Source organism: Burkholderia sp. AU30198, from assembly GCF_020419825.1.
Taxonomy (GTDB): domain Bacteria; phylum Pseudomonadota; class Gammaproteobacteria; order Burkholderiales; family Burkholderiaceae; genus Burkholderia.
The window spans coordinates 227,152-340,526 of sequence record NZ_JAIZSA010000008.1 but is presented as its reverse complement, the minus strand read 5'-3'; the positions used below and the strand labels follow the sequence as shown (position 1 = coordinate 340,526).

Genomic DNA, 113,375 nt, shown 5'->3' with positions numbered 1-113,375 from the left:
CACGCCTCGGTGACGACGAGGTTGTTGTCCTTCGCGAAATTCAGCACGAAATCGAACGCCATCGGCTCGACGTCGCGCAACCGGGAATCGAGGATCACGCATTTCAGGTCGCCGAGCATCGTCGGACGCACATAGAGCGAATACTGGAGACGCGCGTTCCGCCCGCTCGCCCCCGGTCCGAAGCAGGCCATCACACCGGCCAGACGTTCCGACCAGTCGCTCGGGCGAAACTTTTTCCCGTCTTTCGTGATGCCCTGGATGAAGAATTCGGTCGGAGGGGTTTCAGCCATGTGGTTACCCAAGTGACGGCCCGGCGATGTCCAGGCAACGGCGCCTGGATACGCGAACACAAAGCTGGAACGGACGGCGGCACGAGCATTCCGATATCCCGAAAACGGGACGTCGACGCGCGCCGCCGGTAGACTGCACCGGATTTGTGCAGCGCACGGCTTGTGTCCGGCAGAGCGCGAGGAGGCTTGCCTGCCGGGCTGGAGAAAACTTTCGAATTATACCGCAGCGCGCCATCGCGCGTCGCCCCGACACCCCGCCTTCCGCACCGCCAGCCGCGCGCGGCGATCGTGCCCCGCTTCTCTCCACGGCTCGTCAAAGCACAGAAAATCCTTTATGCTGCTTTGAGTTATCCACACCCGACGGCGGCGCCGTCCGGCCTCGCTGCCGGGTGACATCCCGCTGCATCCTGCTTCATGACCGCCAAAACCATTCGTCACTACCTGCAGTTCAAGGATTTCTCGCTGGAAGACTACGAGTACGTGCTGGAGCGCACGGGTATCCTGAAGCGCAAGTTCAAGAACTACGAGACCTACCACCCGCTGCACGACCGCACGCTCGCGATGATCTTCGAGAAGAGCTCGACGCGCACGCGCCTGTCGTTCGAGGCCGGGATCTTCCAGCTTGGCGGCCATGCCGTCTTCATGAGCACGCGCGACACGCAGCTCGGCCGCGGCGAACCCGTCGAGGATTCCGCGCAGGTCATCTCGCGGATGGTCGACATCATCATGATCCGCACGTTCGAGCAGGAGGTCATCAAGCGTTTCGCGGACAATTCCCGCGTACCGGTGATCAACGGCCTGACGAACGAATATCACCCGTGCCAGGTGCTCGCCGACATCTTCACGTACTACGAGCACCGCGGCCCGATCGCCGGCAAAACCGTCGCGTGGGTCGGCGATGCGAACAACATGCTCTACACGTGGATCGAAGCCGCGCAGATCCTCGGCTTCAAGCTGCGCCTGTCCACGCCGCCCGGCTACGCGCTCGACATGAAGCTCGTGTCGCCCGACAGCTCACCGTTCTACGAAGTGTTCGACGATCCGAACGAAGCGTGCAAGGGCGCCGATCTCGTCACCACCGACGTGTGGACGAGCATGGGCTTCGAGGCCGAGAACGAAGCCCGCATGCAGGCGTTCGCCGACTGGTGCGTCGACGAGGAAATGATGGGTCACGCGAACCCGGACGCCCTCTTCATGCACTGCCTGCCCGCGCACCGCGGCGAGGAAGTGACGGCCGGCGTGATCGACGGCCCGCAGAGCGTCGTGTGGGACGAAGCGGAAAACCGCCTGCACGTGCAGAAGGCACTGATGGAGTTCCTGCTGCTCGGCCGCCTCAAGCACTGACTGACGCGCCGGCACCCGGCAATCCATGAAAAAAGCGCCGATCGACGATCGGCGCTTTTTGTTTGGGCGCGCGAAAAGCTGCGCGAAACCCGTATTACAGGCAGACGGGTTCCGGCTCGAGGTCGACGCCGAATTGCGCGTGCACGTCGGCCTGGATCGCCCGCGCCAGCGCGAGCACGTCGGCACCCGTCGCGCCGCCGCGATTGACGAGCACGAGCGCCTGACGGTCGTGTACGGCCGCCGCGCCCAGCGCACGCCCCTTCCAGCCGCAGCGGTCGATGAGCCAGCCGGCCGCGAGCTTGACCTGCCCGTCCGGCTGCGGATACGACACGACCTCGGGTGCGCGCTCGCGCAGCGCGTCGAACTGCGCGGCATCGATCAGCGGATTCTTGAAGAAGCTGCCCGCGTTGCCGAGGACGAGCGGATCGGGCAGCTTCGCACGGCGGATCGCGACGACCGCGTCGAACACGTCGCGCGGCGTGGCCGCATCGGGTGCGATGCCGTGCGCGTCGAGTTCGCGCGTGACATCCGCGTAGCCGAGCCGCGGCGCCCACTGCTTCGGCAGCCGGAACGTCACCGATGCGATCGCGAACCGGCCGCGCCCTTCCCGCTTGAAAAAGCTGTCGCGATAGCCGAACGCGCAGCGCGCGGCGTCAAAGTGCTCGCTGCGCCCCGTCGCCAGCTCGACCGCGACCAGCGAGTCGAAATACGCCTTCATCTCGAGGCCGTATGCGCCGATGTTCTGAATTGGTGCGGCGCCGACCGTGCCCGGAATCAGCGCGAGGTTCTCGAGGCCCGGCATCCCGTGCTCGAGCGTCCATGCGACGAATGCGTGCCAGTTCTCGCCGCCGCCGGCCTCGACGTACCACGCGTCGTCGTCCTCGCGCACGACGCGACGGCCCGCGATCTCGTCCAGCAGCACGACGCCGTCGAAATCGCGCGTGAACACGACGTTGCTGCCGCCGCCGAGCACGAGCTGCGGCAGGTTCGCGACGCGCGGGTCGCGATGGAGCGCCTCGAACTGCGACGCATGCGTGATGCGCGCGGCAAAGCGCGCGGTCGCGGCGATGCCGAACGTGTTGTGCGCGGTAAGCGGATAGTCGGGAAGCAGCGACAGGGCGGAATCGTCAGGAGGCATCGGCATTCGCGGTCACGTCTGCGTGGGCGGCGCATGGCCGGCCTTGGGCAAACGGAGGGGCATCGGTAAAATGGCAAACAGTCCGCAATTATAGCGAGTGCCCGCGCGCGAGCCGGGTGCCGCATCTCAAGGGAGAAAACCATGCCATCGTTCGACGTCGTTTCCGAAGCAGACATGATCGAAGTGAAGAACGCCATCGAGCAGTCGAACAAGGAAATTTCGACGCGCTTCGACTTCAAGGGCTCCGACGCACGTGTCGAGCAGAAGGAACGCGAGCTGACGCTGTTCGCCGACGACGATTTCAAGCTCGGCCAGGTCAAGGACGTACTGATCAGCAAGCTGGCCAAGCGCAACGTCGACGTGCGCTTCCTTGACTACGGCAAGGTCGAGAAGATCGGCGGCGACAAGGTCAAGCAGATCGTCACCGTGAAGAAGGGCGTGTCGGGCGATCTCGCGAAGAAGATCGTGCGGCTCGTGAAGGACAGCAAGATCAAGGTGCAGGCGAGCATCCAGGGCGACGCGGTGCGCGTGAACGGCACGAAGCGCGACGACCTGCAAAGCGTGATCGCGATGCTGCGCAAGGACGTGACCGACACGCCGCTCGACTTCAACAACTTCCGCGACTGATCGCCAGACGATCCGTCACGTCATCCTGCCGGGCCCCGCACACGCGGCGCGCCCGGCATGCGGCAAGCGCCGCGCCTCCTCAGGCCTTCCCGCCGCCCTGTGCGCCGCCGTCAGCGGCCGCCTTCTTCTTGTCGCCGATCCGGCTCTCCTGCCCCGCCAGCAGCTTCGAAATGTTGCCGCGGTGACGCCACACGAGCAGCACGCTCATCGCGAGCACGGCCCACGCGACCGGGTTGTGGCCCGTGCCGAACAGGAACACGTCGAACACCGGCGCGAACACGGCCGCCACCAGCGCCGCGAGCGACGAATAGCGGAAGAAGAACGCGACGATCAGCCAGGTCAGCGCGGTCGCGAGCCCGAGCACCGGGTGCACGGCGAGCAGCACGCCGGCCGCGGTCGCGACGCCCTTGCCGCCCTGGAAGCGGAAGAACACCGGGTACAGGTGGCCAAGGAACACGGCGATCGCGACCCAGGCGACCGCGACCTCGGGCAGGCCGAAGTGCCGCGCGAGCCAGACGGCAATCCAGCCCTTGAATGCGTCGCCCACGAGCGTCAGGATCGCGGCCTTCTTGTTGCCGCTGCGCAGCACGTTGGTCGCGCCGGGATTCTTCGACCCGTACGAACGCGGGTCGGCCAGGCCCATCGCGCCACTGACGACGACGGCGAACGACACCGAACCGATCAGGTAGGCAATGAGGGCGGCGAGCAGGATCTGCATGCGGAGGACTCTTCTTTCAACGTATCGGTAAAGGGACGGCTGCGCGTGGCGGGCCGAAACGGCGCCCATTCTACCGAACGCGCGCGGCCTGCCACGAAGGTGAAACCCTCAGTCGACGCTCGCGCACTGCACGGGCTGCGCGCCGAGCACTGACGTGAGCACGGCCGGCGCGAGGCTGACGAGGTAGCCGCGACGGCCGCCGTTCAGGTAGATCGTCGGCAGTTCGAGGATCGTCGCCTCGACGTAGACGGGCATCGTCTTGCGCGTGCCGAACGGCGACGTGCCGCCGACGAGATAGCCCGAATGGCGGTTCGCGACCTCGGGCTTGCACGGCTCGACGCGCTTCGCGCCGATCTGCCGCGCGAGGTTCTTCGTCGATACGGTGCGGTCGCCGTGCATCAGCACGATCAGCGGCTTCGCGTGCTCATCTTCCATCACGAGCGTCTTCACGACGCTGTGCTCGTCGACGCCGAGCTGGCGCGCCGATTCGCCGGTGCCGCCGTGCTCGACGTAGTCGTACGGATGCTCGCCGAACGCAACGCCATGACGGCGCAACAGCTGGGTAGCCGGGGTTTCGGACACATGTCTGGATTTGCTCATGGCGGCATTTTAATGGCGAACGACCGGCGGGCGCGCAATGACGCACTCGCACCTGCGCCGGCGGTATACTCGCGGCCCGTTTTCCGCCGGGCGGCCTGCTGCGTCGCCGCAACGATTCCGTCCATCATCATTGCGGACATCGCGAAGCGCTATTGCCCGAATGGCCGATTGTGGCGCGCGTGCCGTCATGGCACGATCGTTCGCCAACCTCGTCAGCCGCCGCCCGCCCCTTTTCTGGAGACGCCATGTCCTCGTCCCTCCGTTCTTCCGAGCCGCTCGACGTCGAGGCGCTGCTCGCCGCGCTGCCTCGCCGCATCGCCGACGTGCCCGCACGCTGGGCCGCGCAGGCGCCCGCGCATCCGGCACTGATCGAGGACGCGCGCCGCCTGTCGTACGGCGAGCTGTCGCAGGCCGTCGATGCGGCGGCCGCACGGCTCGCCAACCTCGGCGTGCAAGGCGGCGACCGCGTGATGATCGTCGCCGAAAACTGCGTCGCGCAGATCGTGCTGCTGTTCGCGGTCGCGCGCCTCGACGCGTGGGCACTCATGTCGAACGCGCGGCTGTCGGCCAGCGAACTCGACGCGATCGCCGCGCACGCGCGTCCGAAACTGATCGCGTTCACCACCGACGCATCGCCCGACGCGCGCACCCATGCCGCACGGCACGGCGCGACGCCTGCCGGCGCGCTGCCGGTCGACATCGGCGCATGGTCGTATCGCGTCGACGCGAGCGCGCCGGGCGAACCGGTCGCCACCGACGGTGCCGCGCAATGCGCGGCGCTGATCTATACGACCGGCACGACCGGCACGCCGAAAGGCGTGATGCTGTCGCATCGCAACCTGCTGTTCATCGCGGCGACATCGAGCACGCTGCGTCGCGTGTCGCCCGACGACGTCGTCTACACGGTGCTGCCCGTGTCGCACGTGTACGGGCTCGCGTCGGTCTGCCTCGGCAGCCTGTACGCGGGCGCGACGCTGCGGCTCGTCCCGCGCTTCTCGCCGGAAGCCGTGCGCGTCGCACTCGCCGACGAAGGCGTCACGATCTTCCAGGGCGTGCCCGCGATGCACGCGAAGCTGCTCGAACACCTGCACACGCACGGCCACGCATGGCGCGCACCGCGCCTGCGCTTCGCGTATTCGGGCGGCTCGCCGCTCGACGCGAACCTGAAGGCACGCGTCGAGCGCCTGTACGGCGTGCCGCTGCACAACGGCTACGGGATGACCGAAAGCAGCCCGACGATCACGCAGACGCCGCTCGACGCGCCACGCACCGACAGCTCGGTCGGCGTGCCGATTCCCGGGGTGGAGATGCGGATCGTCGCGCCGGACGGCACCGACGTGCCACCGGGTGAAGTCGGCGAGATCCGTGTGCGTGGGCCGAACGTGATGCTCGGCTACTACCGCAACGCAGACGCCACGCGCGCGGCCGTGTCGCCGGACGGCTGGCTGAGCACCGGCGATCTCGCGCGGCAGGAGGCGGACGGCGCGGTGACGATCGCGGGCCGCAGCAAGGAGCTGATCATCCGGTCGGGCTTCAACGTCTATCCGGTCGAAGTCGAGCAGGTGCTGAACGCGCATCCGGACGTCGTGCAGGCGGCCGTCATCGGCCGCGCGGTCGAAGGCAACGAGGAAGTGCTCGCGTTCGTCGAACTGGTGCCCGGTGCGACGGCGGACGAAGCGGCGTTGCACGCATGGTGTGCGGAACGGCTCGCGCCTTACAAACGCCCCGCGCACCTGCGCGTGCTCGACGCGCTGCCGGCCGCGTCGACGGGCAAGGTGCTGAAACACAAGCTGCGCGAGCTGGTCTGAGGCAGGCGGGCCGGCGCGCCCGCCGGCGCCCGCGCCGCGAAACGTGCGCTAACCGCGCGGGTGGTGTTCCGCGTGCAGCGTCTTCAGCCGCTCGCGCGCGACGTGCGTATAGATCTGCGTGGTCGAGATGTCGCTGTGACCGAGCAGCAGCTGCACGACGCGCAGGTCGGCGCCGTGGTTCAGCAGGTGCGTCGCAAACGCATGCCGCAGCGTATGCGGCGACAGGTGCGCGCGCACGTCCGCGTGCTGCGCGTGGCGCTTGATGATGTTCCAGAACTGCTGACGCGTCATCCCGTCGCCGCGTGCGGTCACGAACAGCGCATCGGCCGCGCGCGCGCCTAGCAGCGCCGGCCGCGCATCGCGCAGATAGCGCTCGATCCAGCCGTGCGCGACTTCGCCGAACGGCACGAGCCGCTCCTTCGAGCCCTTGCCCATCACGCGCACGACGCCCTCGTTGAGCCCGACCTCGACGGTCTTCAGCATCACGAGCTCGCTCACGCGCAGCCCGCTCGCATACATCAGCTCGAGCATCGTGCGATCGCGCAGGCCGAGCGGCGTGTCGATGTCGGGCGCGCCGAGCAGCGCCTCGACCTGCGCCTCCGACAACGTCGACGGAAACCGGGCGGCCTGTTTCGCGGACGTGATCCGCAACGTCGGGTCGGCGCTCGCGCGATGCTCGCGCACGGCCCAGCCGTAATAGCGCCGGAACACGGACAACCGCCGGTTCGACGACGTCGCCTTGCCGTCGCTGCGCGCGGCGATGTAGCCCGTCACCATCGTTTCGTCCACCGAATCGAGCGGCGTGTCATGCGTCTCAGCCAGCCATTGGGAAAACAGCGCCAGATCGCGCCGGTACGCGTCGAGCGTGTTGCGCGCGAGCCCGTGCTCGAGCCACAGCGCATCGCAAAACACGTCGATCGACGCGCGGCTCGCCAGCAGCGCAGGGGACGCCGCGGCAGCATCGCCGTCGGCTTCGGGGGAAATCAGCGGTTCACTCATCAGTACGGCACGCCCTCGTGCGCCAGCAGCCAGCGCTTCACTTTCTGGTAATAGCCGTTGTCGTCGTGGTTCGCGAAGCCGCCGAGGCCACTCGCCGCGACGACGCGATGGCACGGGATCACGAGCGGGAAGTAGTTCGCGCCGCACGCCTGGCCGACCGCGCGCGGCGCGCTGCCGATCCGCTTCGCAACCTGGCCGTAGGTCAGCACCGTGCCGGGCGGGATATCGCTGATCACGTCCCACACGCGATGCTGGAACGCGCTGCCGACTTCGGCGAGCGGCAGGTCGAAGCGCGCCGACGCGCGCTCGAAATAACGTTCGATCTGCTTGACCGCGCGCGTCGCGAGCGGCGAATCCGGCTCGACCGACTTCACCGATTCGGGCAGGTAGACGATCTCGCGCACCACCGCGGCGTCCGTGCGGATGCCGACCTTGCCGAACGGTGCGTCGATGACTGCATTGAACATGGCCCTCTCCTGACCGATGGATGCGCGCGGCACCGCCGCGCGCCGACGACACTTTACGCCGCCTTCACGCGGCCCGCAGCGCCCATTCGACATGCTCGCGCACGACCGGCGACGGATCGTCGGTCCGCGCGCGCAACGCGGCGACGATCGCGTCGCGCGCGGGCGGCGTGAGCCGGCCCGGGTTCGCGCGCAGCGCATTGCCGAGCCCGACCGCGAGATTGCGCAGCCAGCTTTCGTAGCCGATACGCCGGATCGCACTGCCCTGCATCCGCGTATCGAACGTGTCCGCATCCCACGCAAACAGCTCGACGAGCGTCGCGCGATCGAGGCCGTGCCGCACGTCGAAATCGGCGACGGGCGCGGCCTGCGCGAACTTGTTCCACGGGCACACGAGCTGGCAATCGTCGCAGCCGTACACGCGATTGCCGATCATCGGCCGCAGCGGCTCGGGGATGCTGCCTTTCAGTTCGATCGTCAGGTACGAGATGCAGCGGCGCGCGTCGACGCGGTACGGCTCGACGATCGCGCCGGTCGGGCACGCGCCGATGCAGCGCGTGCAGCTGCCGCAGTGCGCGCCAGTTGTCTCGGGCGCGGTGTCGGGCGACGTGTGCGCGTCGGTCGGCAGCGGAACGTCGACGTAGATCTCGCCGAGGAAGAACAGCGAGCCCGCATCACGCTGCAGCAGCAGTGTGTGCTTGCCGCGCCAGCCGACGCCGGCCTTCTGCGCGAGTTCGACCTCGAGCACGGGCGCCGAATCGGTGAACACGCGGTAGCCGAACGCGCCGATCTCTTGCTCGATACGCTCGGCGAGCGTCTGCAGCCGGTTGCGCAGCACCTTGTGATAGTCGCGGCCGCGGGCGTAGATCGACACGACGGCCGCCTGCGGATCGTCGAGCCGGGCCCGCTCACGCGCGCGCCAGTCATGCGGCACCAGCGCGCCGGCGGGCTCGCCCGGTGCGTCGCCGGCGAGCGTTTCGGCCGGCAAATAGGCGAGCCGCACGGAAATCACGCGTCGCGTACCAGCCACAAGTTCGGCCGGACGCGCGCGTTTCATCCCATGTTTCGCCATATAATCCATTTCGCCGTGGTATCCGGCTTCCAGCCAGGCGGCGAGGCCTGCTTCGGCATCCGAGAGATCGGTATCGCTGATGCCGATCGCCCCGAAACCCAATTCGCGCCCCCACGCCCTGATGCGCGCGGCGAGCGCAGTCAACGCCGCATCGTCGAGCGCGCACGGTGCCGCGCCTTCGTCACGAGTCGAAGGCCTGTCGGATGCGGCGAGTTCCGGTAATCGGTTCATCGCACTATTTTACGAGAATGTCAGCCACGTCCAGCCACCCGCCTCATGCCGTCACGTTGCCCGCCCCGCTCGAGCAGCGCGTGATCGCGCTCGCCGACGAAGCGGCGACCGAGGCTTTCGGCACCCGCTTCGCGCACGCGCTCGACGCGGCTCGCGTCGAACTCGCCCGCGCGCACGCGTTCGACGGGCTGCAGATCCAGCTGGTCGGCGATCTCGGCGCGGGCAAGACGTCCCTCGTACGCGCGATCCTGCGGGGCCTCGGCCACACGGGGCGCGTGCGCAGTCCGACCTATACGCTCGTCGAGCCGTACGCACTCGAACGCGACGATGGGGAACTCGAGGTCTATCACTTCGATCTGTATCGTTTCAACGATCCGGCCGAATGGTCCGACGCAGGCTTTCGCGAATATTTCAATTCCAGCGCGATCTGCCTCGTCGAATGGCCACAACAGGCGGGCACGCTGCTCGGCGTACCCGATCTGGTTTTCTCGCTCGACGTGGATGGCGACGGCCGCGCCCTCACCGTCCGGGCGTACAGCGCTTCAGGAAAGGCATGTCTCGAAAGATGTTGATCAAACCGTTCCGCTCGATCGAATCGGCGGCTACTGCGACGCACAACTGGCGGCGCCGTCAGATCCTGTGCGCGGGCGCGTCGACGCTGGTGCTCGGTCTCGTCGCGCCGCGGCTCGCGCACGCGTCGTCGGTGCTCGGCGTGCGCGTGTGGCCCGCACGCGATTACACGCGCGTCACGATCGAATCCGACCAGCCGCTGCAGAATAGCCAACAGCTGCTGCAGGGTCCCGACCGTCTCGTGGTCGACCTGACCGGCCTCGATCTCGACCAGGCGCTGCGCGACCTCGTGTCGAAGATCGCACCGAACGATCCTCAGATCCAGTCGGTGCGCGTCGGCCAGTATCAGCCGCACGTCGTGCGGATGGTGTTCGACCTGAAAGGCTCGGTGAAGCCGCAGGTGTTCACGCTGCCGCCGGTCGGCACCTATAAGTACCGGCTCGTGTTCGACCTGTATCCGGCCGTCGCACCCGATCCGCTGTCCGACCTGATCACGCAAACGGAGCGCAAGGAACAGGCGCTCAACGACACCGCGCGCGCGCAGCAGATGCAGCCGCCGACCGCGCTGGCCGGCCCGGGCACGCCCCTGCCGCCGCCCGCCGGGGGCGACAGCAGCGACGCGTTCTTCCAGCGCTTCGCGCAGAACACACCGGCGACGCCGCACACGCCGCCCGCCGCCGGTACGCCGTCGGCGCCCGCGAAGCCGGCCGTCAAACCGCCGCCCGTCATCGCGCGCCGCGACGACAGCGATGACGACGGCGACACCTACAAGTTCACCGCGCCGAAATCCGGCAAGGGCGGCACCGTGCGCCTGCTGACGGTTGCAATCGATCCGGGCCACGGCGGCGAGGATCCGGGCGCGATCGGCGGCGGCGGCACGTACGAGAAGCACATCGCGCTCGACATCGCGAAGAAGCTGCGCGCGAAGATCGACGGCGCACCGAACATGCGCGCGATGATGACGCGCGACGCCGACTTCTTCGTGCCGCTGAACGTGCGCGTGCAGAAGGCACGCCGCGTGGGCGCCGACCTGTTCGTGTCGATCCACGCCGATGCGTTCACGACGCCGTCGGCACGCGGTTCGTCGGTGTTCGCGCTGTCCGACCACGGCGCGACGAGCGCCGCGGCGCGCTGGATGGCGAACAAGGAGAATTCGTCCGACCTGATCGGCGGCATCAACATCAAGACGGCGGACGCGGCCGTGAACCGCGCGCTGTTCGACATGTCGACCACCGCGCAGATCCGCGATTCGCTGCGCTACGGCAACTACGTGCTGAAAGAAGTCGGCGGCATCAACAAGCTGCACAAGGGCTCGGTCGAACAGGCCGGGTTCGCGGTGCTGAAGGCGCCCGACATTCCATCGATCCTCGTCGAGACGGCGTTCATCAGCAACCCGGAAGAGGAAAGCCGCCTGAACGACGACAGCTATCGCGACCAGATGGCCGACGCGATCTTCCGCGGCATCAAGCGCTATTTCTCCGCGAATCCGCCGCTCGCGAAGAACCGGATGGCCTGACGGCCGTACCCGGCCACCCCGCCCCACCGCCGGCACGCAGTGCGTGCCGGCGCGTCACGATGCCGCGAAGCGGCGCATCAGTTTCCCGCCGAACACGTTCACCGCGAGCCCGCCCATCACGAGCGCGGTGCCGATCAATTGCGTGCGCGTCAGATGCTCGTCGAGCAGCAGCGCCGACGACGCGAGACCGACGATCGGCACCAGCAGCGAGAACTGCGCGACCTGCGCGGTCGGATAGCGCGACAGCAGGCGGCTCCACAGCCCGTAGCCGAGCAGCGTCGCGACGAACGCGAGATAGACGACCGCGAAGATCGATGCGCCGTTCAGCCCGGCGAGCGCGGTCGCGATCCGCTGCGGCCCTTCGAACCACAGCGACAGCAGGAAGAACGGCACGGGCGGCACGAGGCTTGCCCACACGACGAGCGACACGAGGTTGGCACGGCCGACCTTCTTCGTGACGATGTTGCCGAACGCCCACATCGCGGCCGAGCAGATCGTCAGCAGGAAGCCCGCGAGCGTCATCGCGCGGCCGCCCTGCGCCGCGATCACGACGAGCCCGCCCGCGGCGATCGCGAGGCCGACCAGGTTCTGCATGCGCAACTGCTCGCCGAGGAACAGCATCGCGAACACGAGCGTGAAGAATGCCTGCGACTGCAGTACGAGCGACGCGAGGCCGGCCGGCATGCCAACGTACATGCCGGTGAACAGGAACACGAACTGGCCGAGCTGGATCGTCGCGCCGTACAGCACCAGCAGGCGCCACGGAATCTGCGGCCGGCGCACGAAGAACACCGCGGGCACGGCCGCGAGCGTGAAGCGCAGCGCGCCGAGCAGCATCGGCGGCATCCCGTGCAGGCCGACCTTGATCACGACGAAGTTCACGCCCCACGCCAGGATCACGACCAGCGCGAGCAGCAAGTCCTTCGGTGCCATCATCGGCGTCTCCTCGATTGTCGAATTGTTGTGCAAGGTGCTCTCAGGCCCTGGCGCTTCGCGCCGGGCTCCCCGAGGCGGCGGTCCCCAAACGGGACGTCCTTTGGGGCGAAAACCCGGGGCGGCCCGGCGTTTTCTTGAGAAGCCGGTCAGTCTACCGGGTTTCGGCCCCCGGCCCGATACCCGCGCGGCGCGCATGGAATCGGCGGCGGACGGCCAGTACAATGACCGGCATCCCCCGCCGCCCTACAGGATCCGCCATGACCGCTCCGATCAAAGCCCTGCTGAAGCCGCACGTGCGCGACATCGGCAATCTGCAGGTGCGCCGCACGCTGCCCGCACTCGCCGCCCGCCTCGTCGGCCCGTTCATCTTCTTCGATCACATGGGACCGGCCACGCTGCCGCCCGGCACGGGGCTCGACGTGCGCCCGCATCCGCATATCGGCCTCGCCACCGTCACCTACCTGTTCGACGGCGCGATCCTGCACCGCGACAGCCTCGGCTCGCTGCAGGAAATCGTGCCGGGCGACGTGAACTGGATGACGGCCGGCCGCGGGATCGTCCACTCCGAGCGCACGCCCGACGCGCAGCGCGAAAACGGCCACACCGTGCACGGGATCCAGACCTGGGTCGCGCTGCCGCGCGCGCACGAAACCACCGAGCCGTCGTTCGAGCACCATCCGGCCGCGGCGCTGCCGCGCCGCAACGAAAACGGCGTCGAACTGACGGTGATCGCCGGCGACGCGTTCGGGCTGCGCTCACCCGTCACGACGTTCTCGCGCACGCTGTATGTCGCGGCCGAATTCGCGGCCGGCGGCCGGCTCGAACTCGACGCGTCGCACGAGGAGCGCGCGGTCTACGTGGTCGACGGCGAACTCGCGATCGACGGCACGCCCGTGCCGGCCGAGCAGATGGCCGTGCTCGTGCCCGGGGCCGCGGTCACGCTGACGAGCGGCAGCGGCGCGCGCGCGATGCTGCTCGGCGGCGACAAGATCGACGGCGAGCGCTTCATCGAATGGAATTTCGTCGCCAGCAGCCGCGACGCGATCGAGCGCGCGAAAGAAGCCTGGACGCGCCAGGAAATGGGCAAGGTGCCGGGCGAGACCGAGTGGATTCCGCTGCCCGAATCGAAGCCGCGTTGAAAAAGGGGCGCACCGCCCCCATCCTGACGACATTCGAACGAAAGAGAACGACATGGACACCACGCTTGCCACATTCGAGAAAGACGTCATCGAGGCGTCGCTGGACGCACCCGTGCTGGTCGACTTCTGGGCGCCGTGGTGCGGCCCCTGCAAGACGCTCGGCCCGCTGCTGGAAAAGCTCGAAGGCGACTATGAAGGCCGCTGGAAGCTCGTGAAGGTCAACGTCGACGAGAACCAGGAACTCGCCGCGCACTTCCAGACGCGCAGCATCCCGCACGTGATCGCGTTCGCCGACGGGCGCCCGGTCGACCAGTTCGTCGGCGTGCTGCCCGAAGGCCAGCTGCGCGCCTTCCTCGACCGGCTGCTGCCGGCGCCCGAGGAAGCCGAACGGCGTGCCGCGCAGTACGCGATGGCCGAGGAGCGCTACGACGACGCACTCACGCACCTCGAGGCGGCGCTCGCGCTGAACCCCGGCTTCGACGACGCACGCCTCGATCTGATCGAACTGCTGCTCGCGAGCAACCAGGTCGACGCCGCGCGCGCCGAGACCGAACGCCTGTCGCCGCAGACCGTGCAGAACGGCGATCCGCGCTACCAGGCGATCAAGACCCGTTTCGACGCACTCGAAGCCACGGCCGACCTGCCGCCGACCGATGCGCTCGAAGCGCGCATCGCGGCGAACCCGGCCGATCTCGACGCGCGTTTCGATCTCGCGCAGAGCCTGATCGCGCGGCGGGCGTATGAAGGTGCGCTGGAGCAGTTGCTGGAAATCGTCACGCGCGACCGCGCGTACGGCGACGATCTCGGCCGCCGCACGATGATCTCGGTGTTCGAGCTGGCCGGCGATCGCCCGGACCTCGTCGCCGGGTGGCGACGCAAGCTGAGCATGGCGCTCCACTGAACGGATGGGTGACCCGCCGGGCCGCAACGGCCCGGCTGCGGGATCGCCCCGCATGACATACGACGGCGCGTGTCACGCGCCGCAGCATCCCTCAACGACCGCGGCTCAGCCGGCAGCCTGCGCCGCGATCGCGCGCAGCGCATGCGCGGCAGCCGCGAAGCCGAAGCTCGCGGTCACGCACACGCTCGAACCGAATCCCGCACAGTTGAGCCCGGCGACGTGCGCGGCCGCAGACGGCTCGGCGCCGTCCTCGAGGTCGCACGCGGCCGCTTCCGGGTAAATCAGCGGCTCGTCCGAATACACGGCGCTGACCTTGAAACGCGCCTTCGGCCCGCGCGGAAAGCCGTGCTGCTTGCGCAACTGCGCGCGCACCTTCGACAGCAGCGGATCCTGGATCGTCAGCGCGAGATCGTCGATCCGGATGCGCGTCGGGTCGAGCTGGCCGCCCGCGCCGCCGACCACGACGAGCGGCTGGCGCTTCGCGACGCACCACGCGATCAGCGCGACCTTCGTGCGCACGCTGTCGATCGCGTCGATCACGTAGTCGAAACCGCCGCCGAGCAGCGCATCGAAGTTGTCGGGCTCGACGAAATCCTCGATCCGGTTCACGCGGCACGCAGGATCGATCAGCGCGATCCGCTCGGCCATCGCGTCGACCTTCGGCTTGCCGTAATTGCCGTCGAGCGCGTGGATCTGCCGGTTCGTATTGCTTTCCGCGACGTTGTCGAGATCGATCAGCGTCAGCGTGCCGACCGCATTGCGCGCGAGCGCCTCGGCCACCCACGACCCGACGCCGCCGATCCCGATCACCGCGACGTGCGCGCGCTCGAATGCGGCCGCCGCGGGCGCGCCGTACAGCCGCGCGACGCCGCCAAAGCGCCGCGCTCGATCCACGTCAAGCTGGATTTCCGGGGTCGGGGTAAGATCAGAGGAACTGGGCGGGGCAGCGTCGGCGGCGGACATGGCAGCAAGGAAAATGTAAGTCGTGCAGCCCTCTATTTTGCCTGAACTCCCCGCTCGCACGCGCCACTGTACACGCACGTTTCTCGCGCGTTGGCTACAATGGTTTCAGATTGAAGCGTTTGCATAACATGACGACTCTCGCCGATCTCCGCATCAATTATTCACGTGCTTCGCTCGACGAAGCCGATGTCGCCACCGACCCCTTCGCCCAGTTCGACCGCTGGTTCAAGGAGGCGCTCGCCGCCAAGCTGCCCGAGCCGAACACGATGACGCTCGCGACCGTCGGCGACGACGGCCGGCCGTCGGCACGCATCGTGCTCATCAAGGGCGTCGACGAACGCGGGTTCGTCTTCTTTACCAATTACGAAAGCCGCAAGGGACACGATCTCGCCGCGCATCCGCAGGCCGCGCTGCTGTTCTACTGGATCGAGCTCGAGCGCCAGGTGCGCATCGAAGGCCGGATCGAGAAAACCAGCGCAGAAGAAAGCGACCGTTATTTCGCGTCGCGGCCGCTCGGCTCGCGCATCGGCGCATGGGCGTCCGAGCAGAGCGCCGTGATCGACAGCCGCGCGACGCTCGAAGCGCAGGAAAAGGCCGTCAGCGAACGCTACGGCGACAACCCGCCGCGCCCGCCGCACTGGGGCGGCTACCGCCTCGTGCCCGACTCGATCGAGTTCTGGCAGGGCCGCCCGTCGCGGCTGCACGACCGCCTGCTCTATACGCGCGACGCCGACACGTCGCCGGGCTGGTCGATCTCGCGCCTGTCGCCTTAAGCGCGGCGCCGGCGCACGCCGGTCGTGTCTCGTGTTGCATTCGGGCGCCCGCCTCGCAAGCGGCGGGCGCCGGTCAAGATACTTGGCTGTATTCGATTCAACGAACAAACGGAGAATCCAAATGTTCTGGGAAAAGAAGCTGGCACAGTGGGCGGACGAAGTACGGGCGAAAGCGAACATACCGGCGCGCCTCGTGCTGTGGAACGGCGATCAACTCGATTTCGGCACTTTCAGCGCGCCGCAGGTCACACTGAAGGTGAATAGCGCGTCGGCGTTGCCGCTCCTGCTCGAACCGAGCCTCGACAATCTCGGCGAGGCGTACGTGAAGGGCAAGATCGACATCGAAGGCAAGCTGTCGGACATCATCAACATCGGCTACTCGCTCGCGCGCAACACAGTGACGAGCGCGAGCAAGCTGGCGCGCGTGAAGCGCTACTTCAATCACTCGAAGAGCACCGACAAGAAGGCGATCCAGTATCACTACGACGTCTCGAACGAGTTCTACCAGCTGTGGCTCGACGAGAACATGGTGTACTCGTGCGCGTACTTCGAGAACGGTGACGAGGATCTCGCCACCGCGCAGATCAAGAAGATCGACCACATCCTGACGAAGATCCAGCTCCAGCCTGGCCAGCGCCTGCTCGACATCGGCTGCGGCTGGGGTGCGCTCGTGCTGCGCGCCGCGCAGAAGTTCGGCGCGCAGTGCCTCGGCGTCACGCTGTCGCAGAACCAGTTCGACCTCGCGACCGCGCGCGTGAAGGCCGCCGGGCTGGAAGACAAAATCGAGATCCGGCTGCAGGACTACCGCGAAATTGACGGCCAGTTCGACCGCATCACGAGCGTCGGGATGTTCGAGCACGTCGGGCGCAAGAACCTGCCGCTCTATTTCTCGCGGGTTCGTGAACTGCTCGCCGACGACGGCATCGCAATGAACCACGGGATCACGTCGACCGACGCGGAAAGCGGCGAGACGGCGCTCGGTGGCGGCGAATTCATCGACCGCTACGTGTTCCCGGACGGCGAGCTGCCGCACATCAGCCTCGCGCTGGAGGCCGCGCAGCGCGGCGGGCTGGAAGCGATTGACGTCGAAAGCCTGCGACGGCACTATGCGCGCACGCTCGACATCTGGACGGAAAACTTCGAGGCGAAGGCCGACGCCGCGCGACAACTCGTCGACGACGAAAAATTCCGCATCTGGCGCGTGTATCTTGCCGGCTGCGCGTATGCGTTCGAGCACGACGACGTGTCGATCTTCCAGATCGTGTGCCGCAAGGCCGGGCAGAGCGCAAAGACGCTGCCGTGGTCGCGGCGCTATATGTACGAACACGCGCTGCCGCGCTAGGCGGCGCTTCACGCTGGGCATGCATGGGTGACGGCAGGACGCGGCGCAAGGCGCCGCTGGATCGACAGCAGCACGACGACGCCAACGCGCCGCACGCCGACGGGCAATTCAACCTGTTCGGCGTGCCGGCCGACGCTGCACGCGCGTCGCCCGAGGACGATGGCCGGCCTGCCAGCTCCGATGAACACGTGACACCGGACGCGCCTGACGAAGCGCAGCCGGCGCCACGCACCCGCACCCGTTCTTCCGACGAAACCCCGCCCGCCGCTTCCGGCCAGCTGTGGGACGAACCGTCCCCGCCCGCCGCACCGCCGAAGAAAGGCCGGCGCCGGCGCGGCGTGCTGCCCGCGCCGATCGCGCCGGATGTGGCCGACGCAGCGGCCGGCCTGCCGCCGAACGTCCGGCTCGGCACGTCGTCGTGGACCTTCCCCGGCTGGGACGGCATCGTCTACGACGGCGATTTCGCACAGACGAAGCTGTCGCGCGAAGGGCTCGAAGCGTATGGCGCGCATCCGCTGCTGAAGAGCGTGAGCCTCGACCGGTCGTTTTACGGCCCGCTGTCGGTGGCCGACTACCTGCGCTACGCGCAACAGGTGCCCGACGATTTCCGCTTCGTCGTGAAGGCGCCGGCCTCCGTGACCGATGCGGTGATCCGCGGCCGGCGCGGCGAGCCGTCGGGGCCGAACCCGACCTTCCTCGACGCGGCGCTCGCCACCCGCGAATTCGTGCAACCGTGCCTCGAAGGGCTCGGCCGGAAAGCCGGCGTGCTCGTGTTCCAGTTCTCGCCATTGCCCGATCAGCTGCTCGCCCAGCCGGCCGAGCTGATCGACCGGCTGGCCGCGTTCTTCGCGGCGCTGCCGCCGCTGCCGCCGGAAGCCGACGGCACCCGCTATGCGATCGAGATTCGCGACGCGAGCCTGCTCACGCCGCGCTTCATCCGCGCGCTCGCCGCGCTCGGCGTGCGCTATTGCGTCGGCCTGCACGCGCGGATGCCCGACCCGCTGCGCCAGGCGGCCGCGCTCGCGCTGCTCGACGGCGACGCACCGGGCCCGCTGATCGTGCGCTGGAGCCTGCACGGCGGCTTCAAGTACGAACAGGCGAAAGCGAAATACGAGCCGTTCGACAAGCTGGTCGACGAGGATCCGGCCACGCGCTCGGCGCTCGCCGAACTGGCCGCGCGCTATGCGCTGGCCGGGCAGCCGGTGATCATCACGATCAACAACAAGGCGGAAGGCTCCGCGCCGCTGTCGTGCATCGCGCTCGCGCGCGAGATCGCCGCCGCGTGCGCGCAGTGGCGCAACGAGGCGGCTTGATACCGGCTTGCGCCGGCCGCGCTTACGCGCCGCGCAGCGACTTCAGCCGGTGCGAGAACTTCTGCCGGAATTTCGCGAGCTTCGGCCCGATCACGACCGAGCAGTAGCCCTGCCCCGGGTTACGCGCGTAATAGTTCTGGTGATAGTCCTCGGCCGGCCAGTAGTTGCCGTCGAGCGGCACGACCTGCGTGACGATCGGCTGCCCGAACACCTGCTCGCGCTCCAGCTCGCGGATCACGTCGAGTGCCGTGTCGCGCTGCGCGTCCGAATGCGTGAACACGACCGAACGGTACTGCGTGCCGACGTCGTTGCCCTGCCGGTTCAACTGGGTCGGATCGTGCGTCGCGAAGAAGATCTCGAGGATCTCGCGATAGCCGATGCGCGCCGGATCGAACGTCACGTTGACGACTTCCGCGTGGCCCGTGTCGCCTTCGCAGATGTCGCGATAGCCGGGATTGCGCGTATGGCCGCCCGCGTAGCCCGACTGGACGGCCGTCACGCCGTCGACGTCGAGGAACACCGCCTCCGTGCACCAGAAGCACCCGCCGCCCACCGTCGCGGTTTCAAGCATGTCGTTCCCCATGAAATCAGCCCCTCGTTGATGACGGCAGCCGGCACGCATGCGCCGGCGCCATCGTTACGCGTCGCCGCTGCCCGCGCAGGATGCGGGGCGCAGCGGCACTTCGACAAGTATCTTACTCGCGCGCGAACCCGGCCGATTGGACAGGTACCGCGCGCGACCGGCACGCCCTTTTCTCGTCTACACTTAGGCACGCGCGAACCCGACGGCAATCCCGTCGCCCCGCGCATCGCGTCCGATGCATGCCCGACCCTGATGCAAACATCATCTGCCGGAACATCGATATGCACGCCTTCACGGAAATCACCCACGTCACCCGCCCGGCCGTTGCCGCGTTGCGGGCTTCCGCTTCGACTGCGCCGTCTCCCTACCGTGCACCCGTGTTGCGCCAGGTGCGGCGAGCCGGCCCATCGCCTTTATCCGCTTTCACGATCTGATGCACGGCGCCGCACGCGTCGCCGATGCGTGCATCCGCCTGCCGATCGCTCCCGCCGGCGTGTCGCGCGCCGCGCGGCCACCCCGGCCCGCACGTCCGCAACGAACGGCTGTGCGGCCACGATCCCACACCATCGAGAGGGCATCACCATGAGCATGCGGCCTGACCCGACGTTTCACGCTTCGCCCGAGCTTGCGATGCAGGCGCCGGCGGAAGAGTTTGCCTATACGTTGTTGCTGAGCCCCGATTTTTCCAGACCCGACGCGCTCGCCGTGATCGACGTGAAGCCCGGTTCGTCGACCTACGGAAAAATCGTGCACACGGTCACGATGCCGAACACCGGCGACGAGTTTCACCACTTCGGCTGGAATGCCTGTTCGTCGTCGCTGTCGCCGCTCACGGGCCACGCGTTTCTCGAGCGCCGCTTCCTGATCATCCCGGGCCTGCGCTCGTCGCGCATCTACGTGATCGACACGAAGCCGCATCCGACGCAGGCGCGCATCCACAAGATCGTCGAACCCGGCGAGATCTTCGCGAAGACCGGCTACTCGCGCCCGCACACCGTGCACTGCGGCCCCGAGGGCATCTACGTGAGCACGCTCGGTGGCGCGGGCAAGGACGGCACCGACGGCGCACCCGGCATCTTCATCATGGATTGCGAAACCTTCGACGTGCTCGGCCGCTGGGAGATCGACCGTGGCCCGCAGGACAAGCACTACGACTTCTGGTGGAACCTGCCGCGCGACTACATGGTGTCGAGCGAATGGGCGCTACCGCCGCAATTCGAGAACGGCATCGTCCCCGAGGACCTGCTCGCGAACAAGTACGGGCACCGGCTGCATTTCTGGGACCTGCGCGCGCGGCGCAACGTGCAGACGATCGATCTCGGCGCGCATCACCAGATGGCACTCGAGGTGCGGCCCGCGCACGACCCGGTGCGCGAATACGGGTTCGTCGGCGTCGTGGTCGACACGACGAATCTCGAAGGCTCGATCTGGACCTGGTGGCGCGAAGGCGGCCAGTTCCATGTGAAGAAGACCGCGACGATCCCGGCCGAGCCGGCCGCGGCCGACGAACTGCCGCCGCTGCTGAAGGGATTCGGCGCCGTGCCACCGCTCGTGACCGACATCGACCTGTCGCTCGATGATCGCTTCCTCTACGTGTCGTGCTGGGGCACCGGCGAGATGCGCCAGTACGACGTGTCGGATCCGCACCACCCGGTGCTCGCGGGGTCGGTGCGCATCGGCGGCATCGTGCGCCGCGCGCCGCACTCGAACGGCCGCGCGTTCGCGGGCGGCCCACAGATGGTCGAGATCAGCCGCGACGGCCGGCGCGTGTACTGGACCAACTCGCTCTATTCGACGTGGGACGACCAGTTCTACCCGGACGGCGTGCCGGCCGCGCAGGTGCTCGCGCATGTGGGGCCGGAGGGCGGACTGACGCTCGCCGACGACTACTGGGTCGAGTTCCCCGACGGCTATCGCGCGCACCAGATCCGGCTCGAAGGTGGCGACTGCTCGACCGACTCGTTCTGCTATCCGTCGGTCAAGCGTTGAACGCCAGCCTTCACGCCCCGTTCGCGCTGTGGGCGGCCGTGCTCGCGAGCGGGGTGTATCACGGGCTCAACCCCGCGATGGGCTGGCCGCTCGCGGTGTCGAACGCGCTGATGACGCGCCGCGGCGGCGCGCTCGTCGCGGCACTCGGCTATCTCGCGCTCGGCCATGCGCTCGCGGTCTTCACGGTGATGCTGCCGTTCGGGCTGCTCGCCGCGCTGCTCGCGTGGCAAACGGCGATCCGGATCGGCGCGAGCGCGCTCGTGATCGGCTTCGGCGCCGTGCTGCTGATCCGGCGCCGGCATCCGCGAGCGCTCGCGCGGATTCCGCCCGCCCGGCTCGGCCTGTGGTCGTTCGCGGTCGCGATCGCGCATGGCGCGGGGCTGATGCTGGTGCCGATCTACCTCGGGTTGTGCGGGCTCGACCGGGACGCCGGCCACCGCGCGGCGGCCACGCTCGTCGATGCGCATCTCGGGATGGCGCTGGTCGTCGCGGCCGTGCATGCGATCGCGATGATCGGTGCGGGCGGCGGGCTCGCGTGGCTCGTGTACCGCTATTTCGGGCTGAAATTCGTGTCGCGAAGCTGGTTCAATCTCGATGCCGTGTGGGCGTCGAGCCTGATCGTGACGGGCGCGCTGTCGCTCGGACTGGCGGCGGCGCGATAACACGGGTGTCGATGGCAGGGGGACGCCACGGTGCCGGCCGGAGCGGCGGCGCCACGCAAAAAACGCGACAGAACGGCCGGGCCAGACGCGCGCAATCGCGCTCCGGCAGCGCGCCGCAGTGTTCGCTAAGTCACCCTATCCCCGCATTGCGCCGCCTGGCCGGGCCCGGCGGCCCCGATTCCGCTAAAATCGGGCCATGCGCACCACTTCCGCCCCGACCGCCTTGTCGCCTTTCGTCCACCCCGCCCGTTGCACCCGCCGCGCGCCGCGCCCGCCCGTTTCGTTCCGGATGGCCGCCCGATGAGCCGCGCCACTCCGCCGGATTTCGACGTGACCGCGTTCCGCCAGGCACTCGGCCAGTTCGCGACGGGCGTGACCGTCATCACGACACAGGCGCCGTCCGGGCAGCTGATCGGCATCACCGCGAGTTCGTTCAACTCCGTGTCGCTCGATCCGCCGCTCGTGCTATGGAGCCTCGCGCACAAATCGGCGTCGACGCCGGTGTTCCGCAGCAACAGTCATTACGTGGTGAACGTGCTCGCCGCGTCGCAGCTCGACCTGTGCAAGCGCTTCTCGAGCTACAAGGGCGACCGCTTCGAAGGAATCGCGCATGCGGCCGGTAACTCCGGGATGCCGGTACTCGACGGCGCGCTCGCGTGGTTCGAGTGCCACAACCGCAGCCGCTACGACGAAGGCGATCATGTGATCTTCGTCGGCGAAGTGGAGCGCTGCGGCGTCCGCGTGCCGAACGTCGAAGCGCCGCTCGTGTTCCACGGCGGCGGCTTCCACGGCCTTACACCACTTTGATCGCCCCCGTGCGCGCCAGCCCGACCGGCGCGCCGGCTTCATCCTTCAGCGTCTGCAGCACGATGTTCGAACGGATGTCCATCACGCCCGGCGCCTTGTAGAGCCGGTTCAGCACGAAATCCGAATAGTGCTTGAGGTTGTGCGCGAGCACGCGCAGCAGATAGTGGCTTTCGCCCGTCACGACGAACGCGCCGACCACCTCCGGCCATTCGCGCAGCGCTTCCGCGAAGCGCTCGTGCCATTGATTTTCTTCGTTGCGCATCGACACCTGCACGAACGCCTCGAGCTCGAAGCCGAGCTTCTCGCGGCTCAGGCACGCGCGATAGTGCTCGATCACGCCCTGCTCCTCGAGCAGGCGCATGCGGCGCAGACAAGCGGATGGCGAAAGCGAAATGCGTTCCGCCAGGTCGAGATTGCTGATTCTGCCCTCTTCCTGCAGGACCGCCAGAATCCGGCAGTCGGTGGCATCGAGCGTGATCGCGTGCATTTTTGGTCCCCGTTTTCCCTCTGAGTCGAATTATCTGCCAATCCGGCGGATTGTCCATGTTTATTTCGCAAGCACTTTCGACGAGCGTCCACCTATCATTCGAAGGATCGACTCACCGAATCGTCATGCCATGGACACCCTCTGGGACATCTCGCCGCCTGTCAGCCCCGCCACCCCCGTGTGGCCGGGCGATACGCCGGTTTCCGTCGAACGCGTGTGGCGGATGGAGGCCGGCTCGCCGGTCAACGTCGCGCGCCTGACGCTGTCGCCGCACACCGGCGCGCACTGCGACGCGCCGCTGCACTACGACGCCGACGGCGCGCCGATCGGCGCCGTACCGCTCGATACTTACCTCGGCCCGTGCCGCGTGATCCATTGCCTCGGCGCATCGCCGGTCGTGCAGCCGGCCGATGTCGCGGCCGCGCTCGACGGCGTACCGCCGCGCGTGCTGCTGCGCACCTATGCGCAGGCGCCGCTCGCGCAATGGGATACCGACTTCTGCGCGGTCGCGCCGGAAACCATCGACCTGCTGGCCGCGCACGGCGTGAAGCTGATCGGCATCGATACGCCGTCGCTCGACCCGCAGGAATCTAAGACGATGGATGCGCATCACCGCGTGCGTGCGCACCGGATGGCGATCCTCGAAGGCATCGTGCTCGACGACGTGCCGCCCGGCGACTACGAACTGATCGCACTGCCGCTGAAATTCGCGACGCTCGACGCGAGCCCCGTGCGCGCGGTGCTGCGCGCGCTGCCCGCGCGTGCTTCCTGATTACCCCGACTGACGACCCCACATCATGATCAAGACCCGTGAAGATGCGCTCGCGCTCGACCGCGACGATCCGCTCGCCTCGCTGCGCGACCAGTTCTCCCTGCCCGATGGCGTGATCTACCTCGACGGCAACTCGCTCGGCGCGCAGCCGAGCGCGTCGGCCGCCCGCGCGCAGCAGGTGATCGGCGCCGAATGGGGCGAAGGCCTGATCCGCAGCTGGAACACCGCCGGCTGGTTCGCGCTGCCGCGCCGTCTCGGCGACAAGCTCGCGACGCTGATCGGCGGCGCCCCCGGCGAAACGGTCGTGACCGACACCATCTCGATCAACCTGTTCAAGCTGCTGTCGGCGATGGTGCGCCACCAGGCCGAGCGCGCGCCCGAGCGCCGCGTGATCGTGTCGGAACGCTCGAACTTCCCGACCGACCTGTATATCGCGCAGGGGCTGATCGAGCAGCTCGGCGGCGACTACGAACTGCGCCTGATCGACGACCCGGCCGACCTGCCGGACGCGCTCGGCGCGGACACGGCCGTCGCGATGATCACGCACGTGAACTACCGCACCGGCTACATGCACGACATGCCGGCCGTCACGCAGCTCGTGCACGACGCGGGCGGGCTGATGCTGTGGGACCTCGCGCACTCGGCCGGCGCGGTGCCGGTCGACCTGAACGGCGCACGCGCGGACGGCGCGGTCGGCTGCACGTACAAGTACCTGAACGGCGGCCCCGGTTCGCCCGCGTTCGTGTGGGTGCCGCAGCGCCATCACGCGCACTTCTCGCAGCCGCTGTCCGGCTGGTGGGGCCACCGCGCACCGTTCGCGATGCAGCCGGGCTTCGCGCCCGATCCGGGCATCGCGCGCTTCCTGTGCGGCACGCAGCCGATCGTGTCGATGTCGATGGTCGAATGCGGGCTCGACGTGTTCCTGCAGACCGACATGCACGCGATCCGCCGCAAGTCGCTCGCGCTGACCGATGCGTTCATCGCGCTCGTCGAGGCACGCTGCGCGGGCCTGTCGCTGAAGCTCGTCACGCCGCGCGCGCATCACCAGCGCGGCTCGCAGGCGAGCTTCGAGCATCCGCACGGCTACGAGGTGATGCAGGCGCTGATCGCGCGCGGCGTGATCGGCGACTACCGCGAGCCGTACGTGCTGCGCTTCGGCTTCACGCCGCTCTATACGCGCTTCGTCGACGTATGGGATGCCGTCGAGACGCTGCGCGACATCCTCGCCACCGACGCGTGGAAGGCGCCCGAGTTCGCCGAACGCGGCGCAGTGACCTGATCGGTTTTGCCCGGCGCGCGAGCCGCGCACCGCGCCCCCGTCATTCAAATCTGGAGAGAGTCGTGAATTCTGGTCATATGCAGCCACCCGGCGGCGACGCGCCGGCGGGCTGCCCGTTCTCGGGCGCACGTACCGCGCATTCGGCGCAACCGGCTCCGGCCGCGCACGAAGCGTCGCACGTGCCCGGCGATGCCGGCTGGCACAACGCGCAGCTCGATTTCTCGAAATCGATGAGCTACGGCGACTACCTGTCGCTGAATTCGATCCTCGACGCGCAGCATCCGCTGTCGCCCGATCACAACGAGATGCTGTTCATCATCCAGCATCAGACGAGCGAGCTGTGGATGAAGCTCGCGCTGTTCGAGTTGCGCGGCGCACTCGATGCGGTGCGCACCGACGCGCTGCCGCCCGCGTTCAAGATGCTCGCGCGCGTGTCGCGGATTCTCGAGCAACTGGTTCAGGCGTGGAGCGTGCTGTCGACGATGACGCCGTCCGAGTATTCGGCGATGCGCCCGTATCTCGGGCAGTCGTCGGGCTTCCAGTCGTACCAGTACCGGCAGCTCGAATTCCTGCTCGGCAACAAGAACGTGCAGATGCTGCAGCCGCATGCGCACCGGCCCGACATCCTCGAACAGGTGCGTGCGACGCTCGAGGCGCCGTCGTTCTACGACGAAGTCGTGCGCCTGCTCGCGCGGCGCGGCTTTCCGATCGCGGCGGAGCGGCTCGAGCGCGACTGGACGCAGCCGACCCGGCATGACGAGACGGTCGAAGCCGCGTGGCTCGAGGTGTACCGTCATCCGCAGCAACACTGGGAGCTGTACGAGATGGCCGAGGAACTCGTCGATCTCGAGGATGCGTTCCGCCAGTGGCGCTTCCGTCACGTGACGACCGTCGAGCGCATCATCGGCTTCAAGCAAGGCACGGGCGGCACCAGCGGCGCGCCGTACCTGCGCAAGATGCTCGACGTCGTGCTGTTCCCCGAGCTCTGGCACGTGCGCACCACGCTGTAACGCACGACTCGCCCATGTGTGCCCGCGCGCCGTCACGACGACGTGCGGGCCAGCTCCTCCCCTTCGCGCGGCTGGACCGCCGCGCGCGACAGTCGCGGAATATGCCGTCGCACGACGAGCAGCGCGACGCAGACCACCCCCATCGCGATCGCCAGCATCGTCAGATAGGCCGTGGCGCCGCCCGTGGTGATCACGACCGCGCCCGCGAACGCGCTGAGGATCGCGCCGAGCCGGCCGAACGCGAGCGCGCTCGCGGTGCCCGTCGCGCGCACGGCCGTCGGGTAGATGTACGCGCAGAGCGCATACATCGTCGACTGCACCGCGTTGACGAACAATCCGTGCAGGCCGAGCCCGACGATCAGCCAGCCCGTGTGGCGGCTGGCATCGACACCCATCAGCCACACCGCACTCGCCGCGCCGCCGATGCTGCACAGCACGAGCGGCCAGCGCGACCCGGCATGCGCGATCGTCCACGCGCACAGCAGCGCGCCGATCACGCCGCCGAGGTTGTACGCTGTGAGCCCCGTCCCCGCGACCGACACGCTCAGCCCGCTCGCCGCCAGCATCGTCGGCAGCCAGCTGAACGCCGCATACACGGCGAGCAGGCACATGAAGAATGCGCACCACAACGCGATCGTGTCGCGCGCCTGACCGCTCGCGAACAGCGCGCCGAAGCCGCCGCGGCCGCCTGCCGCGCGCGCGTCCCTCATGTCGGTGAACGCGGTGCCCGGCGCGACGGGCCGCTCCATCCGTGCGAGCAGCGCGCCGAGTTCCGGCCAGCGCGCGGGGCGCCGCGCGAGATAGCGCGGCGATTCGGGCAGCGCACGCACGAGCACGAAACCGAGCACCAGTGGCAGCGCGCCGCCCGCGAAGAACAGCCCGCGCCAGCCGTAGCGCGGCAGCACCTCGTGCGCGAACAGGCCGGCCAGCATCCCGCCGAGCGGCACGCAGACGATCGTCGCGGTCACCATCATCGTGCGGCGCCGCGCGGGCGTGTATTCGGCCGTCATCGTCGTGGCCGTCGGCAATGCACCGCCGATCCCGAGCCCGGCGACGAAGCGCAGCATCGCGATCGCCGTGACGTCCGGTGCGAAGCCGATCGCGCAAGTCGCGATGCCGAACAGGAACACGCTGCCGATCACGGCCTGGCGGCGGCCGAAGCGGTCCGCGACGATCCCCGCGCACGCGCTACCGATACCCATCCCGATCAACCCGGCCGCCACCGCCGGCGCGAACGCGCCACGCGTGATGCCCCATTCGCGGATCAGCACCGGAATCGCGAAGCCGATCAGCTGGCCGTCGAAGCCGTCGAGCACGATCGCGAGCGCGGCGAGCAGCACCACGCAGCGCTGCATCGTCGTGAACGGCCCGTCGTCGAGCGTCGCGCCGATGTCGACGGACGGCGACTGCAATCCGTCGCGCGTGCTCATGCGGCCTCCCGTGCGCCGCGCCGAGGCGGCAACGTGCGCGCGCGGCGCGCGGCAAGACAACGGCGTTCGAGGGCTTTCATGGCGTCTCCGGTTGTCCGGGCTGGCGCGCGGTGGCGCGTGCCCGGATCTCGTGCTGCGCAGTCGGCCGGTGTCGACGCATCGGCGGCGGCTCCGGTGTCTCGTCCAACCTGTCCCGATCCGGTGCCGTCGTCTGCGCGCGACGCGCCCGTATCGTCGTGCGGCGCAGGCCGCGCCGCCAACCTGATGTTCAGTTCATCCGCGCGTCGATCAGCCTGACCAGTGCGAGCAGCGTTTCCGCATGCGGCACCGCCACGCCCGCTTCGTGCGCGGCCGCGACGACCTTGCCGCTGATCGCGTCGATTTCCGTGCGGCGGCCCGCGAGCACGTCCTGCAGCATCGACGGGCGATGGCCGCGATGCTCGCGGATCGCATGCTCGACGTTGCGCGCGATGCGCTCGCCGTCGACCGCGATGCCCGTCGCGCGGGCGACGGCCGCCGTCTCGGCCGCGATCGCCTGCGCGAGCCGCAGCCCGTCGTGGTGTTCGCCGAGCTGGTCGACCGTGCAACGTGTCACCGCGCACAGCGTGTTGAGCGCCGCATTGAACGCGACCTTCTCCCAGATCGCAGCCCACACGTCGTCATCGAGCGAGCACGCGAGCCCCGCGCGCGACAGCGCGTCGGCGACGGCCGCCGCGAACGTGCGCTCCGCGCCGTCGGCCGTCATCATCCTGATGACGCCCGCACCGTGCGAATGCACGTGGCCTGGCCCGGCAAGATCGGCGGGCCAGGTCGTGACGCCGACGAGAATGCGCTCGATCGGCACGAACGCATTCAACGTCTCGACGTTGCCAAGCCCGTTCTGCAACGTCAGCACGTACGTGTAGGGGCTCAGCAGCGCGCGCACGCCGTCCAGCGCGTGGCGCGTGTGCAGCGATTTCGTGAAGACGATCAGCAGGTCGAATGGTGTGTCGGGCGACGGCTGCGCATTCGCGGCTTCCGGCCGGAGCACGTGCAGCGTGCGGATGGTGCGTTCACCACGATCGTCATCGATGCGCAGCCCGTCGCGGCGAATCGCATCGAGATGCGCGTCGTTCACGTCGATCAGCGTGACGTCCTCGCCGCTTTCGGCCAGCAGCCCGCCGAACAGCGAGCCCATCGCGCCGGCGCCCAGAATCGCAATCCTCATCGTCGGCGGCCTCGTCAGAACGGATAGTGGCGCGGTGCGGTCTGCACCGTGATCCAGCGCAGGTCCGTGAACGCCGCGATGCCGGCCTTGCCACCGAAGTGGCCGAAGCCGCTGTCCTTCACGCCGCCGAACGGCATCTGCGCCTCGTCGTGCACGGTCGGACCGTTCACGTGGCAGATGCCCGATTCGATACGTGCCGCGACGCGCATCGCGCGCGCGACGTCGCGGCTGAACACGGCCGACGACAGCCCGAACGCGTTGTCGTTCGCGCAACGGATCGCGGCCTCCTCGCCGCCGACGCGCACGATGCCCTTCACCGGGCCGAACGACTCCTCCGCATAGATGCGCATCGCCGGTGTGACATGGTCGAGCAGCGTGGCCGGGAACAGCGTGCTGTCGGCCTTGCCGCCGCACACGAGCGTCGCGCCGTGCGCAAGCGCATCGTCGATCAGCGCATTGCAGCGCTCGACGGCCTTCATGTCGATCAGCGAACCGAGCACGACGGGCCCGTTGCGTGGGTCGCCGAGCGGCAGCGACGCGGCCTTGTCGGCAAGCTTCGCGACGAACGCATCGGCGATCGATGCGTCGACGACGATGCGTTCGGTCGACATGCAGATCTGCCCGGAATTCGCGAACGCGCCGAACGCGGCCGCCGCGACCGCCGCGTCGAGATCGGCATCGTCGAGCACGACGAACGGCGCCTTGCCGCCGAGTTCCAGCACCGACGGCTTCAGGTGGCGCGCGCATGCTTCGGCGACGATCCTGCCGACGCGCGTCGAGCCCGTGAAATTCACGCGGCGCACGGCCGGATGCGCGATCAATGCATCGACGATGGCGCCCGCATCCTCGGGCGCGTTCGTCACGAAGTTGACGACGCCCGGCGGCACGCCAGCCTCCTGCAGCGCCTCGACGATCAGCCCGTGCGTGACGGGGCACAGCTCCGAGCCCTTCAGCACGACCGTGTTGCCGCACGCGAGCGGCAGAGCAAGCGCGCGCGTCGCGAGGATCACCGGCGCGTTCCACGGCGCGATGCCGAGCACCACGCCGGCCGGCTGCCGCACGCCCATCGCGAGCGAACCGGGCACGTCGGACGGAATCAGCTCGCCGCCGACCTGCGTGGTCAGCGACGCGGCCTCGACGAGCCCGCTCGCGGCAAGGTGCACGTTGAAGCCGGCCCACAGCGCGGAGGCGCCCGTCTCCGCCGCCATCGCGGCGACGAACTGCTCGTGCTTCGCTTCGAGCGCGGCGGCCGCCTTCAGCAGCAACGCGCGGCGTGCGCCGGGGCCGAGCGCGGCCCAGCCGGGAAACGCACGGGCGGCCGCGTCGGCCGCCGCACGCGCATCGTCGACGGTGCACGCGGGTGCTGCGGACGCGACTTCGCCATCGAGCGGGTTGCGGCGCACGAAGGTCGCGCCGCTGGATGAATGACGGCGTTCGCCGCCGATCAGCATCGATACGGTTTGCATGAATTCTCCGGAAAGACGCGCAGCGCGCGTCAGGCAATCTCGACTTCGACGACGACCGGCGTCGCGGCGCGCAGCGCGTCGGTCAGCGTGTCGCGCAGGTGGGTGGCATCGGTCACGCGCACGCCGCGGCAGCCCATCCCTTGCGCGAGCGCGACGAAATCCAGGTTCGGCAGATCGGTGCCCTGCACGGGGTCGTCCGGGCCGAAGCCGAACACCGGCGCGAAATCCTGCAGCGCCGCGTAACGCCGATTATTCAGGATCACGAACGTGATCGGCAGCTTCAGTTGCGCGGCGCTCCACAAGGCCTGGATCGAATACAGGCTCGACCCGTCGCCGATCAGCCCGATCACGCGCCGTCCCGGCTGTGCGAGCGCAACGCCGACGGCGGCCGGCATCCCGTAGCCGAGCCCACCGCTATCCATCGTGTAGAACGTGCCGCTGCGCGTGAACGGCAGATGTTCCTGCATCACCGGCCGGGCGCTCGGCGCTTCCTCGACGACGATGTCGTGCGCCTCGCGCACGTCGGCGAGCGTCTGCAGCGCGAACGCGACCGACATGCGCTCGCCGGCAGCCGGCGATTCGACACGCGCACGCGGCGGCCGCAGTGCGGGCATCGGCCGCTCGGCCGGCGCCGGGCGCGCGAGCAGGTCGCGCGCGGCGAGCCGCAGGTTGCCGACGACCGCATCGCCCGACGGCGTCCACGCGGCGATGCCCGGATCGTCGACGAGTTGCACGAGCGTCGCACCGGGCGGCACGTGCGGGCCGAAGCCCTCGATGTGATAGGTGAACGCGGGCGCGCCGAACGCGAACACGAGGTCGTGCCCGTCGAGCCGCGCGACGATCTTCTCGCGGATCGCGGGCAGGAAGCCGGCAAACAGCGGATGGTCCTCGGGGAAACTGCAGCGCCCCGACATCGGCGCGACGTACACGCGCGCACGGTGCCGCTCGGCGAGCCGCACGACGTCGTCCCACGCACCGGCGCGATCGACAGCGGCACCGACCACGAGCGCGGGACGCCGCGCGGCGTCGAGCGCGTCGCCGAGCCGCGCGAGCGCATCGGGATCGGGCCGCACGACACTGCTGACGTCGCGCCGTGGCAGCAGTTCGGCCGGCTGGTCCCAATCATCGACCGGAATCGACACGAACACGGGGCCGCGCGGTTCCTGCATCGCGATGCGGTATGCACGCGCGATCGCAGCGGGCACGTCCTGCGCGCGCGCAGGCTCAATGCTCCACTTCACGTACGGCTTCGGCAGCTCGGCGGCCTGCGTCGCGCCGAGGAACGGGTCGAACGGCAGGATCGCGCGCGCCTGCTGGCCCGCGGTGACGATCAGCGGCGTGCGGTTCTTGAACGCGGTGAAAAGATTGCCCATCGCGTTGCCGACACCCGCCGCCGAATGCAGGTTGACGACCGCCGCATTGCCGGTGGCCTGCGCATGGCCGTCGGCCATCCCGACCACGACGGCTTCATGCAAACCGAGCACGTAGCGGAAATCGTCCGGGAAGTCGCGGAACATCGGCAGCTCGGTCGAGCCCGGATTGCCGAACACGCGGTCGATGCCGAACTGGCGAAGCAGGTCGATCACCGCATCGCGAACGGTGATCGATGCGGCGGAAGGGGGCGGGTGGCCGGACATGCTCGGGTATCTCCTCGATGGCTTGGCGGTTTCCACAGTATCGAAGCGCAACCCATTCTCGGATACTGTATTTTCTGCGATAAGCCATTACATTCCGGCATGACTTTCGATCTCCGACAATTGCGCGCCTTCACGACGATCGTCGCGTGCGGCAGCCTCGGCCGCGCCGCCGACGCGCTGCACGTGACGCAACCGGCGCTGAGCCGGATCCTGAAGCGGCTCGAGGACCAGGTCGGCGCGCCCTTGTTCGAGCGCCACTCGAAGGGCGTGCAGCTCACCGCGTTCGGCGACGCGCTGCTGCCGCACGCGACGTTGCTGCAGCACGAGGCCGAGCACGCGCGCGAGGAGCTCGACGCGATGCGCGGGTTCGCGAAGGGCACGATCAAGGTCGGCACGGTGGGCAGCATCGCGAGCCTCGTGCTGCCGGTCGCGGTGGGCCGCGTGCTCGACCGCTGGCCGAACCTGCGGGTCGAGATCATCGAAGGCGTGTGGGACCGGCTCGCCGAAGGGCTGAACAAGCACGAGATCGATCTCGCGCTGTCCGCGCACGGGCCCGACACCGACGAGATCGTCGCGATTCCCGAATGCCGCTGGGAAGATCGCAGCCACATCGTTGCGGCGCCGCACCATCCGCTGCGCGCACTCGGCCGCGCGCCGACGCTCGCCGATACGCTGCACGCGCGCTGGGCGATTCCGCCGCGCGGCACCGCGCCGTTCGACCACATGCGCGCGACCTTCGACGCGCACGGGCTCGCGCTGCCCGACATCGCGGTCGAGACACGCTCGGTCACGACGCTGAAGAGCCTCGTCGCGCACGCGGGCTTCCTGAGCTGGATGGCCGAGCCGATGTACGGCGCCGAGCAACGCGCAGGCACGATCGACACGCTGCCCGTGCGCGAGGTCGTCGCGGTGCGCACGCTCACCGCGTTCCGGCGCCGTCACGGCATCCTGCCGGGGCCGGCCGGCAAGCTGCTCGAGGAACTGGTCGCGTTGACGCGCGAAGGACGCTGACGACGTTTCCCGCACCGGCCGCCCGCTCGCGCCCTCCCGGCCCTGCCTGCCCTGCCCGCGCGCCGCCACCGCAGCGCACCATCGAAATGCCGTTTCCCTACCTTGACTTTCGCTCGCCCGAATACGATCATTCGCTCACACAAAGAGCAAATGATCGTATTCATCGAACACGTCGATCACGTCGGTCGCATTCGACAGGAAAGTCAGGCACGAACAGGAGACACCGGATGAGCGCATCGCCCTCCGCCCGCACGCCCGTGCTGCTGCACATCGGCGCGGGCTCGTTTCACCGCGCGCACCAGGCGTGGTATCTGCATCGCGTGAACGCGGCCGTCCCGGCCGACGAGCGCTGGTCGCTGACCGTCGGCAACATCCGCGACGACATGCACGCGACGATGGACGCGCTCGCCGCGCAGCACGGCGCCTACACGCTCGAAACCGTCACGCCGCAAGGCGAGCGCGCGTACGAGACGATCCGCGCGATCACGCGCGTGCTGCCGTGGTCGATCGATCTCGCCGCACTGATCGACGCCGGCGCCGATCCGGCCTGCCGGATCGTGTCGTTCACCGTCACCGAAGGCGGCTACTACCTCGACGAACACAACCGGCTCGACATCGCGAACCCCGATCTCGCGGCCGACCTGCAGGGCGCGCGCACGACGCTGTACGGTGCGCTCGCGGCGCTGCTCGCCGAACGCGTGAAGCGCGGCGCGGGCCCGCTCACGCTGCAGAGCTGCGACAACCTGCGCAACAACGGCGCGCGCTTTCGCGCGGGGATGCGCGAATTCCTCGAGCGGCGCGGGCAGGCCGACCTGCTCGCATGGTTCGACGCGAACGTCGCCACGCCGAGCGCGATGGTCGACCGCATCACGCCGCGCCCGACCGCCGACGTGCGCGAGCGCGTGCTGGCAGCCACCGGCATCGACGACGCATGCCCGGTGATGGGCGAATCGTTCATCCAGTGGGTAATCGAGGACCGCTTCGCGGCCGGCCGGCCGCGCTGGGAGCTGGCGGGTGCCGAGCTCGTCGACGATGTACACCCGTACGAGGAAGCGAAGATCCGCATCCTCAACGCGACGCACAGCTGCATCGCGTGGGCCGGCACGCTCGCGGGCCACACCTATATCCACGAAGGCACGCACGACGCGGCGATCCGCCGCTTCGCACACGACTACGTGACGCAGGACGTGATCCCGTGCCTCACGCCGAGCCCGCTCGATCTCGCGCGCTACCGCGACGTCGTGCTCGAACGCTTCGGCAACCCGTACGTGCTCGACACGAACCAGCGCGTCGCGGCCGACGGCTTCTCGAAAATCCCCGGCTTCATCGCGCCGACGCTCGCCGAATCGTTCGCACGCGGCGCGGCGCCGGTCGCCACCGCCGTGCTGCCCGCGCTGTTCCTGCGCTTTCTCGAACGCTGGGCGCGCGGCACCTTGCCGTACGCGTACCAGGACGGCGTGATGGACGAAAGCGCCGCACGGGCGATCGTCCAGGCCGACGACCCGGTTGTCGCACTCTGCGCCAGCCGCGCGCTGTGGGGCTCGCTCGCCGGCAACGCGGCGCTGTTCGAGGCCATGCGCGGCGGACTCTGGCGCGTCGACACATGGCTCGCGGCACGCTGACGCGCATCCGGGCGAACCTGCCTTGGCACGTGCGCGGCCGCGCGGCTAAAGTAGCGACTCCCCACTGACGGAACGGATCGCTCATGTATCTCGGCATCGACCTCGGCACCTCGGAAGTGAAGGTGCTGCTGCTCGCCCCGGACGGCACGGTCGTCGGCACCGCCGGCTCGCCGTTCACCGTGTCGCGGCCGCATCCGCGCTGGGCCGAACAGCATCCGGACGACTGGTGGCAAGGCACGCTCGCCGCGCTCGCGGCCCTGCGCGAGCGGCACCGCCAGGCGTTCGCGGCCGTGCGCGGCATCGGCCTGTCGGGGCAGATGCACGGCGCCGTGCTGCTCGACCGCGACGACCGCGTGCTGCGCCCCGCGATCCTGTGGAACGACATGCGCTGCGCCGACGAATGCGCGCTGCTCACCGAACGCGCACCCGATCTCCACGCACTGGCGGGCAATCTCGCGATGCCGGGCTTCACTGCGCCAAAACTGCTGTGGGTCGCGAAGCACGAACCCGCCGTGTTCGCGGCGACCGCCTGCGTGCTGATGCCGAAGGACTACCTGCGGTTCCGGCTGACCGGCGCGAAGGTGTCCGATCCATCCGACGCGGCCGGCACGCTGTGGCTCGACGTCGCGCGCCGCGACTGGTCCGACGCGCTGCTCGCCGCGTGCGGGATGACGCGCGACCAGATGCCCCGTATCGTCGAAGGCAATGCGCCGTCCGGCACGCTGCGCGCGGATGTCGCACGCGAACTCGGGCTGTCGGAAGCCGTCGTGGTGGCGGGCGGCGGCGGCGACAACGCGACGAGCGCGCTCGGCATCGGCGCGATCCACGCGGGCGACGGCTTCGTGTCGCTCGGCACGTCGGGCGTGCTGAGCGTGGTCGGCGACCGCTTCATGCCGAACTCCGCATCGGCCGTGCATGCGTTCTGCCACGCGATTCCCGATCGCTGGCAATTGATGAGTGTCGTGCTGTCGGCCGCGAGCTGCCTGCGCTGGGTCTGCAAGCTGACCGGCACCGACGAGCCCGCGCTGCTCGCCGAAGTCGAGGCGCTCGACGCCGACGCGCTCGCGACGGCCCCGCTGTTCCTGCCCTACCTGTCCGGCGAGCGCACGCCGCACAACGATCCGTACGCGCAGGGCGTGTTCTTCGGGATGACGCATGCGACCGAACGCGCGCATCTCGGCTACGCGGTGCTCGAAGGCGTGACGCTCGGCCTCGCCGACGGCCTCGACGCGCTGCATGCGGCAGGCGTCGAAACCGACCAGCTGTCGCTGATCGGCGGCGGCGCGCGCAGCGCGTTCTGGGCGCAGCTGATCGCCGATGCGCTGAACGTGCGCACGCGCCAGCACGGCGGCGGCGAAACGGGCGCGGCGCTCGGTGCGGCGCGGCTCGGCTGGCTGGCCGTCGGCGGCGATCCGCATGCGGTGCTGGCCAAGCCGCCGGTGCGCGCCGAATACGCGCCGGATGCCGCCCGCCATGCGCTGCTGCGCGAACGCCTCGATGCGTTCCGCGCGCTGTACCGCCACGTGCGGCCGCTGTACGAACCGTCGCGCGCACGGCTCGCGTAAGCGCCGGCAGGTCGCGCGCCGGCCGGCGGCCAGGTGCGCGACATGCGGTACAGTGGATGCCGTCATGCGGCCCGCCCAGATCCAAACCGAATCGCTATCGTGTCCAAGTCCTCAGAAAAACTCGATCTCGCCACGCGTGCCGCGTGGCTCTACTACGTCGCGGGCGACACGCAGAACGAAATCGCGGAAAAGCTGCAGGTGTCGCGCCCGGTCGCGCAGCGCCTCGTCGCATTCGCGGTCGAGAAGAACCTGATCCGCGTGCGCGTCGACCACCAGCTCGCCGACTGTCTCGATCTCGGCGCGCAGCTGTCGAAGCGCTACGGCCTCGCGATGTGCGAAGTCGTGCCCGTCGATGCCGATGCACCGGATGCGATCGACCGCAAGCTCGCGGTCGCTGGCGCGCAGGTGATGGAGCGCTACCTGAACGAAACGCGGCCGATGGTGATCGCGGTCAGCAGCGGCCGGACGCTGAAGGCCGCGGTCGCGCAGATCGCGCAGATCGACCGGCCGCAGCACCGGCTCGTGTCGATGGTCGGCGCGATCGCGGCCGACGGTTCGTCGAACCGCTACGACGTCGCGCAGTACATCTCCGAGAAAACCGGCAGCAAGCACTTCCTGCTGCCCGCGCCGCTGTTTGCCGACAGCGATGCCGAGCGCGCGCAGTGGTGCAATCACCGGCTGTACCGGATCGTCGAGGCGCTGTCGGGCAAGGCCGATGTCGCATTCGTCGGGATCGGCAACATCGGCCCGCACTGCCCGCTCTACGAAGACGGCTTCATCACCGAACAGGAACGCGACGAGATGACCGCGCTCGGCGCGGTGGCCGAACTGCTCGGCGTGCCGATCGACGCGCAGGGCACGCAGATCGCCGTATCGACGAGCGCACGCGTGACGAGCGTCGCGCTCGCCACGCCGCCGAAGCGCCCGACGATCGCGTTTGCCGGCGGCCCGAAGAAACGCGACGCGGTGATCGCCGCATTGCGCGGCGGCTGGCTGTCGGGGCTCGTCACCGACGAGACCTGCGCACGCGCGGCGCTCGACGCGAAGGCGGCCTGACGCCGAAGCCGCGCGCGGCGCACCACGCGCGGCAGTCGAACCGCTCAAGCCGCCTGCGGCGCCGGAAACGCATGCCGGCGCGCACGCCATGCGCCGACCCACGCGGCCGCCAGCAGCGCGACGAGCACCCACGGAATCGCACCGGCACCCGTTGCACCGAGCAGCATCCCGCCTGCGATGCCGCCGCCCGCGATCGCGAGGTTCCACACCGTCACGAGCATCGACTGCGCAACGTCGGCCGCCTCCCCCGCCGCATTCGCGGTGGCCGTCTGGAACAGCGTCGGCGCACCGCCGAACGCAAGCCCCCACAACCCAACGCCTGCATACACGATCACCATTCCGGACCCGGCGCCGAGCATCGCCGCCGCGATCGCGAACAGCGCGATGCTGGCGAGCGTCAGGCGTCGCTGCGCGGCGCCGATCCAGGCTCCCGTCAGCGCGATGCCGACCAGCGACGCGATGCCGAACACGAGCAGCACCGCATCGACCTGCGCGCCCATCCGCACGCCTGCGAGGAACGGTGCGACGTACGTGTACAGCATGTTGTGCGCGAGCACGTAAGCAAACATCACGGTCAGCACCGGCCGCACGCCGGGCAGCGTCATCACGCCGAGCACGGGCTCGCGCGCGCCGGCCTGCTGGCCCGGATAGTCGGGCACGCGCCAGCGGATCCAGCCGATCAGCGCAAGCGCCGCAAGCGTGATGCCCGCGAACGCGACGCGCCACCCGAGCGCCGCGCCGAGCGCGGTGCCGGCCGGAATGCCGATCGACATCGCGACCGGTGCGCCGAGCATCGCGACCGCGATCGCGCGGCCGCGCAGCGATGCATCGACCATCCGGCTCGCATAGCCGGCCAGCAGCGCCCACAGCAGCCCGGCCGCCATCCCCGCGACGAAGCGCGCGGCGAGCGTGAGCGCGTAGTACGGCGACACGGCCGTGAGCGCATTCGACACGACGAAGCCGGCCAGCGCCGCAAGCAGCAGGCTGCGCCGACGCATCGCGCGCGTCGCGGCGACAAGCGGAATCGCCGCGACGATCGAGCCGAGCGCATACACGGTCACGAGCTGGCCGATCAGCGCCTCGGGCACGCGCAGGTCGACGCTCATCAGCGGCAGCAGGCCGGCCGGCAACGCCTCGGTGAGAATCGTGATGAAGGCGGCCGTCGCGAGTGCCAGCAGGTTCGCGACCGGCAGGCGTTCGGCCGCCTGCAGCGGCTGCTCCGGTCGAACGGCAACCTCGTCTTCGATCGACGTGCAGTCGCTCATGCCGCGCCCCCGGTTTCGACGCCATAGACCGCATCGCGCACCGCAGTCACGATCCGCCCGTAGAGGCCCTCGTACAGCGTGTTGGACAGTGCGACGACCGTCAGCCCGGCCGCGCAGTCGACGAACCACGTATGCCCGTACGCGCCGCCGCCGCGCCAGGTGCCGACCGACTCCGGCGACTGCGCGGCCACCGGATCGCGCAGCACCGAAAAGCCGAGCCCGAAGCCGAAACCCGGCGCATCGCGCAGTTCGCGCGCACCCGGCTGGAGGCGCGCCATCTCGTCGGCCCAAGCGCGACCGAGCCAGCCGTCGCGGCCCGTGCGCAGCGCGTCGAGCAGCGTCAAGCAATCGCGCGCGGTGCCGACCATCCCCGCGCCGCCCGACGGCCACGCATCGGCGTCGAACACGCGCGCCGGCTCGAAGCGGATGCCGATCGTGCCATCGAACACCGGCACGAGATCGACGTCCGCCATCCGGCGCGGGGCGCCCGGCGTGCTCACGTAAGGCGTCGCGAAGCGTGCGGCATCGTGCGCGACGAATGCGGTGTCGGTCATCCCGAGCGGTGTCGTGACGAGCGCGGCCACCGCTTCCGCGAGCGGCCGCCCGTCGACCGCCTCGATCAGCGCGCCAACCACGTCCATCGCGAGCGAATAGCCCCACGATGTGCCCGGCGCGAACTGCAGCGGCACGCCGGCGATGCGTCGCAGGTTCTCGGCGAGCGAGAGGCCCGAACGATCCATCCCGTCGGACACGCCGGCGCGCGCATACGGGCCGTCGCCGTCCGCTTCGAGGAACCGGTAGGCGAGGCCGGCCGTATGCGACAGCAGATGGCGCAACGTGATGACGGCAGGCGTGCCGTCGGGCAGCGTCGGGCGGAAGTCGGGCAACCGGTGCGTGACCGGTTCGTCGAGCGCGATGCTTCCTGCCGCGACCAGCCGCATCGCGGCAGCCGCCACGATCGGCTTCGTGACCGACGACAGACGGAACAGCGCGTCCTCCCGCATCGGCGTGCCGGCTTCGCGATCGGCGAGCCCGACGGCGCGCGCATAGCGCAGCTCGCCGTGCTGCGCGACCAGCACGACCGCGCCGACCATGCACGCGTCCGCAAGCGCGCGATCGAGCGCGCCGTCGAGACGGTGACGCAGCGCGGTGTCCGGTTCCACGCGCAAAGCGGTGACAGGCAGGGATGACATGGCGTGACCTCATACAGTGAACGAGCGCTCATCGTAGGGAGCCGACGCAAGAAGAAAAACCGGGGTAGAGTTCCGGACAATCCGGACGCTGGCGTCCGCAATCGGAAACTCGCATGGAAAACCTCGGCGGCTTCGTCGTGTTCGTTCAGGTCGCGGAAACGCGCAGCTTCGTCGCGGCCGGCCGCGCGCTCGGGCTGTCGGCGTCGGCGATCGGCAAGCGCATCGCGCGGCTCGAGGCGCGCCTGAACGTGCGGCTCTTTCACCGCAGCACGCGCAGCATCACGCTGACGGCCGAAGGCACGCGCTTTCTCGAACGGTGCCGGCGCGTGCTCGCCGAGCTCGACGCGGCCGAGCAGGAACTGACGCAAAGCACCGAAGCGCCGCGCGGGCGCTTGCGCGTGAGCCTGCCGACGATCGGCACGCTGCTGCTGCCGGTGCTCGCCGATTTCATGGCCGCGTATCCGGAGATCGAGCTCGACATCGATTTCAGCGACCGGCTCGTCGATGTCGTCGACGAAGGCTTCGACGCGGTGCTGCGCACCGGCCAGCCGTCGGATTCACGACTGTCGTCGCGGCTGCTCGGCCACTTCCGCCAGCACCTCGTCGCGTCGCCCGCCTATCTCGACCGGCACGGCACGCCAAACACGCCAGCCGATCTCGCGCAGCACCGCTGCCTGCACTACCGTTTCCCGACCAGCGGCAAGCTCGAGACCTGGCCGTTGCGCGTGCCGCGCGCGGGCACGCTGCCCGAGGTGCCGGTCGCGATGGTCAGCAACAGCGCGGAAGCGCGCTTATGCTTTGCGCTGCGCGGGCTCGGCATCGCGTGCCTGCCCATCTTCTTCGTCCGTGACGCGCTCGAAGACGGCACGCTGCGCGCGGTGCTCGACGAACACGTCGCGAGCTGCACGCCGATCTACGTGCTGTGGCCGTCAGGCCGCCACCCGACGCCGAAGCTGCGCGCGTTCGTCGATTACATGGCCGCGCACCTGCCGGTGTGAGCGCGGCCGGCCGTCATGCGGCCTTCGCGTGCACGCTCAGCCGGCGGAACGCCTGCCCGTGCTCGTCGAACAGGTGGCAGTGCTCGGCTTGAGCGTGCACGTGTAGCGCCTCGCCGGTGCGGTACGTGTCGAGCGGCGGAATCCGCGCGATCAGCCCGTCCGGTGCGACGGCCGACTCCGCATACAGGTACGCGGCATCGCCTAACGATTCGACGGCCATCGTCTTCGCGGCCACGCCGCCGGCCGCCGCTTCGACCTTCAGATGCTCGGGCCGCACGCCGACCGTCACCGCCGCACCACGCTGCAGCCCCGTCGCTTCGACCGCGACGCGCTGCGTCTCGCCGCTGTCGAAGCGCACGAGCACGCCACCCGCATCGACCGAATCGACGGTGCCCTTCAGGAAGTTCATCTTCGGCGAGCCGATGAAGCCCGCGACGAACTGGTTCGCCGGCGCGTGATACAGCGTGTTCGGCGTGCCGACCTGCTGCACCGCGCCGCCCGACAGCACGACGATCTTGTCCGCGAGCGTCATCGCCTCGACCTGGTCGTGCGTCACGTAGATCATCGTCGTCTTCAGCTCGTCGTGCAGCCGCGCGAATTCCAGCCGCATCTTCACGCGCAGCGCCGCGTCGAGGTTCGACAGCGGCTCGTCGAACAGAAACACCTTCGGCTTGCGCGTGATCGCGCGGCCGATCGCGACACGCTGCCGCTGGCCGCCCGACAGCTGCTTCGGCTTGCGATCGAGCAGATGGTCGATGTGCAGGATCTTCGCGGCCTGCTTCACCGCCTGGTCGATCTCCGGCTTCTTCGCGCCCGCGAGCTTCAGGCCGAACGCCATGTTGTCGTACAGCGTCATGTGCGGGTACAGCGCATACGACTGGAACACCATCGCGATGCCGCGCTTCGCGCTCGGCACGTCGTTGACTTTCGCGCCGTCGATCAGCAGGTCGCCGCTCGAGATGTCCTCGAGGCCGGCGATCATCCGCATCAGCGTGGATTTGCCGCAGCCGCTCGGGCCGACGAACACGACGAATTCGCCGTCGGCGATGTCGAGGTTCACGTTGCGCAGCACTTCGGTGTCGTCGTAGCGCTTCGCGATGTTGCGCAGGAGCACGCTTGCCATGATCTGTCTCCGTTCGTTCGTGATGCGCCGCGTCGAATGCGGCGCGCAATCATTCGTGGTTGCTAGTTCGGCAGCACCGCGCCGGTCGCCTGCCAGCGCGCGACGTAGCCGGGCAGCTCGTGCATGTCGTCGAATACGTGACGCGCGCCGATCCCGCGCAGCGCGTCGATCTGCGCGGCCGACGCATGCCCGCCGCCGACGAAGCCGAGCACGGTCATGCCGGCCGCGGCCGCCGCGGTGATGCCGGTCGCACTGTCCTCGACCACGAGGCACTGGGCCGGCGCGACGCCGAGCGTGCGCGCGGCCGCGAGATACACGTCCGGTGCCGGCTTCGGCCGCGCGACGGCATCCGCGCAGAACAGCCGGTCGCCGAAGAAGCGCGCGAGGCCCGTGCGTGCCAGTGCCGCCTCGACGTACGCGCGATAGCTGTTGCTCGCGCAGGCCGTCGTCAGCCGAATCGCGGCCAGCGCCGCATCGATGCCGTCGACCATCGGCGCATTGACGGCCGCCGCCTCGACCGCACGGCGGATCGCGTCGACATCGTCGGCTGACAGCGTGCGCCCGACGGCCTCACCCGCACCGGCCAGCACGCGCTCGATGCGCAGCCCGAGCAGCGGCATCACGGCCGGCCGCGCATCGACGCCTGGCCAGCGCGCATCGAGTTCGCGCACGATCACGTCGGCCGCCACGGCCTCGCTGTCGATCAGCACGCCGTCGCAATCGCAGATCAAAACGTTCATCGCGGTCATTTGACGGCTCCGAACGTGAGCCCGCGCACGAGCTGCTTCTGCGACAGCCAGCCGACGATCAGGATCGGCGCGACCGCCAGCAACGAAGCCGCGGACAGCTTCGCCCAGAACAGCCCTTCGGGGCTCGAGTACGACGCGATGAACACGGTCAGCGGCGCCGCGTTCGAGCTCGACAGGTTGATGCTCCAGAACGCCTCGTTCCACGACAGGATCACGAGCAGCAGCGCGGTGGACGCGAGCCCCGGCAACGCCATCGGCATCAGCAGGTAGACGATCTCCTGCCACGTCGACGCACCGTCGATGCGCCCGGCTTCGAGGATGTCCTTCGGGATCTCGTTGAAGTACGTGAAGGTCATCCACACCGCGATCGGCAGGTTGATCAGCGTATAGACGATCACGAGGCCCGATACGCTATCGAGCAGCCCCGCGTTCTTCCACAGCAGGTAGATCGGCACGAGCACGCCGACCGACGGCATCATCTTCGTCGACAGCATCCACAGCAGCACCTTCTGCGTGCGGTGGTTCGGGAAGAACGCCATCGCGTACGCGGCCGGCACCGCGAACAGCAGCGAGATCACCGTGACGCCCGCCGAGATCAGCACCGAATTCCATGCGAACGCGAAGTAGTTGCTGCGCGCGAACACCTCGCGGAAGCTGTCGAGCGTCGGGATGAAGAACAGCGTCGACGCATACGCCTGCTGCTCGGTCTTGAACGCGGTGATCGCCATCCAGAAGATCGGGAAGAACAGCAGCAGCGCGATCAGCCACGCGAGCGTGCCGGGCAGCGCGCGCCGCACGAGGTCGAACACGGCCGGCACGCGCCGGCCTTCGAAGGTCAGGTCGCTCATTTTTCGTACTCTCCCTTCAGGTTGCGCGCCAGCATCCGCACGAGGAAGAACGACACGACGTTCGCCACCACGACGGCGATGATGCCGCCGGCGGATGCGAGGCCGACGTCGAACTGCTGCAGGCCGAGCGCGTAGATCAGGTACGACAGGTTGGTCGTCGCGTCGCCGGGGCCGCCGCCGGTCGTCGTGTAGATCTCCGCGAAGATCGACAGCAGGAAGATCGTCTCCATCATCACGACCACCGCGATCGCGCGCTTCAGGTGCGGCAGCGTGATGTAGAAGAACATCGCGATCGGGCCCGCACCGTCGATGCGCGCGGCTTCCTTCTGCTCCTGGTCGAGCGACTGGATCGCGGTGAACAGGATCAGGAACGCGAACGGCAGCCACTGCCACGCGACGATGATGATCACCGCGGTGAGCGGGTAATCGGCGAACCAGTCGATCGGCGTCATCCCGAGCGCGCGCATCGCGTTCGCGACGAGCCCGTACACCGGGTGCAGGATCATGTTCTTCCAGATCAGCGCGGACACCGTCGGCATCACGAAGAACGGCGCGATCGCGAGCAGGCGTGCCACGCCCTGCCCGTAGAACTTGCGGTCGAACAGCACCGACATCAGCACGCCGCCGATCACCGTGATCGCGAGCACCGCGCCGATCAGCACGAGCGTGTGCCAGATCGCGGGCAGGAACGACGGATCGGTCGCGAGGAAGCGGTAGTTGTCGAACCCGGCGAAACCCTTCACGTCCGGGTTCAGCAGGTTGTAGCGCGAGAACGAATACCAGATCGTCATCGCGAGCGGAATCGACATCCACAGCAGCAGCACCGCGACGGACGGCGAGACGAGCCAGCTCGCGCCGCCGCGCGCGCGACGCGGCGCGCCGGGCGGTGACGACGCGTCGCCGACCGACGGCGCGTGAGCGTGGCTCAGGGGAAGACGCAGGTGACGCATGATCGGAGTCCCTCCGGTTGATGCGCGGGCACGAAAGCCTGCCCGCCTGTCAGCTTCGACGACGCGCACCGTGCGCCAGCGCGCACGGTGCGGGCCGTGTTACTTCTTGTAGCCGGCCTGCCGCACCGCGCGGTCGGCGGCGGCCTGGCCGGCGGCGAGCGCCTGGTCGACCGTCATCTGGCCGGCCACCGCACCCGCGATCGACTGGCCAACCACCGTGCCGAACGACTGGAACTCAGGAATCCCGACGTACTGCACGCCCGTGTACGGCACCTTCTTCAGCGACGGATCGTTCGGGTCGGCCGTCTCGATCGCCTTCAGCACGAAGTCCGAGAACGGCGCAGCGGCCTTGTACTCGGGGCGCTGATAGGTCGACGTGCGCGTGCCCGGCGGCACCGACGCCCAGCCTTCGTCCTTGCCGACCATCTCGATGTACTGCTTCGACGTCGCCCACGCGATGAACTTGCGCGCGGCGTCCTGCTGCTTCGACGTCTTCGGCACGGCGAGCGCCCATGCCCACAGCCAGTGCGAACCCTTCGGCGTGGCGGCGACCGGCGCGGCCGCGAAGCCGATCCTGTCAGCCACCTGCGACTGCTGTTTGTTATAGAGCATCCCGGCCGCGACCGTCGCGTCGATCCACATCGCGCACTTGCCCGATGCGGTCAGGGTCAGGTTCTCGTTGAAGCCGTTCGAGCTGGCGCCCGGCGGGCCGTTCTTCTTCAGCAGGTTCACGTAGAAGTTGATCGCCTTCTTCCATTCCGGCGACGTGAGCTGCGCGTTCCAGTTCTCGTCGAACCAGCGCCCGCCGAACGTATTCACGACCGTCGACACGTACGCCATGTTCTCGCCCCACCCGGCCTTGCCGCGCAGGCAGATCCCGTAGGTGCCCTTCGCCTTGTCGGTGAGCTTGTCCGCGAATTCGGCGATCTGGTCGTAGGTCGGCTGGTCGGGCATCTTCAGCCCCTTCGCCGCGAACAGGTCCTTGCGGTAGAACGTCATCGAGCTCTCGACGTAGAACGGCAGCGCGTACAGCTGGCCGTTGTACGACAGGCTGTCGCGCGCGGTCTTCACGATGTCGTTCAGGTCGTAATCGGCGGGCAGGCCCGTCATCGGCGCGAGCCAGCCGCGCTTGCCCCACTGCGGCGTCTCGTAGGTACCGATCGCCATCACGTCGAACTGGCCGCTGCCGGTCGTGATGTCGGTCGTCGCGCGCTGGCGCAGCACGTTCTCCTCGAGGATCACCCAGTTCAACTGGATGCCCGGGTTCGCCTTCTCGAAGGCCGGCGACAGCTTCTTCAGCTCGATCATGTCGGGATTGTTCAGCGTCGCGATCGTCAGCGTGCCGGCGGACGCGGCGCAGGCCGCCGTCGCGAGCGCGGCTCCGGCGAAGCCGCGTGCGGCGGCGTCGAGCATCTTTCGTTGCATAGCATGTCTCCTGTGATTTTTTCGAAGTGTCGTCGGTACTGCGTGGACTTCGCGGCCCGTCATGCCGGCCGCTGCATTCCGCACGCGCGCGCATAGTGCGCGATCACGTCGCGTATCCGGTGGCGCACCCATGCGCGCGGCTCGTTCGCAAGGCCGCCCGCGCGGCAGGCCGCGTACACGTCCGGCAACCACTGCGCGACGAGCGTCTCCGGCACCGGCTGCCGCGCGAGGTTGTCGAACAGCTGCTCGACCGCGGCCGCAACGGCCGGCTGCAGCCAGTAGTAGCGGATCCGGTCGCTGTAGCTGAACTGGCGCGCGAGGCGCTGCTCGGTTTCGTCGCCGCGGTAGTACGGTGCCCAGTGCTCGGGCTGCGCACGCATCGCGGCGTCGACCACGTCGCGCAACCGCGAGCGCTGCACGAGTTCGCCGATCAGTGCGTCCTCGATGAAGGTCAGCGCGAACAGCGCCTCGCGCAGCGCGAACGTCAGCGCGGGGCCGACCTTCAGTACCGCGAAGTGGTCGCGCACGAGCGCGGCGAGCGCGCCTTCGGTCTGGTAGTCAGTCGAATGCGCTTCGAACACGAGGCCGGGTGTCTGCAGGATACTCGCGCCCAGCGACGCGGCCTTCGCACTGTCGTAGTCGAGCACGTGGCGATCGTCGAAGTCGACGCCCGGCTGCGCGACGATCGCGACAACGCGCGTCCAAGCATCGTCGAGACCGGCCGCCGCGAACGCGTGGCGGTGCGCATCGAGCGTCGCCGCGATGCTGTCGCTGCGCGTGACCGCGATCTGCGCGATCGCCACATCGCTGTCGTTACCGCTCACTTCGCCGCCCGGCGTCGGCACCTCGGTGCCGATCACGTAGACGGGTGCGATGCCGGTGCGCGCTGCCGCGTCTTCCGCCGCGCGGCACAGTTCGGCCGCGCGCGCGGCGATCGTGCGATCGTCGAGCCGCACCGGATCGTCCGCGCACGCCATGCTCGCGTCGAGGTGGATCTTTTCGAAGCCGGCTTCGACGTACGCGGCAACCATCGCGCCGGCCTCGCGCATCGCGTCGGCCGCGCGGCGATGCCGCCACGGGTTCGGCCCGAGATGATCGCCGCCGAGCACGAGCGCCGACGGTGCAAGCCCGCAACGCGCGGCGATCGCGTCGACATCGCGGCGGAAATCGGCGGGCGTCATGCCCGTATAGCCGCCGAGATGGTTCACCTGGTTGCAGGTCGCCTCGATCAGCAGCGGCGAACCGTCCGCGCGCGCCGCTTCGCACGCGGCCTCCAGCACGAGCCGGTGCGCGCTGCAGATCGAATAGATGCCACGCTGCGCGTCCGCGCGGTTCGCGTCGAAGATCATCCGCAGCACGGCGTCCGCGTGCGCGGGTCGTGAACGTTCGGCGAAGGTCGTCAGGCCGGACATGCGATACCTCGTTCTGTCAGGAAGCGGTCGATTTCGGTCGCACTGCTGTTGCCCTCCATCGGGCCGCGCCGCGTGACCGCGATCGCACCGGCCGCGTTCGCGCGGCGCAGCGCGGCCTCGATCGGCACGCCCGCGACGAGGCTCGCGACCAGCGTGCCGCCGAAGCAGTCGCCGGCGCCGGTCGGATCGACTTCGTCGACCTGAAACGCCAGCACTTCCGCACGGTTCGCTCGGTCGAACGCGACGCTGCCTTGCGCGCCACGCTTCAGCACGACACGCTCGAGCAGCGGATGCGTCGCGAGCAGGCCCGCGATCGCGCGCTCGGCCGGCTGCGGCCCGCAGAAGAACGGCAGATCGGCTTCGCTCGGCAGGAACAGGTGGCACGCGGCGAGCATCGCGTCGAGTGCCGCCCGCATCGGGCGAAAACTCAGCATTTCGGGCCGCACGTTCGGGTCGAACGACACCTTCGCGCCGACGCGCGCGGCCTCGATCACGCCGCGCTGCACCGCCGCTATCGCCGATTCGCTCGTCAGCGACGAGCCCATCACGTGGAAGTAACGGCAGCCGTCGAACATCGCGGCATCGACATCGGACGCATCGACGCACGCGGCCGCGCTGGTGGACAGCGTGAACACGAAGCTGCGCGAACCGTCGTCGCGATACGCGACGAACGCGGTGCCGGTCGGGCGTGCGACGCGGCGGATGCGCGCGACGTCGACCCCGTCGCGTTCGAGCCGCGCGACGATTGCGTCACCAAACGCGTCGCGGCCGACGCAGCCCGCATACGCGACGCGCGCGCCGAGCCGCGCGGCCTGGTCGGCAAATATCGCGGGTGCGCCGCTCGGGAACGGCCCCTCGAACAAGCCCGGCGTGTCGAAACCCTGGCCGCGCTCGGCGGCGACGAATTCGGCCAGCAGCTCGCCGGCGACGACGATCTCGGCCATCAGGCGTGCCCTCCTCGTTCGACGGGGGCCGCGACGTGCGAGACAACTGCCGCGTCTCGGGCCGGCCGGCAGGTGGTGGCGCGTGCGAGCGGCATCACTTCAGCTCATCCAGTTACCGCCGTCGACGTTCAGCGTCTGGGCGGTAACGTAGTCGGCGTCGGACGACGCGAGGAACAGCGCGGCGCCCGTCAGGTCGCCCGGCACGCCCATGCGGCCGAGCGGCACGGCTTCGCCGACGAGCCGCTTCTTCTCGCCGAGCGGCCGGTTCTCGTAACGCGCGAACAGTGCATCGACCTGCTCCCACATCGGCGTGTCGACGACGCCCGGCGCGATGCCGTTCACGTTGATCCGGTGCGGCGCGAGCGCGAGCGCGGCCGACTGCGTGTAGCTGATCACCGCGGCCTTGGTCGCGCAGTAGTGCGAAACGAGCGCCTCGCCACGACGCCCGGCCTGCGACGACATGTTGACGATCTTGCCGCCGCGCCCCTGCTCGACCATCCGCTGCGCGACGGCCTGCATCAGGAAGAACAGCCCTTTCACGTTGACCAAGAACAGCCGGTCGAACACGTCCCACGATTCGTCGAGGATCGGCCGCATGTCGAACAGTGCCGCGTTGTTGAACAGGATGTCGACGCCGCCGAAGCGCTCGACCGTCGTGGTGACGATGCGCTCGATGTCGTCGCGGCGCGTGACGTCCGCGGTCACGGCCACCGCGCGGCCGGGGTTCGCCTCGATGAGCCGCGCGAGCGAGCCGCCTGCGGGCTTCAGGTCGACGAGCACGCAACGGGCGCCCTCGTCCAGATAGCGTTGCGCGACCGCCTCGCCGATGCCGCTTGCGGCGCCCGTCAGGATCGCGACCTTGTCTTCCAGTCTCACTGGCTGTCTCCGGTTCGTTCTGCGTTACGACGGCTGCGAGGTGAGCGAACGCTCGCCAACCGATCAATTGCTCTGTTAGTGATCGAATGATCGGATACGCGATTCGCGCTGTCAAGGCGACGTGACGGCTTTCTATGACGCACTGCGGCACAACGGCGCAGCGTGGCGGCCCGTTGCGCACGCCCGGCAAGGCGCGGCCCGCACGGTGCGGTGCGGCCGGATCGGCGATGAAGGGGACGGAGTGAGGACGGAAAGGGGAAATCACGCTGCACGGCGCGGCGATACGTTATATCATCGCCATACTTTGTTTCACGCCCTGCCTCACGCCATGGCTACCTCTTCGTCCATTGACGCCCGGCTGTCCCGGGCCGACGCATTCGCCGCCGAGCACGGGCTCGCGTGGACGCCGCTGCGCCGTCAGGTCTACGAACGCGTGCTGGCCGCGCAGCGCCCGATCGGCGCGTACGACCTGCTCGCCGAACTCGAGCCGCAGCGCGGCCGCGTGCCGCCCACGACCGTCTATCGCGCGCTGGATTTCCTCGTCGAGCACGGCTTCATCCACCGGATCGAATCGAAGAACGCGTTCTTCGCGTGCTGCGAGATCGGCGTGCCGCACGAAGGCCAGTTCCTGATCTGCGATTCGTGCGGCGACACCGTCGAGATTCCCGGCGGCGACCTCGCGAAGCAGTTGTCCGCGAGCGAGCCCGCGCACGGTTTCGAAGTCCACCACCAGGTCGTCGAGCTGAGCGGCCTGTGCGGGCACTGCAAGCACAAGCCCGTGCCACGCTGACGCGTATCGCGCGGCGCCCGTGCCGCCCCTTCCAACGAGGAGTTCCATGTCCATTGCCCTGAAGCGCGCGCCGCGGCGTGCCCTGTCGCCTGTCCGCTGGCTTGCCGCCGCCGTCGCCGCGCTGTCGCTCGCGGCGCCCGCGTTCGCGCAGGCCGCGACCGTCAACGTCGTCGCCGCCGAGAATTTCTACGGCGATGTCGCATCGCAGATCGGCGGCAACCATGTCGCGGTGACAAGCATCCTCAGCAATCCGGACCAGGATCCGCACCTGTTCGAAGCGAGCCCGAAAACGGCCCGCGCGCTCCAGCACGCGCAGGTCGTGATCTACAACGGCGCGAACTACGATCCTTGGATGAGCAAGCTGCTCGGCGCGTCGAAACAGGCGAAGCGCGCGACGATCGTCGTCGCCGATCTCGTCGGCAAGAAGGCCGGCGACAACCCGCACCTGTGGTACGACCCGGCGACGATGCCCGCCGCCGCGCGCGCGATCGCGGCCGAGCTTGGCCGCGCCGACCCGGCGAACAAGGCCGAATACGACGCGAACCTGCAGAAGTTCGTCGCGTCGATAAAGCCCGTCGACGACAAGGTCGCCGCGCTGCGCGCGCAGTACAAGGGGCTGCCGGTCACGGCCACCGAGCCCGTGTTCGGCTACATGTCCGACGCGATCGGCCTCGACATGCGCAACCAGCGCTTCCAGCTCGCGACGATGAACGACACCGAGGCAAGCGCGCAGGATGTCGCCGCGTTCGAGAACGACCTGCGCAAGAAGCAGGTGCGCGTGCTGATCTACAACAGCCAGGCTGAAGCACCGATGACCAAGCGCATGCTGAAGATCGCGCGCGACGGCGGCGTGCCGACCGTCAGCGTCACCGAGACGCAGCCGGCCGGCAAGACCTTCCAGCAATGGATGGCTGGCCAGCTCGACGCGCTCTCGGCCGCACTGGCCGCCGGCAAGCAATAGACAACCCGAACGAAATGACCGCAACTCCTCACGCACTCGCCGTCGATCGCGTCACGCTCGAACTGGGCGGACGCACGATCCTGCGCGATGTCAGCTTCTCGATCGAACCCGGCGAATTCGTCGGCGTGCTCGGGCCGAACGGCGCGGGCAAGACGACGCTGATGCGCGCGGTGCTCGGCCTCGTGCCCGTGTCGGCCGGCACGCTGTCCGTCGGCGGCGTGCCGGTCGTGCGCGGCAACCCGTCGATCGGCTACATGCCGCAGATCAGGAGCGGCCTCGCCAACCGCCGGATGCGCGGTTACGACTTCGTCGCGATGGCCGCCGACGGCCACCGCTGGGGGCTGCCGCACACGAACGCGGCAACGCGCCGCGACGTCGAGCGCGTGCTCGATCTCGTCGGCGGCCCGACGCTCGCGCGCCGGCCGCTGTCGGAACTGTCCGGCGGCGAGCGACAACGCCTGCTGCTCGCGCAGTGCCTGCTCGGCAGCCCGAAGCTGCTGCTGCTCGACGAGCCGCTGATCAGCCTCGACCCGAACCACCAGCGCGGCGTCGTCGAACTCGTGCGCAACGTGCAGCGCGAGCTCGGCATCACCGTGCTGTTCTCCGCGCACGAACTGAATCCGCTGCTGAACGCGCTCGACCGCGTGCTGTATCTCGGCAACGGCGTCGCGGCGCTCGGCACCGTCGACGAGGTGATCACGAAGCCCGTGCTGTCGCGGCTCTACGGTTCGCCGATCGACGTGATGCGCGTGAACGGCAAGATCTTCGTGATGTCGGGCGACGTCGAGATCGAGAAGCACGACCACGAACACGAGGACGACGACGGCCACTCGCACGGCGGTGGCGGTGGCGGCGGCCACGGCCATCACCACCACGGACACGCTCATCCCGGGCATTCGCAAGATGTTTGAATACGACTTCATGATCAACGCCTTCGCGGCGTCGGGGATCGTCGCGGTGCTCGCGGGCATCGTCGGCTACTTCCTGGTGCTGCGCGGGCAGACCTTCGCCGGCCATGCGCTGTCGCACGTCGGCTTCACCGGCGCGACGGGCGCGGTGCTGCTCGGCATTTCGCCGATCTGGGGGATGGTCGGCTTCACGCTCGCGGCCGGCATCGGGATGGGCGCGCTCGGCGAGAAGCTCGCGGGCCGCGACGTCGCGATCGGCGTGATCCTGTCGGGCGCGCTCGGCTTCGGCCTGCTGTTCCTGCATTTCTACACGTCGTTCGCGACCCAGGTCACCGCGCTGCTGTTCGGCAACGTGCTCGCGGTCAGCCACGATACGCTCGCGGTACTCGCCGGCATCGGCGCGGTGAGCCTGCTCGCGCTCGCGCTGATCGCGCGGCCGCTGCTGTTCGCGTCGCTGCAGCCCGAACTGGCCGAAGCCAAGGGCGTGTCGCTGCGCGCGGTGTCGATGCTGTTCCTCGCGGTGTGCGCGCTCGCAGTGGCCGCGGCGACGCAGATCGTCGGCGTGCTGCTGGTGTTCACGCTGCTGGTCGGGCCGGCTGCCGCCGCGCAGAACGTGACGACGCGGCTGTCGACCGGCGTGCTGCTCGCCGCGCTGTTCGCGTTGTTCGAAGCGTGGCTCGGCATTGTGCTCGCGTATCACACCGACTGGCCGACGAGCTTCTGGATCACCGCGCTGTCGGCGCTCGTGTACGGCGCGAGCCTGTTGCGGCGCCACTGATCGCCGCTTGTCGGAAATGAAAACGCCGGCGTGCCCGAGGGCAGCGCCGGCGTTTTTTTGCGCCCGCGATCGTGCGGCGCACCGTGTGCCGCCGTGTGCGTTACCTGCTTCCCTGCCCGCTCACCGTGCGAGCACGCGCGCGTGATGCGCGATGTGATCGGCGATGAACGTCGAGATGAAGTAATACCCGTGGTCGTAGCCTGCATGACGACGCAGCGTCAGCGGCTGGCCGGCCTTCGCGCACGCGGCTTCGAACACGTCGGGGTTGAGCTGGTTCGCGAGGAACTGATCGGCGAGGCCCTGATCGACGAGGATGCCGTCCGCGAACTTCGGCGCATCGGCGCGCGCGACGAGTTCGCTCGCGTCGTGTGCCTTCCATGCTTCGCGATCGTCGCCGAGGTAGCCCGAGAACGCCTTCTCGCCCCACGGGCAGCGCGTCGGCGCGGCGATCGGCGCGAACGCCGACACCGACCGGTACAGGCCCGGATGGCGCAACGCGAGCGTCAGCGCGCCGTGCCCGCCCATCGAATGCCCGAAGATCCCGAGCCGCGCACCGTCGATCGGCAGCTCGGCCGCGACGAGCGTGCGCAGCTCGCCCGTCACGTACGACTCCATCCGGTAATGCGCGGACCATGGCGCTTCGGTCGCATCGACATAGAAGCCCGCGCCGACGCCGAAGTCCCACGCATCGGTCTCGCCCGGCACGCCCGCGCCGCGCGGGCTCGTGTCGGGCATCACGAGCGCGAGGCCGTGCTGCGCCGCGTATTGCTGCGCGCCGGCCTTGATCGCGAACGTCTCGTCAGTGCAGGTGAGCCCCGCGAGATAGAACAGCGCCGGCACGCGGCCGTGCGCGGCCTGCGGCGGCAGGTACACCGAGAACTTCATCGGCAGGCCGATGGCCGCCGAATCGTGACGGTAGAAACGCTGCTCGCCGCCGTGGCACGCATGCGAGGAAACGAGTTCGAGCATCGCGGTGCGCTCCCGGTCAGTACAGCACGACCGAGCGGATCGACTCGCCGGCCTTCATCAGGTCGAAGCCTTCGTTGATCCGCTCGAGCGGCAGCGTGTGCGTGATCAGGTCGTCGATGTTGATCTTGCCTTCCATGTACCAGTCGACGATCTTCGGCACGTCGGTACGGCCGCGTGCGCCGCCGAACGCCGAGCCCTTCCACTCGCGCCCCGTCACGAGCTGGAACGGACGCGTGCTGATTTCCTCGCCGGCTGCCGCCACGCCGATGATGAACGACTGGCCCCAGCCCTTGTGCGTGCACTCGAGCGCCTGGCGCATCAGCTTCACGTTGCCCACGCATTCGAACGAGTAATCGGCGCCGCCATCGGTCAGCTGCACGATGTGGTCGACCACGTTCTCGACTTCGTTCGGGTTGATGAAGTGCGTCATCCCGAACTTCTTCGCGAGTTCGACTCGCTTCGGGTTGATGTCGACGCCGATGATCTTGTCCGCGCCGACCATCTTCGCGCCCTGGATCACGTTCAGGCCGATGCCGCCGAGGCCGAACACGACCACGTTCGCGCCCGCCTCGACCTTCGCCGAGTACACGACCGCACCGACGCCCGTCGTCACGCCGCAGCCGATGTAGCAGATTTTGTCGAACGGCGCGTCCTCACGCACCTTCGCGACCGCGATTTCCGGCACGACGATGTAGTTCGAGAACGTGGACGTGCCCATGTAGTGGAACAGCGGCTTGCCGTCGAGCGAGAAGCGCGACGTCGCGTCGGGCATCAGGCCCTTGCCCTGGGTCGCGCGGATCTTCTGGCACAGGTTGGTCTTGCGCGACAGGCAGAACTTGCACTCGCGGCATTCCGGCGTGTAGAGCGGAATCACGTGGTCGCCCTTGCGCAGCGTACCGACGCCGGGGCCGACGTCGACCACGACGCCCGCGCCTTCATGGCCGAGGATCGCCGGGAAGATCCCTTCCGGATCGGCGCCCGACAGCGTGTAGTAGTCGGTGTGACAGATGCCCGTCGCCTTCACCTCGATCAGCACTTCGCCTGCGCGCGGCCCTTCCAGATCGACTTCCTCGATCGTCAGCGGCGCGCCCGCCTTCCATGCAATCGCTGCTTTCGTCTTCATCGTGTGACTCCTGTCTGTGTGTGAGGTCGGCCCGGGTTGGCGCGTCAGCGCTCATGTCGACCGGCGTGATGCTCGAGCACGAGCGTGCCGGCTCCATGCTTCGCACCGGGTTCCATGCAAAGCTGTCGAAGCCGTGCCGTGCGTCGATCGCGCGCGGCACGGCGAAAGAATCTCGTGCTCGCCATGATGGCCGGTCCCGCCGCGCATCGCGTGCGGGAAACGGTCGCCGGCTTGCCACGATGCGTCATCGCCGACGCAAAAGAACAAGTGCTCGAGTTTAAACGCCCGTCGTGAACCATGCATCCGTTCGCGCATACAGATCGATGAAGCGCGCGTGGCGCGCGGCCAGCAAGCGATCGTCGCACGGCGCGGACACCGGCGACGCGGCCGGCGCCAGCGCGTGCAGCGCATCTTCCCGCCAGTGCCCGATCGCGACGCCCGCGAGTAGCGCGGCGCCACGTGTCGCGGCGTTCGGGCAGTCGATCGCGTGGAGCGACGCGCCCAGCGCGTCAGCCAGCAACTGGCGCCAGCGCGGATCGACCGAGCCGCCGCCCGCGAGACGCAGCGTCGCGACCGGATCGCTGCGATCGGCGTCGCGGATCGCATCGAGCCCTGCGCGCAACGCGAACGCGACGCCTTCGAACGCGGCGCGCATCATCGCGCCGCGCGTGTCACCGAGCCCGAGGCCGAGCCAGCCCCCGCGCGCATCGGGATTCATCCACGGCGAACGCTCGCCCGTCAGGTACGGCAGGAAGCACAGGCGTTCGGACGCGGCCTGGGCGAACGCATCGTCATACGCATCGGCCCACTGCGTGTAGCCGAGCCAGCCGCGCACGGCTTCGAGCGCGAGCCCGACGTTCTGCATCGCGGCCATCGTGTAATAGCCGCCGCCGGCCGCCGCGCGATAGCGATGCAGCCCGCGTCGCGCGGGCGGCAGCGCATCCGCGAGCACGACGATCTGGCCGCCGCTGCCGGTCGTCAGCAGCGCATCGCCGGCGGCCGCGAGCCCGCTGCCGAGCGCCGCGCATGCGGTGTCGGCCGCGCCCGTCGCCAGCGGCACGCCGGCCGGCAGGCCGAGTGCCGCGGCAGCCGGTGCGACGAGCGTGCCGCAGCGCGCTGTCGACGGATGGACCGGTGCGAACCGGTCCGCCGGCAAGCCGAGCGCGTCGATCAGCGCGAGATCCCACGCACCGTCGGGCGTCGCGAGCGCGGTCGCGCACGCATCGCTCGGATCGGCCGCGACGTCGCCGCCCAGCGCGATGCGCAACCAGTCCTTCGGCTGCACGGCCCAGCGTGCGGCGCGCAGCGCATCGGGTTCGTGCACGGCCAGCCAGCGCAATAGCGGGCCTGCCATGCCCGGCGCGACGGGATTCGGTGCGACGGGCACTCCGGCGACGGGCGTACCGGCGGCGGGCATACCGGCAGCGGGCAAACCGGCAGCGGGCCAGCCGGCCGCATCCGCTTCGCGCACCGCGCGCGTGTCGGGCCACAGCAGCGCGGGCCGCACCGGCTGCCCGGCCGCGTCGATCAGCACGACGCCATGCATCTGCCCCGAGAACCCGATCGCCGCCACCTGCGCGCGCTCGTCGGCCGGCAGCCGCGCGGCCGCGCGCACGAGCGCCTGCCACCACGTATCGGGCGCGATCTCGGCCCAGCCCGGCTGCGGCGACGACAGCGCATAAGGTTCGCTCGCAACCGCGCGCTCGACACCGTCGGCATCGAGCGTGACGAGTTTGACGGAGCCGGTACCGAGGTCGATTCCGAGCAGGCGCATGACGTGAGGGCGAATTCGAATGAACGGATGTCGATGATAACGGGATCGTGATGCGCGCCCCGTTTTTTGCCGCCATCGCGGCAGGTCGAAAGCGCGATCGCCGGCCGGGTTCCACCCGGCTGCACCTTGCGGGCAAAAGCAGCCGTTCGCGGGTTAACCCGGCACGATTTTTACCACGCACTTTTTGCCACTATGCCGCCCGCCCGATACACACCATAAGGCGACCTATATTTGACACGGGGGCCCGCGCTATTTTGAAGCGCTATAAATCCGGGAAACCTCACTCCTGCGGCCGTTTCCCGATGATCGACACCCTGTTCCATGCCGAAATGGCATATCGAACCAGCAAAGAACGGAATAGAACCCAGCACTCTTGTTGCGTGGATTCATTCCGAATAATTTCGTATCACCCCGAAAACAAGATCATGGAGTGAGACAGATGCAATCGAACACGGTCCATCCGTGCGATGAGGTGCTGCCGACCGGCAAGCTGGTAACGCTTGGCCTGCAACACGTCCTCGTCATGTACGCCGGCGCTGTCGCCGTGCCGCTTATCGTCGGCGGCGCGCTCAAGCTGCCGAAAGACCAGATCGCGTTCCTGATCAGCGCCGATCTGTTTTCGTGCGGCATCGCCACGCTGATCCAGACGCTCGGCCTGTGGATCTTCGGGATCCGCCTGCCCGTCATCATGGGCTGCACGTTCGCGGCAGTCGGCCCGATGATCGCGATCGGCACCAACCCCGGCCTCGGCATCCTCGACATCTTCGGTTCGACCATCGCGGCCGGCATCATCGGCATCGTGCTCGCGCCGATGATCGGCAAGCTGTTGCGGTTCTTCCCGCCCGTCGTCGTCGGCACCGTGATCGCGGTGATCGGGCTGTCGCTGATGGAAGTCGGCATCAACTGGGCGGCCGGCGGCGTCGGCAACCCCGAATACGGCAGCCCCGTCTATCTCGGCCTGTCGCTGCTCGTGCTCACGCTGATCCTGCTGATCAACAAGTTCGGCCGTGGCTTCCTCGCGAACATCTCGGTGCTGCTCGGCATCGTCGCCGGCTTCGTGATCGCGTTCGCAATCGGCCGCGTGAACACCGACGGCGTGGCGCACGCACCGTGGGTCGGCTTCGTGATGCCGTTCCACTTCGGCCTGCCGCACTTCGACCCGCTGTCGATCGCGACGATGGTCACGGTGATGTTCGTCACGTTCATCGAATCGACCGGCATGTTCCTCGCGGTCGGCGACATGGTCGATCGTCCGGTCAACCAGGAGCGCCTGGTGCGCGGCCTGCGCGTCGACGGCCTCGGCACGCTGATCGGCGGCATCTTCAACTCGTTCCCGCATACGTCGTTCTCGCAGAACGTCGGCCTGATCGGCGTGACGGGCGTGAAGAGCCGCTTCGTGTGCGCCACCGGCGGCGTGATCCTAGTGCTGCTCGGCCTGTTCCCGAAGATGGCGCAGGTCGTCGCGTCGGTGCCGCCGTTCGTGCTCGGCGGCGCGGGCATCGTGATGTTCGGGATGGTGGCTGCGAACGGCATCAAGGTGCTGTCGAAAGTCGACTTCGTGAACAACACGCACAACCTGTTCATCGTCGCCGTGAGCGTCGGCATGGGTCTCGTGCCGGTCGTATCGCCGCACTTCTTCTCGAAGCTGCCGCCCGCACTCGCCCCGATCCTGCACAGCGGCATCCTGCTGGCATCGGCGACGGCCGTGATCCTGAACATCGTGTTCAACGGCGTGAAAGGCGAAAAGGACGCGCGCTGCGACATCCGCCGCACCGGACACGACTTCGACGGCCGCCCGGCCGACGTGCATCACTGATCGCCACGCGCCGGACGACGACGCGAAGCGGTAACGAAAAACGCCACGGCATGCCGTGGCGTTTTGCTTTGGGGGTGCGGACGACGCTCGGCGATCGGGCGGTTCGCCATCGCGCTTGAAGGGCTGCGTCCGGTGGCGCGGCACCGGAGGCTGGGTGCTGGGTGCTGGATGCTGGATGCCGAACGCCGAACGCCGAACGCCGGATGCCGGATGCCGGATGCCGAACGCCGGATGCCGAACGCCGGATGCCGAACGCCGAACGCCGGATGCCGGATGCCAGGTGCCGGGTGGCCGCGCAGCACGACGTGTCCGGCGCAACGGGCCGCACCGTCGTTCGATGCACGCATCGTCGGTCCACCCGTCTTCGCCCCGCATGATTCGAGCGCACAAAAGAAAACGCCACGGACTTTCGTCCGTGGCGTCTTCATTTCCGCATACAGCCGGTTCAAAGAACAAGCGCGGTACACCACCGCGCCTGCCCTTCCTTGCGCTTGCTTACCCGTTCGTCGTCGCCGCCGACGCAGGCGCCGGAGCGGCCGCCTTGTCGTAGTCGACCGGTGCATCCGGCGCGCGCGGCGTCTCGCCGGCCCGCTCGACCCACCCGCCGCCCAGCGCACGGTACAGGGTGACCAGGTTGGTCCAGCGTGCCAGACGCGCATTGATCAGCGTCTGCTGTGCGGTGTACAGGTCCGTCTGCGCGGTCAGCACCGACAGGTAGCTGTCGACACCGTTCTTGTAACGCAGGTCCGACAGGTCGAAACGTCGCTGCTGCGCGTGCTCGTTGCGCTCCAGCGCCGCGATCTGCTGATCGTACGTGCCGCGTGCGGCCAACCCATCCGCCACGTCGCGGAACGCCGACTGGATCGCCTTCTCGTAGTTGGCAATCTCGATGCGCTTCTGCACGTGTGCAAGATCGAGGTTCGCGATGTTCGCGCCGCCCTCGAAGATCGGCAGCGCGATGTTCGGCGCGAACGACCACGCCGCCGTGCCGGCCTTGAACAGACCGCCCAGCGTCGGGCTCGCCGTACCGAACGCGGCCGTCAGCGAGATCTTCGGGAAGAACGCCGCGCGTGCCGCACCGATGTTCGCGTTCGCCGCCAGCAGCGACTGCTCGGCCTGCATCACGTCAGGACGACGCGTCAGCAGGTCGGACGGCAACCCGGCCGGCACGTCCGTCAGCAGGTTCTGCGCGTCGAGCGGCATGCCCGCCGGCAGATCGTCCGGCAGCGGCTCGCCGATCAGCAGCACCAGATAGTTCAGCGCCTGCGCACGCGCACGCGCCTGCGCCTGCTGGTTCGCCAGCGCCTGCTCGACCACCGTCTGCGCCTGACGCAGCTCGAGCTCGGAGCCCGTGCCGTTGTCGAACTGCAGCTTCGTCAGGTCGTACGACGCCTGCGCCGTCTTCAGCGTGTCCTCCGTGACCTTCAGCAGATCGTCGGTCGACAGCAGCGTCAGGTATTGATCGGCCACCTGCGACACCAGCGAGATCTCCGACGCCTGCCGCGCATACGCGGTCGACAGGTACTGCGCGAGCGCCTGGTCCTTCAGGCTCTGCACGCGGCCGAACAGATCGAGTTCCCACGACGCCGACAGGCCGACGTTGTAGCTGCGCGAGATCATCGACGCGCCCGTCGTCGACAAACCCTGCGGGATGCGCTGGATGTTGCCCGTGCCCGTGCCGTCGAGCGTCGGGAACAAGCCCGCGCGCGTGATCTGGTACTGCGCGCGCGCCGCCTCGATGTTCAGCACCGACACGCGCAGGTCGCGGTTGTTTTTCAGCGCGATCTCGATCAGCCGCTGCAGGCGCGGATCGACGAAGAACTCGCGCCAGCCGATGGCGGTCGCAGCTTGCCCGTTCGCGCTGCGCGCGCCGGCCGCACCCGGCTGCGTCGCGTAGACGCCACCGGCCGGGTACGCCTGCGCGACGGGTGCATCGGGCCGCTTGTAATGCGGCGCCATCGTGCAGCCCGTGGCGAAAAGCGCGACCGCGATTGCAGTCAAAGCGTGTTTTTGCATCATCACTGTCCCTTGTTGCCTTCGTCGCCGTTGCCCGGCTTCTCTTCGTGGTGCGAGTGCTCCTGAGCCAGGCGCAGCGCCTCGTCGACGTCTTCCTTCTCGCCGCTGAAGATCGCGCGGATCTTCACGAAGAACATCGGGATCATGAAGATCGCGAGGAACGTCGCCGTGATCATCCCGCCGATCACGCCCGTACCGATGGCGTGCTGGCTGGCCGAACCCGCGCCGTTGGAGATCGCGAGCGGCATCACGCCGAGAATGAACGCGAGCGACGTCATCAGGATCGGACGCAGCCGCAGGCGCGCCGCTTCCAGCGCGGCCTCGATCGGCCCCATCTTCTCCGTCATCTGCAGTTCGCGCGCGAACTCCACGATCAGAATCGCGTTCTTCGCGGACAAGCCCACGGTAGTCAGCAGGCCGACCTGGAAGAACACGTCGTTCTCGAGGCCGCGCATCGTTGCCGCCAGCAGTGCGCCGATCACGCCGAGCGGCACCACCATGATCACCGAGAACGGGATCGACCAGCTTTCATACAGCGCCGCGAGACACAGGAACACGACGAGGATCGAGATCGCGTACAGGATCGGCGCCTGCGAACCGGACTGGATTTCCTGGAACGACAGGCCGGTCCACGAATAGCCGATACCGACCGGCAGCTTCTTCGCGAGCCCTTCCATCGCGGTCATCGCCTGACCGGTCGACTTGCCCGGTGCGGCCTGACCCTGGATTTCCATCGCCGACACACCGTTGTAGCGCTCGAGCTTCGGCGAACCGTACGTCCAGTGACCGGTCGCAAACGAGCTGAACGGCACCATCCCGCCCGACCCGTTGCGCACGTACCAGATGTTCAGGTCTTCCGGCGTCATCCGGAACGGTGCGTCTGCCTGCACGTAGACCTTCTTGATCCGGCCGTCGGTATCCAGGAAGTTGTTCACGTACTTCGACGCCCACGCGATCGAGAACGTCTGGTCGATCGCATCCGCCGTGACGCCGAGCGCGTTCGCCTTCTCGCGATCGATGTCGACCTTGTACTGCGGCGTATCGTTCAGGCCGTTCGGACGCACGCCCTGCAGCGTCGGATCCTTCGAGGCCATCCCGAGCAGCTGGTTACGCGCGGCCATCAGTGCATCGTGGCCGAGACCCGCGTTGTCCGTCAGCTCGAAGTCGAAGCCGGCAGCCGTACCGAGTTCAGGAATCGACGGCGGGTTGAACGGGATCACGATCGCGTCCTTGTAGCCCGCGTAACGCCCGAACATCCGGCCGATCAGCGCCTGCACCTTCTGGTTCGCATGCTGACGCTGCGAGTAGTCCTTCAGGCGCACGAACACGAGACCGGAGTTCTGGCCGCGGCCCGCGAAGCTGAAGCCGTTGACCGTGAACGCCGATTCGACGATTTCCTTCTCGTCCTTCAGCAGGTAGTCGGAAATGTTCGCGAGCGTCTTCGCGGTCGTTTCCTGCGTCGAGCCCGACGGCGTCTGCACGATCACGAACATCAGGCCCTGGTCTTCATCGGGCAGGAACGACTTCGGCAGGCGCACGAACAGCAGGCCGACCGCGACGATCACGACCAGGTAGATGATGAGCCAGCGGCCCGACCGCTTGATCACGTGGTGCACGCCGACGTGGTACTTGTCGCGGCTGTTGTTGAACGTGCGGTTGAACCAGCCGAAGAAGCCCTTCTTCTCTTCGTGATGCCCTTGCGGAATCGGCTTGAGGATCGTCGCGCACAGTGCCGGCGTCAGAATCAACGCGACGAGCACCGACAGCACCATCGCCGACACGATCGTCAGCGAGAACTGACGATAGATCGCGCCGACCGACCCGCCGGAGAACGCCACCGGCACGAACACCGCCGACAGCACGAGCGCCACGCCGACGAGTGCGCCGGTGATCTGGCCCATTGCCTTGCGGGTCGCCTCCTTCGGTGACAAGCCCTCTTCCGCCATCACCCGCTCGACGTTCTCGACCACCACGATCGCATCGTCCACCAGCAGGCCGATCGCGAGCACGAGACCGAACATCGACAGTGTGTTGATCGAGAAGCCCACCATCGACATGATCGCGAACGTGCCGAGCAACACGACCGGCACCGCGATCGTCGGGATGATCGTCGCCCGCAGGTTCTGCAGGAACAGATACATCACGAGGAACACCAGCACGATACCTTCGAGCAGCGTCTTGACCACTTCCTCGATCGACAGCTTCACGAACGGCGTCGTGTCGTACGGGTACTTCACGACGAGGCCGTGCGGGAAGAACGGTGCCAGTTCGTCGATCTTCGCGCGCACGGCCTTCGCGGTCGCGAGCGCGTTCGCGTTGGTCGCGAGCTGGATACCGAGTGCCGCGGTCGGCTGACCGTTGTACTTCGTGTCGAAGTTGTAGTTTTCGCCGCCGAGTTCGATCTTCGAGACATCCTTCAGGCGAACCTGCGAGCCGTCCTGGTTGACCTTCAGCAGGATGTTGCCGAACTGCTCGGGCGTCTGCAGCAGCGTCGATTCGGTGATCGTCGCCTGCAGCATCGTGCCCGGCGTGGCCGGCGTGCCGCCGATCTGGCCGCCTGCGATCTGCACGTTCTGTGCGGCGATCGCGGTCGACACGTCGACCGGCGTGAGGCCGTAGTTCGTCAGGCGGTTCGCATCGAGCCAGATCCGCATTGCGTACTGCGAGCCGAACAGCGTGACGGTACCGACGCCGTTCAACCGGCTGATCGGATCCTTCACGTGCGACGCCACGAAGTTCGCGAGGTCGTACTTGTTCATGCTGCCGTCTTCGGAGTTGAAGGCGAGCACCAGCAAGAAGCTGCTGCTCGACTTCGTCACCGAAAGACCGAGCTGCTGCACGACCTGCGGCAGAATCGGCGTCGCGAGCGACAGCTTGTTCTGCACCTGAACCTGCGCGATGTCGGCGTTGGTACCCGGCGCGAAGGTCAGCGTGATCGTCGCGTTGCCCGAGTCATCGCTCGTCGACGACATGTACAGGAAGTTGTCGAGACCGCTCATCTGCTGCTCGATCACCTGCGTCACCGTGTCTTCCACCGTCTTCGCGGAAGCGCCCGGGTAGTTCGCGGTGATCTGGATCGATGGCGGCGCGATCGTCGGATACTGCGAGATCGGCAGCGTGAAGATCGCCGCAACCCCGGCCAGCATCAGGATGATGGCGATCACCCACGCGAAGATCGGGCGATCGATAAAAAACTTTGCCATGAAACAGGCTCCCTGTTATTGCGCGCTCGAAGCAGCGGCAGCACTCGCCGGCGCAGCGCCCGATGCGGCAGCACCGGAAGCGGCGGCGGCGCCGGAACCGGCGGCAGCCGGCGCGGCGGTGGCGGCAGCCGCACCCGATGCGGCATTGGCCGCCGGGGCGAGCTGCGCGGCGACCGTCTTCACGGTCGCACCCGGGCGCACCTTGTCGACGCCCTGCACGATCACGTGATCGCCCGCTTCCAGACCGCCTTCGACGATCCAGTTCGCGCCTTGCATGCCCGTCGTCTTCAGCGGACGCGGCTCGACCTTGTTGCTGGCGTTCACCACCATCGCGATCGCCTGGCCCTTCTGGTCATGCGTGACGCCGATCTGCGGCACCAGGAACGCGTTCTCGTTCACGCCTTCCTCGATCCGTGCACGCACGAACATGCCCGGCAGCAGCACGCGGCCCGGGTTCGGGAACACCGCGCGGATCGTCACCGAGCCGGTGGTCTGGTCGACCGTCACGTCCGAGAACTGCAGCTTGCCGGCTTCCGAATAGGTCTTGCCGTCTTCCAGGATCAGCGACACCTTCGCCGCGCCCGGGCCGCTCGTCTTCAGGCGGCCGCTCTGCACGTCCTGGCGCAGCTTCAGGCCTTCGAGGCTCGATTGCGTGAGGTCGACATACACCGGGTCGAGCTGCTGGACCGTCGACATCAGCGTTGCCTGGCTTGCCTGCACGTACGCGCCCGGCGTCACCTGCGAGATGCCGACGCGGCCGGTGATCGGCGAGACGACATCGGTATAGCCGAGGTTGATCTGCGCGGTGTCGACCGCTGCCTTGCCGGCCGCGACATCCGCCGCGGCCTGGCCTTGCGTGGCCACCGCGTTGTCGTAGTCCTGCTTGCTGACCGCGTTCGCGGCCACCAGTACCTTGTAGCGCGCGACCAGTGCGTTCTGCGTAACGAGGTTCGCCTGCGCCTTCGCAAGCGTCGCCTTCGCGCTGTTCAGCGCGGCGACGTACGGCGCCGGGTCGATCTTGTAGAGGCGCTGACCGGCCTTGACGTCGGTGCCTTCGGTGAATTCACGGCGCAGCACGATGCCGTCGACCCGCGCGCGGACCTGCGCGACGAGGAACGCGCTGGTGCGGCCCGGCAGGTCGGTGTAGACCGGTACGGATTGCGGCTGGACGGTGACGACGCCGACTTCCGGCGTTTGCGGCGGCGGTGCCGATTCTTTTTTCCCGCACGCGGCCAGGAAAACGGCGGCCGTCGCGACAGTGATTAAGCGGTATGGAACCCGTTCGACGCGCATGGAGCGACCTCTGTGTATAACCAATGGAATAAGTGCCGCACCCGACCGGAGGGAGCGCAACACGGATGCGCCTCACGGCGCAGATCGAACACCTGAATTACTGGACTGCTAGATACAGCAAGCGGCACGAAACCTCCGTGCCGACAGGTTGCCCCGCACTGCGGACTGGAACTTTGGCGGGAATCAGCAGAGTGGGATATTAACTGATTGCCACTTGGGTCATTCGATCGTAGGGTGGTATTGTATATACATTCATGAATGTATGTAAAAAGCCCGTTTATGCCTAGCCGACGGTCCAGTCTTACGGATTGTTACCAGTCGCAAGCATAGCCCGTCTCCCTGACGGCGACGAGGGTTGCAGACCCTATATTCACCTACGATCGATCCAATCAGGCCTGCACATGGTCAGACGTACCAAGGAGGAGGCGCTCGAGACGCGCAATCGCATTCTCGACGCCGCCGAACACGTGTTCTTCGAGAAGGGCGTGTCGCACACGTCTCTCGCGGACATCGCGCAGCACGCCGGCGTGACGCGCGGCGCAATCTACTGGCATTTCGCGAACAAGAGCGAACTGTTCGACGCCATGTTCGACCGCGTGTTTCTGCCGATCGACGAACTGAAGCGGATGCCGCTCGATGCACCGGGCGGCAATCCGCTGGAGAAGATCCGCCAGATCCTGATCTGGTGCCTGCTCGGCGTGCAACGCGACGCGCAGTTGCGCCGCGTGTTCAGCATCCTGTTCATGAAGTGCGAGTACGTCGCGGACCTCGAGCCGCTGCTGCAGCGCAACCGTGCGGGGATGAGCGAGGCGCTGCACGCGATCGACGCCGATCTCGCGGCGGCCGTGCGGCTCAAGCTGCTGCCCGAGCGCCTCGATACGTGGCGCGCGACGCTGATGCTGCACACGCTCGTCAGCGGTTTCGTGCGCGACACGCTGATGCTGCCCGACGAGATCGATGGCGAGCGACATGCGGAAAAGCTCGTCGACGGCTGTTTCGACATGCTGCGCTACAGCCCGGCGATGCTGAAGGACGACGACTGACCGCGCGACGAGCATTCGCCCGCGGCTTTCGTTTCATCGGGCGGCACGCCACCCTCGCCAACGCGCTGCCCCCGCCCCCTCCTCCCCGCCCGGTTCAGGCCGCCTTCGCGCGCTGCGCGCGGGCCCGCCGGTTCGACGCGGCGACCGAATCGCGCTTCGGCATCGGCGCGCCGGCCAGTCCCGCGATCCACGCATCGGTCGACATCACGGCCGCGAAATTCGACTGGAACACCACCCCGTACGCGCGGTGAATCTCCTCGGCGCTCGCCGCGCCCGCTTCGTTCTCGTACGGCAGTGTGCCCGTCGCGTCATCGAGGTACTCGACATTCAGCCCCGCATGCGCCGCGTGATAGACCGTCGCCGCATTGCAGTTGTGCGTCATGTAGCCGGCCACCGCGAGCGTGTCGATTCCGTGCGCCTCGAGCCACGCGCCGAGATCAGTTCCCGCAAACGAGCTGGCCTGCGTCTTCTCGATCAGGTGCGCATATGGCCGGCCAGCGACGACCGCATGCAGCGCGACGCCGTCGGAGCCGGGCGCGAAGATCGGCGCACCGGCCGGCGCGACGTGCTGGACGACGATCACCGGCACGCCGGCCACATGCGCGGCATCGATCGCGCGGCCGATGTTCGCGAGCGACACGTCGAGCGGCGGATATTCGATCGGCAGGTTGCCCGTCACGTATTCGTTCTGGACGTCGATCACGATCAGCGCGCGGCGGGAAGCCGGGAGGGAAACGGAATGGGCAGCGGAATGCGGGACGGCGTTCGACATGGCGGGCTCCTGGTCCGGGGGCGCGGCCCCGTCCCGGAACGGGACGGCCAGCGGCGCGATGCGATGCATTGTCGGCGCGCATCGCTCACGCGGACAGTGGCCCGATAGCCATTCTTCGATAGAATCGGGCCATCGCCATTCCGGAGCCCGCCATGACCGCCGCCGTCTCGTCCTCCCGGCCCGTTCCGACCGTCGTTGCCGTGATCGCTTACGACGGCATCAGCCCGTTCCACCTGTCGGTGCCGTCCGTCGTGTTCGGCAAGGAACGCGACGCGGCCGCGTCACCCGCGTTCGAGTTCCGTGTCTGCTCGGCCGAACGCGGCCCGCTGGCGACGACGGGCGGCTTCACGATCACCGCGCCATACGGGCTCGACGGGCTCGACGACGCGGACATCGTCATCGTGCCGGCGTGGCGCGATCCGGACGAAGCGCCGCCCGACGTGCTGCTCGACGCCGTCCGCGCGGTCGCCGCGCGTGGCGCGCAGCTCGTCGGGCTGTGCCTCGGCGCCTACGTGCTCGCCGCGGCCGGCCTGCTCGACGGCCGCCCGGCCACCACGCACTGGGCATGGGCCGACGACTTCGCGCAACGCTTTCCGCGCGTGAAGCTCGATCCGGACGTGCTGTACGTGGACGACGGCAACCTGATGACGTCGGCCGGCACGGCCGCGGGCCTCGACTGCTGCCTGCACGTCGTGCGGCGGCGCTACGGCTCGGACGCCGCGAACCAGATCGCGCGGCGCCTCGTGATCCCGCCGCACCGCCAGGGCGGGCAGGCGCAATACGTGCCGCAGCCGGTCGCCGCACACCCGCGCGATGCGCGGCTCGCGGGCCTGCTCGACTGGGTACGCGCGCACCTCGACGCCGCGCACAGCGTCGATTCGCTCGCCGAACGCGTGCTGATGAGCCGGCGCACGTTCACGCGCCACTTCCGCCAGGCGACCGGCACGACCGTCACCGCGTGGCTGCAGGCCGAGCGGCTCGCGCGCGCGCAGCATCTGCTCGAAACCACCGGGCAGTCGATCGATGCGATCGCGCAGGCGGCCGGCTACGGGTCGAGCGTGTCGCTGCGCCAGCATTTCGCGGGCGCGCTCGGCACCTCGCCGTCCGCGTATCGAAGGGAATTTCGCGGCGCCGGAGCCGGCGCCGATGCCGATGCCGCGCGGTAACGCGCGCGGCGGGCGAGCCTTGCAGCGGAACCGGCCCGCGGCTCAGCCGCCGTTGATCCAGCGCGCCGCGTAAAGCAGCAACGCGACGAAGACGATCATCGCGGCCCACGCCCAGACCGGCACCGTACCGGAGCCGCGATGCGGGAGCGCGCTGGCGGCACGCCCGGTCAGCGCGCCGCCGAGGTGCGGTGGTAACGCACGCTTCGTCGCGGCCACCAGCGCCGCCGGCCGCAGGAACACGTGCTGGCGCCGCGGCGCGGCCGAGCGTGCGCGATTCGGTACGAGGCCGTGCTTCGCCTGAACGACCGCGCAGAACTCGCGGAAGAAATCGTCGGTCCATTCGCGCAGCGTATTTTCGATCTGCCGCCCCGGCAGTTCGGTGAGCGGGCCGCTCGCCGTCGCCCAGACCACGTACTCGATGCGCGTGGCGTTCGCGTCGTCATCCGGCATCAGCACGAGTTCGACCTGGCCGCGCAGTGCGCCGAGCCCGTCGGCACGCGCCTTGAAGTTGAGCACGCGGCGCGGCTGCCCTTCCGCGTCGCCCTGCTCGGCGGCCACATGCGCACGCACGTCGTAGCGGGCGCGCAGCGGGCCGAGCGGCACCGTGATCGTCAGCGCAAACTCGCCGTCCGCGAGCTTCACGAACGATTCGCAATGGTCGAAGCTCGCGCGCAGCAACGCGAGATCCTCGAACGCCTCCTGTACGACAGGCGGCGCGAGCGGTACGCGTAATGTGTCGTTCAGTTCCATGACGCCTCCCCGATGAACACGCGCCGCATCAGGACGTCTCGACGAGACTGTCGATCCGCGCGGCGTCGAAGGCGACGTAGTGCGCGAGCGCCAACGCAGCCGCCTTCGGTTCCTCGTAACTCCATGCGGCGTTCTCGATCACGCCGTCTTCCGTCTGCAAGTCGAAGTGCACGGCCTCGCCCCTGAACGGGCAATCGGACGTGACGCCCGATTTCACGAGCCGGCGCATGTTGACGTCGCCGCGCGGCAGGTAGTGGGTGTCCGGCAGGCCCGTTTCGCGCACGGTCAGCGCGCCGTGCGAATCGGCGTACGTGATGCCACGATGGATCACGCGCACGCGATGGCGGTTCGGCACGATTTCGAGACCAGGGTCGGCTGCGTCGGACATCGTTTCTCCTTCGGGCGGCCCGGCCAGGCCGGACTCAGGAAACGAAAAAGCCACGGCACGGGTGCCGTGGCTTTCATTATGGGCGAAACCGCAGCCGAATGCGCGACCCCGGCCGGGGCCGCGCGCGGCGAGCTACTGCGCGCTCCACTGGAACACGGTCTTCGCGCCGCCCTTCGCACCGACCGTGACGGCGCGGGATTCCTCATTGCCCTGGTATGACGCATACACCGTATAGCGGCCCGGCGACACCTTCACGAGCATGTACGGCCCGCGCGCGTCGGTCTTCAGCACTTCGGTACCCTTGCCGTCGACGATCCGCACATGGACGTCGGCCAGGAACTCGCCGCCCTTGCCGGTGAACCGCAGCGCCAGCGGCCAACTCGGCTCGCTGCGCTGGAACGCCGTCGATTCGTCCTGCCCGACGCCGCCGGACACGAAGGTGACGTCGCCCTGCTGGCGCGCGGCGGGCAAGCCGTCCGACTGCGCGTACGCGCCGGTCGCTCCGGCTGCGAGGCCGGCGGCCAGCGCCGCGGCGACGGCAAATCGGGACACGTTGCGTAGATATTGCATGGCTCTCTCCTTGGGGTCGGAACACATACAGGGCGCAGCGTCACGCGCTCGAACGGCGGCGGCGCCCGCCGCGGCCGGCCTGGCCGGCCGTCGGCCGTGGCCGGTCAGCTCAGGTCGACCGGCACGAAGATCTGTGCATTATCGCGCTGGATCAGCAGAGCAAGACTGTTGCCCGCGCCCTTGACCGCGTCGCGCAACTGCTCGGGGCTCGTGACCGGGCGGCCGTTGACCGCGAGAATCACGTCGCCGGGCTGGATGCCCGCGTTGGCGGCCGGCCCGCCGGCCTGCTGCACGATCAGGCCGTGCGACAGGTTGTCGGCGCTGCGCTCCTGCGGCGACAGCGGACGCACCGCGACGCCCAGGCGCCCCTGCTCGACCGGCCCGCCGTCATTCGACGCGAGCTTCGCATCGGCCATCGCGCCAAGCGTCACGCTGATCGTCTTCTTCGACTTGTCGCGCCAGATCTGCAGGTCGGCCTTCGAACCCGGCTTCAGGTTCGCGATCTGCGCGGGCAGCGACGTCGAATCGGCAACCGGCGAGCCGTTGACCGACAGGATCACGTCGCCCGGCTGCAGGCCTGCCTTCGCGGCCGGGCCGTTCGCGTCGACCGAGCTGACGAGCGCGCCGTCCGGCTTCTGCAGTCCGAACGAGCTCGCGAGCGTCTGGTTCAGCCCCTGCACGGCGACGCCGAGGCGGCCGCGGCTCACGTGGCCCGTCTTGACCAGCTCATCCTTGACCTTGATCGCCTCGTTGATCGGGATCGCGAACGACAGGCCCTGGAAGCCGCCCGTCTGCGAGTAGATCATCGAGTTGATGCCGATCACCTCGCCCTGCAGGTTGAACAGCGGGCCGCCCGAGTTGCCGGGGTTCACCGGCACGTCGGTCTGGATGAACGGCGTGTAGTTCTCGTCCGGCAGCGCGCGCGACTTCGCGCTGATGATGCCCGACGTGACCGTGTTGTCGAAGCCGTACGGCGAGCCGATCGCGACGACCCACTGGCCGACCTTGCTCTGCGCCGGGTCGCCGATCTTCACGGTCGGCAGGCCGCTCGCGTCGATCTTCAGCACCGCGACGTCGGACTGCTTGTCCGACCCGACGACCTTCGCCTTGTATTCGCGCTTGTCGGTCAGCTTGACCGTCACGACGTTCGCGCCGTCGATCACGTGCGCATTGGTGAGGATGTACCCGTCGGAGCTGATCACGAACCCGGAACCGAGGCTCGCGCTCGGCTGGTCGTCCGGCTGCGCGTCGCCGCCCATGCCCGGCACCTGCCCGTAGAAATGCTTGAAGAACTGGTAGAACGGGTCGCTCGGATCGATCGGCAGTTGCGGCTGCTGCATGCGTCGCGACACCTGCTTCACGACGTGCTTCGCGCTGATGTTCACGACCGCCGGGCCATAGGTCTCGACGAGCCCGGAGAAATCGGGGATGCCGGTCTTGGCAGCCGCTTCGGCCGGCATCAGCGCGGCGGCCTGCGCCGGCGTGATGATCTGCGGATCGGCACGGTGGGTGCCGGCGACATAAGCGGCGGACAGGGCGGCCGCCACGGCGACCGCGACGGCGCCGCGCGCAAGAAATCGGGTGTTCATCGTAGGACCTCCTCTTTGTTAAGACGCAGCGTAACGACCCTGACTTAAAGGAGGCTTAATCAGCCTTAAGCGGGGCTTATGGCCTGTTCACGCGAATAACGGGCTTGCGCTGGCCCCCAGAAGCGCCGAGCGCAAGGAATGCGACGAAGCGAATTCTCGACGTATTCGCAACGAGCATGACGCGGCGATCGGCCCTTCTGGGGCCAGCCCCACGAACGAATTTTTCCCAACAGGGGAACGTGCCTTTCCGCCCGCCATTTGCGTGAACCGGCCCCAAGCGGCCGCCGGCGCCGAGCGTCACACGGATTCGGACGGCTGCGGCGCCTCGGCCGGCATCTCCGCGTCGCGGAACACGACGCTGACGAGCAGGCCGCCCGCGGCCGCGTCGCCGAGCGACACCGTCGCGCCCTGCTGCGCGGCCACGCGCTTGACGATCGCGAGTCCGAGCCCGCTGCCCGACACGTCGGTGCGCGCTCGGGCGGAGCTGTCGCGGTAGAAGCGGTCGAACACGCGCTCGCGCTCGTCGGCCGGAATGCCGGGCCCGCTGTCGCCGATCTGCACGCATGCGCGGCCGGCCGCGTCGCGGGTCAGCGACACGTCGATGCGGCCGCCGTCCGGCGTGTACTTCACCGCGTTGTCGAGCAGGTTGCCGAACATCACGCGCAGCGCGCCGACGTCCGCGACGACGCTCGCCGCGCGCGTTTCCTCGAAGCCGAGATCGATGTCGCGCCGCTGCGCGAGCGGCGCAAGCGCGGCCACGCATTCGGCGAGCAGTGCATGCAGATCGACCGGCTCGCGCATCGTCGCGCCATCCGGTTCGGCGCGTGCGAGCGCGAGCAGCTGCTCCGTGAGACGCGTCGCGCGCGACACGCCATCCTGGAGATCCGCGACCGCCTCGCGGCGCGATGCATCGTCCTTCGCGCGGGCGACGAGCTGCGCCTGGATCTGCACGGCCGCGAGCGGCGTGCGCAGTTCGTGCGCGGCGTCGGCCACGAAGGCCTTCTGCGTGTCGAGCGCGGCCGACAACCGCGCGAGCAGCCCGTTCAGCGCCCGCACGAGCGGCTGCACCTCGAGCGGCAGGCGCGCATCGGGCAGCGGATCGAGCGCTTCCGGACGGCGTGCCTCGACCGCGCGCGTCACGCGGCCGAGCGGTGCGAGCCCGCGCCCGACGATCACCCACACGGCCGCGCCGAGGAACGGCAGCAGCACGATCAGCGGCCACAGCGTGCGCAGCGCGACGTTCGCCGCCAGCCGGTTGCGCACCGACAGCGGCTGCGCGAGCTGCACGACGTTGTCGCCGACGATCGCGCCGTACACGCGCCATTCGCCGCGATCGGTGCGCTCGGTCGAGAAGCCGAGCTCCGCGCGCGGCGCGATCGGCGCACGCGGATGCGAGAAGTACATCAGCACGCCGTTGCGGTTCCAGATCTGGATCACGATGCCTTCGTCGCCGTTGGTGCGCGAGCCGAACACCTGCGAGAACGGCTCGGACGGCAAGGCCGCGGCGATTTCCTGCAACTGGTAGTCGAACAGTTCGTTCGCCTCGGCGAGCGCCTGCCGGTAGATGAGCCAGCCCGCGAGGCCCACGCCCGCGACGACGATCGCGAGCAGCCAGATCAGTAATTGATGACGAATCGACCTCACGCGTCAGCTTTCCTTGACGACCATGTAGCCGAGCCCGCGCACGTTGCGGATCAGGTCCGAGCCGAGCTTCTTGCGCAGCGCGTGGATGTAGACCTCGACCGTGTTGCTGCCGATCTCCTCGCCCCAGCCGTACATCTTCTCCTCGAGCTGGCTCTTCGACAGCACCGCGCCGGGCCGTGCGAGCAGCGCCTCGAGCAGCGCGAACTCGCGCGCGGACAGCGCGACGGGCACGCCGTCGAGCGTCACCTGGTGCGAAGCGGGATCGAGCGTCAACGCGCCGTGGCGGATCAGCGATTCGCTGCGCCCGGCCTGGCGGCGGATCAGCGCACGCATCCGCGCGCCCAGTTCATCGAGGTCGAACGGCTTGACGAGGTAATCGTCGGCGCCCGCGTCGAGCCCCTTCACGCGATCGGCCACCGCGTCGCGCGCGGTGACGATCAGCACCGGCAGCGCCAGCCCCCGCGCGCGCAGCGTGCGCAGCACGTCGATGCCGTCGCGCTTCGGCAGGCCGAGATCGAGCAGCAGCAGGTCGTACGTCTCGCCGCCGAGCGCCGTCAGCGCGGCGTCGCCGTCCTGCACCCAGTCGACCGCAAAGCCGTCCGAGCGCAGCGCCTTGCGCACGCCTTCGGCAATCATTCGATCATCTTCGACAAGCAGAATCCGCATCGGGACAGGCATCCATCGGGCGAGTCAAACACGGCGACCATTGTAGCGCCACGAATCACATGCGCGGCACCGTGCAATGCAACAGAAAGGCGGATTGCAAGGGGGCTGTCCGGACTTGTCTCTACAATGTGCGCTTTGGCGCCGCGCGCGCCCTGCCCGAACGTCGTGCTTCTCCCGTATTCGTCCATGCCGATTTCCGATCTGTCCACCCGGTTCGCCCCCCGTGCCCGCGTCTGCCTGCGGGCCGCCGCCATCGTCGCCACCTGCACGGCCCTCGCCTTCGCGCCGTCCGCGCAGGCCCGCAAGAAATCCCACAAGGAAGCGCGCAAGACCACGGTCGTGTCGCCCGCCGCGCGCGCGGCCGGCCTGCCGGCGTCCGTGCTCGTCGCGCTGCAGCGCGCGAAGGTGCCCGCGTCGGCGATGAGCGTCGTCGTCGAGCGCGTCGGCGATCCGGAACCGCTGATCGCGTGGAATGCGAGTCGGCCGATGATGCCCGCCTCGACGATGAAGCTGGTGACGACCTTCTCGGGCCTGTCGATCCTCGGCCCCGACTACCGCTGGCGCACGACCGCGTACACGGACGGCACGATCGACCCCGACGGCACGCTGCAGGGCAACCTGTACATCAAGGGCACCGGCGATCCGAAGCTCGTGCCCGAAGAGCTGATCGACCTCGTCGACAAGCTCCGCAAGGCCGGCGTCAAGCGCGTGGCCGGCGGCCTCGTGCTCGACAAGAGCTACTTCGCGGCATCGACGCGCGATCTCCCGTCGTTCGACGACGACGCAAGCGCGCCGTACAACGTCGGCCCCGATCCGCTGCTGTACGCATTCAAGGCCGTGTCGTTCACCGTCACGCCGGGCGACGACGGCAAGGTGGCCGTCGACGTGCTGCCGCCGCTCGCCGACCTGTCGATCGACAACCAGCTGGTCGAAGGCTCGGGCTCGTGCAGCGCGGCCGCCGCGGCCGCGCGGCCGACGCTGACGGCCGGCAGCGGGGTCATGACCGCCTCGTTCGCCGGCGACTATCCGCTGCGCTGCGGCGCGCACACGACCAACCTCGCGATCCTCGATCACACGACGTTCTTCGCGCGCGGCTTCCTCGCGCTGTGGCAGCAGGACGGCGGCACGATCGCGGGGCCGGTGAGCGAAGGCAAGGTGCCGACCACCGCGCGGCCCCTCGCCGTGCATCACAGCCCGGTGCTCGGCAGCATCGTCTACGACATCAACAAGTTCAGCAACAACGTGATGGCGCGCAACCTGTTCCTGACGATCGGCGCGGCCAGCGGCAAGCCGCCCGCGACGCCCGAACAGTCGAGCCGCGTGATCCAGGCGTTCCTGCAGAAGAACGGCATCGCGATGCCCGACCTCGCGCTCGAGAACGGCTCGGGCCTGTCTCGCGAAGAGCACATGAGCGCGCTGTCGCTCGCCGCGCTGCTGCAGGCCGCGAATGCGAGCCCCGTCGCGCAGGCCTTCATCGATTCGCTGCCGATCGCGGGCATCGACGGCACGATGAAGAACCGCCTCACCAACGCCGGCGTGCTCGGCAACGCGCACATCAAGACCGGCACGCTGCGTGACGTGCGCGCGATCGCCGGCTACGTCGCCGGCGCCGACGGCCAGAGCTACATCGTCGTCAGCTTCATCAACAACGATCACGCGGAAGCCGCGCGCGCCGCGCACGACACGCTGCTCGAGTGGATCTACGCGGGCGCGCACTGACGTTTCCACACGCGGCGACACGATGCGGCGCGGCCGGCTGCCCGCTCGCGTCGACTTGCGCCAACCACGGGGCGGCACCGCGCAGCGGGGCGCCGCGGCGACGGCCAGCACGGCCTGCCGGCGCCGCCGCACACGGAATCCCGCCCGCTCCGGTTTGAAACGGCAGCCGCCACCGGCACGCAACGCACCGCGCGCCAACCGTGCCCATAAAACAGGGCCGCACCGCCCGGCCCCGCGCCGCGCGGCTTCCGTAGAAACCCTGTCCTCAGAGGGAACCCTCTACGCTCCCCCCTCGCCTAGCGCGTGGCGATTGCGTAGGCTGTTGGCCTGACAGATACATACAACGGGCCATACGCCCGGCCTCAAGGCTTGCAGGGGAAAGAAGGAGACACGCCCATGCGATTCGACGTCGAATTGCTTCTGCTCGCGCTGGCGCCCGTCTTCCTGCTCTGCATCGCGTGGGAGGCCTGGCACCTCGCCCGCACTCGTGCGCAGGACCACGTCTATGCGTGGCGCGACACGCTGTGCAACGCGGCGCTCGCGCTGATGCACCAGGGCGCCGACAAGATCGCATGGCTGTTCGTGATCCCCGTTTATGCGTACTGCTACCAGCACTATCGACTGATCACCTGGCACGACGGCTGGCTGTCGTTCGCAGTACTGTTCATCGCGCAGGATTTCCTCTACTACGTGTTCCATCGCGCGAGCCATCGCGTGCGCTGGCTGTGGGCCGCGCACGTCGTGCACCACTCGTCCGAGCGGATGAATTTCTCGACCGCGTTCCGCCAGAGCCTGATGTATCCCGTCGCGGGGATGTGGGTGTTCTGGCTGCCGCTCGCGTTCGCCGGCTTTCCGCCGCAACAGGTGGTCGGCATCGTGCTGATCAACCTCGCGTTCCAGTTCTTCGTGCACACGCAGGCGATCGGCAAGCTCGGCTGGCTCGAATACGTGCTGAACACGCCGTCGATCCACCGCGCGCACCATGCACGCAATCCGCGCTACATCGACCGCAATTACGCAGGCGTCCTGGTGATCTGGGATCGCCTGTTCGGCAGCTATGTCGAGGAAACGCCCGACGATCGGCCGCAGTACGGGATCGTCGAGCGGCTCGGCTCGAACAACCCGCTCGTCGCGACGTTCCACGAGTGGGTATCGATGGCCGGCGACGCGTTGCGCGTCGACGGCTGGCGCAACAAGCTGCGCGCGATTTTCGGCCCGCCCGAATGGGCGAGCGCTTATCATGCGCAGATTGCCGAGGCCGCGAACCCCGATCCGCGCACCGTGCCGCTTGCGGCTGCGCGCGACCAATAAACCGTTTCAGCCAACGGCCGCCGCGCAGCCCGGAACCGAGCAGGCACGCGGCAGATGAGAAACACATCAGGCCATATCTACGAGGAGATCGAACGATGCAGACACGACAACACGCACCTACCCGCACCCGGCAACGCATGCTGCGCACCGCGCAAGTTGCAATCGCCGGCGCCGCGCTCGCGCTGCTCGCCGCGTGCGGCGGTGGCGGTGACGACAACAACAACAGCGCGTCGAACACGCCGCCGTCGGGCGTGAAGATGCAGATCGTGTCGTTCGGCGACAGCCTGTCCGACGCGGGCACCTACTCGCAGATCAAGCTCGGCTTCGGCGGCGGCCGCTTCACGACGAACCCCGGCCAGGTGTGGACGCAGGACGTCGCGCAGTACTACGGCGACACGCTGCAGCCGGCCAACCAGGGCGGCTTCGGCGTTCCGCTGCAGGCCACCGGCGGCCTCGGCTACGCACAGGGCGGCGCGCGCGTGACGCAGCAGCCGGGCATCGGCCACGCGGACGCGAGCGTGCCGAACGCGGACTACGCGCAGGCGACCACGATGCCGATCGCCGACCAGGTCAAGCAATACGTGTCGCAGCACGGCAGCTTCAACGCCGGCCAGATCGTGCTGCTCAACGGCGGTGCGAACGACATCTTCTATCAGGTCACGGCGCTGCAGGCGGGCGCGATCACGCCGACGCAACTGCAGCAGAACATCGGGGCGGCCGCGCAGCAGCTTGCCGGCATCGTCCAGCAGATCGTCGCCGCCGGCGCGACCCACGTGTTCGTGTCGAACGTGCCGGACATCGGCGGCACGCCGCTCGCGCTGCAAGCCGGCACGCAGACGACCCTCACGCAACTGTCGATGCTGTTCAACGGCACGCTCGCCGCGACGCTGCAGGCGCTCAAGGTCGATACGACCAAGTACGTGCTGATGGACACGTTCACGTGGCAGGACGGCATCCTCGCGAACTACCAGGCGAACGGCTTCACCGTATCGAACACCGATACCGGGTGCAACCTGAAGGCGATGGTCGCGGCCGCAACGCAATACGGCGTCGCGAACGCAACCGCATTCGGCTCGTCGCTGTTCTGCTCGCCGCAAACCTACACGGCCGCGAACGCGGACCAGACCTACATGTTCGCCGACACGGTCCACCCGACGACGCACCTGTACGCGCTGTTCGCGCAGTTCGTGCAGTCGAAGATCGCGGCGTCCGGCGTCGGCAAGTAAGCCGCCGGCCACGCGCCCAAAACGAAAACGCCCGACCGGTTTGCCGGTCGGGCGTTTTTTCATGCGCGGGGCAACCGGCGCGGCGACGGTCGCGTCAGCCGCGCACCTTCGTCATTCGGTCGCTTCGAACGCCGCGGCCGCGCGGCCGAGGCGATCGTTGACCGCGATCCATTCGACGGTCTCGGGCAGCTTCTCGACGAGAATCCGCGCGACCTGCGCGCGGTCGAGCGCACGCAGCATCCCGTACAGCTCGCGCGCATACGCGGACGGATCCTCCGGCGCCGCGACGAAATGCACGCCGTCGGCCTGCGCCCAGCGTCCCGCGCGCGACGCGCGTGCGACGAGCGCAACGCGCTCGCCGTCGGTCTGCGCGGCCGCGAGCAGCGGCTCGAGCGCATCGAACGGCAGCAGCGCGAGCGGCGTGCGCGGCGCGTAATGCGCTTTCAGCGTGCCCGACGCACGCGGCGCGGTCGCGTCGCTGCCGTCCGGCAGCCGCGGCGCGCGACCGAGCACGTCGGCGATCTGCTGCGGCGTCACGTGGCCCGGACGCAGCAGCGCCGGGAAGCCGCGCGACAGGTCGAGAATCGTCGACTCGATACCGACTTCCGATGCGCCGCCGTCGAGCACGTGCACGGTGTCGCCGAACTCGTCGCGCACGTGCTGCGCGGTGGTCGGGCTCACATGGCCGAACCGGTTCGCGGACGGCGCAGCCACACCGCCATGCCCGCCGCGCCGCGCGCTGAACGCGGCCAGCAGCGCCTGCGCGACCGGATGCGACGGGCAGCGCAGCCCGACCGAATCCTGGCCGCCGCTCACCGCGTCGGGGATGCGCGCATGGCGCTTCAGGATCAGCGTCAGCGGGCCCGGCCAGAACGCATCGATCAACGCCTGCGCGTCGGCCGGCAGAGCGTCGGCCCAGTAGCCCGGATCGCCGCCCGGCGGCAGGTGCACGATCACCGGATGATTCGCGGGCCGCCCCTTCGCCGCGTAGATGCGCGCGACGGCCTCGGGATTCGCCGCGTCGCCACCGAGCCCGTAGACGGTTTCGGTCGGAAACGCGACGAGCTGGCCCGCGTCGAGCAGCGCAGCGGCGGCGTCGATCTGAGCGGGCGTGACGGAGTTCGGGAGATCGATGGACATCGGCCGGCGCCTCAGTCGATCGCCACGCGCAGCAGCTGCGCGCACGCGGTGGCCGCGGCAACGGCTTCATCGCGCGTTTCGGCCGTGAAGTTCACGTGGCCCATCTTGCGGCCGACGCGCGCGTCTTCCTTGCCGTACAGGTGCAGGTGCGCGGCCGGCATCGCCGCGACGGTGTCCCACGGCGGCGTGACGGCATCGGCCGCCGCACCGTTCGGGAACCACACGTCGCCGAGGATGTTCAGCATCGCGGCCGGCGAATGCTGGCGCGGGTTGCCGAGCGGCATGCGCGTCATCGCGCGCACCTGCTGCTCGAACTGGCTCGTGGCGCACGCATCGACCGTGTAGTGGCCGGAGTTGTGCGGGCGCGGCGCCATCTCGTTCGCGACGAACGAACCGTCTTCCAGCACGAAGAATTCGACGCACAGCACGCCGACGTAGCCGAGCGTATCGGCGATCCGCACGGCCGCCTGCTGCGCCTCCGCGACGCGTGCGGCATCGGCCGCCGGCGCGGGCACGACCGTCAGCGCGAGGATGCCGTTGTGGTGCACGTTCTGCGCGAGCGGGAACGCGGCCGAGCGGCCGTCCGCGCCGCGCGCGATCAGCGCCGACACTTCGTATTTCAGCGGCAGGCGCTTTTCGAGCACGCATGGCACGCCGTTCAGCGCCGCATGTGCGTCGCGCGCTTCCTGCGCGGTACTCACGCGCACCTGGCCCTTGCCGTCGTAGCCGAGACGCGCCGTCTTCAGGATGCCCGGCAGCACCGCGTCGAGCGCGGCATCGTCGAGCGCGGCGAGTGCCGCCGACGATTCGATCACGACGTGCGGCGCGACGGGCACGCCCGACGCTTCGATGAAGCGCTTCTCCGCGATCCGGTCCTGCGCGACCGCGACGCAGCGGCCAGCCGGTGCGACGAAGGTCGTGCGCGCGAGGCAATCGAGGCTCGCGGCCGGCACGTTCTCGAACTCCGTCGAAACAGCCTCGCACAGGTCGGCCAGTTCGGCGAGCGCGGCTTCGTCGTCATACGCGGCGCGCAGGTGGCGATCGGCGACCGCGCCGGCGGGGCTCGTCGGATCGGGATCGAGCACGGCGACGCGATAGCCCATCGACTGGGCGGCAAAGCAGAACATGCGGCCGAGCTGGCCACCGCCGACCATGCCCAGCCACGCGCCGGGCAGGATCGGGGAAACGGAATCAGGAGTTGCGGTCATGTCAGTGGTCGGTCGCGGCGGGCGCTGCCCGCCGCAGTGGGGAGGTCAGGCAGCCGCGACGCGCGGCCGCCGGTGCGCCGTCATTCCAGCGGCGGCAGCACCATCGCGTGCGCGGCTTCGTTCTGGCGCACGCGGAACGCGGCGAGCCGGTTCGCATAGTCGACCGAGTTGCCGGACAGGATCGACACCGCGAACAGCGCGGCATTCGCGGCGCCGGCCTCGCCGATCGCGAACGTCGCGACCGGCACGCCTTTCGGCATCTGCACGATCGAGTGCAGCGAATCGACACCCTTCAGGTACTTGCTCGCGACCGGCACGCCGAGCACCGGCACCGTGGTTTTCGCGGCCAGCATGCCGGGCAGGTGCGCGGCGCCGCCGGCGCCCGCGATGATCGCGCGCAGCCCGCGCTCGCGCGCCTTCTCCGCATAGTCGAACATCTCGTCGGGCATCCGGTGCGCGGACACGACCTTCGCTTCGTACGGCACGCCGAATTCCTGCAGGATGGCGACCGCATGCTTCATCACGTCCCAATCGGAACTCGAACCCATCAGCACGCCGACGAGCGGCGCGCTGTGCGTGTGGGCAGTCTGGATTTCACTCATTTGTTCAGTTCCTGTCGACCAGAGTCAGTGCTTCAGCACTGACTCTGGTCCCATGCAAAGCCCGCTCAGGCGAGCGCCTGGCCCGTGATGCGCTCGAGCGCTTCCTGGTACTTCGCGGCCGTCTTCTCGACGACGTCGGCCGGCAGCGCCGGTGCCGGTGCCGTCTTGCCCCACGGCTGCGCCTCGAGCCAGTCGCGCACGAACTGCTTGTCGAACGACGGCGGGTTCGTGCCGACCTGGTACTGGTCGGCCGGCCAGAAGCGCGACGAGTCGGCCGTCAGCGCTTCGTCCATCAGGTAAAGCTTGCCGTGGTTGTCGAGGCCGAATTCGAACTTCGTGTCGGCGATGATGATGCCGCGCGTCGCCGCGTAGTCGGCCGCTTCCTTGTACAGCTTGATCGAGATGTCGCGGATCGTCGCGGCCAGCTCGGTGCCGATGCGGCGCTCGGTTTCCTCGAACGTGATGTTCTCGTCGTGCTCGCCCATCTCGGCCTTCGCGGCCGGCGTGAAGATCGGCTCGGGCAGCTTCTGCGCGTTCTGCAGGCCTTCCGGCAGCTGCACGCCGCACACGGCGCCCGACGCCTGGTATTCCTTCCAGCCGCTGCCGGCCAGGTAGCCGCGCACGACCGCTTCGATCATGATCGGCTCGAGGCGCTTGACGACCACGCCGCGGCCCTTCACCTGCTCGACTTCATCGGCCGCGACGACCGCTTCCGGCGCGTCGCCCGTCAGGTGGTTCGGCACGATGTGCGCGAGCTTGTCGAACCAGAAGTTCGCCATCTGGTTCAGCACGCGGCCCTTGTTCGGAATCGGCTCGCCCATCACCACGTCGAATGCCGACAGGCGGTCGGTCGTGACGATCAGGAGCTTGTCGTTGCCGACCGCGTAGTTATCGCGGACCTTGCCGCGACCGAGGAGCGGCAGCGAGCGGAGCGTGGATTCGTAGAGGGTAGACATCGTCTTTTCGCAGATAAGGAGCCAAACAAAAAGGGAAACGCCGTTCCCCGCGGCAGGCGGGAACGGCGGTCTTGCAATACGTCGGCGAACCGGCCGGGCGGCTGGGCCCGGGCGGTTTCCGGCCGGCCCTCGTTCGGCCGGACGGAACGGCTGCGGGGTCGGATCAGATCCGGCCGGACAGCCTTGCCGTTGCCTTTCGGCGAGGCAATCGTACTACAGTCTTAGCGCACGACCTGTGCGAGCGCACCGGACTTGTACTGCTCGGCGATCTTGTCGAGCGACACCGGCTTGATCTTGCCGGCCTGGCCTTCGCAGCCGAACGCGAGGTAGCGGTCGACGCAAACCTGCTTCGCCGCTTCGCGCGCGGGCTTCAGGTAGTCGCGCGGATCGAACTTGCCCGGGTTCTCGAACAGGTAGCGGCGGATCGCACCGGTGATCGCGAGACGCAGGTCGGTGTCGATGTTGATCTTGCGCACGCCGTGCTTGATGCCTTCCTGGATTTCCTCGACCGGCACGCCGTAGGTTTCCTTCATGTCGCCGCCGAATTCGCGGATCTCGGCCAGCAGTTCCTGCGGCACCGACGACGAACCGTGCATCACGAGGTGGGTGTTCGGGATGCGCGCGTGGATTTCCTTGATGCGCTCGATCGACAGGATGTCGCCCGTCGGCTTCTTCGAGAACTTGTACGCGCCGTGCGACGTACCGATCGCGATCGCGAGTGCATCGCACTGCGTGAGCTTGACGAAATCGGCGGCCTGCTCCGGATCGGTCAGCAGCTGCTCGCGGGTCATCGTGCCTTCCGCGCCGTGGCCGTCTTCCTTGTCGCCCTTCATCGTCTCGAGCGAGCCGAGCACGCCGAGTTCGGCTTCGACCGTCACGCCGATCGAGTGCGCCATCTCGACGACCTTGCGCGACACGTCGACGTTGTACTCGTACGATGCGACCGTCTTGCCGTCGGCTTCCAGCGAACCGTCCATCATCACGCTGGTGAAGCCGCTGCGGATCGCAGCCATGCAGACCGCCGGCGACTGGCCGTGATCCTGGTGCATCACGACCGGGATGTGCGGGTACGACTCGACTGCCGCTTCGATCAGGTGGCGCAGGAACGGCTCGCCCGCATACTTACGCGCGCCGGCCGATGCCTGCATGATCACGGGTGCGCCGACCTGGTCCGCCGCCGCCATGATCGCCTGGACCTGCTCCAGGTTGTTCACGTTGAAGGCCGGCAGGCCGTAACCGTGCTCTGCCGCGTGGTCCAGCAATTGACGCATTGATACGAGAGGCATTGTGGAACTCCTTGGAATGAAAACCGGTGCGCCCTGACGCCGGCGCGGCGCTCGCTCCCGTTCGAACCCGGGGTGGCGCGGCGCGGCTGAGCGTCGAATAGCCGCATTTTATCGCGAAGCGCCTCCGATTCCGACCGCCCGGTGGCGCCGACTCGCAATTTGTTACGTTCGCACGGCACAAAGCGGGCAAAAAAGAGAAAAAAAGCCGCGCGGGGCATGCGACCCCGCGCGGCTTTCGTCAAAAATCGGTGCCCGATCACCTCGGGCCGCCGGTTTCGGGCCGGGCAACTGCCCGGCCGGTGCTCAATAGTGCTCGCCGACCCGCACGATCTTCAGCGTGTTGGTACCCCCCGCCTGCCCCATCGGCTCGCCGACGGTCAGCACGACCATGTCGCCGTGCTGCACGTAGCCCTGCTTGACGACGATCTCGAGCGCGGCCTGCAGCGCCGAATCGCGGTCGCTGTTGAAGTCGACGTGCAGCGGCGTCACGTTGCGGTACAGCGCCATCGTGCGCTCGCTGCCGACGCGCGGCGTCAGCGCGAAGATCGGCACGTGCGTGTAGTGGCGCGACATCCACAGCGCGGTCGCGCCCGATTCGGTCAGCGCGACAATTGCCTTCGCACCCAGGTGGTACGCGGTGAACAGCGCGCCCATCGCGATCGACTGGTCGATCCGCGTGAACGTGCGGTCGAGGAAATCCTTGTCCAGCTCGACGTGCTCCGACTTTTCCGCCTCGACGCACACGGCCGCCATTGTCTCGATCGTGACGACCGGGTACTTGCCGGCGGCCGTCTCGGCCGACAGCATCACCGCGTCGGTGCCGTCGAGCACCGCGTTCGCGACGTCCGACACTTCCGCGCGCGTCGGCACCGGCGCGTGGATCATCGATTCCATCATCTGCGTCGCGGTGATCACGAGCTTGTTCGACTCGCGCGCCATCCGGATCATGCGCTTCTGCAGCGCCGGCACGGCCGCGTTGCCCACTTCCACCGCGAGGTCGCCGCGCGCGACCATGATGCCGTCGGACGCGTCGAGAATGCTCTGCAGCGCCGGAATCGCTTCCGCGCGCTCGATCTTCGCGATCATCTTCGGCTTGATGCCGTACGGCGCGCCCGCGATGTTCGCGAGCTGGCGCGCCATTTCCATGTCGGTCGCGTTCTTCGGGAACGACACGGCCACCAGGTCCGCGCCGAGCGACATCGCGGTGCGGATGTCTTCCATGTCCTTCGCGGTCAGCGCGGGGGCCGACAGGCCGCCGCCCTGGCGGTTGATGCCCTTGTTGTTCGACAGCTCGCCGCCCACCTTGACGATCGTGTGGATCTCGTCGCCGAGCACGCGCTCGACGGTCAGCACGATCAGGCCGTCGTTCAGCAGCAGCAGGTCGCCCGTGCGCAGGTCGCGCGGCAGTTCCTTGTAGTCGAGGCCGACGCGCTCGTCGTTGCCGAGCTCGCAACCCGCATCGAGAATGAAGGACTGACCCGGCTCGAGCGTGGTCTTGCCGTTCTCGAACTTGCCGACGCGGATCTTCGGGCCCTGGAGGTCGGCCATGATCGCGATCTCGCGGCCGACCTTGCGGGCGGCCTCGCGCACCATCTCGGCGCGCTGGCGGTGATCGTCGGCCGTGCCGTGCGAAAAATTGAGCCGCACGACGTCGAGGCCCGCCTGCATCATCTGCAGCAGAATCTCCGGCGAACTGGAAGCCGGGCCGATCGTGGCGACTATCTTGGTGGCGCGCTGCATGAAACTCCTCATCTGGATCAAGGTGGATGCGCTGGGTGAAACGCTGCGAGAGCCGGAAGCGGCAGGCCCAGCGGCCGCCGTTCCGGGGGGCGTGCCGGTGCTTGCGCCCGGCATCGCTTTGTTCTGAATCTCGTGGTGCTGCTCGGCCGCGTCGCCGGCGGCCGCCGGTGCGCGCGGGGCGGAGTTCGCCCGCGCGGGCGCGCGTTTGCGCTTGCCCGCGCCGGCCGGCTGCTCCGCTTTCGCGGAGCGCGCGGCCTTCGTCACCCCTGCGCGCGCCGCCACGCTCAGGCCGCCCGCGTTTCCAGCACTTCCACTGCCGGCAGCTTCTTCCCCTCGAGGAACTCGAGGAAGGCGCCGCCGCCCGTCGAGATGTAGCTGACCTGGTCATGGATGCCGTACTTCGCGATGGCCGCGAGCGTGTCGCCGCCGCCCGCGATCGAGAACGCGGACGATTTGGCGATCGCTTCCGCGAGCGTCTTGGTGCCGTTGCCGAACTGGTCGAACTCGAACACGCCGACCGGGCCGTTCCACACGATCGTGCCGGCCTTCTCGAGCTGGCTCGCGAGTGCCTTGGCCGTATCCGGGCCGATGTCGAGGATCATGTCGTCCGCTTCGATGTCGGCGACCTGCTTCACCGTGGCCACGGCCGTCGGCGAGAATTCCTTGGCCGTCACGACGTCGGTCGGGATCGGCACCGACGCGCCGCGCTCGCGCGCTTCGTCGATGATCGCCTTCGCCTCGTTGACGAGGTCGGCTTCCGCGAGCGACTTGCCGATCGACAGGCCGGCCGCGAGCATGAACGTGTTCGCGATGCCGCCGCCGACGATCAGCTGGTCGACCTTGCCGGCCAGCGACTTCAGGATCGTCAGCTTGGTCGACACCTTCGAGCCGGCGACGATCGCCACCAGCGGGCGGGCCGGGGCGCCGAGCGCCTTGCCGAGCGCATCGAGTTCAGCGGCCAGCAGCGGGCCTGCGCACGCGACCGGCGCGTACTTCGCGATCCCGTGGGTGGTGGCTTCCGCGCGGTGCGCGGTGCCGAATGCGTCGTTCACGTACACGTCGCAGAGCTTCGCCATCTTCTGGGCGAGCTCGTCCGAATTCTTCTTCTCGCCCTTGTTCACGCGGCAGTTCTCGAGCAGCACGACCTGGCCCGGCACGACGTTCACGCCGTTCTCGACCCAGTTCGAGACGAGCGGCACGTCACGGCCGAGCAGCTCGGCGAGGCGCTTCGCGACCGGCGCGAGCGAATCTTTCGGCTTGAATTCGCCTTCGGTCGGACGGCCGAGGTGCGACGTGACCATCACGGCCGCGCCGGCGTCGAGCGCGGCCTGGATGGCCGGCACGGACGCGCGCACGCGCGTGTCTTCGGTGATGTTGCCCTGGTCGTCCTGCGGGACGTTCAGGTCGGCGCGGATGAATACCCGCTTGCCGGCGAGCTGGCCGGCGGCGATCAGGTCGGTAAGACGCTTGACTTGGCTCATGTTGAACAGATTGAAGTAGTGGATGGGGAAAGGGGGTTCACGCTGGACGTGCGCGGGCTGCCGCGAAAGGGCGCCGGATGCGGCCGTGGCTGGCGGTTCGCATGACGCGCACGGGTAAAAAATCTCGAACGGGCATTCTAGCCGATCCACCCGGCAGACTGCCCCGCGGGCGGCGAATTCCGCCTATTTGGGATCGCGCGCGGGAACGGACACATTGCCGCAACGCAGCAATGCACCCGCGCAAGCGGCCGAGGCCCGGCGGGCCTGCACGGCGATCCATCAGAAGATCAGGCGCAGGACGGTGAACACGAGCATCCCGACGACGATCGTGCCGAGCATGCTGCGCCGCCACAAGAACCAGCCGAGGCCGGCGAGCGCCGCGTAGAACGGATGGTTGGACAGCGCGAACGACAGCCCGGCCGGCGTTTCGAGCACGTCGGGCAGCACGACGGCGACCAGCGCCGCCGCCGGCGCGTAGCGCATCGCGCGCTGCGCGCGCTCGGGCAGCACGGTGCGCTCGCCGCCGATCAGGAACAGCGCGCGCGTGACCGCCGTGACGATCGTCATCCCGATGATGACGATCCAGATGTCCGTCGCGCTCATTCGATTTCCTTGTCATGCACGGTTTCGGTGCGGATGCGTCGCCAGTCGGCCCGCTCGACGAAGAAGTCGGCCATGCTGCCGGCCGCGAGCGCGGCGAGCACCGCGAGCGGCAGCGCGAGTCGGTACGGCAGGTCGAATGCGATGAGCGACACGACGCCGGCCACCGCGACGGCCGCGAGCGTCGAGCGGTTCGCGACCGCCGACACCATGATCGGGATCAGCGCGAGCGTGCCGGCCAGCTCCAGCCCCCAGCTCGCGGGAAAGAAGCTCGCGAGCAGGATGCCGGCGAGCGACGATACCTGCCACGACGCCCAGCTCGCGAGCGCCATCCCCCAGAAGTACGCTTCCTTGCCCGGCACGTAGCCGTTCGCGAAGCCCTGCTTCTGGAACAGCAGGTAGATCACGTCGCCGTTGAAATAGCCGATTGCGAGGCGCCGCCACAGCGGCAGGTAGGAGAAATGGGGCGCGAGCCCGGCGCTGAAGATCACGAAGCGCGTGTTGACCATCGCGGCCGTGAGCAGGATGGTCCAGATCGGCAGCTTCGCGGCGAGGAGCGGCAGCACCGCGAGCTGCGACGAGCCCGCGTAGACCAGCAGCGACATCGCGCTTGCCTGCCCGAGCGTCATCACCGACTTGCTCATCGCGATGCCCGTGACGAGCCCCCACGAGAAAATCGCCATCAACGTCGGGGAATAGTCGCGTGCGCCCTGGATCAGCGCGAAGCGGTCGGTGGCGGACAATCGAGCGAGCATGGGAAACGGGCCGCAGCGGGCGGTTCGTCGGGGCGGCGGCGCCTCCTGCCGGCACGGCCCGTCATTATTGGAATCGGTACCGGGCGATTATAGCGCCGGCCCCGCGCAGACCGACCGGGTTGACGCCAAATGACGCTAAAATAAGCGTCTTTCCGGCTCAACGCTGCACATAACCCGCTGCACCTCACTGCTTCCAGGAGAATCCTATGTCAATGGCCGACCGCGACGGCAAGATCTGGAAGGACGGCAAGCTGATCGACTGGCGCGATGCCACGATCCACGTCCTGACCCACACGCTGCACTACGGCATGGGCGTCTTCGAAGGCGTGCGCGCGTACAAGACGGCCGACGGCAGCACCGCGATCTTCCGCCTGCGCGAGCACACGAAACGTCTGCTGAATTCGGCGAAGATCTTCCAGATGGACGTGCCGTTCGACCAGGAAACGCTCGAAGCCGCACAACTCGAAGTCGTGCGCGAGAACAAGCTCGAGTCGTGCTACCTGCGCCCGATCATCTGGGTCGGGTCGGAAAAGCTCGGCGTGTCGGCCAAGGGCAACACGATCCACGTCGCGATCGCCGCGTGGCCGTGGGGCGCGTACCTCGGCGAGGACGGCCTCGCGAAGGGCATCCGCGTGAAGACGTCGTCGTTCACGCGTCACCACGTGAACGTGTCGATGGTGCGCGCGAAGGCGTCGGGCTGGTACGTGAACTCGATCCTCGCGAACCAGGAAGCGACCGCCGACGGCTACGACGAGGCACTGCTGCTCGACGTCGACGGCTATGTGTCGGAAGGCTCCGGCGAGAACTTCTTCCTCGTGAACAACGGCAAGCTGTACACGCCCGATCTCGCGTCGTGCCTGGACGGCATCACCCGCGACACGATCATCACGCTCGCGCGCGACGCCGGCATCGAGGTGATCGAGAAGCGCATCACGCGCGACGAGGTCTACACGGCCGACGAAGCGTTCTTCACCGGCACGGCCGCCGAAGTCACGCCGATCCGCGAGCTCGACAACCGCACGATCGGCAGCGGCGCGCGCGGCCCGATCACCGAAAAGCTCCAGTCGGCGTTTTTCGATATCGTGTCGGGCAAGAACGCGAAGTACGCGCACTGGCTGACGAAGGTCTGAGCGCGCCGCGCCACCGACCGCCCCACAAAAGAGTGATAAGAGAAAGTCTCATGAGTGAAATCAAGGAAATGCCGCTGGTCGAGCTGACGGCCAAGGATCTTCCCGCGTACTGCCCGAACCCGGCCATGGCACGCTGGAGCGCGCACCCGCGCGTCTTCATCGACGTCTCGCACGGCGAGGCGCGCTGCCCGTACTGCGGCACGCGCTACAAGCTGCGCGACGGCGAGGTCGTAAAGGGCCACTGAGCCCCGGCGGCCGGGCCTGCAGGCTTGCAGGCCCGCCGACCCGCAAGGCGGCGCAGCCGGATCCCCGGCGCGCCGCCCTTCTCCATTCTGGCAACCCGAACGCGGCGCCTGAGCGCCGTGCTTCATTACGACATCGGAAGTCGACCTGATGCGTCGAGCGCTGGTTATCGCACCGAACTGGATCGGTGACGCATTGATGGCGCAGCCGCTTTTTGCGCTGCTGAAGAAGAACCATCCCCGCATCGCGATCGATGCCGTCGCGCCCTCGTGGGTCGCGCCCGTGCTCGAGCGGATGCCCGAGATCCACGATGTCTACGCGACCGATCTCGCGCACGGCAAGCTGCAGTTGCTGCGCCGCTGGCAGCTCGCGAGCGACCTGCGCGACGTCGGCTACGACGCGGCGTACGTGCTGCCGAATTCGCTGAAGTCCGCGGTGATCCCGTGGCTCGCGAACATCCCGCTGCGGGTCGGCTACACGGGCGAGCACCGCTACGGGCTGCTGAACGTGCGGCACGCGAACCCCGACAAGTCGGGCGAGCGGCCGCCGATGACGGCCCACTACGCGGCGCTCGCGTACGCGCCGGGCGCGAAGCTGCCCGAGTCGATGAAGACGCTGCCGCCGCCGCGCCTCGACGCCGACCTGAACGAGACGGCGCGCGTGTCCGCGCGCTTCAATCTCGACACGCGCAAGCCGCTCGTCGTGTTCTGCCCCGGCGCGGAATACGGCCCGGCCAAGCGCTGGCCGCCCGAGCATTTCGCGTCGCTCGCCAACATCGTCCACCAGTCGTTCCCGTACACGCAGATCGTCGCGCTCGGCTCGCAGAAGGATGCGGCGGCCGCGCAGGCCATCGCCGACCACGCGCCGAACGTACGCAACCTGTGCGGGCAGACGTCGCTGTCGGAAGCGTGTGCGCTGATCGCGCGCGCGAACGCGGTCGTCACCAACGATTCGGGGCTGATGCACGTTGCCGCCGCGCTACGCCGGCCGCTCGTCGCGCTGTACGGATCGACCGATCCGCGCCACACCCCTCCGCTGTCGGATCTGGCGAAGGTACAATGGCTTCATCTCGAATGCAGTCCCTGCTTCGAACGCGAGTGCCCGCTCGGCCACCTGAAGTGCCTGCGCGAACTCGGTCCCGAGCAGGTATTCGGCGATTTGCGCGGCATGCTCGTCGGGCAACGCTGACCTTGGCCGGCAGCGTCGCACGGCGCGCCGGGCAATCCGATTCACCGGTGTACGGCGGCTCCATCCGGGCCGCCGTGCTGAATACGGCGCGCGACGCGCGCGAGAGATAACCCCGATGCCACGTTTTGCCCGCCTTTTCGAAGCCGCCGCCGATACGCTGAACGCCTACTACCAGGCCGTCGCCGATGCCAATCTCGACGCGCTGCTGGGATTGTGGATCGACGAGGATTTCGCCAGCTGCGTATGGGCGGACGGCGAGCATCTGCACGGCCTCGACCAGATCCGCAGCGGGCTCGCCAACCGGCTCGCCACGCGCCCCGTGACGATCGAGCCGCTCGACATCCGCGTGTACGACAGCCTCGGCACGGTCGTCTATACGATCGCCGAAGCGCATCAGCAGGCCGATCTGACGGCCGAACCCGACATGGTTTTCGCCACGTACGTGATGATTCACGAACGCGGCGAGTGGCGCATCGCGCATATTCACGCGAGCCCGATTCCTGAACAAGCGGCCGGACAATTCGCCGCGAAGATCCGTCACGGGCAGGGTCCGCTGCACTGACGAAAAGACGAAGCAACGCATACGCGGGGCGATCATGAGTACGGCTTCTCCGCCCACCTCGCCGCTGACCGGGGCTCCGGCCCCCGACGACGACATTCTGCGCTATCGCGCACCACGCTGGCTGCCCAACAGCCATGCGCAAACCATCGTGCCCGCGCTGTTCGCGCGACGCCCCGTCGTCGCTTACCGACGAGAGCGATGGGAAACCCCCGACCACGACTTCATCGATCTCGACTGGGTCGCGCATCTCGACAGCGCGGCGCCGGCGCCGGATGCCCCGCTGTTCGTGCTGTTCCACGGCCTCGAAGGCAGCTCCGGATCGCACTACGCGCTCGCGATGATGGCCGCCGCGCGCGCGAAGGGCTGGCACGCCGTCGTGCCGCACTTCCGCAGTTGCAGCGGCGAGATCAACCGCCAGCCGCGCTTCTACCATCTCGCCGACAGCGCCGAAGTCGACTGGATCCTGCGCCGGCTCGCCGCGCAGCATCGCGGGCCGCTCGTCGCGGCCGGCGTGTCGCTCGGCGGCAACGTGCTGCTGCGCTGGCTCGGCGAGCATCGCAGCGACACGTCGATCCTGCGGGCGGCCGCCGCGATCTCGACGCCGATCGACGTGCACGCCGGCGGGCGCGCGCTGTCGCAAGGCTTTGCGATGATCTACACGCGCAGCTTCCTGAAGACGCTCAAGCGCAAGGCGCTCGCGAAGCTCGACCAGTATCCGGGGCTGTTCGACCGCGAAGCGATGCTGCAGGCCGTGACGATGCGCGACTTCGACGAGATCGTGACCGCGCCGCTGCACGGTTTCGCGGATGCGGACGACTACTGGACCAAGGCGACGACACGGCCGCTGCTGCCCGCGATCGACGTCCCGACGCTGATCCTCAACGCCCGCAACGACCCGTTCCTGCCTGAATCGGCGCTGCCGGGCCCGGCCGACGTATCGCCGGCCGTCGAGCTCGACCAGCCCGCAGCCGGCGGGCACGCGGGATTCATGACCGGGCCGTTCCCCGGCCGCCTCGACTGGCTGTCGGCGCGGGTGTTCGGCTATTGCTCCAAATTCGTCGAACATGGATGACATCGTCAGGCAGGCCCTCGCCAAATGGCCGAACGTGCCGCACTGTACCGGCTGGCTGCTGCTCGATCGGCGCGGCGAATGGCGGCTGCGCGACGACGCGGCGCAGGCGGCCGGCGAGCTCGGCTCGCCGATCCGGCATGCGGCGCTGAACGCGTTCATCGGCCGCAACTACGAATGCGACGCGCAGGGCCAGTGGTTCTTCCAGAACGGGCCGCAGCGCGTGTATGTCGAGCTGGCCTATACGCCGTGGGTCGTCCGGCTCGCCGAATGCGACGGCCAACTCACGCTCGCCGACCAGACCGGCACACCATTCGAACCGGACGAAGCCTGGCTCGACGATGCGGGCGGCGTGCTGTTTCGCGCGGCCGGCACGCCGCCGCGCATCGCGGCGCTGCACGATCATGATCTCGGGCTGTTCGCCGATCACGCGGATTTCGATGCCACGCCGCCCGTGCTGCGCTGGCGCGACGGCCGCACGCTGCCGCTCGGCAGCATCGTCTGCGCGGACGTCCCCGCTCGGTTCGGCTACGTCGCAAGCCCGGCGCAACAGGCTCGCGGGACGGCCGGCGGCAGTACCTGACCTGCGGCGGCTTCGCCCGCGTTTGCCGCGTAGCGGCCGCTACCCGCGGCCGTTCTTCTCGTCCTCGCGCTCTTCCTTGTAGCGCGCCTCGAATTCCAGCAGCCGCGCGCCGATCATCGACTGCTCGTAGAACGACACGTCCTTCGCGTCGCGCGCGTCTTTCAGCTGGCGAATCGCCGACGGCCATGCGCCGTCGAGCGCGAGCTTCTCCGCGAGCGCGCGGCGCCGCGCCAGCACGTCGCCCTTGCCGTCGCTCGCCTTCGCGAGATAGTCCCACCAGTCCGGCTGCTCGGGGTCGGCCTTCGCCTGCGCGCGTGCCTGCGCCTGCGCTTCGGCGAACCGGCGCGCGGCGATCAGTGCCTGAAGATGCACGACGATCGCGGCGTGCGACGCCGGCCAGCGCCGCTGTGCGAGCGCCGCCAGCCGCACCGCGTCGTCGGCCCGCCCCGCGCGGCGCGCGAGGTCGGCGGCCAGCACGTCGAGGCTTGGCGAACTCGTCGCCGGATCGCCCTCGCGCCGCTCGCGCGCGTCGAACGCGGTGCGTGCCGACGCGAGCGCCTTGCCGGCCGCGTCGTACTCGCCGAGCTGCGCGTTCGCGAGCGCGATGCCGTACCAGTTCGCTGCGACGTTCGGCGCCGTGCGATCGTCGATCTCGAGCTGCATCCGGCGCGCCTCGGCCGCGATGTCGGTCGGCGCGCGGTTCTGCAGGACCCGCAGCCGCGCGCGCACGAACCCGTATTCGGGCGACTGGCGCGGCTGCCGGTACGGCGCGCGGCGCGCGCGATCCTCCATGTCGGCGATCCGCTCGCCGGTCAGCGGGTGCGTGCGCGCATACGCCGGCACGCCCGCATCGCCCATCGACGCGCGGTCGAGCCGCTCGAAGAAGCCCGGCATCCCGTACGGGTCATAGCCCGCGCCCGCGAGCAACTGGAAGCCGACGCGATCGGCCTCGCGCTCGGCCGAACGCGAGAAGCGCAGCTGGTTGTCCACCGCGTACGCCTGCCCGCCCACCGCGATCGCGCTGCCGAGGTCACCGCTTCTCGCGAGCACGCCGGCCAGCACGCCGAGCAGCATCGTCGCGAGCGCCGTATAGCCGGTCTTCTCGTTCGCACCGATCATCCGCGCGATGTGCCGCTGCAGCACGTGCCCCATCTCGTGGCCGACCACCGACGCGAGTTCCGACTCCGTCTGCGTCGTGACGACGAGCCCGCTGTTGATCCCGATGAAGCCGCCCGGCATCGAGAACGCGTTGATCTGCGGATCGCGCACCGGGAACAGGTCGAAGTCCGGCGTGTAGCCGCCGATGAAGCGCGCGGCCGCCGCGGCCGCGAGCCGCGCCGCCATCGCGTTCAGATAGTCGCGCACGAGCCAGTCGTCGAGATAGTCGGGATCGCGCCGCACTTCGCGCATCACGCGCTCGCCGAGCCGGCGCTCGGCCTGCGGTGTCAGCGAACCGCCGGAGCCGTCGCCGAGATCGGGCAGTTCGAGCGCGCGAAGCGGCGCGCGCAGGCTCGCGGCCGGTGCCGATGCGCCGCCCGCGTCCGAAAACCGGCTCTCTGCGCCGCCGTACGTGCCGAACACGCCGGGCGCGATGCCGGACGGCACGGTGGAAATCGACCGGGCGCCGCCGGCCGCCGGTTCGAGCGGCGGCGCGGACGCACTCTGCGCACGGCCGCTCGGCGGCAATGCGAGCGCCAGCGACAGCGACACGGCAAGCAACTGTTTGACACGCATGGCAGGATGAAAACGACGCCGTCCCGCGCGCCGGGCGCGCATCGCGGCGTTTGGTCTGAATATTCGGGTCATTGTACCGGCGGCAGCGTGACTGTCCTCTGCGGCATGGGCACGCTCTGCGTACCCGGCGCCGAGAATGCCACTGCTATGATAGGCGCCCGTTGAAACGTTGGATCGAATCGCGGCGCAGGGACGAAATTCAATGCCCCGGCTGATCGCGACGCAGGATCGCGGGACGTGCTCGCGCACTCCGTTCCACTAGAGGAAGACATGTCAGGACTCACCCATTTCGACGCCGCCGGCCACGCGCACATGGTCGACGTCGGCGGCAAGCAGGAAACGCAACGCATCGCGATCGCGCGCGGCACGATCCGGATGCTGCCGGCCACCTTGGCGCTGATTCGCGACGGCAAGGCGAAGAAAGGCGACGTGCTCGGTGTCGCGCGCATCGCAGCCATCCAGGGCGCCAAACGCACGGCCGACCTGATTCCGCTGTGCCACCCGCTCGCGCTGACGCGCGTAGCCGTCGACTTCGAACTCGACGACGCGCTGCCGGGCGTCCACTGCGTCGCGCAGGTCGAAACGTTCGGCCGCACCGGCGTCGAGATGGAAGCGCTGACCGCCGTGCAGGTCGGGCTGCTGACCGTCTACGACATGTGCAAGGCCGTCGATCGCGGGATGGTGATCACCGACGTGAGCGTGCGCGAGAAGCGCGGCGGGAAGTCGGGGGACTGGAAGGCGGAAGACACGGCAGGTTAAACGCCAACGGCAACAGCAGCCATTCACGGGACATCGTCGGCCGTAACGATTTCCCGTTCGAACGATAAAAAACCAGAAAAACACGTCACAAATGAAGACCCACACGCTGAAATACGGCGCGCCGCTGCTGTGCGCGCTCGCGCTGCTACCGGCCGTCGCATCGGCCGCCGGCGCCTGCCCCGCCGCCGACACCGCCGCGCGCGCGGCCATCGACGCACAGCACCGCGTCCAGCAGATCCGTATTCCGCCGAGCGACGGCGGCGGCGTCGACATTGCGCCGCCGCTGCGCGACGCGCTGCGTGCGTACAAGCAGGCGCTCGTCGGGACGATCGATGCGCGGCTCGCGTGCAGCGACGAACAGGTCGACCCGGCCGCGCTGAAACGCACGCTCGCGACCGCGCTCGGCGTGCCCGCCCAACCCACGACCCAGTTGAAAGACGGCGAATCGGCGTTCGGCCGCAATCCGGACGTCGACGTCGAACGCGGCGGCACGTCCCGCCCGTTGCTCTTCGTGCGCGCCGGCTTCGACATCGCATGCGGCGACGACAACCTGCTCACCGCGTACGCATGGGAAAACGGCGGCTGGCGGCGCGTGATGCGCTGGCAGGCCGGCGACTACAAGGACATCGGCGGCGCGTACGGCGGCGGTTTCTGGTTCTCGGCGCTGCCGGGCGGACAGGTCGCGGTCGTCCACGGCACGCCGTGGTGCGCGTCGCGCTGGAGCCGGTTCGCCGTGGACGTGGTCGCGCCGGCCAACGGCTCGGCCGCTCAGCGCACGCTATTCCATACGGAGCACGGCTACGTACTCGACGACAACGCGATCCGGTTCAAAGTGCGCCCCGACGGCTTCGAGGTGCGCGCGACGGTCGGCTCGAAGGACAGCGAAGTGATGACGCGGCCGGGCGTCTTCCGCTATCGCGTCGACGGGGGCACCGTGCAGCGCGTGCAGCCCGTCGCACTCAATGGCCGCGATTTCGTCGACGAATGGCTGAAGGCGGACGATGCGCTGGCGCGCGAATGGAGCGAGCCCGCCGCCGCAGCGGCCGCGCTGAAAGGCCGACAGGCGTTCGAAAAGGCCAGCAAGGCGCCCGATACCGGGTTCGCGTACGGCCCGGTGCGCGGCTGTTCGGACAGCAAGGACCGGTTTCAGGTCGAACTGGATCTGACCGGCAATACCGGCGAAACGGTTGCGCGGCACTATGCGCTGATTCGCCAGGCGCGCAACGGGTTCACGCTGCTCGGGCTGAGCACGGCGGCCGAGCCGGCTTGCCGCGGCGCGAACCTGATGCCGCAGCACTGAACGTTGGGCCCGCGCGCCGCAACGGCCGCACGCATCGACTGTCGGCGGCCATGCACAACGAAGCAGCTGGCAGGAAACGAAACCGGACGGCAACCCGCACGCAGGCCGCACCGCCCGCCCATCACTGGCCGCGCTGCGGCTCGAATACGAACGGTTGGGTCAGCATGAACGGGTTCGCGGTCGCGCCCGTCTGCACGCAGGTCGCGTGCGTCATCGCGTCGATGGCCGCGCGATCGGCCGCCGCATTGCGGCTGCTCGTCGTCACCGTGACGTTCTGCGCCTCGCCCGACGTCGTCATCAGCGCGCGCACGAGCACGGTCGCCGGGCGCGTGAGCGGCTTCGCGGTATCCGGATAGACGGCGCGCGGAATATGGCAGGTCAGCTTGCTTTCCTGCGACGACGACAGCATCGCGCAGCCGGAAAACAGCATCGCGACGGCGGGCAGGATCAGGTAGGTCGAGCGAATAGCCATGGTCGAATATCGTTCTTAAGCACTGTTCCGGACGCACGCGCCGCGCACCGGGAACCATCGCCGGGCCGCATCGCATGCGTCACACTGCGCCGCGGCCATCGGACCGGCGCCCCGTTACGGCCGCACGGCCGATCGATGCCCGGCCGCGATCCTGCGTGGTGAACTTCCCGGATGGCCGGGGTACTGCCTGTGCCGGTGCCGGCCCAGGGCCTATGCGAGCCGGTATGCGCGCGCTTTCGCGCATTGTGCATGCGCCAGCCGGCGAGCGGCGGCGATTTGACAATGGTTGACGCGAATCGCCGCGCGTTCAGCCGGAATCCGAGCAATCCGCGAGGTAATCGCTACGCGGCCGGGTTCACCGGGTTCACCGGGTTCACCGGGTTCACCGGGTTCACCGGGTTCACCGGGTTCGCCGGGTTCGCCGGGTTCACCGGATTCGCGCCGGGCAGTACCGCCCGACGCGCCACTACTTCCTCACTGCGCGGCACCTGCCGGAATTCCCCGTTCCGGCAGGTGCTGCCCACGTCAATCCGAATCGTCGTCGTCCTCGTCGTCGGCCGCATCGGCCGGCACTTCGCCGTATTTCGCGACGACCGCCGCCCTGAACGGCTTCAGCGCCGGCTGCTGGTCGCACAGCTTGTACAGCGCCGCCAGTTGCTGCGGCCAGTCCTTCAACTCCTTCGCAAACACGTGCAGGCGCGCGACGGTGTCGAGCGCATCGGCGTCGCGGCCAGCCAGCGCCTGCAGCGCCGCATAGCGGCGCAGCACCGTCTCTCCGGGCAGCAGCGCGATCGCGCGCTCATGCGCGGCGAGCTTGGCAGGCAGGTCGTCCGTCGAAATCGGCAGCAGCGTGGCCGCACCGTATTCGCCCCAGGCGCCGAACAGCAGCGACGGCGCATCGCGGTACTGCGCGGCCGGATCGCTGCCGTAGTACAGCACTTCCGCACGCTGGTAGTCGCGCAACACGGGCACCGCCGCCAGCACGCCGCCGACCGACAGCACCGCGAACAGCCCGAACGCCGCGCGCCCCGGCAAGATGCGCAGCGGCTTCACGTCGAGCAGCCCGATCACGAACATCGCAGGCAACAGGAAGAACATGTACTGCTGCGGATACTCGACCAGCGCGTGCATCAGCAGGATACCGATCAGCGCGAAGCCGAACACGCGCATGCTCGACTGCGGCGCGCGCACCGCACGCACGAACCACGTCACGAGCGTGACGACGAGCACGCCCAGGCCGACGAGGCCGGACTTCGCGAGCAGGTCGATGAAGATGTCGTGCGAATTGTTCGCGATCTCGACGCCGCCGAGCGAACGCACGAGCGCGAACTGGTGCGACGGGAACTCGCCCCAGCCGACGCCGAGCAGCGGGTGTTCGCGGAACATCGCGAGCCCGTACTTCCACAGCGCGAGACGCGGCGCGATCTGCCCTGCGTCGCGCATCCGGTCGGCCGCGGATTCCGCGAGATTCAGGTGATAGTGCACGTTGGCCCAGCGCACCGCGACGTTCACCGCGACGAACGCCCCCGCAAGCACGACCGGGATCAGCCACGCGCGCGCATTGCCCGGCGCACGACGCGATTCGAGCCACGCCATCCAGAAGCCCGCGACGACCATCACCCCGACCTGCAGCCACGGCCCGCGCGACACCGTCAGCGCGAGACCGACCGACAGCACGATCGACAGTGCGAACCACGCCCATACCGCGAGCCGGCGCGTCTGCACGAGATACAGCGCGCCTGCGAGCGCGAACGCGATGTAGCTGGCCAGATGGTTCGCCTGCGCCATGTTGCCGTACGGACGGCGCTCGACCGCGACGTTGTACATCACGACGAACGGCGACAGCGCCGACTCGAGGTGGAACAACTGCGCGATCTGGGTACCGACCGCGAACACGCCGCCGATGAGTAGCGCACCGGCCATCATCCGCGACACGGCCTCGGCCAGCCCGTCGCGCGCGAGCGCATAGCCGGCCTGCATCGCGACCAGCGCGGCGGCGAGATAGCCGACCGCCAGCCAGTTCATCGACGGTACCTTGAGCGGAATCAGCGCGACCTGCGCGATGAGCACCACGGCGAACCCGAGCGGCGCGACGAACGCGGCCGGCGCCGCAAACGGCTCGGCCGGGCGACCCGTGCGCGCGAGCAGCACGACGGACACCCCCACCAGCAGATACAGCACCAGCGCGGAAAACTCGGAATAGAAGGTCGGGATCGGATACGTGTGATTCGTGATTGCGTACGGCACGATCAGGGCGACAGCCAGTGCAACGAGCGGCAACGAACGGGAAAAAGTGGAAGGCATGAGCGAACCGGATGTCAGCAACCGGCGCACTATACAAAACTTTCCCTCCTCTGTGCGGGGCCTTCGCGCCGCGACCCGACGCAGGGCGGCCGCCCGGGCCGGCTGAAGCGGCGGCCGGCATGCTGCCCGCGCCGCCCTGCCCCGCCGCCAGCACTACGCGCGGCACTCCGCCGGCGCATATTTCGCAGGCAGCGTCGCGGCGTCGCCCGGCAACGGCCCCGCCCCCGGCGCCGGCAGCGACGACGCATCCTTGCCCGCGGCGAAGCACTCCCACGCGATCGCACCGGCCTGCATCGCGCCCTTTTTGAGCGGCACGCGCGCGGTGGGCGCATCGGCCTTGTCGGGCGCGGACGGCACGAGCACCAGCGTATTGGTGCCGGCCGCGGCGACGCGCGTGGTGAATGCGACCGTGATCTGGCCGGTCTCGCCGTTGATCGCGACGGATTCGACGTTGCGGGTCGCGGCCGGCGGGCTGTAGCCGCCATCGAGGCTCGTGCCGCTTGCGGCATTGTCGGCAACGGCAAGCCGCGCGGACGACGCGAGCGCGAGCCCCTCGCCGACGCGCGAGCGCGCCAGGTAATCCTGGTACGCGGGAATCGCATAGGCTGCGATCACGCCGACGATCGCCAGCACGATCATCAGTTCGATCAGCGTGAAGCCGGCCAGCCGCCAGCGCGGCGACGGCCGGTTCGCGCGCCGCAGATCGGCGGCAACGCGGCGGAACAGGGAAATGGAAAAGGCTTCGAACATGGCAGGCTCCGGAAACGAAAAACGCCTGCCGATAAAGGCAGGCGTCTCGATCGTAGCCAGCGGGCCGTGAATCCGGCAGTCGGCCGGACGGCCAATGTCAGTGCGCGTGCGGTACGTCGCGGCGCTTCCTGAGCGTGTAACCGATCGCCACGACGAACAGCGCGCCCGTGATGCTCGCGCCGTAGAGGGCCTCCGGCGTATCGAGCACCGGCCAGCGATCACCGACCGGGTCGTTCACGATCAGCCCGCCCGCGATCCAGCCGAGCAGCCCGGCGCCGAACGCGACGACTACGGGGAAGCGGTCGAGCAGTTTCAGCACCAGCGTGCTGCCCCACACGATGATCGGCACGCTGACGACGAGCCCGAAGATCACGAGCGCGATCCGGTGCGACGGGTCGGCCTGCTCGGCCGCGCCGGCGATCGCGATCACGTTGTCGAGGCTCATCACGGCATCGGCGATCACGATCGTCTTCACCGCGTCCCACAGCCGGCTGGCCGGCTTGATGTCGTCGTGCGCGTCGGCGGCCGGCGCCATCAGCTTGATGCCGATCCACAGCAGCAGCAGCCCGCCACCGAGCTTCAGGAACGGCACGTCGAGCAGCGCGACTGCGAACGTGATCAGCGCGATGCGCAGCACGATCGCTCCCGCGGTGCCCCAGATGACACCGCGCAGCCGCTGGTTCGCGGGCAGGTTGCGGCAGGCGAGCGCGATCACGACCGCGTTGTCACCGCCGAGCAGGATATCGATGATGATGATCTGGAATACGGCGCCCCAGTGGAGCGACGTCAGGAATTCGAGCATGGCGTGACGGGCAGGACGGCGGCCGCCTCGCAGGCGGCCCGGTTCATCGCCGGCACATGCGCGATGCATGCCCGGTGCTTACGAATTCATTGCGCGAGCATAACAAAAAACGCCGGCAAAGCCGGCGTTTTCTGCAGGACGAACCCAGGGGAAATATTACAGCGCCTTCTTCAGCAGACGGCCCATTTCCGACGGGTTGCGCGTGACGGTGATGCCGCACGCTTCCATGATTTCCAGCTTCGCTTCGGCCGTATCCGCACCGCCCGAGATCAGCGCGCCGGCGTGGCCCATGCGCTTGCCCGGAGGCGCCGTGACGCCAGCGATGAAGCCGACGACCGGCTTCTTCATGTTGTCCTTGATCCACTCTGCCGCATTGGCTTCGTCCGGACCACCGATTTCGCCGATCATCACGACCGCATCCGTATCCGGATCGTCGTTGAACATCTTCATCACGTCGATGTGCTTCAGACCGTTGATCGGGTCGCCGCCGATACCGACTGCCGACGACTGGCCGAGGCCGAGTGCCGTCAGCTGAGCAACCGCTTCATACGTCAGCGTGCCCGAACGCGACACGACGCCGATGCGGCCCTTGCGGTGGATGTGACCCGGCATGATGCCGATCTTCAGCTCGTCCGGCGTGATCGTGCCCGGGCAGTTCGGCCCGAGCAGCAGCGTCTTGCGGCCTTCGCGACGCATGCGGTCCTTCACTTCGATCATGTCGCGGACGGGAATGCCTTCCGTGATACAGATCGCGAGATCCAGATCGGCTTCGACCGCTTCCCAGATCGCAGCCGCTGCGCCTGCCGGCGGAACGTAGATGACCGACACGGTCGCGCCGGTTTCTGCCTTCGCTTCCTTGACGCTTGCGTAGATCGGAATGCCTTCGAAATCTTCGCCGGCCTTCTTCGGGTTCACGCCCGCGACGAATGCTTCGCGGCCGTTTGCGTATTCACGGCAGGCGCGCGTATGGAACTGACCGGTTTTGCCGGTAATGCCCTGCGTGATGACCTTCGTGTCCTTGTTGATCAGAATCGACATGTATTTTGACCTCTGTTCGATTGGCGTCGCGAGCGAACCGCGCCGCCATGCGTGTTCATTAGCGCGCGCTTACTTGCCTGCGGCAGCCGCGACAACCTTCTGCGCAGCTTCTTCCATGCTGTCCGCCGAGATGATCGGCAGGCCCGAATCGGCCAGCATCTTCTTGCCGAGGTCCTCGTTCGTGCCCTTCATGCGCACGACGAGCGGCACGTTCAGGTTCACGGCCTTCGAACCGGCGATCACGCCTTCCGCGATCACGTCGCAGCGCATGATGCCGCCGAAGATGTTCACGAGGATCGCCTTCAGATCCGGGTTCTTCAGCATCAGCTTGAACGCTTCCGTGACCTTCTCGGTCGTCGCGCCACCGCCGACGTCCAGGAAGTTCGCCGGCTCGCCGCCGAACAGCTTGATGGTGTCCATCGTCGCCATTGCCAGGCCTGCGCCGTTCACGAGACAGCCGATGTTGCCGTCGAGCGAGATGTACGCGAGGTCGAACTTCGACGCTTCGATTTCAGCCGGATCTTCTTCGTCCAGATCGCGGTACGCGACGATTTCCGGGTGGCGGAACAGCGCGTTCGAGTCGAAGTTGAACTTCGCGTCGAGTGCGATGACCTTGCCGTCGCCGGCGACGTTCAGCGGGTTGATTTCAGCCAGCGATGCGTCGGTTTCCCAGAATGCCTTGTACAGGCCTTGCAGGATCGCGCGTGCTTGCGGAATCGAAGCAGCCGGCACGCCGATCTTCGCGGCGAGGTCGTCGGCCTGAGCGTCGAGCAGGCCCGTCGACGGCTCGACGATGACCTTGTGGATCAGTTCCGGGTGCTTTTCGGCAACTTCTTCGATGTCCATGCCGCCTTCGCTCGAACCCATCAGAACGATCTTTTGCGTCACGCGATCGACGACGAGGCTGACATACAGTTCCTGCTTGATGTCGGCGCCTTCTTCGACCATCAGACGGTTGACCTTCTGGCCTTCCGGACCGGTCTGGTGCGTGACGAGCTGCATGCCGAGGATCTGGTTCGCGTATTCGCGAACCTGCTCGATCGACTTCGCCACCTTCACGCCGCCGCCCTTGCCACGGCCACCCGCGTGAATCTGAGCCTTCACGACCCACACCGGGCCGCCGAGCTCTTCTGCCACCTTGACGGCCTCGTCAACCGAGAACGCCGGCTTGCCGCGCGGTACCGCGACTCCGAATTTCCGCAGGATTTCCTTACCCTGGTACTCGTGAATCTTCATGCGTGATTCCCTTCAGTCTGAGAGTTGGATGAAAAGTCGCTTTAGACGCTTCTTCGAATGATTTCCGTTCATTCCTTCGTGCTGCCTTCACCGGGCACGTCCGGCCGGCTCGCGCCATACCAGCGCGGGTAGTACTGCCGCACGACCTCGCCGTCGAAGCGCAACGCCCGGCAGCGGCCGAGCTGGAAAGGCGCTTCGTCGTGCACGCCGTCGTGATCCGGCCCTTCGCCACCCTCCTCGCGCACGTTCCACACATCACCGGCGAACGCCTGGATCGCTGCCGTCGGCAGCACGGCGCACAGTTCGGTGAGATGGGAGCAGCCTGCGACGCCGGCGAGCAGCCGGTTCGCGTTGCGGCGGAAATTGCGGAAGAGATTGAGCCCGATGAGGGCCCGATAGGCGGGAGGGGCGGATTGACAGTGACCGGGATAGGGAACCCATTCCGAAGACGCTTCGGCGTCGACGACATTGAGGTCACGATCGATAGTCACGCGCAGCCAGAGTTCGTGGATCGGCAGGCCCTGGGGCCGGATGCCCGACGCAAGCGCGACATCGCGCGGCTTGTGGTCGGTCAGGCAGGCTTCGATGTCCCACAAGCCGTCGCCGCGCTCGTAAGCTTCCGCTCGGATTGCGCGTTGATGTCGCAACTGACGGGGCACGGGCTCGGATAGCGGCATGCTGGAAGTTGAGGCCGAAGAGGAAAACCCGTGGATTTTAGCATATTGGGTATTTGAGACAGTTTGACGCGACGGCGGGTATTCCCGCCTGTCCGGAAGTGGTTGCGTTGCAGCAAAATCGCGCGCCACGCGCGCGATCGGCGCGGTCAGTCGTCGATCGGGAAATCGTCGCCGACCTTCAGCAACTTCACGATGGTCGCGCTCGAGAAGCCGCGCGCAGCGAGAAAGCGCGCCTGCTTCGCACGCTCGGCCGGCGTTTGCGGCAGTGCACCGAATTTCTTGCGCCAGACCGCCTGCGCACGCGCCCATTCGGTCTCGCGGAGCTGTGCGTTCACTTCCTCGACGAGCGTGTCGCCCACCGCATGACGCTTCAGCTCGCTGACGATGCGTGCGACACCGACACGCGACGCGCGGCGATGCACGAGGCTCTCGGCAAAGCGCGCATCGGACAGCCAGCCTTCCTGTTCCAGCGCATCGAGCACCGGCTCGACGGATTCGTCTTCGCCGACGTAGGGCGTGAGCTTGCGCGCGAGTTCCGCGCGGCTGTATTCGCGCCTCGACAGATAACCGAGCGCGCGGCCCTTCAATGATCGCTGAGGCTTCGACGACTTGCGCTCGGTAGCGCCCGGTGCGTCACCTGACGAAGCACTGGAGGAAGCGCCCGACGCGCGACGCGTGCGACGCGGATGCTGGCTGCTGCGCGTATAGACATCTTCCCTGGCCGGCGCCGATGCGTCGGCTGCGCGATCGCCCGGGAAGCTGACGCCGGACACGCGACGACGGGAGCGGTCGTGCGCGTCGAACGATTCATCGTCGTCGAACGGATCGTCCGGTGCGGCAATCTCAAACGAAACGAGGGCATCGTCGGATGCCCTCGTCGCGATACGGTTCGCGGCATCGCTGCCCGCGCCCCGCCGATCGGCGCCCGAGGATCCGGCTCGCCGGCCGGAGCGACCTGCCGTTTCGGGCACGTCGCTCTCCTCCGGCTCGCCAGCCTGACCTCGGCGCCCGACCATCACTCTTCTTCGTCCATCGCCTCGGCTTCGTCCTGGCCTGCACCATCGGGCATGGCGACCACGCCGAGCGATTCGCGAATGCGGTTCTCGATCTCGCGTGCGATTTCCGGATTCTCGCGCAGGAATTCACGCGCGTTGTCCTTGCCCTGGCCAATCTTCTCGCCGTTGTAGCTGTACCAGGCACCCGCCTTGTCGACGATCTTCGCCTGCACGCCGAGATCGATGATCTCGCCCTGACGCGAAATGCCTTCGCCATACAGGATGTCGAAGATCGCTTCGCGGAACGGCGGCGACACCTTGTTCTTGACGACCTTCACGCGGGTTTCGTTGCCGATCACCTCGTCGTTCTTCTTGATCGAGCCGATCCGGCGGATGTCGAGACGCACCGACGAGTAGAACTTCAGCGCGTTACCGCCCGTCGTGGTTTCCGGGTTGCCGAACATCACGCCGATCTTCATCCGGATCTGGTTGATGAAGATCACGAGGCAGTTCGTGCGCTTGATCGTGCCGGTCAGCTTGCGCAGCGCCTGCGACATCAGGCGGGCCTGCAGACCCGGCAGCGAATCGCCCATCTCGCCTTCGATTTCGGCCTTCGGCACGAGCGCCGCGACCGAGTCGATGACGATCATGTCGATCGAGCCCGAGCGCACCAGCGCGTCGGTGATTTCAAGCGCCTGCTCGCCGGTGTCCGGCTGCGAGATCAGCAGCTCCGGCACGTTCACGCCGAGCTTCGCAGCATATTGAACATCGAGCGCGTGCTCGGCGTCGATGAACGCTGCCGTGCCGCCGATCTTCTGCAGTTCGGCGATGACCTGCAGCGTGAGCGTGGTTTTACCGGACGATTCCGGACCGTAGATCTCGACCACCCGGCCGCGCGGCAGGCCGCCGACGCCGAGCGCGATATCGAGACCGAGCGAGCCCGTGGACACGACCTGGATGTTCTCCGTCGCCTCGCCGTCGCCCATACGCATGATCGAGCCCTTGCCGAACTGCTTCTCGATCTGGGCAAGCGCGGCGGCCAGCGCCTTGCTCTTCTCGGCGGTCATCCCGGAGCCCTTCTTGCTATCTTCCATGAATCGTCCTTTGCTATGATGAGCAGCGTCTGTTAGAGGCGCGCCCGCTTTCAAGCGCCGCCCACGAATGCAGACACTGTATAAAAAAACAGTGTTTTGTGCAAGCCCGCAATGCAGGCTGCGTTGTACACGAATAACTTCGGAGACAGCCGGCCGGCGCGAACGCCCTGCCGGCCATCGGTCAGCACCATGCGAATTCTCATCGCGGAAGACGACAGCATACTCGCGGACGGCCTCACCCGGTCACTCCGCCAATCGGGCTATGCGGTCGACCACGTGAAGACCGGCGTCGACGCCGATACGGCGCTGTCGATGCAGACATTCGACCTGCTGATCCTTGATCTCGGGCTCCCGAAAATGCCCGGGCTCGACGTGCTCAGGCGCCTGCGCGCCCGCAATTCCAACCTCCCCGTACTGATCCTGACGGCCGCCGACAGCGTCGACGAGCGCGTGAAGGGGCTCGACCTCGGCGCCGACGACTACATGGCCAAGCCGTTCGCGCTCAACGAGCTCGAGGCGCGCGTGCGCGCGCTGACCCGGCGCGGCGCGGGCGGCGGCCCGACCGTCGTGCGCCACGGCTCGCTCGCGTTCGACCAGGTCGGCCGCATCGCCTATGCGAACGATCACGTGCTCGACCTCTCCGCGCGCGAGCTCGGCCTGCTCGAGGTGCTGCTGCAGCGGATCGGCCGGCTCGTGTCGAAGGAGCAGCTCGTCGACCATCTCTGTGAATGGGGCGAGGAAGTCAGCAACAACGCGATCGAAGTCTACGTACACCGGCTGCGCAAGAAGATCGAACCCAGCGGCGTGCGGATCTCGACCGTGCGCGGTCTCGGCTATTGCCTCGAGAAGGTCGCGCCCGCCGCGCCGGCCGACACGGCAGCGCCCCAGCCCGCGGTGGCCGGCACGCCGCTGCGCTGAACCCGGGCGTCGCCGCGATGGCCACGCCGGCCCATTCCCGCCACCCGACCGGCGCGCCGTCGTCGGCCGCCGACGAGGCGCGCGACGCGCGCTACGAGAACCCGTTCGCGCCGCCCGACGAAACCGATGCGCCCGAAGCACCGCGCCCGCGCTCGCTGTTCGGCGAGATCCTCGACTGGATGCTCGCGCCGCTGCTGCTGCTGTGGCCGATGAGCATCGCCGTCACCTATCTGGTCGCGAAGACGATCGCGAACGGCCCGTTCGACCGCGCGCTCGAGACCAACGCGTACGTGCTCGCACGGCAGATCCACCCGGTGAACGGCGTCGCCGAGCTGACGCTGCCGGAGCAGACGCGCGACTTCCTGCGCGCGGACAACGTCGACAGCGTTTACTTCCAGGTGCTCGGCACGCGCGGCGAGCTGGTCGCGGGCGAAGCCGACATGCCGCTGCCGCGCGACGAGGATCGCCCGCCGCCAGGCGTCGTCATGTTTCGCGACGACCTGCTGCGCGGCAACGACGTGCGTGTCGCCTATACGACGGTCGCGCTGCCGCAACCGGGCAGCACGCAGCCCGTGCTCGTGCAGGTCGGCGAAACGCTGGACAAGCGCAACGCGCTCGCGAACGACATCATCAAGGGCGTGATCCTGCCGCAGTTCGTGATCCTGCCGCTCGCGATCCTGCTGGTCTGGTTCGGGCTGTCGCGCGGGCTCGCGCCGCTCAACGCGCTGCAAGCGCACATCCGCGCGCGGCGGCCCGACGACCTGTCGCCCGTCGAGGCGCAGCGCGCGCCGCCCGAGATCGAGCCGCTCGTCACGTCGTTCAACGACCTGCTCGCGCGTCTCGAACAGAACATGGCGCTGCAAAAGCGCTTCATCGCTGACGCCGCGCACCAGATGAAGACGCCGCTCGCGGGCCTGCGCACGCAGGCCGAGTTCGCGCTGCGCCACCCCGTCCCGCCCGACGTGCAGCGCTCGCTCGAGCAGATCGCGACGAGCTCCGAGCAGGCCGCACGGCTCGTCACGCAGTTGCTTGCGCTTGCGCGCGCCGAGAACCGCGCGAGCGGGCTGACGTTCGAGCCGGTCGAGATCGCCACGCTCGCGCGGCGCGCGGTGCGCGACTGGGTGCAGGCCGCGCTCGCGAAACGGATGGATCTCGGCTACGAAGGCCCGCCGGACCCGCCGGACGACAGGCCGCTCGACGTCGACGGCAATCCGGTGATGCTGCGCGAGATGCTCGGCAACCTGATCGACAACGCGATCCGCTACACGCCGGAAGGCGGCCGCATCACGGTGCGCGTGTCCGCCGAGCCCGCGGCGCGGCTCGTGCATCTTGAAGTCGAGGACACCGGGCCGGGCATCCCGGCCGCCGAACGCGAGCGCGTCGTCGAGCGCTTCTACCGGATCCTCGGCCGCGAAGGCGATGGCAGCGGCCTCGGGCTCGCAATCGTGCGCGAGATCGCCACGCAGCACGGCGGCACGCTGACGCTCGATGATCACGTGTACCAGCACGCACCGCGCCTCGCCGGCACGCTCGTGCGCATCAGCCTGCCGCTGACCGACACCGCCCCGGATTAACCCTGACGCGCGCCGCAGCAGCACGCCGCAATTGCAACGAAACCGGCGATTTGCCGGACGTTCGAAGCACGATAAACACACAAAGCGACCGATTCGACGCGGGTTAACGCGCAGTCGTTTTGCGCGCGCGAGTCAGTCCGCCGTAAGTTTCCGTACCAATAATCGTCCACAGGCCCGCTCACCCAAGGCGGCCGCATATCTATATCAAGGGACTTGGAGACGACTCATGGCAACGTTAGGCGGGCAAATTTCGCACGCGCCGATGACGGGCGAAGAGAAGAAGGTGATCTTCGCGTCGTCGCTCGGCACCGTGTTCGAGTGGTACGACTTTTACCTGGCCGGCTCGCTCGCGGCCTACATCAGCAAGAGTTTCTTCTCCGGCGTCAATCCGACCGCCGCCTTCATCTTCACGCTGCTCGGCTTCGCTGCAGGCTTCGCGGTGCGGCCGTTCGGCGCGATCGTGTTCGGCCGGCTCGGCGACATGGTCGGCCGCAAGCACACGTTCCTCGTGACGATCGTGATCATGGGCATCTCGACGTTCGTGGTCGGCTTCCTGCCCGGCTACGCGTCGATCGGCATCGCCGCGCCCGTGATCTTCATCGCGATGCGGCTGCTGCAGGGTCTCGCGCTCGGCGGCGAATACGGCGGCGCGGCGACCTACGTCGCCGAGCACGCGCCGGCCAACCGTCGCGGCTTCTACACCGCGTGGATCCAGACGACCGCCACGCTCGGCCTGTTCCTGTCGCTGCTCGTGATCCTCGGCGTGCGCACCTTCATCGGCGAGGAAGCGTTCGGCAGCTGGGGCTGGCGCGTGCCGTTCGTCGCGTCGATCCTGCTGCTCGCGGTGTCGGTGTGGATCCGGATGCAGCTGAACGAATCGCCGGTGTTCATGCGCATCAAGGCGGAAGGCAAGACGTCGAAAGCGCCGCTGACCGAGGCGTTCGGCCAGTGGAAGAACCTGAAGATCGTGATCCTCGCGCTCGTCGGCCTGACCGCCGGCCAGGCCGTCGTGTGGTACACGGGCCAGTTCTACGCGCTGTTCTTCCTCACGCAGACGCTGAAGGTGGACGGTGCAAGCGCGAACATCCTGATCGCGATCGCGCTCCTGATCGGCACGCCGTTCTTCCTGTTCTTCGGTTCGCTGTCGGACAAGATCGGCCGCAAGCCGATCATCCTCGCGGGCTGCCTGATCGCGGCACTGACCTACTTCCCGCTGTTCAAGGCGCTCACGCACTACGCGAACCCGCAGCTCGAGATCGCGACGCAGAAGGCGCCAATCACGGTCATCGCCGATCCGGCCGCCTGCTCGTTCCAGTTCAACCCGGTGGGCACGTCGAAGTTCACGAACTCGTGCGACGTCGCAAAGAGCGCGCTCGCGAAGGCCGGCCTGAACTACGAGAACGTCGCGGCACCGGCCGGCACGACCGCCCAGATCAAGGTGGGCGACACGGTGGTCCCGGCCTATGAAGGCAAGGCGGCCGACGCGAAGGCGCAGGGCGCGGCATTCGACAAGACGCTCGCGTCGACGCTGAAGGCGGCCGGCTACCCGGCGAAGGCCGACCCGGCGCAGCTCAACTGGCCGATGACGATCGTGGTCCTGACGATCCTCGTGATCTACGTGACGATGGTCTACGGCCCGATCGCCGCGATGCTGGTCGAGATGTTCCCGACGCGGATCCGCTACACGTCGATGTCGCTGCCCTATCACATCGGCAACGGCTGGTTCGGCGGCTTCCTGCCGGCGACCGCGTTCGCGATCGTCGCGGCGAAGGGCAACATCTACTCGGGCCTCTGGTATCCGATCGTGATCGCGCTGGGCACGTTCGTGATCGGCCTGCTGTTCGTCAAGGAGACGAAGGACTCGAACATCTACGCGCAGGATTGAGGTCGGGTGGCAGGCGGGTTCCGGTGAACGGCAACCCGCCCCGCAACGAGGCCGGCACGGGCCGCCGGCACCTTTTTTCACGGATGATGAAAAAAGGTGTTGACAGCCAGGCCGGCATTCTCCATAATTCATTTCTTCGGCGAATTAGCTCAGTCGGTTAGAGCGACGGAATCATAATCCGCAGGTCCGGGGTTCGAATCCCTGATTCGCCACCAAATGCGAGAGCCGCTGTTCTGAAAGGAACAGCGGCTTTTTCATTTTCCGGGCTTGAATCTGCGCCTCTCCCGGTGTGACGTCCATTTCCATTGCTTCGCCTCGTCCTGCCCGCGCCGAGCCGTTCTCGCCCAAGGGAAATCAACCGATGACTCGGCACGAATGATCCCGACGCGTTCGAAGTCGTCACGTCTCGGTCCTTGCCTTCCTTATCACCGGCTCAGCCCCGGCATTCCAATTGCCCGGTGGTCCGAATTCGCGCAACCACCCCTGCCGCGCTCAGCAGGCGCCACACTGCCGAGCCGTGCGTGACCTCGTTGGCCTGCGTCAGTGCAATGCAACCAGCATCGCGTTCAGGAACGTCGCTTTCTCGTCGTAGGGATTGCTGGCGTCGTACGCGACGTCCGACGCATCACAGCAACTCGGGTCGGGCTTGTCCCAGACGGACCACTGAACGACCACCAGTTTCTCCTTTTGGTTGATCGCGATCATCTGGCCATAGATGCCGATTGCAGCAAACGTCCAATCGGATACCGAGCCTAACTGCCCCTGGACTGGCGCGCGCCCCTGGACCGGAACCGCGCCCGACGGATTGGTCGTGTTTTGCAGCGGGGCCCCGATATCGGCATACATCGGTGCCGGTTGGTGGACGCCGTCATCGTACGAAGGGACGAACCACCACATGTACCCATACTGGCCGTTGTCGGCATACGACGGCGCTGCCGACGCCGACGTCCACGTTGTCGCGTCACGTACCCAATTGTCGGGAAGTACCGCAGTGCCATCGGACAGCACGCCATTGTTGAGGACGAACAGTCCAAAGCGCCCAAAGTCCCGCAGGGTGGCATTGAAACCGCCCCCGCCAAACGACACACCGTTCCAGGTCCACCAATTGCCGTCACCTTCCATTCCCCAAGGCTGCCAAATCTTCTGCTCGAGGTACTTGGCGAGCGTCCGACCCGTGGCCCGCTGCACAACCAGACCGCTCAAATACGCTTCGCCCGTGCTGTAGTTGAATACGGCGCCCGGCACGGCTGGCTGCCCGGTTGCGGGATCCACCGCACGCGGCAACGTCTTCATATGGTTCAGGATGCACGTGGGGACGTCGCTACTGCCGCTCTGGCAACGCAACAACGCGACCACGTCGGCGTTGGGGTGCAGATAGTTCTCGTCCCAGACAACGCCGGATGCCATGCGCAACATGTTGCGAAGGGACACCCCTTGGTAGGCGGACCCGTTGAGCTCCGGGACGTACTTCTCGACCGGGTCGTCAAGACTTGCGATATAGCCGTCCTTGATAGCGGCGCCCAGCAGGGTCGAGGTGACCGATTTGGACACCGACTTGCCGTCCCACACTGTCGTGCTGTCGATGCCCATGGCGTACTTCTCCAGGACGACGGCCCCATTCTTGATGACCAGCAGACCCGTGGCCTGGTTGTGCGCCATGTAGTCATCGACGGTATTGCGCTTTGGCGTGCCGTCCGCGTTGTGCCCGTACTGATACGTGACGGCCTGCGCACGCGTTTGCAAGTCGCCGCTTGCGGCGGGAAGCGGCAAAACGTTCCCCCCGTGCCTGAATGACTCGGTACTGAATAAATCAGCGCTGTGACTGAAGCCGATGACCTTTTCCTGAGTCGACCAGGAGAACATGTTCTCCGGATTGGGAAGCACCAGTGGAGCAACCGTGCTTGAGCCGCTATCCTCGCTCCCACAACCGCTGAGCGCACTGATCGCCGCAACTGCCACGGCGCAGAATATTGCGACGCTACGGGTTCTGACATGCATTGCCTTCTGTCCTCCTCATTGGCTGGAAATGCCGCCGGCTTGATCCGCATCGTTGCGGCCGGGAGGCAAGTTCATCAGCTGACGGGCGCATGCGGAACCCTGCAATTGCACGGGGCACAAGTGTGGATGCCGACCCGATGACGGCGGCGTAGAATCCCCTCGTCATCCCGTGATTGAATTGAAACCTGCCGCTGCAGGGCTCCCCCAAAGTGCAACTCGCCGCCCTGTCATCCTTGTTGCTGGCCTGGCATCGGCTTCCGGAGGAATTGCCGAGCGAGAAGTTCTGCGCGCGAGCGCTCGAATTGCTGGAAGCGCATTTACCGATGAGTTCGGCGTGGTGGGGGTTGGCGCATATGCACGGCAATTCGCCGAGGGTGGTTCGAGGCTATTTGCATCGGCTTCCGCTTGCCTTCGCCGACCACTGGCAAGCGATTGCCGACGTGGATACGTTGGCATACACCGTTGCAGAGCATCCCGGTGTGACGATGCTCTACGAGGCCGACACCCGGCCGGGCGACTTCGACGAACGCTATGGATTGGCCTACGCGCTCTGCACCGCGATCTTCGACGAAGATACGGGCCTCGGACGCTTCCTTTCGATCTACCGTGACAGCAGTCAACCGGTATTCACCGAAGACGATCGCGCACTGGTCGAGCTGCTTGTGCCTCACCTGTTCATGGCCGAGAAGCAGCTCGAGCGCCAGAATTGGAAGAAGGACATAGCGACCAAGCGAGCGTGGTGTGCCGACGTCAACGAGCACGCATGGCTGGAACATGCGACGCCCGCGTTCTGCCGCATGCTGATGCGCGAGTTTCCCGAATGGACCGGAGGACGCCTGCCCCAGGCGCTACAAGAGCTGGTCCGGCGTGGCCACGGAACGTGGCAGGGCCATGTGCTGGATGTATCCGCGTCTCGCAGCACGGAGACCACCTGCTCACTGACTCTCGAGCCCCGCTCGGCACACGGACTCACGCGTCGGGAAGAAATGGTTGCACGTGCCTATGCCGACGGGCTGTCGTACAAGGAAATTGCACGCGAGCTCGGGTTGGCACCCGCAACCGTGCGCGGCTACCTTCGTGAGTGCTACATCAAGCTCGAAGTGTCGAACAAGGTTTCGCTACGGGGCGCGCTGACCAGTTCCCGATAGGTCGAGCCACAGGAGAGGATCGCAGGACTCGTCGCGCAATGGCGAGGCGGCTTGACTGTCCGCTATTGGCCGAGGCTGCGCCAAACGTCGAGTAAGCCGCCCGAGGGACGACAGCTGCACGCGGCCGCTTTCAGATGCGCGTGCGCTTCGCGGTGGCTTCGATCTGACGGAGCCTGGCCTGAGCAAGTTGCCGTAGCAGGCGATTCTTCCGGATGACACGTTTGGCCAGCCGCACGTCTGGCTGTCCTGCACTGCTCCGGTGTCTTGGCATGATTCACATCGCCACCAGCGGCATGGATCGCCGATTCGAGTTCTCGTGACGCATTCTCGACCTCATGAGGCGCGTCCATGGCGGCATGCTCTCGCCCATCGGTCTTGCTGGGTGAGTACGCGCAGTTTCGCGAGTCTGGATGCGGCGCACGATCCTGACGCGGTCAACAGGCGCATGTGCGGGTCTTTCTGCGCTTGTGAGCGGGAAGCTGCCCGGGTTGCAGGTACGCTGCCGCGAAGGTAAGCGTTCGGGATTGTTCCTGCTCGCTTCAGGTGTCCCAATCCAGACCCGG

Annotated in this window: 104 protein-coding genes and 1 tRNA gene (1 of these 105 running past the window's edge); 45 read left to right on the top strand and 60 right to left on the bottom strand. The window is 68.1% G+C overall.

Annotation, left to right across the window (positions count from 1 at the left end; all coding sequences use genetic code 11):
• On the bottom strand, positions 1-290 hold the 5' portion of the coding sequence (locus tag LGN19_RS19890) for a DUF3579 domain-containing protein (protein WP_122946115.1). 31 nt of this gene lie to the left of the window's left edge; the window shows 290 of its 321 coding nt (coding positions 1-290); the start codon lies at positions 288-290; its stop codon lies beyond the left edge, outside the window.
• A gap of 414 nt (positions 291-704) precedes the next feature.
• Between LGN19_RS19890 and argF the strand changes: the two genes are divergently transcribed.
• Positions 705-1,634: an ornithine carbamoyltransferase gene (argF, locus tag LGN19_RS19885; RefSeq protein ID WP_226216730.1), complete on the top strand. Its 930-nt coding sequence runs from the start codon at positions 705-707 to the stop codon at positions 1,632-1,634.
• Positions 1,635-1,728: 94 nt separating this feature from the next.
• On the opposite strand, the gene murB is transcribed toward argF, so the two are convergent.
• Entirely contained in the window at positions 1,729-2,778 is a 1,050-nt protein-coding gene (murB, locus tag LGN19_RS19880) for a UDP-N-acetylmuramate dehydrogenase (protein ID WP_226216729.1), read from the bottom strand.
• A gap of 135 nt (positions 2,779-2,913) precedes the next feature.
• Between murB and LGN19_RS19875 the strand changes: the two genes are divergently transcribed.
• Positions 2,914-3,399: a YajQ family cyclic di-GMP-binding protein gene (locus LGN19_RS19875; protein ID WP_122946117.1), complete on the top strand. Its 486-nt coding sequence runs from the start codon at positions 2,914-2,916 to the stop codon at positions 3,397-3,399.
• Between the two features lie 79 nt (positions 3,400-3,478).
• Here the strand turns inward: LGN19_RS19875 and plsY are convergent, their stop codons facing one another.
• Together plsY and ybaK are read right to left on the bottom strand one after the other, a co-directional pair.
• A complete protein-coding gene (plsY, locus tag LGN19_RS19870) occupies positions 3,479-4,117 on the bottom strand; it encodes a glycerol-3-phosphate 1-O-acyltransferase PlsY (RefSeq protein WP_043190071.1) in 639 nt (212 codons plus the stop codon).
• A 108-nt stretch (positions 4,118-4,225) separates the two neighbouring features.
• Positions 4,226-4,717 carry a Cys-tRNA(Pro) deacylase gene (gene ybaK / locus LGN19_RS19865; protein WP_174955467.1) on the bottom strand — a complete coding sequence of 164 codons (492 nt, stop codon included), beginning with the start codon at positions 4,715-4,717 and terminating at the stop codon, positions 4,226-4,228.
• A gap of 245 nt (positions 4,718-4,962) precedes the next feature.
• Here ybaK and LGN19_RS19860 point away from each other — a divergent pair, with 245 nt between their 5' ends.
• The gene (locus LGN19_RS19860; protein ID WP_226216727.1) at positions 4,963-6,525 is read left to right on the top strand and encodes a class I adenylate-forming enzyme family protein; all 1,563 of its coding nucleotides are present in this window, start codon (positions 4,963-4,965) and stop codon (positions 6,523-6,525) included.
• 48 nt (positions 6,526-6,573) lie between these two features.
• Here LGN19_RS19860 and xerD read toward each other — a convergent pair whose 3' ends face one another.
• The 3 genes from xerD to queG form a co-directional block, all read right to left on the bottom strand.
• Positions 6,574-7,524: a site-specific tyrosine recombinase XerD gene (xerD, locus tag LGN19_RS19855; RefSeq protein ID WP_226216725.1), complete on the bottom strand. Its 951-nt coding sequence runs from the start codon at positions 7,522-7,524 to the stop codon at positions 6,574-6,576.
• Positions 7,524-7,991: a methylated-DNA--[protein]-cysteine S-methyltransferase gene (locus tag LGN19_RS19850; RefSeq protein WP_226216723.1), complete on the bottom strand. Its 468-nt coding sequence runs from the start codon at positions 7,989-7,991 to the stop codon at positions 7,524-7,526. Before LGN19_RS19850 ends, xerD begins: the two co-directional genes overlap by 1 nt.
• A gap of 64 nt (positions 7,992-8,055) precedes the next feature.
• On the bottom strand, positions 8,056-9,291 hold the full coding sequence (gene queG / locus LGN19_RS19845) for a tRNA epoxyqueuosine(34) reductase QueG (RefSeq protein ID WP_226216721.1): 1,236 nt from the start codon (positions 9,289-9,291) through the stop codon (positions 8,056-8,058).
• Positions 9,292-9,308: 17 nt separating this feature from the next.
• Here queG and tsaE point away from each other — a divergent pair, with 17 nt between their 5' ends.
• Both tsaE and LGN19_RS19835 read left to right on the top strand, forming a co-directional pair.
• Positions 9,309-9,863: a tRNA (adenosine(37)-N6)-threonylcarbamoyltransferase complex ATPase subunit type 1 TsaE gene (gene tsaE / locus LGN19_RS19840; RefSeq protein WP_043190084.1), complete on the top strand. Its 555-nt coding sequence runs from the start codon at positions 9,309-9,311 to the stop codon at positions 9,861-9,863.
• Complete coding sequence (locus LGN19_RS19835) at positions 9,845-11,377, top strand: N-acetylmuramoyl-L-alanine amidase (RefSeq protein ID WP_226216719.1); 1,533 nt, start codon at positions 9,845-9,847, stop codon at positions 11,375-11,377. Before tsaE ends, LGN19_RS19835 begins: the two co-directional genes overlap by 19 nt.
• Before the next feature lie 54 nt (positions 11,378-11,431).
• Here LGN19_RS19835 and LGN19_RS19830 read toward each other — a convergent pair whose 3' ends face one another.
• The gene (locus LGN19_RS19830) at positions 11,432-12,310 is read right to left on the bottom strand and encodes an EamA family transporter (protein WP_226216743.1); all 879 of its coding nucleotides are present in this window, start codon (positions 12,308-12,310) and stop codon (positions 11,432-11,434) included.
• Between the two features lie 260 nt (positions 12,311-12,570).
• On the opposite strand from LGN19_RS19830, the gene LGN19_RS19825 reads away from it, so the two are divergent.
• Entirely contained in the window at positions 12,571-13,452 is an 882-nt protein-coding gene (locus tag LGN19_RS19825) for a pirin family protein (protein WP_226216717.1), read from the top strand.
• A 52-nt stretch (positions 13,453-13,504) separates the two neighbouring features.
• Positions 13,505-14,353 carry a thioredoxin gene (gene trxA / locus LGN19_RS19820; RefSeq protein ID WP_122946128.1) on the top strand — a complete coding sequence of 283 codons (849 nt, stop codon included), beginning with the start codon at positions 13,505-13,507 and terminating at the stop codon, positions 14,351-14,353.
• A gap of 105 nt (positions 14,354-14,458) precedes the next feature.
• On the opposite strand, the gene LGN19_RS19815 is transcribed toward trxA, so the two are convergent.
• Entirely contained in the window at positions 14,459-15,316 is an 858-nt protein-coding gene (locus tag LGN19_RS19815; RefSeq protein ID WP_043190093.1) for a ThiF family adenylyltransferase, read from the bottom strand.
• Between the two features lie 128 nt (positions 15,317-15,444).
• On the opposite strand from LGN19_RS19815, the gene pdxH reads away from it, so the two are divergent.
• The 3 genes from pdxH (at position 15,445) to LGN19_RS19800 (ending at position 18,744) form a co-directional block, all read left to right on the top strand.
• Positions 15,445-16,089, top strand: coding sequence for a pyridoxamine 5'-phosphate oxidase (gene pdxH, locus LGN19_RS19810; RefSeq protein WP_174955474.1), 645 nt, complete (start codon positions 15,445-15,447; stop codon positions 16,087-16,089).
• 121 nt (positions 16,090-16,210) lie between these two features.
• Positions 16,211-17,431: an SAM-dependent methyltransferase gene (locus LGN19_RS19805; protein ID WP_122946130.1), complete on the top strand. Its 1,221-nt coding sequence runs from the start codon at positions 16,211-16,213 to the stop codon at positions 17,429-17,431.
• Positions 17,432-17,454: 23 nt separating this feature from the next.
• On the top strand, positions 17,455-18,744 hold the full coding sequence (locus LGN19_RS19800; RefSeq protein WP_226216715.1) for a DUF72 domain-containing protein: 1,290 nt from the start codon (positions 17,455-17,457) through the stop codon (positions 18,742-18,744).
• Positions 18,745-18,766: 22 nt separating this feature from the next.
• On the opposite strand, the gene msrA is transcribed toward LGN19_RS19800, so the two are convergent.
• Positions 18,767-19,327 (bottom strand): peptide-methionine (S)-S-oxide reductase MsrA, encoded by a 561-nt coding sequence (gene msrA, locus LGN19_RS19795; protein WP_226216713.1) that lies wholly within the window; start codon positions 19,325-19,327, stop codon positions 18,767-18,769.
• Positions 19,328-19,909: 582 nt separating this feature from the next.
• Here msrA and LGN19_RS19790 point away from each other — a divergent pair.
• From LGN19_RS19790 to LGN19_RS19780, 3 genes are all read left to right on the top strand, one after another.
• Positions 19,910-21,316: a selenium-binding protein SBP56-related protein gene (locus tag LGN19_RS19790; protein WP_122946133.1), complete on the top strand. Its 1,407-nt coding sequence runs from the start codon at positions 19,910-19,912 to the stop codon at positions 21,314-21,316.
• A complete protein-coding gene (locus LGN19_RS19785) occupies positions 21,313-21,978 on the top strand; it encodes a hypothetical protein (protein WP_226216711.1) in 666 nt (221 codons plus the stop codon). The genes LGN19_RS19790 and LGN19_RS19785 overlap by 4 nt, the downstream gene beginning before the upstream one ends.
• 300 nt (positions 21,979-22,278) lie before the next feature.
• Entirely contained in the window at positions 22,279-22,785 is a 507-nt protein-coding gene (locus LGN19_RS19780; protein WP_122946135.1) for a flavin reductase family protein, read from the top strand.
• On the opposite strand, the gene LGN19_RS19775 is transcribed toward LGN19_RS19780, so the two are convergent.
• Entirely contained in the window at positions 22,772-23,272 is a 501-nt protein-coding gene (locus LGN19_RS19775; RefSeq protein WP_122946136.1) for an Lrp/AsnC family transcriptional regulator, read from the bottom strand. The genes LGN19_RS19780 and LGN19_RS19775 overlap by 14 nt on opposite strands.
• Positions 23,273-23,402: 130 nt before the next feature.
• Here LGN19_RS19775 and kynB point away from each other — a divergent pair, with 130 nt between their 5' ends.
• The 3 genes from kynB (at position 23,403) to kynA (ending at position 26,333) form a co-directional block, all read left to right on the top strand.
• A complete protein-coding gene (gene kynB / locus LGN19_RS19770) occupies positions 23,403-24,044 on the top strand; it encodes an arylformamidase (RefSeq protein WP_122946137.1) in 642 nt (213 codons plus the stop codon).
• Positions 24,045-24,069: 25 nt separating this feature from the next.
• Positions 24,070-25,323 (top strand): kynureninase, encoded by a 1,254-nt coding sequence (kynU, locus tag LGN19_RS19765; protein ID WP_264173119.1) that lies wholly within the window; start codon positions 24,070-24,072, stop codon positions 25,321-25,323.
• A gap of 77 nt (positions 25,324-25,400) precedes the next feature.
• Positions 25,401-26,333, top strand: a complete 933-nt coding sequence (gene kynA, locus LGN19_RS19760) for a tryptophan 2,3-dioxygenase (RefSeq protein WP_122946138.1) — start codon at positions 25,401-25,403, stop codon at positions 26,331-26,333.
• Between the two features lie 32 nt (positions 26,334-26,365).
• Here the strand turns inward: kynA and LGN19_RS19755 are convergent, their stop codons facing one another.
• The 4 genes from LGN19_RS19755 to mdlC form a co-directional block, all read right to left on the bottom strand.
• Complete coding sequence (locus LGN19_RS19755) at positions 26,366-27,763, bottom strand: MFS transporter (RefSeq protein ID WP_226216709.1); 1,398 nt, start codon at positions 27,761-27,763, stop codon at positions 26,366-26,368.
• Between the two features lie 268 nt (positions 27,764-28,031).
• Positions 28,032-28,970, bottom strand: a complete 939-nt coding sequence (locus tag LGN19_RS19750; protein WP_226216707.1) for a ketopantoate reductase family protein — start codon at positions 28,968-28,970, stop codon at positions 28,032-28,034.
• A gap of 14 nt (positions 28,971-28,984) precedes the next feature.
• The gene (locus LGN19_RS19745) at positions 28,985-30,436 is read right to left on the bottom strand and encodes an aldehyde dehydrogenase (protein WP_226216705.1); all 1,452 of its coding nucleotides are present in this window, start codon (positions 30,434-30,436) and stop codon (positions 28,985-28,987) included.
• A gap of 29 nt (positions 30,437-30,465) precedes the next feature.
• Positions 30,466-32,073 carry a benzoylformate decarboxylase gene (gene mdlC, locus LGN19_RS19740; RefSeq protein ID WP_226216703.1) on the bottom strand — a complete coding sequence of 536 codons (1,608 nt, stop codon included), beginning with the start codon at positions 32,071-32,073 and terminating at the stop codon, positions 30,466-30,468.
• Between the two features lie 99 nt (positions 32,074-32,172).
• On the opposite strand from mdlC, the gene LGN19_RS19735 reads away from it, so the two are divergent.
• The 4 genes from LGN19_RS19735 (at position 32,173) to LGN19_RS19720 (ending at position 37,327) form a co-directional block, all read left to right on the top strand.
• On the top strand, positions 32,173-33,084 hold the full coding sequence (locus LGN19_RS19735; RefSeq protein ID WP_174951527.1) for a LysR family transcriptional regulator: 912 nt from the start codon (positions 32,173-32,175) through the stop codon (positions 33,082-33,084).
• A 227-nt stretch (positions 33,085-33,311) separates the two neighbouring features.
• Positions 33,312-34,706 carry a D-arabinitol 4-dehydrogenase gene (gene dalD / locus LGN19_RS19730; RefSeq protein WP_226216701.1) on the top strand — a complete coding sequence of 465 codons (1,395 nt, stop codon included), beginning with the start codon at positions 33,312-33,314 and terminating at the stop codon, positions 34,704-34,706.
• 83 nt (positions 34,707-34,789) lie between these two features.
• Complete coding sequence (gene xylB, locus LGN19_RS19725; protein WP_226216699.1) at positions 34,790-36,271, top strand: xylulokinase; 1,482 nt, start codon at positions 34,790-34,792, stop codon at positions 36,269-36,271.
• A gap of 42 nt (positions 36,272-36,313) precedes the next feature.
• Positions 36,314-37,327, top strand: a complete 1,014-nt coding sequence (locus LGN19_RS19720) for a sugar-binding transcriptional regulator (RefSeq protein WP_122946145.1) — start codon at positions 36,314-36,316, stop codon at positions 37,325-37,327.
• Positions 37,328-37,371: 44 nt separating this feature from the next.
• Here the strand turns inward: LGN19_RS19720 and LGN19_RS19715 are convergent, their stop codons facing one another.
• Positions 37,372-38,592, bottom strand: coding sequence for an MFS transporter (locus LGN19_RS19715; protein WP_226216697.1), 1,221 nt, complete (start codon positions 38,590-38,592; stop codon positions 37,372-37,374).
• Entirely contained in the window at positions 38,589-39,785 is a 1,197-nt protein-coding gene (locus LGN19_RS19710; RefSeq protein ID WP_226216695.1) for a serine hydrolase domain-containing protein, read from the bottom strand. The genes LGN19_RS19715 and LGN19_RS19710 overlap by 4 nt, the downstream gene beginning before the upstream one ends.
• A gap of 113 nt (positions 39,786-39,898) precedes the next feature.
• Between LGN19_RS19710 and LGN19_RS19705 the strand changes: the two genes are divergently transcribed.
• The gene (locus LGN19_RS19705) at positions 39,899-40,783 is read left to right on the top strand and encodes a LysR family transcriptional regulator (RefSeq protein ID WP_122946147.1); all 885 of its coding nucleotides are present in this window, start codon (positions 39,899-39,901) and stop codon (positions 40,781-40,783) included.
• Between the two features lie 13 nt (positions 40,784-40,796).
• Here the strand turns inward: LGN19_RS19705 and LGN19_RS19700 are convergent, their stop codons facing one another.
• The 8 genes from LGN19_RS19700 to LGN19_RS19665 form a co-directional block, all read right to left on the bottom strand.
• The gene (locus LGN19_RS19700; protein ID WP_226216693.1) at positions 40,797-41,906 is read right to left on the bottom strand and encodes an ABC transporter ATP-binding protein; all 1,110 of its coding nucleotides are present in this window, start codon (positions 41,904-41,906) and stop codon (positions 40,797-40,799) included.
• A 62-nt stretch (positions 41,907-41,968) separates the two neighbouring features.
• Positions 41,969-42,655: an HAD family hydrolase gene (locus tag LGN19_RS19695; RefSeq protein ID WP_122946149.1), complete on the bottom strand. Its 687-nt coding sequence runs from the start codon at positions 42,653-42,655 to the stop codon at positions 41,969-41,971.
• Positions 42,652-43,503, bottom strand: coding sequence for a carbohydrate ABC transporter permease (locus tag LGN19_RS19690; RefSeq protein WP_122946150.1), 852 nt, complete (start codon positions 43,501-43,503; stop codon positions 42,652-42,654). Before LGN19_RS19690 ends, LGN19_RS19695 begins: the two co-directional genes overlap by 4 nt.
• Complete coding sequence (locus LGN19_RS19685) at positions 43,500-44,453, bottom strand: carbohydrate ABC transporter permease (RefSeq protein ID WP_069248726.1); 954 nt, start codon at positions 44,451-44,453, stop codon at positions 43,500-43,502. The genes LGN19_RS19690 and LGN19_RS19685 overlap by 4 nt, the downstream gene beginning before the upstream one ends.
• A 99-nt stretch (positions 44,454-44,552) precedes the next feature.
• Positions 44,553-45,878, bottom strand: coding sequence for an ABC transporter substrate-binding protein (locus LGN19_RS19680; RefSeq protein WP_122946152.1), 1,326 nt, complete (start codon positions 45,876-45,878; stop codon positions 44,553-44,555).
• 59 nt (positions 45,879-45,937) lie between these two features.
• On the bottom strand, positions 45,938-47,290 hold the full coding sequence (locus LGN19_RS19675; protein ID WP_226216691.1) for a D-tagatose-bisphosphate aldolase, class II, non-catalytic subunit: 1,353 nt from the start codon (positions 47,288-47,290) through the stop codon (positions 45,938-45,940).
• Positions 47,278-48,234, bottom strand: a complete 957-nt coding sequence (locus LGN19_RS19670) for a sugar kinase (RefSeq protein WP_226216689.1) — start codon at positions 48,232-48,234, stop codon at positions 47,278-47,280. Before LGN19_RS19670 ends, LGN19_RS19675 begins: the two co-directional genes overlap by 13 nt.
• A gap of 99 nt (positions 48,235-48,333) precedes the next feature.
• The gene (locus LGN19_RS19665; RefSeq protein ID WP_226216686.1) at positions 48,334-49,110 is read right to left on the bottom strand and encodes an L-iditol 2-dehydrogenase; all 777 of its coding nucleotides are present in this window, start codon (positions 49,108-49,110) and stop codon (positions 48,334-48,336) included.
• 328 nt (positions 49,111-49,438) lie between these two features.
• Here LGN19_RS19665 and LGN19_RS19660 point away from each other — a divergent pair, with 328 nt between their 5' ends.
• The 4 genes from LGN19_RS19660 to LGN19_RS19645 are packed head-to-tail and all read left to right on the top strand — an operon-like array spanning position 49,439 to position 52,547.
• Complete coding sequence (locus tag LGN19_RS19660) at positions 49,439-49,900, top strand: Fur family transcriptional regulator (RefSeq protein WP_122946156.1); 462 nt, start codon at positions 49,439-49,441, stop codon at positions 49,898-49,900.
• A 46-nt stretch (positions 49,901-49,946) separates the two neighbouring features.
• A complete protein-coding gene (locus LGN19_RS19655; protein ID WP_226216684.1) occupies positions 49,947-50,861 on the top strand; it encodes a metal ABC transporter solute-binding protein, Zn/Mn family in 915 nt (304 codons plus the stop codon).
• 14 nt (positions 50,862-50,875) lie between these two features.
• A complete protein-coding gene (locus LGN19_RS19650; RefSeq protein WP_226216682.1) occupies positions 50,876-51,772 on the top strand; it encodes an ABC transporter ATP-binding protein in 897 nt (298 codons plus the stop codon).
• Positions 51,765-52,547 (top strand): metal ABC transporter permease, encoded by a 783-nt coding sequence (locus tag LGN19_RS19645; protein ID WP_060067580.1) that lies wholly within the window; start codon positions 51,765-51,767, stop codon positions 52,545-52,547. Before LGN19_RS19650 ends, LGN19_RS19645 begins: the two co-directional genes overlap by 8 nt.
• Positions 52,548-52,667: 120 nt before the next feature.
• Here the strand turns inward: LGN19_RS19645 and fghA are convergent, their stop codons facing one another.
• The 3 genes from fghA to LGN19_RS19630 all read right to left on the bottom strand — a co-directional run bounded on the left by fghA (position 52,668) and on the right by LGN19_RS19630 (position 56,413).
• On the bottom strand, positions 52,668-53,516 hold the full coding sequence (gene fghA / locus LGN19_RS19640) for an S-formylglutathione hydrolase (protein ID WP_226216680.1): 849 nt from the start codon (positions 53,514-53,516) through the stop codon (positions 52,668-52,670).
• Between the two features lie 16 nt (positions 53,517-53,532).
• The gene (locus LGN19_RS19635; RefSeq protein WP_011353045.1) at positions 53,533-54,639 is read right to left on the bottom strand and encodes an S-(hydroxymethyl)glutathione dehydrogenase/class III alcohol dehydrogenase; all 1,107 of its coding nucleotides are present in this window, start codon (positions 54,637-54,639) and stop codon (positions 53,533-53,535) included.
• 277 nt (positions 54,640-54,916) lie between these two features.
• Positions 54,917-56,413 carry a xylulokinase gene (locus LGN19_RS19630; protein WP_226216678.1) on the bottom strand — a complete coding sequence of 499 codons (1,497 nt, stop codon included), beginning with the start codon at positions 56,411-56,413 and terminating at the stop codon, positions 54,917-54,919.
• A 439-nt stretch (positions 56,414-56,852) separates the two neighbouring features.
• On the opposite strand from LGN19_RS19630, the gene LGN19_RS19625 reads away from it, so the two are divergent.
• Positions 56,853-58,229, top strand: a complete 1,377-nt coding sequence (locus LGN19_RS19625; RefSeq protein WP_164462620.1) for a nucleobase:cation symporter-2 family protein — start codon at positions 56,853-56,855, stop codon at positions 58,227-58,229.
• Between the two features lie 495 nt (positions 58,230-58,724).
• On the opposite strand, the gene LGN19_RS19620 is transcribed toward LGN19_RS19625, so the two are convergent.
• Genes LGN19_RS19620 through LGN19_RS19610 form a run of 3 tightly spaced genes read right to left on the bottom strand, consistent with a single transcriptional unit; the run spans position 58,725 to position 64,741 of the window.
• Entirely contained in the window at positions 58,725-60,248 is a 1,524-nt protein-coding gene (locus LGN19_RS19620) for an efflux transporter outer membrane subunit (protein ID WP_226216677.1), read from the bottom strand.
• A complete protein-coding gene (gene bpeB / locus LGN19_RS19615; protein ID WP_175984793.1) occupies positions 60,248-63,448 on the bottom strand; it encodes an efflux RND transporter permease BpeB in 3,201 nt (1,066 codons plus the stop codon). The genes LGN19_RS19620 and bpeB overlap by 1 nt, the downstream gene beginning before the upstream one ends.
• Before the next feature lie 15 nt (positions 63,449-63,463).
• Positions 63,464-64,741 carry an efflux RND transporter periplasmic adaptor subunit gene (locus LGN19_RS19610; protein WP_226216675.1) on the bottom strand — a complete coding sequence of 426 codons (1,278 nt, stop codon included), beginning with the start codon at positions 64,739-64,741 and terminating at the stop codon, positions 63,464-63,466.
• Positions 64,742-65,142: 401 nt separating this feature from the next.
• Here LGN19_RS19610 and LGN19_RS19605 point away from each other — a divergent pair, with 401 nt between their 5' ends.
• Positions 65,143-65,784, top strand: coding sequence for a TetR family transcriptional regulator (locus tag LGN19_RS19605; RefSeq protein WP_043190193.1), 642 nt, complete (start codon positions 65,143-65,145; stop codon positions 65,782-65,784).
• A gap of 94 nt (positions 65,785-65,878) precedes the next feature.
• Here LGN19_RS19605 and LGN19_RS19600 read toward each other — a convergent pair whose 3' ends face one another.
• Entirely contained in the window at positions 65,879-66,556 is a 678-nt protein-coding gene (locus LGN19_RS19600; RefSeq protein WP_226216673.1) for a cysteine hydrolase family protein, read from the bottom strand.
• A 152-nt stretch (positions 66,557-66,708) separates the two neighbouring features.
• Here LGN19_RS19600 and LGN19_RS19595 point away from each other — a divergent pair, with 152 nt between their 5' ends.
• Entirely contained in the window at positions 66,709-67,722 is a 1,014-nt protein-coding gene (locus LGN19_RS19595; protein WP_226216671.1) for a helix-turn-helix domain-containing protein, read from the top strand.
• 42 nt (positions 67,723-67,764) lie between these two features.
• Here LGN19_RS19595 and LGN19_RS19590 read toward each other — a convergent pair whose 3' ends face one another.
• The 6 genes from LGN19_RS19590 to LGN19_RS19565 all read right to left on the bottom strand — a co-directional run bounded on the left by LGN19_RS19590 (position 67,765) and on the right by LGN19_RS19565 (position 73,329).
• On the bottom strand, positions 67,765-68,472 hold the full coding sequence (locus LGN19_RS19590; protein WP_226216669.1) for a CoxG family protein: 708 nt from the start codon (positions 68,470-68,472) through the stop codon (positions 67,765-67,767).
• 28 nt (positions 68,473-68,500) lie between these two features.
• Positions 68,501-68,860, bottom strand: coding sequence for a DUF427 domain-containing protein (locus LGN19_RS19585; protein WP_226216667.1), 360 nt, complete (start codon positions 68,858-68,860; stop codon positions 68,501-68,503).
• Positions 68,861-68,992: 132 nt separating this feature from the next.
• Positions 68,993-69,430 carry a carboxypeptidase-like regulatory domain-containing protein gene (locus tag LGN19_RS19580; RefSeq protein ID WP_226216666.1) on the bottom strand — a complete coding sequence of 146 codons (438 nt, stop codon included), beginning with the start codon at positions 69,428-69,430 and terminating at the stop codon, positions 68,993-68,995.
• A 104-nt stretch (positions 69,431-69,534) separates the two neighbouring features.
• Positions 69,535-71,019, bottom strand: a complete 1,485-nt coding sequence (locus LGN19_RS19575) for a DegQ family serine endoprotease (RefSeq protein WP_122946169.1) — start codon at positions 71,017-71,019, stop codon at positions 69,535-69,537.
• A gap of 297 nt (positions 71,020-71,316) precedes the next feature.
• Positions 71,317-72,663: an ATP-binding protein gene (locus tag LGN19_RS19570; protein WP_226216665.1), complete on the bottom strand. Its 1,347-nt coding sequence runs from the start codon at positions 72,661-72,663 to the stop codon at positions 71,317-71,319.
• A gap of 3 nt (positions 72,664-72,666) precedes the next feature.
• Entirely contained in the window at positions 72,667-73,329 is a 663-nt protein-coding gene (locus LGN19_RS19565; RefSeq protein ID WP_039360640.1) for a response regulator, read from the bottom strand.
• A 186-nt stretch (positions 73,330-73,515) separates the two neighbouring features.
• Between LGN19_RS19565 and dacB the strand changes: the two genes are divergently transcribed.
• The 3 genes from dacB (at position 73,516) to LGN19_RS19550 (ending at position 77,585) form a co-directional block, all read left to right on the top strand.
• The gene (gene dacB / locus LGN19_RS19560) at positions 73,516-75,048 is read left to right on the top strand and encodes a D-alanyl-D-alanine carboxypeptidase/D-alanyl-D-alanine-endopeptidase (RefSeq protein ID WP_174955505.1); all 1,533 of its coding nucleotides are present in this window, start codon (positions 73,516-73,518) and stop codon (positions 75,046-75,048) included.
• A 396-nt stretch (positions 75,049-75,444) separates the two neighbouring features.
• Positions 75,445-76,359 carry a sterol desaturase family protein gene (locus LGN19_RS19555; RefSeq protein ID WP_226216663.1) on the top strand — a complete coding sequence of 305 codons (915 nt, stop codon included), beginning with the start codon at positions 75,445-75,447 and terminating at the stop codon, positions 76,357-76,359.
• A 95-nt stretch (positions 76,360-76,454) separates the two neighbouring features.
• The gene (locus tag LGN19_RS19550; protein WP_122946173.1) at positions 76,455-77,585 is read left to right on the top strand and encodes an SGNH/GDSL hydrolase family protein; all 1,131 of its coding nucleotides are present in this window, start codon (positions 76,455-76,457) and stop codon (positions 77,583-77,585) included.
• Between the two features lie 111 nt (positions 77,586-77,696).
• Here the strand turns inward: LGN19_RS19550 and LGN19_RS19545 are convergent, their stop codons facing one another.
• The 6 genes from LGN19_RS19545 to pyk all read right to left on the bottom strand — a co-directional run bounded on the left by LGN19_RS19545 (position 77,697) and on the right by pyk (position 84,517).
• A complete protein-coding gene (locus LGN19_RS19545) occupies positions 77,697-78,725 on the bottom strand; it encodes an L-threonylcarbamoyladenylate synthase (protein WP_122946174.1) in 1,029 nt (342 codons plus the stop codon).
• Positions 78,726-78,736: 11 nt separating this feature from the next.
• A complete protein-coding gene (locus LGN19_RS19540; RefSeq protein WP_122946175.1) occupies positions 78,737-79,933 on the bottom strand; it encodes a 5-(carboxyamino)imidazole ribonucleotide synthase in 1,197 nt (398 codons plus the stop codon).
• Between the two features lie 80 nt (positions 79,934-80,013).
• The gene (purE, locus tag LGN19_RS19535) at positions 80,014-80,535 is read right to left on the bottom strand and encodes a 5-(carboxyamino)imidazole ribonucleotide mutase (protein ID WP_006481724.1); all 522 of its coding nucleotides are present in this window, start codon (positions 80,533-80,535) and stop codon (positions 80,014-80,016) included.
• A gap of 65 nt (positions 80,536-80,600) precedes the next feature.
• The gene (locus LGN19_RS19530; RefSeq protein ID WP_043190234.1) at positions 80,601-81,491 is read right to left on the bottom strand and encodes a phosphoribosylaminoimidazolesuccinocarboxamide synthase; all 891 of its coding nucleotides are present in this window, start codon (positions 81,489-81,491) and stop codon (positions 80,601-80,603) included.
• A gap of 221 nt (positions 81,492-81,712) precedes the next feature.
• Positions 81,713-82,777 (bottom strand): class II fructose-bisphosphate aldolase, encoded by a 1,065-nt coding sequence (gene fba, locus LGN19_RS19525; protein ID WP_031402582.1) that lies wholly within the window; start codon positions 82,775-82,777, stop codon positions 81,713-81,715.
• Between the two features lie 303 nt (positions 82,778-83,080).
• Positions 83,081-84,517, bottom strand: coding sequence for a pyruvate kinase (pyk, locus tag LGN19_RS19520; RefSeq protein ID WP_122946176.1), 1,437 nt, complete (start codon positions 84,515-84,517; stop codon positions 83,081-83,083).
• Here pyk and LGN19_RS39600 point away from each other — a divergent pair.
• Positions 84,516-84,644: a hypothetical protein gene (locus tag LGN19_RS39600; RefSeq protein ID WP_021164118.1), complete on the top strand. Its 129-nt coding sequence runs from the start codon at positions 84,516-84,518 to the stop codon at positions 84,642-84,644. The genes pyk and LGN19_RS39600 overlap by 2 nt on opposite strands.
• A 157-nt stretch (positions 84,645-84,801) precedes the next feature.
• Here the strand turns inward: LGN19_RS39600 and LGN19_RS19515 are convergent, their stop codons facing one another.
• The 3 genes from LGN19_RS19515 to LGN19_RS19505 all read right to left on the bottom strand — a co-directional run bounded on the left by LGN19_RS19515 (position 84,802) and on the right by LGN19_RS19505 (position 87,353).
• Positions 84,802-85,998, bottom strand: coding sequence for a phosphoglycerate kinase (locus LGN19_RS19515; protein ID WP_226216662.1), 1,197 nt, complete (start codon positions 85,996-85,998; stop codon positions 84,802-84,804).
• A gap of 279 nt (positions 85,999-86,277) precedes the next feature.
• Positions 86,278-86,601, bottom strand: a complete 324-nt coding sequence (locus LGN19_RS19510) for an AzlD domain-containing protein (RefSeq protein ID WP_043190239.1) — start codon at positions 86,599-86,601, stop codon at positions 86,278-86,280.
• Positions 86,598-87,353 (bottom strand): AzlC family ABC transporter permease, encoded by a 756-nt coding sequence (locus tag LGN19_RS19505; RefSeq protein ID WP_226216660.1) that lies wholly within the window; start codon positions 87,351-87,353, stop codon positions 86,598-86,600. The genes LGN19_RS19510 and LGN19_RS19505 overlap by 4 nt, the downstream gene beginning before the upstream one ends.
• A 206-nt stretch (positions 87,354-87,559) precedes the next feature.
• On the opposite strand from LGN19_RS19505, the gene LGN19_RS19500 reads away from it, so the two are divergent.
• The 6 genes from LGN19_RS19500 to LGN19_RS19475 all read left to right on the top strand — a co-directional run bounded on the left by LGN19_RS19500 (position 87,560) and on the right by LGN19_RS19475 (position 92,128).
• A complete protein-coding gene (locus tag LGN19_RS19500) occupies positions 87,560-88,483 on the top strand; it encodes a branched-chain amino acid transaminase (protein WP_089451211.1) in 924 nt (307 codons plus the stop codon).
• A gap of 50 nt (positions 88,484-88,533) precedes the next feature.
• Positions 88,534-88,728: a zinc-finger domain-containing protein gene (locus LGN19_RS19495; RefSeq protein WP_006749970.1), complete on the top strand. Its 195-nt coding sequence runs from the start codon at positions 88,534-88,536 to the stop codon at positions 88,726-88,728.
• Positions 88,729-88,876: 148 nt separating this feature from the next.
• Positions 88,877-89,914, top strand: coding sequence for a lipopolysaccharide heptosyltransferase II (gene waaF / locus LGN19_RS19490; RefSeq protein ID WP_122946178.1), 1,038 nt, complete (start codon positions 88,877-88,879; stop codon positions 89,912-89,914).
• A 115-nt stretch (positions 89,915-90,029) separates the two neighbouring features.
• Complete coding sequence (locus LGN19_RS19485) at positions 90,030-90,476, top strand: nuclear transport factor 2 family protein (protein ID WP_006749968.1); 447 nt, start codon at positions 90,030-90,032, stop codon at positions 90,474-90,476.
• Between the two features lie 34 nt (positions 90,477-90,510).
• Complete coding sequence (locus LGN19_RS19480; RefSeq protein WP_226216659.1) at positions 90,511-91,548, top strand: hydrolase; 1,038 nt, start codon at positions 90,511-90,513, stop codon at positions 91,546-91,548.
• Positions 91,541-92,128, top strand: coding sequence for a DUF2946 family protein (locus LGN19_RS19475; RefSeq protein WP_226216657.1), 588 nt, complete (start codon positions 91,541-91,543; stop codon positions 92,126-92,128). The genes LGN19_RS19480 and LGN19_RS19475 overlap by 8 nt, the downstream gene beginning before the upstream one ends.
• A 39-nt stretch (positions 92,129-92,167) precedes the next feature.
• Here the strand turns inward: LGN19_RS19475 and LGN19_RS19470 are convergent, their stop codons facing one another.
• A complete protein-coding gene (locus LGN19_RS19470) occupies positions 92,168-93,862 on the bottom strand; it encodes a M48 family metalloprotease (RefSeq protein ID WP_226216655.1) in 1,695 nt (564 codons plus the stop codon).
• A gap of 270 nt (positions 93,863-94,132) precedes the next feature.
• On the opposite strand from LGN19_RS19470, the gene moaC reads away from it, so the two are divergent.
• Positions 94,133-94,621, top strand: coding sequence for a cyclic pyranopterin monophosphate synthase MoaC (gene moaC / locus LGN19_RS19465; RefSeq protein WP_226216653.1), 489 nt, complete (start codon positions 94,133-94,135; stop codon positions 94,619-94,621).
• 91 nt (positions 94,622-94,712) lie between these two features.
• Complete coding sequence (locus LGN19_RS19460) at positions 94,713-95,921, top strand: hypothetical protein (RefSeq protein ID WP_226216652.1); 1,209 nt, start codon at positions 94,713-94,715, stop codon at positions 95,919-95,921.
• Positions 95,922-96,042: 121 nt separating this feature from the next.
• Here LGN19_RS19460 and LGN19_RS19455 read toward each other — a convergent pair whose 3' ends face one another.
• The 11 genes from LGN19_RS19455 to LGN19_RS19405 form a co-directional block, all read right to left on the bottom strand.
• On the bottom strand, positions 96,043-96,393 hold the full coding sequence (locus tag LGN19_RS19455; protein WP_089451216.1) for a TonB family protein: 351 nt from the start codon (positions 96,391-96,393) through the stop codon (positions 96,043-96,045).
• A gap of 341 nt (positions 96,394-96,734) precedes the next feature.
• Positions 96,735-96,917, bottom strand: coding sequence for a hypothetical protein (locus LGN19_RS19450; RefSeq protein WP_226216650.1), 183 nt, complete (start codon positions 96,915-96,917; stop codon positions 96,735-96,737).
• A 1-nt stretch (position 96,918) separates the two neighbouring features.
• On the bottom strand, positions 96,919-98,697 hold the full coding sequence (locus LGN19_RS19445; protein WP_226216648.1) for a PglL family O-oligosaccharyltransferase: 1,779 nt from the start codon (positions 98,695-98,697) through the stop codon (positions 96,919-96,921).
• A 153-nt stretch (positions 98,698-98,850) separates the two neighbouring features.
• A complete protein-coding gene (locus LGN19_RS19440; protein ID WP_226216646.1) occupies positions 98,851-99,447 on the bottom strand; it encodes a pilin in 597 nt (198 codons plus the stop codon).
• Between the two features lie 97 nt (positions 99,448-99,544).
• Entirely contained in the window at positions 99,545-100,249 is a 705-nt protein-coding gene (locus LGN19_RS19435) for a TerC family protein (protein ID WP_226216644.1), read from the bottom strand.
• A gap of 156 nt (positions 100,250-100,405) precedes the next feature.
• Positions 100,406-101,287, bottom strand: coding sequence for a succinate--CoA ligase subunit alpha (gene sucD / locus LGN19_RS19430; RefSeq protein WP_006477916.1), 882 nt, complete (start codon positions 101,285-101,287; stop codon positions 100,406-100,408).
• Positions 101,288-101,356: 69 nt separating this feature from the next.
• A complete protein-coding gene (gene sucC / locus LGN19_RS19425) occupies positions 101,357-102,523 on the bottom strand; it encodes an ADP-forming succinate--CoA ligase subunit beta (protein ID WP_014896152.1) in 1,167 nt (388 codons plus the stop codon).
• Between the two features lie 68 nt (positions 102,524-102,591).
• Entirely contained in the window at positions 102,592-103,200 is a 609-nt protein-coding gene (locus tag LGN19_RS19420) for a DUF2889 domain-containing protein (protein WP_089456859.1), read from the bottom strand.
• Positions 103,201-103,346: 146 nt separating this feature from the next.
• Complete coding sequence (recX, locus tag LGN19_RS19415) at positions 103,347-104,216, bottom strand: recombination regulator RecX (RefSeq protein ID WP_226216642.1); 870 nt, start codon at positions 104,214-104,216, stop codon at positions 103,347-103,349.
• Positions 104,216-105,289 carry a recombinase RecA gene (gene recA / locus LGN19_RS19410; protein ID WP_041492942.1) on the bottom strand — a complete coding sequence of 358 codons (1,074 nt, stop codon included), beginning with the start codon at positions 105,287-105,289 and terminating at the stop codon, positions 104,216-104,218. The genes recX and recA overlap by 1 nt, the downstream gene beginning before the upstream one ends.
• A gap of 50 nt (positions 105,290-105,339) precedes the next feature.
• Entirely contained in the window at positions 105,340-105,480 is a 141-nt protein-coding gene (locus LGN19_RS19405; RefSeq protein WP_153488778.1) for a hypothetical protein, read from the bottom strand.
• Here LGN19_RS19405 and LGN19_RS19400 point away from each other — a divergent pair.
• The 4 genes from LGN19_RS19400 to LGN19_RS19385 all read left to right on the top strand — a co-directional run bounded on the left by LGN19_RS19400 (position 105,479) and on the right by LGN19_RS19385 (position 109,881).
• Positions 105,479-106,207 carry a response regulator transcription factor gene (locus tag LGN19_RS19400; RefSeq protein ID WP_226216640.1) on the top strand — a complete coding sequence of 243 codons (729 nt, stop codon included), beginning with the start codon at positions 105,479-105,481 and terminating at the stop codon, positions 106,205-106,207. The genes LGN19_RS19405 and LGN19_RS19400 overlap by 2 nt on opposite strands.
• Positions 106,208-106,224: 17 nt before the next feature.
• Positions 106,225-107,781, top strand: a complete 1,557-nt coding sequence (locus tag LGN19_RS19395; protein ID WP_226216639.1) for a sensor histidine kinase — start codon at positions 106,225-106,227, stop codon at positions 107,779-107,781.
• A gap of 226 nt (positions 107,782-108,007) precedes the next feature.
• On the top strand, positions 108,008-109,666 hold the full coding sequence (locus LGN19_RS19390; RefSeq protein WP_226216637.1) for an MFS transporter: 1,659 nt from the start codon (positions 108,008-108,010) through the stop codon (positions 109,664-109,666).
• A gap of 138 nt (positions 109,667-109,804) precedes the next feature.
• A tRNA-Met gene (locus tag LGN19_RS19385) sits at positions 109,805-109,881 on the top strand.
• A gap of 325 nt (positions 109,882-110,206) precedes the next feature.
• Here the strand turns inward: LGN19_RS19385 and LGN19_RS19380 are convergent.
• Complete coding sequence (locus tag LGN19_RS19380) at positions 110,207-111,664, bottom strand: serine hydrolase domain-containing protein (RefSeq protein WP_226216635.1); 1,458 nt, start codon at positions 111,662-111,664, stop codon at positions 110,207-110,209.
• A gap of 209 nt (positions 111,665-111,873) precedes the next feature.
• On the opposite strand from LGN19_RS19380, the gene LGN19_RS39805 reads away from it, so the two are divergent.
• Positions 111,874-112,812, top strand: coding sequence for a LuxR C-terminal-related transcriptional regulator (locus tag LGN19_RS39805; RefSeq protein WP_226216633.1), 939 nt, complete (start codon positions 111,874-111,876; stop codon positions 112,810-112,812).
• Positions 112,813-113,375 lie beyond the last annotated feature (563 nt).

Coding starts and splice junctions, on each gene's coding strand:
- LGN19_RS19680 (WP_122946152.1), bottom strand. CDS start 45,878: ATGCAACGAAAGATGCTCGACGCCGCCGCACGCGGCTTCGCCGGAGCC.
- LGN19_RS19505 (WP_226216660.1), bottom strand. CDS start 87,353: ATGCTCGCTCGATTGTCCGCCACCGACCGCTTCGCGCTGATCCAGGGC.
- LGN19_RS19750 (WP_226216707.1), bottom strand. CDS start 28,970: ATGAGGATTGCGATTCTGGGCGCCGGCGCGATGGGCTCGCTGTTCGGC.
- LGN19_RS19495 (WP_006749970.1), top strand. CDS start 88,534: ATGAGTGAAATCAAGGAAATGCCGCTGGTCGAGCTGACGGCCAAGGAT.
- murB (WP_226216729.1), bottom strand. CDS start 2,778: ATGCCGATGCCTCCTGACGATTCCGCCCTGTCGCTGCTTCCCGACTAT.
- purE (WP_006481724.1), bottom strand. CDS start 80,535: ATGAGTGAAATCCAGACTGCCCACACGCACAGCGCGCCGCTCGTCGGC.
- recX (WP_226216642.1), bottom strand. CDS start 104,216: ATGGTCGGGCGCCGAGGTCAGGCTGGCGAGCCGGAGGAGAGCGACGTG.
- ybaK (WP_174955467.1), bottom strand. CDS start 4,717: ATGAGCAAATCCAGACATGTGTCCGAAACCCCGGCTACCCAGCTGTTG.
- LGN19_RS19595 (WP_226216671.1), top strand. CDS start 66,709: ATGACCGCCGCCGTCTCGTCCTCCCGGCCCGTTCCGACCGTCGTTGCC.
- LGN19_RS19655 (WP_226216684.1), top strand. CDS start 49,947: ATGTCCATTGCCCTGAAGCGCGCGCCGCGGCGTGCCCTGTCGCCTGTC.
- xylB (WP_226216699.1), top strand. CDS start 34,790: ATGTATCTCGGCATCGACCTCGGCACCTCGGAAGTGAAGGTGCTGCTG.
- recA (WP_041492942.1), bottom strand. CDS start 105,289: ATGGAAGATAGCAAGAAGGGCTCCGGGATGACCGCCGAGAAGAGCAAG.
- LGN19_RS19555 (WP_226216663.1), top strand. CDS start 75,445: ATGCGATTCGACGTCGAATTGCTTCTGCTCGCGCTGGCGCCCGTCTTC.
- pyk (WP_122946176.1), bottom strand. CDS start 84,517: ATGCAGCGCGCCACCAAGATAGTCGCCACGATCGGCCCGGCTTCCAGT.
- LGN19_RS19825 (WP_226216717.1), top strand. CDS start 12,571: ATGACCGCTCCGATCAAAGCCCTGCTGAAGCCGCACGTGCGCGACATC.
- LGN19_RS19510 (WP_043190239.1), bottom strand. CDS start 86,601: ATGAGCGCGACGGACATCTGGATCGTCATCATCGGGATGACGATCGTC.
- LGN19_RS19705 (WP_122946147.1), top strand. CDS start 39,899: ATGGAAAACCTCGGCGGCTTCGTCGTGTTCGTTCAGGTCGCGGAAACG.
- LGN19_RS19875 (WP_122946117.1), top strand. CDS start 2,914: ATGCCATCGTTCGACGTCGTTTCCGAAGCAGACATGATCGAAGTGAAG.
- LGN19_RS19670 (WP_226216689.1), bottom strand. CDS start 48,234: ATGGCCGAGATCGTCGTCGCCGGCGAGCTGCTGGCCGAATTCGTCGCC.
- sucD (WP_006477916.1), bottom strand. CDS start 101,287: ATGTCGATTCTGATCAACAAGGACACGAAGGTCATCACGCAGGGCATT.
- LGN19_RS19420 (WP_089456859.1), bottom strand. CDS start 103,200: ATGCCGCTATCCGAGCCCGTGCCCCGTCAGTTGCGACATCAACGCGCA.
- kynU (WP_264173119.1), top strand. CDS start 24,070: ATGATCAAGACCCGTGAAGATGCGCTCGCGCTCGACCGCGACGATCCG.
- LGN19_RS19435 (WP_226216644.1), bottom strand. CDS start 100,249: ATGCTCGAATTCCTGACGTCGCTCCACTGGGGCGCCGTATTCCAGATC.
- argF (WP_226216730.1), top strand. CDS start 705: ATGACCGCCAAAACCATTCGTCACTACCTGCAGTTCAAGGATTTCTCG.
- LGN19_RS19625 (WP_164462620.1), top strand. CDS start 56,853: ATGCAATCGAACACGGTCCATCCGTGCGATGAGGTGCTGCCGACCGGC.
- LGN19_RS19710 (WP_226216695.1), bottom strand. CDS start 39,785: ATGTCATCCCTGCCTGTCACCGCTTTGCGCGTGGAACCGGACACCGCG.
- kynA (WP_122946138.1), top strand. CDS start 25,401: ATGCAGCCACCCGGCGGCGACGCGCCGGCGGGCTGCCCGTTCTCGGGC.
- LGN19_RS19585 (WP_226216667.1), bottom strand. CDS start 68,860: ATGTCCGACGCAGCCGACCCTGGTCTCGAAATCGTGCCGAACCGCCAT.
- LGN19_RS19485 (WP_006749968.1), top strand. CDS start 90,030: ATGCCACGTTTTGCCCGCCTTTTCGAAGCCGCCGCCGATACGCTGAAC.
- LGN19_RS19600 (WP_226216673.1), bottom strand. CDS start 66,556: ATGTCGAACGCCGTCCCGCATTCCGCTGCCCATTCCGTTTCCCTCCCG.
- tsaE (WP_043190084.1), top strand. CDS start 9,309: ATGTCAGCCACGTCCAGCCACCCGCCTCATGCCGTCACGTTGCCCGCC.
- LGN19_RS19650 (WP_226216682.1), top strand. CDS start 50,876: ATGACCGCAACTCCTCACGCACTCGCCGTCGATCGCGTCACGCTCGAA.
- LGN19_RS19500 (WP_089451211.1), top strand. CDS start 87,560: ATGTCAATGGCCGACCGCGACGGCAAGATCTGGAAGGACGGCAAGCTG.
- LGN19_RS19685 (WP_069248726.1), bottom strand. CDS start 44,453: ATGCGTCACCTGCGTCTTCCCCTGAGCCACGCTCACGCGCCGTCGGTC.
- moaC (WP_226216653.1), top strand. CDS start 94,133: ATGTCAGGACTCACCCATTTCGACGCCGCCGGCCACGCGCACATGGTC.
- trxA (WP_122946128.1), top strand. CDS start 13,505: ATGGACACCACGCTTGCCACATTCGAGAAAGACGTCATCGAGGCGTCG.
- dalD (WP_226216701.1), top strand. CDS start 33,312: ATGAGCGCATCGCCCTCCGCCCGCACGCCCGTGCTGCTGCACATCGGC.
- waaF (WP_122946178.1), top strand. CDS start 88,877: ATGCGTCGAGCGCTGGTTATCGCACCGAACTGGATCGGTGACGCATTG.
- LGN19_RS19720 (WP_122946145.1), top strand. CDS start 36,314: ATGCGGTACAGTGGATGCCGTCATGCGGCCCGCCCAGATCCAAACCGA.
- queG (WP_226216721.1), bottom strand. CDS start 9,291: ATGAACCGATTACCGGAACTCGCCGCATCCGACAGGCCTTCGACTCGT.
- fba (WP_031402582.1), bottom strand. CDS start 82,777: ATGCCTCTCGTATCAATGCGTCAATTGCTGGACCACGCGGCAGAGCAC.
- LGN19_RS19405 (WP_153488778.1), bottom strand. CDS start 105,480: ATGGTGCTGACCGATGGCCGGCAGGGCGTTCGCGCCGGCCGGCTGTCT.
- LGN19_RS19610 (WP_226216675.1), bottom strand. CDS start 64,741: ATGCGCGTCGAACGGGTTCCATACCGCTTAATCACTGTCGCGACGGCC.
- LGN19_RS19380 (WP_226216635.1), bottom strand. CDS start 111,664: ATGCATGTCAGAACCCGTAGCGTCGCAATATTCTGCGCCGTGGCAGTT.
- LGN19_RS19480 (WP_226216659.1), top strand. CDS start 90,511: ATGAGTACGGCTTCTCCGCCCACCTCGCCGCTGACCGGGGCTCCGGCC.
- LGN19_RS19780 (WP_122946135.1), top strand. CDS start 22,279: ATGAGCCGCGCCACTCCGCCGGATTTCGACGTGACCGCGTTCCGCCAG.
- LGN19_RS19675 (WP_226216691.1), bottom strand. CDS start 47,290: ATGTCCGGCCTGACGACCTTCGCCGAACGTTCACGACCCGCGCACGCG.
- LGN19_RS19735 (WP_174951527.1), top strand. CDS start 32,173: ATGACTTTCGATCTCCGACAATTGCGCGCCTTCACGACGATCGTCGCG.
- LGN19_RS19605 (WP_043190193.1), top strand. CDS start 65,143: ATGGTCAGACGTACCAAGGAGGAGGCGCTCGAGACGCGCAATCGCATT.
- LGN19_RS19815 (WP_043190093.1), bottom strand. CDS start 15,316: ATGTCCGCCGCCGACGCTGCCCCGCCCAGTTCCTCTGATCTTACCCCG.
- fghA (WP_226216680.1), bottom strand. CDS start 53,516: ATGCTCGAACTCGTTTCCTCGCATGCGTGCCACGGCGGCGAGCAGCGT.
- LGN19_RS19645 (WP_060067580.1), top strand. CDS start 51,765: ATGTTTGAATACGACTTCATGATCAACGCCTTCGCGGCGTCGGGGATC.
- LGN19_RS19620 (WP_226216677.1), bottom strand. CDS start 60,248: ATGATGCAAAAACACGCTTTGACTGCAATCGCGGTCGCGCTTTTCGCC.
- LGN19_RS19590 (WP_226216669.1), bottom strand. CDS start 68,472: ATGGAACTGAACGACACATTACGCGTACCGCTCGCGCCGCCTGTCGTA.
- LGN19_RS19830 (WP_226216743.1), bottom strand. CDS start 12,310: ATGGCACCGAAGGACTTGCTGCTCGCGCTGGTCGTGATCCTGGCGTGG.
- LGN19_RS19715 (WP_226216697.1), bottom strand. CDS start 38,592: ATGAGCGACTGCACGTCGATCGAAGACGAGGTTGCCGTTCGACCGGAG.
- LGN19_RS19515 (WP_226216662.1), bottom strand. CDS start 85,998: ATGAGCCAAGTCAAGCGTCTTACCGACCTGATCGCCGCCGGCCAGCTC.
- LGN19_RS19635 (WP_011353045.1), bottom strand. CDS start 54,639: ATGAAGACGAAAGCAGCGATTGCATGGAAGGCGGGCGCGCCGCTGACG.
- LGN19_RS19800 (WP_226216715.1), top strand. CDS start 17,455: ATGGGTGACGGCAGGACGCGGCGCAAGGCGCCGCTGGATCGACAGCAG.
- LGN19_RS19790 (WP_122946133.1), top strand. CDS start 19,910: ATGAGCATGCGGCCTGACCCGACGTTTCACGCTTCGCCCGAGCTTGCG.
- dacB (WP_174955505.1), top strand. CDS start 73,516: ATGCCGATTTCCGATCTGTCCACCCGGTTCGCCCCCCGTGCCCGCGTC.
- LGN19_RS19700 (WP_226216693.1), bottom strand. CDS start 41,906: ATGGCAAGCGTGCTCCTGCGCAACATCGCGAAGCGCTACGACGACACC.
- LGN19_RS19850 (WP_226216723.1), bottom strand. CDS start 7,991: ATGTTCAATGCAGTCATCGACGCACCGTTCGGCAAGGTCGGCATCCGC.
- pdxH (WP_174955474.1), top strand. CDS start 15,445: ATGACGACTCTCGCCGATCTCCGCATCAATTATTCACGTGCTTCGCTC.
- LGN19_RS19860 (WP_226216727.1), top strand. CDS start 4,963: ATGTCCTCGTCCCTCCGTTCTTCCGAGCCGCTCGACGTCGAGGCGCTG.
- LGN19_RS19755 (WP_226216709.1), bottom strand. CDS start 27,763: ATGAGCACGCGCGACGGATTGCAGTCGCCGTCCGTCGACATCGGCGCG.
- LGN19_RS19475 (WP_226216657.1), top strand. CDS start 91,541: ATGGATGACATCGTCAGGCAGGCCCTCGCCAAATGGCCGAACGTGCCG.
- kynB (WP_122946137.1), top strand. CDS start 23,403: ATGGACACCCTCTGGGACATCTCGCCGCCTGTCAGCCCCGCCACCCCC.
- LGN19_RS19470 (WP_226216655.1), bottom strand. CDS start 93,862: ATGCGTGTCAAACAGTTGCTTGCCGTGTCGCTGTCGCTGGCGCTCGCA.
- LGN19_RS19445 (WP_226216648.1), bottom strand. CDS start 98,697: ATGCCTTCCACTTTTTCCCGTTCGTTGCCGCTCGTTGCACTGGCTGTC.
- LGN19_RS19460 (WP_226216652.1), top strand. CDS start 94,713: ATGAAGACCCACACGCTGAAATACGGCGCGCCGCTGCTGTGCGCGCTC.
- LGN19_RS19400 (WP_226216640.1), top strand. CDS start 105,479: ATGCGAATTCTCATCGCGGAAGACGACAGCATACTCGCGGACGGCCTC.
- LGN19_RS19530 (WP_043190234.1), bottom strand. CDS start 81,491: ATGTCTACCCTCTACGAATCCACGCTCCGCTCGCTGCCGCTCCTCGGT.
- LGN19_RS19835 (WP_226216719.1), top strand. CDS start 9,845: ATGTCTCGAAAGATGTTGATCAAACCGTTCCGCTCGATCGAATCGGCG.
- LGN19_RS19805 (WP_122946130.1), top strand. CDS start 16,211: ATGTTCTGGGAAAAGAAGCTGGCACAGTGGGCGGACGAAGTACGGGCG.
- LGN19_RS19455 (WP_089451216.1), bottom strand. CDS start 96,393: ATGGCTATTCGCTCGACCTACCTGATCCTGCCCGCCGTCGCGATGCTG.
- LGN19_RS19565 (WP_039360640.1), bottom strand. CDS start 73,329: ATGCGGATTCTGCTTGTCGAAGATGATCGAATGATTGCCGAAGGCGTG.
- LGN19_RS19545 (WP_122946174.1), bottom strand. CDS start 78,725: ATGTCCATCGATCTCCCGAACTCCGTCACGCCCGCTCAGATCGACGCC.
- LGN19_RS19395 (WP_226216639.1), top strand. CDS start 106,225: ATGGCCACGCCGGCCCATTCCCGCCACCCGACCGGCGCGCCGTCGTCG.
- LGN19_RS19695 (WP_122946149.1), bottom strand. CDS start 42,655: ATGACCGCGATGAACGTTTTGATCTGCGATTGCGACGGCGTGCTGATC.
- LGN19_RS19580 (WP_226216666.1), bottom strand. CDS start 69,430: ATGCAATATCTACGCAACGTGTCCCGATTTGCCGTCGCCGCGGCGCTG.
- sucC (WP_014896152.1), bottom strand. CDS start 102,523: ATGAAGATTCACGAGTACCAGGGTAAGGAAATCCTGCGGAAATTCGGA.
- LGN19_RS39600 (WP_021164118.1), top strand. CDS start 84,516: ATGAAACTCCTCATCTGGATCAAGGTGGATGCGCTGGGTGAAACGCTG.
- LGN19_RS19440 (WP_226216646.1), bottom strand. CDS start 99,447: ATGTTCGAAGCCTTTTCCATTTCCCTGTTCCGCCGCGTTGCCGCCGAT.
- LGN19_RS19575 (WP_122946169.1), bottom strand. CDS start 71,019: ATGAACACCCGATTTCTTGCGCGCGGCGCCGTCGCGGTCGCCGTGGCG.
- bpeB (WP_175984793.1), bottom strand. CDS start 63,448: ATGGCAAAGTTTTTTATCGATCGCCCGATCTTCGCGTGGGTGATCGCC.
- mdlC (WP_226216703.1), bottom strand. CDS start 32,073: ATGTCCGGCCACCCGCCCCCTTCCGCCGCATCGATCACCGTTCGCGAT.
- LGN19_RS19630 (WP_226216678.1), bottom strand. CDS start 56,413: ATGCGCCTGCTCGGAATCGACCTCGGTACCGGCTCCGTCAAACTCGTC.
- LGN19_RS19745 (WP_226216705.1), bottom strand. CDS start 30,436: ATGCAAACCGTATCGATGCTGATCGGCGGCGAACGCCGTCATTCATCC.
- LGN19_RS19660 (WP_122946156.1), top strand. CDS start 49,439: ATGGCTACCTCTTCGTCCATTGACGCCCGGCTGTCCCGGGCCGACGCA.
- LGN19_RS19390 (WP_226216637.1), top strand. CDS start 108,008: ATGGCAACGTTAGGCGGGCAAATTTCGCACGCGCCGATGACGGGCGAA.
- LGN19_RS19690 (WP_122946150.1), bottom strand. CDS start 43,503: ATGAGCGACCTGACCTTCGAAGGCCGGCGCGTGCCGGCCGTGTTCGAC.
- xerD (WP_226216725.1), bottom strand. CDS start 7,524: ATGAGTGAACCGCTGATTTCCCCCGAAGCCGACGGCGATGCTGCCGCG.
- msrA (WP_226216713.1), bottom strand. CDS start 19,327: ATGGGGAACGACATGCTTGAAACCGCGACGGTGGGCGGCGGGTGCTTC.
- plsY (WP_043190071.1), bottom strand. CDS start 4,117: ATGCAGATCCTGCTCGCCGCCCTCATTGCCTACCTGATCGGTTCGGTG.
- LGN19_RS19775 (WP_122946136.1), bottom strand. CDS start 23,272: ATGCACGCGATCACGCTCGATGCCACCGACTGCCGGATTCTGGCGGTC.
- LGN19_RS19540 (WP_122946175.1), bottom strand. CDS start 79,933: ATGACCGCAACTCCTGATTCCGTTTCCCCGATCCTGCCCGGCGCGTGG.
- LGN19_RS19550 (WP_122946173.1), top strand. CDS start 76,455: ATGCAGACACGACAACACGCACCTACCCGCACCCGGCAACGCATGCTG.